The sequence below is a fragment of the Microbispora hainanensis genome (genome assembly GCF_006874475.1).
GTDB lineage: Bacteria > Actinomycetota > Actinomycetes > Streptosporangiales > Streptosporangiaceae > Microbispora > Microbispora hainanensis.
In genome coordinates, this window is the sequence record NZ_VIRM01000009.1 from 1 (window position 1) to 114,939 (window position 114,939).

Annotated in this window: 99 protein-coding genes, 1 tRNA gene and 2 pseudogenes; 46 read left to right on the top strand and 56 right to left on the bottom strand. The window is 71.4% G+C overall.

Features of this window, described 5'->3' with window-relative positions; translation table 11 throughout:
* Window positions 1-240: 240 nt before the first annotated feature.
* Both FLX08_RS41285 and FLX08_RS09670 read left to right on the top strand, forming a co-directional pair.
* A complete protein-coding gene (locus tag FLX08_RS41285; RefSeq protein WP_208761361.1) occupies window positions 241-678 on the top strand; it encodes a hypothetical protein in 438 nt (145 codons plus the stop codon).
* Window positions 679-1,220: 542 nt separating this feature from the next.
* On the top strand, window positions 1,221-1,631 hold the full coding sequence (locus FLX08_RS09670) for a hypothetical protein (RefSeq protein WP_142618012.1): 411 nt from the start codon (window positions 1,221-1,223) through the stop codon (window positions 1,629-1,631).
* An 84-nt stretch (window positions 1,632-1,715) separates the two neighbouring features.
* Here FLX08_RS09670 and FLX08_RS09675 read toward each other — a convergent pair whose 3' ends face one another.
* Window positions 1,716-2,633, bottom strand: coding sequence for an aminoglycoside phosphotransferase family protein (locus FLX08_RS09675; protein WP_142618014.1), 918 nt, complete (start codon window positions 2,631-2,633; stop codon window positions 1,716-1,718).
* A 124-nt stretch (window positions 2,634-2,757) separates the two neighbouring features.
* On the opposite strand from FLX08_RS09675, the gene FLX08_RS09680 reads away from it, so the two are divergent.
* The gene (locus FLX08_RS09680) at window positions 2,758-3,144 is read left to right on the top strand and encodes a type II toxin-antitoxin system RelE/ParE family toxin (RefSeq protein ID WP_142618016.1); all 387 of its coding nucleotides are present in this window, start codon (window positions 2,758-2,760) and stop codon (window positions 3,142-3,144) included.
* Entirely contained in the window at window positions 3,128-3,457 is a 330-nt protein-coding gene (locus FLX08_RS09685; protein ID WP_142618018.1) for a helix-turn-helix domain-containing protein, read from the top strand. Before FLX08_RS09680 ends, FLX08_RS09685 begins: the two co-directional genes overlap by 17 nt.
* Before the next feature lie 386 nt (window positions 3,458-3,843).
* Here the strand turns inward: FLX08_RS09685 and FLX08_RS09690 are convergent, their stop codons facing one another.
* Genes FLX08_RS09690 through FLX08_RS09695 form a run of 3 tightly spaced genes read right to left on the bottom strand, consistent with a single transcriptional unit; the run spans window position 3,844 to window position 5,800 of the window.
* A complete protein-coding gene (locus tag FLX08_RS09690; RefSeq protein ID WP_142618020.1) occupies window positions 3,844-4,377 on the bottom strand; it encodes a flavoprotein in 534 nt (177 codons plus the stop codon).
* A complete protein-coding gene (locus FLX08_RS41995) occupies window positions 4,374-4,682 on the bottom strand; it encodes a hypothetical protein (RefSeq protein WP_244312523.1) in 309 nt (102 codons plus the stop codon). The genes FLX08_RS09690 and FLX08_RS41995 overlap by 4 nt, the downstream gene beginning before the upstream one ends.
* A complete protein-coding gene (locus FLX08_RS09695) occupies window positions 4,679-5,800 on the bottom strand; it encodes a helix-turn-helix transcriptional regulator (protein ID WP_244312524.1) in 1,122 nt (373 codons plus the stop codon). Before FLX08_RS09695 ends, FLX08_RS41995 begins: the two co-directional genes overlap by 4 nt.
* 370 nt (window positions 5,801-6,170) lie before the next feature.
* Here FLX08_RS09695 and FLX08_RS09700 point away from each other — a divergent pair, with 370 nt between their 5' ends.
* Together FLX08_RS09700 and FLX08_RS09705 are read left to right on the top strand one after the other, a co-directional pair.
* On the top strand, window positions 6,171-6,437 hold the full coding sequence (locus FLX08_RS09700) for a hypothetical protein (RefSeq protein ID WP_142618022.1): 267 nt from the start codon (window positions 6,171-6,173) through the stop codon (window positions 6,435-6,437).
* Window positions 6,434-6,727 (top strand): hypothetical protein, encoded by a 294-nt coding sequence (locus FLX08_RS09705; protein ID WP_142618024.1) that lies wholly within the window; start codon window positions 6,434-6,436, stop codon window positions 6,725-6,727. Before FLX08_RS09700 ends, FLX08_RS09705 begins: the two co-directional genes overlap by 4 nt.
* Before the next feature lie 293 nt (window positions 6,728-7,020).
* Here the strand turns inward: FLX08_RS09705 and FLX08_RS43360 are convergent, their stop codons facing one another.
* From FLX08_RS43360 to FLX08_RS09740, 8 genes are all read right to left on the bottom strand, one after another.
* Window positions 7,021-7,284 carry a DUF6247 family protein gene (locus FLX08_RS43360; RefSeq protein ID WP_425280619.1) on the bottom strand — a complete coding sequence of 88 codons (264 nt, stop codon included), beginning with the start codon at window positions 7,282-7,284 and terminating at the stop codon, window positions 7,021-7,023.
* Window positions 7,285-7,577: 293 nt separating this feature from the next.
* Window positions 7,578-7,649: transfer RNA gene (locus tag FLX08_RS09710), tRNA-Val, on the bottom strand.
* A 15-nt stretch (window positions 7,650-7,664) separates the two neighbouring features.
* A complete protein-coding gene (locus tag FLX08_RS09715; RefSeq protein WP_142618026.1) occupies window positions 7,665-8,621 on the bottom strand; it encodes an ROK family protein in 957 nt (318 codons plus the stop codon).
* Window positions 8,618-8,944: a hypothetical protein gene (locus FLX08_RS09720; protein WP_142618028.1), complete on the bottom strand. Its 327-nt coding sequence runs from the start codon at window positions 8,942-8,944 to the stop codon at window positions 8,618-8,620. Before FLX08_RS09720 ends, FLX08_RS09715 begins: the two co-directional genes overlap by 4 nt.
* Before the next feature lie 71 nt (window positions 8,945-9,015).
* Window positions 9,016-9,471 (bottom strand): peroxiredoxin, encoded by a 456-nt coding sequence (locus tag FLX08_RS09725; protein ID WP_208761362.1) that lies wholly within the window; start codon window positions 9,469-9,471, stop codon window positions 9,016-9,018.
* Window positions 9,472-9,544: 73 nt separating this feature from the next.
* Complete coding sequence (locus tag FLX08_RS09730) at window positions 9,545-9,973, bottom strand: DUF3052 domain-containing protein (RefSeq protein WP_142618032.1); 429 nt, start codon at window positions 9,971-9,973, stop codon at window positions 9,545-9,547.
* A 139-nt stretch (window positions 9,974-10,112) separates the two neighbouring features.
* Window positions 10,113-10,520 carry a secondary thiamine-phosphate synthase enzyme YjbQ gene (locus tag FLX08_RS09735; RefSeq protein ID WP_142618034.1) on the bottom strand — a complete coding sequence of 136 codons (408 nt, stop codon included), beginning with the start codon at window positions 10,518-10,520 and terminating at the stop codon, window positions 10,113-10,115.
* Window positions 10,521-10,530: 10 nt separating this feature from the next.
* Window positions 10,531-10,725, bottom strand: a complete 195-nt coding sequence (locus tag FLX08_RS09740) for a DUF1918 domain-containing protein (protein ID WP_142618036.1) — start codon at window positions 10,723-10,725, stop codon at window positions 10,531-10,533.
* A gap of 570 nt (window positions 10,726-11,295) precedes the next feature.
* Between FLX08_RS09740 and aceE (FLX08_RS09745) the strand changes: the two genes are divergently transcribed.
* Window positions 11,296-14,049 carry a pyruvate dehydrogenase (acetyl-transferring), homodimeric type gene (gene aceE / locus FLX08_RS09745; RefSeq protein WP_142618038.1) on the top strand — a complete coding sequence of 918 codons (2,754 nt, stop codon included), beginning with the start codon at window positions 11,296-11,298 and terminating at the stop codon, window positions 14,047-14,049.
* Window positions 14,050-14,211: 162 nt separating this feature from the next.
* On the top strand, window positions 14,212-16,206 hold the full coding sequence (locus tag FLX08_RS09750; RefSeq protein ID WP_142618040.1) for a serine protease: 1,995 nt from the start codon (window positions 14,212-14,214) through the stop codon (window positions 16,204-16,206).
* A 223-nt stretch (window positions 16,207-16,429) separates the two neighbouring features.
* On the opposite strand, the gene FLX08_RS09755 is transcribed toward FLX08_RS09750, so the two are convergent.
* The 4 genes from FLX08_RS09755 to FLX08_RS09770 form a co-directional block, all read right to left on the bottom strand.
* On the bottom strand, window positions 16,430-16,825 hold the full coding sequence (locus FLX08_RS09755; protein WP_142618042.1) for a VOC family protein: 396 nt from the start codon (window positions 16,823-16,825) through the stop codon (window positions 16,430-16,432).
* Window positions 16,826-17,044: 219 nt separating this feature from the next.
* Entirely contained in the window at window positions 17,045-17,758 is a 714-nt protein-coding gene (locus FLX08_RS09760) for a helix-turn-helix transcriptional regulator (protein ID WP_208761363.1), read from the bottom strand.
* 251 nt (window positions 17,759-18,009) lie between these two features.
* Window positions 18,010-18,468, bottom strand: a complete 459-nt coding sequence (locus FLX08_RS09765) for a helix-turn-helix transcriptional regulator (protein WP_142618046.1) — start codon at window positions 18,466-18,468, stop codon at window positions 18,010-18,012.
* Between the two features lie 80 nt (window positions 18,469-18,548).
* On the bottom strand, window positions 18,549-19,565 hold the full coding sequence (locus tag FLX08_RS09770; protein WP_208761364.1) for a PHP domain-containing protein: 1,017 nt from the start codon (window positions 19,563-19,565) through the stop codon (window positions 18,549-18,551).
* A 133-nt stretch (window positions 19,566-19,698) separates the two neighbouring features.
* Between FLX08_RS09770 and FLX08_RS09775 the strand changes: the two genes are divergently transcribed.
* From FLX08_RS09775 to FLX08_RS09830, 12 genes and pseudogenes are all read left to right on the top strand, one after another.
* Window positions 19,699-20,172, top strand: coding sequence for a hypothetical protein (locus FLX08_RS09775; protein ID WP_244312525.1), 474 nt, complete (start codon window positions 19,699-19,701; stop codon window positions 20,170-20,172).
* Window positions 20,173-20,185: 13 nt separating this feature from the next.
* Window positions 20,186-21,349 carry a glutathionylspermidine synthase family protein gene (locus tag FLX08_RS09780; RefSeq protein ID WP_142618050.1) on the top strand — a complete coding sequence of 388 codons (1,164 nt, stop codon included), beginning with the start codon at window positions 20,186-20,188 and terminating at the stop codon, window positions 21,347-21,349.
* Between the two features lie 15 nt (window positions 21,350-21,364).
* Complete coding sequence (locus FLX08_RS09785) at window positions 21,365-21,808, top strand: DUF350 domain-containing protein (protein WP_142618052.1); 444 nt, start codon at window positions 21,365-21,367, stop codon at window positions 21,806-21,808.
* Window positions 21,809-21,960: 152 nt separating this feature from the next.
* Window positions 21,961-23,610: a DUF2079 domain-containing protein gene (locus tag FLX08_RS09790; protein WP_142618054.1), complete on the top strand. Its 1,650-nt coding sequence runs from the start codon at window positions 21,961-21,963 to the stop codon at window positions 23,608-23,610.
* Window positions 23,611-23,902: 292 nt separating this feature from the next.
* Window positions 23,903-25,003 carry a PucR family transcriptional regulator gene (locus tag FLX08_RS09795; protein ID WP_185948927.1) on the top strand — a complete coding sequence of 367 codons (1,101 nt, stop codon included), beginning with the start codon at window positions 23,903-23,905 and terminating at the stop codon, window positions 25,001-25,003.
* Window positions 25,004-25,120: 117 nt separating this feature from the next.
* On the top strand, window positions 25,121-26,017 hold the full coding sequence (locus tag FLX08_RS09800) for an ACP S-malonyltransferase (RefSeq protein ID WP_142618056.1): 897 nt from the start codon (window positions 25,121-25,123) through the stop codon (window positions 26,015-26,017).
* Window positions 26,014-26,970, top strand: coding sequence for a beta-ketoacyl-ACP synthase III (locus FLX08_RS09805; protein WP_142618058.1), 957 nt, complete (start codon window positions 26,014-26,016; stop codon window positions 26,968-26,970). Before FLX08_RS09800 ends, FLX08_RS09805 begins: the two co-directional genes overlap by 4 nt.
* Window positions 26,971-27,049: 79 nt before the next feature.
* On the top strand, window positions 27,050-27,289 hold the full coding sequence (locus tag FLX08_RS09810; protein WP_030505676.1) for an acyl carrier protein: 240 nt from the start codon (window positions 27,050-27,052) through the stop codon (window positions 27,287-27,289).
* A gap of 99 nt (window positions 27,290-27,388) precedes the next feature.
* On the top strand, window positions 27,389-28,621 hold the full coding sequence (gene fabF / locus FLX08_RS09815) for a beta-ketoacyl-ACP synthase II (RefSeq protein WP_142618060.1): 1,233 nt from the start codon (window positions 27,389-27,391) through the stop codon (window positions 28,619-28,621).
* Window positions 28,622-28,635: 14 nt separating this feature from the next.
* Window positions 28,636-30,057 carry an acyl-CoA carboxylase subunit beta gene (locus FLX08_RS09820; protein WP_142618062.1) on the top strand — a complete coding sequence of 474 codons (1,422 nt, stop codon included), beginning with the start codon at window positions 28,636-28,638 and terminating at the stop codon, window positions 30,055-30,057.
* Window positions 30,058-30,230: 173 nt separating this feature from the next.
* Entirely contained in the window at window positions 30,231-30,728 is a 498-nt protein-coding gene (locus FLX08_RS09825; protein WP_142618064.1) for a hypothetical protein, read from the top strand.
* Between the two features lie 160 nt (window positions 30,729-30,888).
* Window positions 30,889-31,749: pseudogene (locus tag FLX08_RS09830) on the top strand (aldo/keto reductase); the annotation flags it as partial.
* 22 nt (window positions 31,750-31,771) lie between these two features.
* On the opposite strand, the gene FLX08_RS09835 reads toward FLX08_RS09830, so the two are convergent.
* Both FLX08_RS09835 and FLX08_RS09840 read right to left on the bottom strand, forming a co-directional pair.
* A complete protein-coding gene (locus FLX08_RS09835; protein WP_142618067.1) occupies window positions 31,772-31,966 on the bottom strand; it encodes a hypothetical protein in 195 nt (64 codons plus the stop codon).
* 81 nt (window positions 31,967-32,047) lie between these two features.
* On the bottom strand, window positions 32,048-32,545 hold the full coding sequence (locus FLX08_RS09840) for a DUF3145 domain-containing protein (RefSeq protein WP_179155579.1): 498 nt from the start codon (window positions 32,543-32,545) through the stop codon (window positions 32,048-32,050).
* A gap of 192 nt (window positions 32,546-32,737) precedes the next feature.
* Here FLX08_RS09840 and FLX08_RS09845 point away from each other — a divergent pair, with 192 nt between their 5' ends.
* Genes FLX08_RS09845 through FLX08_RS09860 form a run of 4 tightly spaced genes read left to right on the top strand, consistent with a single transcriptional unit; the run spans window position 32,738 to window position 37,787 of the window.
* Entirely contained in the window at window positions 32,738-33,757 is a 1,020-nt protein-coding gene (locus tag FLX08_RS09845; RefSeq protein ID WP_142618069.1) for a S8 family peptidase, read from the top strand.
* A gap of 45 nt (window positions 33,758-33,802) precedes the next feature.
* Window positions 33,803-34,330 (top strand): RNA polymerase sigma factor, encoded by a 528-nt coding sequence (locus tag FLX08_RS09850; protein ID WP_142618071.1) that lies wholly within the window; start codon window positions 33,803-33,805, stop codon window positions 34,328-34,330.
* On the top strand, window positions 34,327-34,905 hold the full coding sequence (locus FLX08_RS09855) for a hypothetical protein (RefSeq protein WP_142618073.1): 579 nt from the start codon (window positions 34,327-34,329) through the stop codon (window positions 34,903-34,905). The genes FLX08_RS09850 and FLX08_RS09855 overlap by 4 nt, the downstream gene beginning before the upstream one ends.
* Window positions 34,902-37,787, top strand: coding sequence for a CHAT domain-containing protein (locus FLX08_RS09860; RefSeq protein ID WP_142618075.1), 2,886 nt, complete (start codon window positions 34,902-34,904; stop codon window positions 37,785-37,787). The genes FLX08_RS09855 and FLX08_RS09860 overlap by 4 nt, the downstream gene beginning before the upstream one ends.
* A gap of 55 nt (window positions 37,788-37,842) precedes the next feature.
* Here the strand turns inward: FLX08_RS09860 and FLX08_RS09865 are convergent, their stop codons facing one another.
* From FLX08_RS09865 to FLX08_RS09895, 7 genes are all read right to left on the bottom strand, one after another.
* The gene (locus tag FLX08_RS09865) at window positions 37,843-38,655 is read right to left on the bottom strand and encodes a sulfurtransferase (RefSeq protein WP_142618076.1); all 813 of its coding nucleotides are present in this window, start codon (window positions 38,653-38,655) and stop codon (window positions 37,843-37,845) included.
* A 139-nt stretch (window positions 38,656-38,794) separates the two neighbouring features.
* Window positions 38,795-39,379: a hydrolase gene (locus FLX08_RS09870; RefSeq protein WP_142618078.1), complete on the bottom strand. Its 585-nt coding sequence runs from the start codon at window positions 39,377-39,379 to the stop codon at window positions 38,795-38,797.
* Between the two features lie 136 nt (window positions 39,380-39,515).
* On the bottom strand, window positions 39,516-40,904 hold the full coding sequence (locus tag FLX08_RS09875; RefSeq protein ID WP_208761365.1) for an MFS transporter: 1,389 nt from the start codon (window positions 40,902-40,904) through the stop codon (window positions 39,516-39,518).
* 122 nt (window positions 40,905-41,026) lie between these two features.
* Window positions 41,027-41,467, bottom strand: coding sequence for a MarR family winged helix-turn-helix transcriptional regulator (locus tag FLX08_RS09880; RefSeq protein ID WP_142618080.1), 441 nt, complete (start codon window positions 41,465-41,467; stop codon window positions 41,027-41,029).
* Window positions 41,468-41,658: 191 nt separating this feature from the next.
* Window positions 41,659-42,831 carry an alkaline phosphatase family protein gene (locus FLX08_RS09885; protein WP_425280620.1) on the bottom strand — a complete coding sequence of 391 codons (1,173 nt, stop codon included), beginning with the start codon at window positions 42,829-42,831 and terminating at the stop codon, window positions 41,659-41,661.
* Window positions 42,832-42,861: 30 nt separating this feature from the next.
* On the bottom strand, window positions 42,862-43,455 hold the full coding sequence (locus tag FLX08_RS09890) for a DUF5998 family protein (RefSeq protein WP_142618082.1): 594 nt from the start codon (window positions 43,453-43,455) through the stop codon (window positions 42,862-42,864).
* Window positions 43,456-43,565: 110 nt separating this feature from the next.
* On the bottom strand, window positions 43,566-46,232 hold the full coding sequence (locus FLX08_RS09895; RefSeq protein WP_142618083.1) for a bifunctional acetate--CoA ligase family protein/GNAT family N-acetyltransferase: 2,667 nt from the start codon (window positions 46,230-46,232) through the stop codon (window positions 43,566-43,568).
* A 277-nt stretch (window positions 46,233-46,509) separates the two neighbouring features.
* Here FLX08_RS09895 and FLX08_RS09900 point away from each other — a divergent pair, with 277 nt between their 5' ends.
* Window positions 46,510-47,400, top strand: coding sequence for a carbohydrate kinase family protein (locus tag FLX08_RS09900; protein ID WP_142618085.1), 891 nt, complete (start codon window positions 46,510-46,512; stop codon window positions 47,398-47,400).
* Between the two features lie 126 nt (window positions 47,401-47,526).
* On the opposite strand, the gene FLX08_RS09905 is transcribed toward FLX08_RS09900, so the two are convergent.
* From FLX08_RS09905 to FLX08_RS09930, 6 genes are all read right to left on the bottom strand, one after another.
* The gene (locus FLX08_RS09905) at window positions 47,527-48,444 is read right to left on the bottom strand and encodes an ABC transporter permease (RefSeq protein WP_142618087.1); all 918 of its coding nucleotides are present in this window, start codon (window positions 48,442-48,444) and stop codon (window positions 47,527-47,529) included.
* Entirely contained in the window at window positions 48,437-49,630 is a 1,194-nt protein-coding gene (locus FLX08_RS09910; protein WP_142618089.1) for a quaternary amine ABC transporter ATP-binding protein, read from the bottom strand. The genes FLX08_RS09905 and FLX08_RS09910 overlap by 8 nt, the downstream gene beginning before the upstream one ends.
* Window positions 49,631-49,663: 33 nt before the next feature.
* Entirely contained in the window at window positions 49,664-50,608 is a 945-nt protein-coding gene (locus tag FLX08_RS09915) for a glycine betaine ABC transporter substrate-binding protein (protein ID WP_167530344.1), read from the bottom strand.
* A 76-nt stretch (window positions 50,609-50,684) separates the two neighbouring features.
* Window positions 50,685-53,726, bottom strand: a complete 3,042-nt coding sequence (locus FLX08_RS09920; protein ID WP_142618092.1) for a DUF3604 domain-containing protein — start codon at window positions 53,724-53,726, stop codon at window positions 50,685-50,687.
* Window positions 53,727-53,951: 225 nt separating this feature from the next.
* A complete protein-coding gene (locus tag FLX08_RS09925; protein WP_142618094.1) occupies window positions 53,952-54,845 on the bottom strand; it encodes a LysR family transcriptional regulator in 894 nt (297 codons plus the stop codon).
* A 51-nt stretch (window positions 54,846-54,896) separates the two neighbouring features.
* The gene (locus FLX08_RS09930; RefSeq protein ID WP_208761366.1) at window positions 54,897-57,008 is read right to left on the bottom strand and encodes a RecQ family ATP-dependent DNA helicase; all 2,112 of its coding nucleotides are present in this window, start codon (window positions 57,006-57,008) and stop codon (window positions 54,897-54,899) included.
* Window positions 57,009-57,139: 131 nt separating this feature from the next.
* Here FLX08_RS09930 and FLX08_RS09935 point away from each other — a divergent pair, with 131 nt between their 5' ends.
* Together FLX08_RS09935 and FLX08_RS09940 are read left to right on the top strand one after the other, a co-directional pair.
* Window positions 57,140-57,715, top strand: coding sequence for a GNAT family N-acetyltransferase (locus FLX08_RS09935; RefSeq protein ID WP_142618096.1), 576 nt, complete (start codon window positions 57,140-57,142; stop codon window positions 57,713-57,715).
* 186 nt (window positions 57,716-57,901) lie between these two features.
* Window positions 57,902-60,427: a DNA gyrase/topoisomerase IV subunit A gene (locus FLX08_RS09940; protein WP_142618098.1), complete on the top strand. Its 2,526-nt coding sequence runs from the start codon at window positions 57,902-57,904 to the stop codon at window positions 60,425-60,427.
* A 177-nt stretch (window positions 60,428-60,604) separates the two neighbouring features.
* Here the strand turns inward: FLX08_RS09940 and FLX08_RS09945 are convergent, their stop codons facing one another.
* A complete protein-coding gene (locus FLX08_RS09945) occupies window positions 60,605-61,573 on the bottom strand; it encodes a GlxA family transcriptional regulator (RefSeq protein ID WP_142618100.1) in 969 nt (322 codons plus the stop codon).
* Between the two features lie 86 nt (window positions 61,574-61,659).
* On the opposite strand from FLX08_RS09945, the gene FLX08_RS09950 reads away from it, so the two are divergent.
* Genes FLX08_RS09950 through FLX08_RS09960 form a run of 3 tightly spaced genes read left to right on the top strand, consistent with a single transcriptional unit; the run spans window position 61,660 to window position 62,710 of the window.
* Window positions 61,660-61,893 carry a hypothetical protein gene (locus FLX08_RS09950; protein ID WP_142618102.1) on the top strand — a complete coding sequence of 78 codons (234 nt, stop codon included), beginning with the start codon at window positions 61,660-61,662 and terminating at the stop codon, window positions 61,891-61,893.
* On the top strand, window positions 61,890-62,429 hold the full coding sequence (locus tag FLX08_RS09955; RefSeq protein WP_142618104.1) for a hypothetical protein: 540 nt from the start codon (window positions 61,890-61,892) through the stop codon (window positions 62,427-62,429). Before FLX08_RS09950 ends, FLX08_RS09955 begins: the two co-directional genes overlap by 4 nt.
* Before the next feature lie 2 nt (window positions 62,430-62,431).
* Entirely contained in the window at window positions 62,432-62,710 is a 279-nt protein-coding gene (locus FLX08_RS09960; protein ID WP_142618106.1) for a DUF3817 domain-containing protein, read from the top strand.
* Between the two features lie 8 nt (window positions 62,711-62,718).
* Here the strand turns inward: FLX08_RS09960 and FLX08_RS09965 are convergent, their stop codons facing one another.
* Window positions 62,719-63,084, bottom strand: coding sequence for a VOC family protein (locus tag FLX08_RS09965; protein ID WP_142618108.1), 366 nt, complete (start codon window positions 63,082-63,084; stop codon window positions 62,719-62,721).
* Between the two features lie 139 nt (window positions 63,085-63,223).
* Here FLX08_RS09965 and FLX08_RS09970 point away from each other — a divergent pair, with 139 nt between their 5' ends.
* The 4 genes from FLX08_RS09970 to FLX08_RS09985 all read left to right on the top strand — a co-directional run bounded on the left by FLX08_RS09970 (window position 63,224) and on the right by FLX08_RS09985 (window position 66,059).
* The gene (locus FLX08_RS09970; RefSeq protein WP_142618110.1) at window positions 63,224-63,724 is read left to right on the top strand and encodes a beta-class carbonic anhydrase; all 501 of its coding nucleotides are present in this window, start codon (window positions 63,224-63,226) and stop codon (window positions 63,722-63,724) included.
* Window positions 63,725-63,918: 194 nt separating this feature from the next.
* On the top strand, window positions 63,919-64,926 hold the full coding sequence (locus FLX08_RS09975; RefSeq protein ID WP_142618112.1) for an SPFH domain-containing protein: 1,008 nt from the start codon (window positions 63,919-63,921) through the stop codon (window positions 64,924-64,926).
* A 15-nt stretch (window positions 64,927-64,941) separates the two neighbouring features.
* Entirely contained in the window at window positions 64,942-65,265 is a 324-nt protein-coding gene (locus FLX08_RS09980) for a hypothetical protein (protein WP_142618114.1), read from the top strand.
* Between the two features lie 299 nt (window positions 65,266-65,564).
* Complete coding sequence (locus FLX08_RS09985; RefSeq protein WP_142618115.1) at window positions 65,565-66,059, top strand: beta-class carbonic anhydrase; 495 nt, start codon at window positions 65,565-65,567, stop codon at window positions 66,057-66,059.
* 67 nt (window positions 66,060-66,126) lie between these two features.
* On the opposite strand, the gene FLX08_RS09990 is transcribed toward FLX08_RS09985, so the two are convergent.
* Entirely contained in the window at window positions 66,127-68,199 is a 2,073-nt protein-coding gene (locus FLX08_RS09990) for a DNA gyrase/topoisomerase IV subunit B (RefSeq protein ID WP_142618117.1), read from the bottom strand.
* 247 nt (window positions 68,200-68,446) lie between these two features.
* On the opposite strand from FLX08_RS09990, the gene FLX08_RS09995 reads away from it, so the two are divergent.
* Complete coding sequence (locus FLX08_RS09995) at window positions 68,447-68,677, top strand: DUF7455 domain-containing protein (protein ID WP_079312375.1); 231 nt, start codon at window positions 68,447-68,449, stop codon at window positions 68,675-68,677.
* Window positions 68,678-68,846: 169 nt separating this feature from the next.
* On the opposite strand, the gene FLX08_RS10000 is transcribed toward FLX08_RS09995, so the two are convergent.
* Together FLX08_RS10000 and FLX08_RS10005 are read right to left on the bottom strand one after the other, a co-directional pair.
* The gene (locus tag FLX08_RS10000) at window positions 68,847-69,587 is read right to left on the bottom strand and encodes a GNAT family N-acetyltransferase (protein WP_244312526.1); all 741 of its coding nucleotides are present in this window, start codon (window positions 69,585-69,587) and stop codon (window positions 68,847-68,849) included.
* A gap of 43 nt (window positions 69,588-69,630) precedes the next feature.
* Window positions 69,631-70,245: a GntR family transcriptional regulator gene (locus FLX08_RS10005; protein WP_208761373.1), complete on the bottom strand. Its 615-nt coding sequence runs from the start codon at window positions 70,243-70,245 to the stop codon at window positions 69,631-69,633.
* Window positions 70,246-70,316: 71 nt separating this feature from the next.
* On the opposite strand from FLX08_RS10005, the gene aceE (FLX08_RS10010) reads away from it, so the two are divergent.
* Complete coding sequence (aceE, locus tag FLX08_RS10010) at window positions 70,317-72,773, top strand: pyruvate dehydrogenase (acetyl-transferring), homodimeric type (protein WP_142618121.1); 2,457 nt, start codon at window positions 70,317-70,319, stop codon at window positions 72,771-72,773.
* 65 nt (window positions 72,774-72,838) lie between these two features.
* Window positions 72,839-73,588 (top strand): YaaA family protein, encoded by a 750-nt coding sequence (locus FLX08_RS10015; RefSeq protein WP_142618123.1) that lies wholly within the window; start codon window positions 72,839-72,841, stop codon window positions 73,586-73,588.
* 1 nt (window position 73,589) lies between these two features.
* On the opposite strand, the gene FLX08_RS10020 is transcribed toward FLX08_RS10015, so the two are convergent.
* The 4 genes from FLX08_RS10020 to FLX08_RS10035 form a co-directional block, all read right to left on the bottom strand.
* Window positions 73,590-74,555 carry a hypothetical protein gene (locus FLX08_RS10020; RefSeq protein ID WP_142618125.1) on the bottom strand — a complete coding sequence of 322 codons (966 nt, stop codon included), beginning with the start codon at window positions 74,553-74,555 and terminating at the stop codon, window positions 73,590-73,592.
* A gap of 129 nt (window positions 74,556-74,684) precedes the next feature.
* Window positions 74,685-76,376, bottom strand: a complete 1,692-nt coding sequence (locus FLX08_RS10025) for an RNA polymerase sigma factor (RefSeq protein ID WP_244312527.1) — start codon at window positions 76,374-76,376, stop codon at window positions 74,685-74,687.
* Window positions 76,377-76,594: 218 nt separating this feature from the next.
* Complete coding sequence (locus FLX08_RS10030) at window positions 76,595-78,676, bottom strand: SpoIIE family protein phosphatase (RefSeq protein ID WP_142618129.1); 2,082 nt, start codon at window positions 78,674-78,676, stop codon at window positions 76,595-76,597.
* 177 nt (window positions 78,677-78,853) lie between these two features.
* On the bottom strand, window positions 78,854-79,420 hold the full coding sequence (locus tag FLX08_RS10035; RefSeq protein ID WP_142618131.1) for an HhH-GPD-type base excision DNA repair protein: 567 nt from the start codon (window positions 79,418-79,420) through the stop codon (window positions 78,854-78,856).
* A 101-nt stretch (window positions 79,421-79,521) separates the two neighbouring features.
* On the opposite strand from FLX08_RS10035, the gene FLX08_RS10040 reads away from it, so the two are divergent.
* From FLX08_RS10040 to FLX08_RS10050, 3 genes are all read left to right on the top strand, one after another.
* Entirely contained in the window at window positions 79,522-79,776 is a 255-nt protein-coding gene (locus tag FLX08_RS10040; protein WP_208761367.1) for a hypothetical protein, read from the top strand.
* A 225-nt stretch (window positions 79,777-80,001) separates the two neighbouring features.
* Window positions 80,002-81,504, top strand: a complete 1,503-nt coding sequence (locus FLX08_RS10045; RefSeq protein WP_142618316.1) for a hypothetical protein — start codon at window positions 80,002-80,004, stop codon at window positions 81,502-81,504.
* 62 nt (window positions 81,505-81,566) lie between these two features.
* Window positions 81,567-82,337, top strand: coding sequence for a LamB/YcsF family protein (locus FLX08_RS10050; protein ID WP_142618132.1), 771 nt, complete (start codon window positions 81,567-81,569; stop codon window positions 82,335-82,337).
* Between the two features lie 44 nt (window positions 82,338-82,381).
* On the opposite strand, the gene FLX08_RS10055 is transcribed toward FLX08_RS10050, so the two are convergent.
* The 3 genes from FLX08_RS10055 to FLX08_RS10065 all read right to left on the bottom strand — a co-directional run bounded on the left by FLX08_RS10055 (window position 82,382) and on the right by FLX08_RS10065 (window position 88,672).
* A complete protein-coding gene (locus tag FLX08_RS10055) occupies window positions 82,382-84,085 on the bottom strand; it encodes an ABC transporter family substrate-binding protein (protein ID WP_142618134.1) in 1,704 nt (567 codons plus the stop codon).
* 101 nt (window positions 84,086-84,186) lie between these two features.
* Entirely contained in the window at window positions 84,187-86,535 is a 2,349-nt protein-coding gene (locus FLX08_RS10060; RefSeq protein WP_142618136.1) for an AAA family ATPase, read from the bottom strand.
* Window positions 86,536-86,659: 124 nt separating this feature from the next.
* On the bottom strand, window positions 86,660-88,672 hold the full coding sequence (locus tag FLX08_RS10065) for a CHAT domain-containing protein (protein ID WP_142618138.1): 2,013 nt from the start codon (window positions 88,670-88,672) through the stop codon (window positions 86,660-86,662).
* 222 nt (window positions 88,673-88,894) lie between these two features.
* Between FLX08_RS10065 and FLX08_RS10070 the strand changes: the two genes are divergently transcribed.
* Window positions 88,895-90,478, top strand: a complete 1,584-nt coding sequence (locus FLX08_RS10070) for an MFS transporter (RefSeq protein WP_208761368.1) — start codon at window positions 88,895-88,897, stop codon at window positions 90,476-90,478.
* Between the two features lie 75 nt (window positions 90,479-90,553).
* A complete protein-coding gene (locus tag FLX08_RS10075) occupies window positions 90,554-91,318 on the top strand; it encodes a DoxX family protein (protein WP_142618139.1) in 765 nt (254 codons plus the stop codon).
* 101 nt (window positions 91,319-91,419) lie between these two features.
* Here FLX08_RS10075 and FLX08_RS10080 read toward each other — a convergent pair whose 3' ends face one another.
* Window positions 91,420-92,802, bottom strand: a complete 1,383-nt coding sequence (locus tag FLX08_RS10080) for a sensor histidine kinase (RefSeq protein ID WP_244312528.1) — start codon at window positions 92,800-92,802, stop codon at window positions 91,420-91,422.
* Between the two features lie 191 nt (window positions 92,803-92,993).
* On the opposite strand from FLX08_RS10080, the gene FLX08_RS10085 reads away from it, so the two are divergent.
* Both FLX08_RS10085 and FLX08_RS10090 read left to right on the top strand, forming a co-directional pair.
* The gene (locus FLX08_RS10085) at window positions 92,994-94,010 is read left to right on the top strand and encodes an isopenicillin N synthase family dioxygenase (RefSeq protein WP_142618141.1); all 1,017 of its coding nucleotides are present in this window, start codon (window positions 92,994-92,996) and stop codon (window positions 94,008-94,010) included.
* Between the two features lie 34 nt (window positions 94,011-94,044).
* On the top strand, window positions 94,045-95,196 hold the full coding sequence (locus FLX08_RS10090; protein ID WP_142618143.1) for a low temperature requirement protein A: 1,152 nt from the start codon (window positions 94,045-94,047) through the stop codon (window positions 95,194-95,196).
* A gap of 47 nt (window positions 95,197-95,243) precedes the next feature.
* On the opposite strand, the gene FLX08_RS10095 is transcribed toward FLX08_RS10090, so the two are convergent.
* The 5 genes from FLX08_RS10095 to FLX08_RS10120 all read right to left on the bottom strand — a co-directional run bounded on the left by FLX08_RS10095 (window position 95,244) and on the right by FLX08_RS10120 (window position 103,260).
* A complete protein-coding gene (locus FLX08_RS10095; protein ID WP_142618145.1) occupies window positions 95,244-96,527 on the bottom strand; it encodes a GH1 family beta-glucosidase in 1,284 nt (427 codons plus the stop codon).
* Window positions 96,524-97,531: a LacI family DNA-binding transcriptional regulator gene (locus tag FLX08_RS10100; protein ID WP_142618147.1), complete on the bottom strand. Its 1,008-nt coding sequence runs from the start codon at window positions 97,529-97,531 to the stop codon at window positions 96,524-96,526. Before FLX08_RS10100 ends, FLX08_RS10095 begins: the two co-directional genes overlap by 4 nt.
* Window positions 97,522-100,395: a glycoside hydrolase family 3 protein gene (locus tag FLX08_RS10105; protein WP_142618149.1), complete on the bottom strand. Its 2,874-nt coding sequence runs from the start codon at window positions 100,393-100,395 to the stop codon at window positions 97,522-97,524. Before FLX08_RS10105 ends, FLX08_RS10100 begins: the two co-directional genes overlap by 10 nt.
* Before the next feature lie 440 nt (window positions 100,396-100,835).
* Window positions 100,836-101,795 carry a TolB-like translocation protein gene (locus FLX08_RS10110; RefSeq protein ID WP_167530346.1) on the bottom strand — a complete coding sequence of 320 codons (960 nt, stop codon included), beginning with the start codon at window positions 101,793-101,795 and terminating at the stop codon, window positions 100,836-100,838.
* A gap of 253 nt (window positions 101,796-102,048) precedes the next feature.
* Window positions 102,049-103,260, bottom strand: a complete 1,212-nt coding sequence (locus tag FLX08_RS10120) for an ROK family transcriptional regulator (protein WP_142618155.1) — start codon at window positions 103,258-103,260, stop codon at window positions 102,049-102,051.
* 325 nt (window positions 103,261-103,585) lie between these two features.
* Here FLX08_RS10120 and FLX08_RS10125 point away from each other — a divergent pair, with 325 nt between their 5' ends.
* On the top strand, window positions 103,586-103,933 hold the full coding sequence (locus FLX08_RS10125; RefSeq protein ID WP_142618157.1) for a peptidylprolyl isomerase: 348 nt from the start codon (window positions 103,586-103,588) through the stop codon (window positions 103,931-103,933).
* Window positions 103,934-104,102: 169 nt separating this feature from the next.
* Here FLX08_RS10125 and FLX08_RS10130 read toward each other — a convergent pair whose 3' ends face one another.
* From FLX08_RS10130 to FLX08_RS10155, 4 genes are all read right to left on the bottom strand, one after another.
* Window positions 104,103-104,357 (bottom strand): hypothetical protein, encoded by a 255-nt coding sequence (locus FLX08_RS10130; protein ID WP_142618158.1) that lies wholly within the window; start codon window positions 104,355-104,357, stop codon window positions 104,103-104,105.
* A 65-nt stretch (window positions 104,358-104,422) separates the two neighbouring features.
* On the bottom strand, window positions 104,423-105,994 hold the full coding sequence (locus tag FLX08_RS10135; RefSeq protein ID WP_142618160.1) for a hypothetical protein: 1,572 nt from the start codon (window positions 105,992-105,994) through the stop codon (window positions 104,423-104,425).
* A gap of 684 nt (window positions 105,995-106,678) precedes the next feature.
* The gene (locus tag FLX08_RS40505; RefSeq protein WP_167530347.1) at window positions 106,679-108,067 is read right to left on the bottom strand and encodes a serine/threonine-protein kinase; all 1,389 of its coding nucleotides are present in this window, start codon (window positions 108,065-108,067) and stop codon (window positions 106,679-106,681) included.
* 2 nt (window positions 108,068-108,069) lie between these two features.
* Window positions 108,070-109,584 (bottom strand): serine/threonine-protein kinase, encoded by a 1,515-nt coding sequence (locus FLX08_RS10155; RefSeq protein WP_142618162.1) that lies wholly within the window; start codon window positions 109,582-109,584, stop codon window positions 108,070-108,072.
* A 221-nt stretch (window positions 109,585-109,805) separates the two neighbouring features.
* On the opposite strand from FLX08_RS10155, the pseudogene FLX08_RS10160 reads away from it, so the two are divergent.
* Window positions 109,806-109,895, top strand: a pseudogene (locus tag FLX08_RS10160) (phosphotransferase); the annotation flags it as partial.
* Window positions 109,896-110,109: 214 nt separating this feature from the next.
* On the opposite strand, the gene FLX08_RS10165 reads toward FLX08_RS10160, so the two are convergent.
* The 3 genes from FLX08_RS10165 to FLX08_RS10175 form a co-directional block, all read right to left on the bottom strand.
* Window positions 110,110-113,040 carry a glycoside hydrolase family 3 protein gene (locus FLX08_RS10165; RefSeq protein WP_142618164.1) on the bottom strand — a complete coding sequence of 977 codons (2,931 nt, stop codon included), beginning with the start codon at window positions 113,038-113,040 and terminating at the stop codon, window positions 110,110-110,112.
* Between the two features lie 74 nt (window positions 113,041-113,114).
* On the bottom strand, window positions 113,115-113,954 hold the full coding sequence (locus FLX08_RS10170) for a carbohydrate ABC transporter permease (protein WP_244312529.1): 840 nt from the start codon (window positions 113,952-113,954) through the stop codon (window positions 113,115-113,117).
* Entirely contained in the window at window positions 113,951-114,865 is a 915-nt protein-coding gene (locus FLX08_RS10175; protein WP_142618166.1) for a carbohydrate ABC transporter permease, read from the bottom strand. Before FLX08_RS10175 ends, FLX08_RS10170 begins: the two co-directional genes overlap by 4 nt.
* Window positions 114,866-114,939: the final 74 nt, after the last annotated feature.

The window sequence follows — 114,939 nt, forward strand, 5'->3', positions numbered from 1 at the left end:
CTCCGCCGTTGAGGTTGTCCAAGCCCACGCTGGTGAGGATCTTCCCGCCCTCCGGGTAGACGGCGGCGGCACCACCTGGCTCATCAGCGGGCCATCGTCGATCCATCTGTGCGACGGCTGCGTCGACAAGGGTTTGATCAAGTTGCATGCAGGCATCGTGTCACTTCAAGGTGGTCAGATTCCATCCCACCGAGTTCCGTAGCAGAGTCCTGGGCCTGCTGACGGCCTAGGGTTGACTCCTTGGACATTGATCGATGCCGGGATCGTTGGCTCGCGTCAGGCATCCCTGCAGGTGAGATCGATCGGGTCGCGGATTTCGGGGTCCGATGGGGTGGGCTTGCGCTTCCTCCGGCTCCTCACTATGACGGTGGCCCATGTGTCTTGTGCCCGGATACGCCGGAAGGTTCACCGGCCGATGGTTGGTGGTTCGAGGCCGGTATACAGCGAACGGCCGTTCCCTATTCCTTCATCGGGCCTGGTGGTGAGTTCGGTGTGTACGGTTCCCGTTGGGTGCCGCTGCATGCGACTGTCGAGGGCTGGGTGGAATCGGTGGCGCTGACCTATCACGCGTCCTCCTATGCCAAGAAGATCGTGAAGGTCACGGCCGACGAGGTCGAAGCGATCCGGCTCGAAGAGCATGAGCCTGTGCTGGAAGTCGCCGGGCTGGCAGATTCCTGATGGAAGGGCTCGGATTCGCTTGTGGCGATCTACAGAGGAGAGGCGGAGTGCCTTTCTGCTCCCGCATGCCGGACCGCGTTCGTTTATTCAGGCCCGGATCACCGGGGTCCGCATGGTTGAAATCCCTTGCGGTGGTGCGCGGGCAGGATTCGTCCCGACGGCGTAGCCGAAGGTGGGCCTCCCTCAGCTCCGCCATTCGGACTGATCACCGACACCGGAGGTCCGGGGGGCAAGGCTTCGAGCGGCCGGGATCCGGTTGGACCGACCTTCAGCTCGCGGCGGATGGCATTTCGCCACGACCACGGCTCTAACGTTCGTCAGGTCGCCAGATGGTGTCCCCGTCAGGGAATCTAAATGGCTCGGTTGCCGATATGGAGGCATGCTGTACCGGTGTCGTCGTTGCTGACCTCGGAGAGATATGAGCGGACGACGCCCTGTTGCGAAGCGAACGCATCCGCAGAGTCGTCTATTACCCACTGACAGGTGGGGAGGACGGCCGGAATGTCGAGGAATGGGACTTCGGGCCCTGGCACCAGCCGACCATGGGCGTCGAACTGTTCACCAACGAGGGCACTTGCTTCTCCGCCGTATGGGGAAGCAGCTTCGATTACTACGGGCTTGAACTCCTCCCTGGGCCGATGACCGCGTACCTACGGCGATTCGGAGAGCCGTGCGGGCCGGCTCCCGTGGAAGTGACCGACCACCCGCGCTGGTCGAGCCTGGTCGGCAGGAAACTGACCCGCGTCGACATTGCCTGGTCGGAGGACCGCGAGCGCGGCATCCGGGTGCCGGACGCGATCCGGTTGTGCTCGCAAGAGAAGGTCGTGTGGATCGCCTGCGGCCGACCGGCGGACTGGCCGCCAGGCGAGGTCTACTACCTCGGTACCGACGACGTGATGGTCGTCTTCACCGCCGAGCTCGCGGCCAAGGTGGGCATTCCTGCTGTCCGCTAACCCGCTGGCCCGAGCACCTGGGGTTGCTCCAGAAATCTTGGAGGGTCCTGAAGAAGGTATTCGAGCGTGTGAAGAGGCGATCGATCAGCGCTGGGCCGTTGCGATGAGGCGCCGCAATGCGGCACGAGCGGGTGGGCCCCACGTGGCCTTGCCTCCTGGGCGGCCGTGGACACCGGCTTCTCCGATGAGGATGCCGCTGAGGGCGCGTCCCACCGCCCATCCGCGGGCCCGGCGCAGGGTCGCAGTGTCCGGGGCTGGCTGGTAGGCGTCGTAGAAGCGGTCGGCCGTGTCGTCCGGCAGCAGAATCCAGGCGGCAGCGAGGTCACAGGCTGGATCCCCCGTGCAGAGGTCGCCGAAGTCGATCACGCCGCAGATGGTGCCGTCCGCGGTGAGGACGTTGGCCGGATGCAGGTCGGCGTGAAGCCAGAGCGCCGGGCCTGACCAGGCGGGCGCGGCGACGGCGTCGTCCCAGACCGCGCGGACGGCATCTGGATCGGGGATCAGCCCCCTCTCGGCGGCCTCGGCGAGCTGCTTGGCGAAACCTTCGGAGTAGTCCGCCAGCGGCCCTCCGCGGCCCCGGCCGATGGGCGCATGGTCGGGGGCGGGCTGGTGCAAAGCCGTCAGGAAGGCGGCCAGGGCGTCGGCCGCCTCTGCGGCGCGTGTGACGGGAGCGCGGTCGGCAGGATCGCCCGGCACCCAGGTGGTGACGATCCAAGGTCGTGGGAACGGAGCGGAGGGCTCGCCGAGGCGCTGCGGGACGGGGACCGGCAACGGAAGGCGCGGGGCGAGGACGGGCAGCCAGGTGTGCTCTTTAAGAAGCAGCGCATCCGCAGACTGCGTCGCCCAGGGCAACCGGACGGCGAGGTCGTCACCGAGCCGCCATAGCTGGTTGTCCCAGCCACGCGCGCCGAGCCGCAACGGGCGATCGGCCAGGTCGGGGTGCTGGTCGCGCAGCAGATCCCGCACAAGCTCGGCACTGACCTCGATCTCGGAGTGAGTCATGCGGAGCAACATAGACGCATGGCGGCCTGCCCGTTTCCCCCCGGTTAGCCAGCCCTCGTCGACAGCGAGGGAACCCCGTGCAGTAGCCTGACAGGGGTAGAAGCCAGAAGTTATATTCCGAGGTGTGGCCTGGAACGTCGTACTGCTCGAACCGGTTGAGGACTGGTTCCTCAAGCTCTGCGAGACCGACCCTCATACCGCGACCTTGGTCGAACGAGCCATCGACCGGCTGGCCGAGGTCGGCCCGGCTTTGGGCCGTCCGCTCGTGGACACCTTGGAAGACGACGACCTGAACAATTTGAAGGAGTTGCGGCCTGGCTCCCGAGGCCGCTCAGAGATCAGGATCGTGTTCGTTTTCGACCCAGACAGGGAAGCGATCCTTCTGGTAGCCGGAGACAAGGCTGGACGATGGTCGCGCTGGTACCACGAGGCAATCCCTCTGGCCAAGCACCGCTACGCCCAATACCGCGCAGACATGGCGAAGGAAGACCGAGATGAGCCCTGCTCGTAGCTGGCGCGAAGTCAAGGCGGAGGCGCACCGCCGCCATCCGGAGCTGGCTGATCCTGCCCGGCAGGCCGCAGCCGACGCCGAGCTGGATGCGTACGTGGCCGGACATCACCTGAAGGAACTGCGTAAGGCACTAGGGAAGACTCAGGCCGATATTGCTGCCGCCCTGGGCATCTCGCAATCCCGTGTTTCCCAGATTGAGAACGGCGATCCTGAGGTTATGGAGATAGAGACCCTTCGCGCCTACGCGAACGCCCTGGGAGGACACCTTCAGGTGACGATCAGCGTCGGCTCTCATTCCGTCAAGGTCGCCTGAACCGCCGCCTCCACGAGCAACCAAGGCGAGCCACACCCTCCCACGGCTTCGAGATAACGGCCTGATCGCCGATGTCCGGACGTCGTGAGTCAACGGCAGTGGCAGGTTGATTCATCGGTACCCGCCCCTGACGGAAGATGGGGCTCTTCACTCTGGTGGGCAGCACTGAATTCGAACCAGTAACCCATCCAGGAAGGGGGCGGGACCAGCACCCGGAACCCACCCTGACCTGGACGCACGACCCGTCGTCGTCCATCGCGATTTTCACCCGGACGGCAGCGTCGGTAATTAGTTAGGGAGCAGCGCGAACGATGCGAAGAAGGGGAGGTCACGCTCCAGAGCAGGGCGTAGCTCTGACTCCGGCAACTGGTCCACGAGATACGTAATCACCTACGCAGTACCTTCAATGCCAGTTGCCACGGGAAGGTCTCCAGTCGGTCGGTGCCTCCACTCGGCGGATGCGGCTCAAACTGGCCAGGTCCCATGAGCAAATCAACACCTTCACTGCGCAACGAGTCGACGCTGTCGCGGAAGGGCTTGCGAGCAGCAAGGGCGCTGTTCACGAAGGGCAGGACGACGACGGGGATTCCGAGGCCGGGGGCTTCGGCGAGAAGGCCGAGGGCGTAGGTGTCGGCGATGCCTTGGGCGAACTTGTTGATGGTGTTGTAGGTCGCGGGCGCGACGATGATGGCGTCGGCCCTCGGGGGCTTGGGGTCGCCGGGCTTGCGGTACTGGCTGCGGACGGGGCGGCCGGTCTGCTTTTCCAGGGCCGGCACGTCGATGAAGTCGAGCGCGCTTGGGGTGGCGACGATTTGGACGGTCCACCCGTCGTCCTGGGCCATGGTGACGAGCTTGCCGACGTCGCCGGCGGGTCCTGCGGCGCAGACGATGATGTACAGGACCTTGCCGGTGTTGGTCACGCGCTGACTCCCAGGGATTCGGCGTACTCTCGCGCTTCGCGGCGGATGCTGATGGGCGCGGTGGCGAGGATGTCGCGGACCAGCCTATGAGTGGCGGGGCGGCTGGTGATTTCCTCGGGGGCGATGTCACCGGCGGCGCGCAGGATGTAGAGGGCGCGGTCGTGCTTGCCCCAGGCGAGGAACGCTCGGGAGGTGTCCAGGAGGACGGTCGCCTTGCGCTCGTTGATGGGCAGGGCGTTGATGTCGATCCTGCGGGCGTTCTCGATCGCGGTTCCGGCATCGCCAAGGGAGAGGGCGATGCTCACGCGGTGGCACAGGACGTTGCTCGGACCGAACGCGGTCCACATGTGGTTGCCGTCGTAGCGAGTCGTCGGCCTGCGTCCTCGGCCTCGTCCAGGAGTTCGGCGGCGGTGTGCCGGTTGCTGTGCTGGGCGGCGGCGACGGCTCCGCGCAAGAGGAGTGTGCCGTACACCGATAGGTCGTTCGGGGACGGCTGGGACAGGGCGGCGTTCAGGCGTTGGGCGGCGCTGCTCGCCATGCCGGTCGCTGCTCGGTGGTGGCCACCGTCCATCAGGGCGTGCGTGATGATCCGGGCGCTTGAGCCCATCATCAGCGGGCTCTCGCTGGCCTGGGCGGCGTGGACGCTGCGGTCGGCGGCGAGCCAGGCGAGGCCCTTGTCTTCCTGCTTGAGCAGGATGGAGGCGGCCACGTGGTGCGCCTCGGCGGACAGGGCGTGCGCCTTGAGCCGGGCGTCTCCGTCGAGTGTGGCGCACGCAAGGCGCAGAGAGCGGATCAGCGCGGGAAGCATCGCCGCGACCTCGGAGTATCGGCACGCCTGGTAGGTCCGCTTCGCCCGGGCGACGGCGGCGGCGAGTTGCGACAGCTCCGGGAGCTGGGGCCCGGCGACCGGGTATTCGGTGAGGGCTGCGGCGAGATCGTCGGCGCCTGCGGCTTCCTCGTCGCGGGTGAGGGGCTGGGCTACTACGGCACTGAACAGGGCGGCCCCCGCGAGGCCGACGAAGTCACGACGTCGCACTTCGGTCTCGTCCTCTCCGTGTCGGACGAGATCAACGGTAGGCGGAGGACCTGCTGGGCGGGCATCCTGCCGTGGGATGGCTGCGGCGGCCAGGTCGCGAGGAGCGAGGCCGAGAGCCATGCGGGCCTGGTCGGGCATGTGCAGGCCGTCCGCGATCCGCTCGAACACCTCCAGGGCGATGACCTGCTGACTTCCGCTCATGATGGCGCTGACCTTGCCCTGGCTATAGCCGGTCAGGCTGCCGATGACGGTCTGGCTCAGGCCGCCGTACTGGCGGACCAGGCGGAAGACTGCGCCGATGTCGCGGGTCTTGAGCGCGGTGAGCATGTCGGGGCGGTGCCACAGCGAGGTGGGGACCTCGTACGGCTCGGCGATGCGTGGCGGCATCCGCGGGCTTTCCCTTCGCACCGGGGCGGTTACGGAAAGTGCCTTCCACTGCTACGCGGTCGTGACCTATCCCGTCAAGGGATGCCACGCGGGGATGGGCTGGGAGAACGAGAATTCCGACCCTTGATCCCATGGTTACGGAGATGGACAGATGCGGAGCCTGCCGGGGGAAGGGCTGGCGGTTCGTTCGGAAGTCCTCGGCCGATGCCCGGCTTCGGCTTGACGGTGTGGCCGTGGAGTTGGTGGCGGTCGAGTGCTTCGACTGTGCGGGTACCGGCGTGCCGGCGGCGGCGTGATGGGCGCTGATCGGCTCGTGTACGGTCGGCGTCCTCCGGAGGTCACCGCTGTCCGTGCTGCGGAGCGGCTGTGTGTGGAGCTGGAGCAGTACGGCGTGGCGGCCGACGTGCACGAGGGGTACGGGCTGGCGCTGGTGTCGGTCTGGGTCGAGCTCGTCGTCTGGACCGATGGCCGCTGGTTCCGCTGGCGCTCGGGCCGTACCTCGACCAGCGGGCGGCCGGTCTACGCCTTCGCCCCGGCCTCCGACGTCGTCACCGCCGCGCGCCGGGTGGCGCATCGCTACCGGCAACTGCGCCGTACCTACCCGTGCCCGCCGTACCTCGCTGGCGAGGGCTCGTGAACGACCTCGACGAGCCGAACCGCCTGCACAGCGCACACGTCCCCACCCTCCGGGGGAACTTCAGAAAGCTGGAGTGGCGGAAGCCGCCGCCGGCGCATCGCGTCCGGGTTCTGGCCTGGACCTGCGACTGTCAAGCACGGTTCTACGAGTTGTGCCAGTCGGGCGGTGTCGCCTTCATCCGGCGCACCGTACAGAACGTGGACGCCCCTGAGATCAGCGAGACCCACCGGTGGCGGGTGGGGCAGGGCTGGGAAACCTGGTCGGCGTTGCTGACCGGTCAGGTTCGGTAGACGGGCGCGGCGACAGAAGACAAGATCAGACTTGCTCTGCCGACCGAGGCGAGTGGTCACTGAACGAACGCGACTGCGTTCGCTAATGACGCAAGCCCTGCGGGTACGGGGCTCCTTCGGTGATGGGCGGTAGTGGGTTCGAACCAGTGATCCTCAGGAAGCGCCTCGATCTGTTATCGAGCCAAAGGATCGGGCTCAGCGATCGAGTACACCTACTACTCGACCCCGCGCTCAGCGAGCAGTTCGCGCCATGTCTTGTCGCCCCGTGGAATTGGCTTACCGGCGTCGGCCAGTTACTGGACACGGACGGCCCGCTCGTAGAGGTCTCTCCTGCCCTGCGGATCTTTCACCGAGTCGCACGCGATCAGCCACCAGGTGTGAATGAACTCGCGCAATAGGCCGAGGTCCGAACTGGCACGAACCTCAGCAAGTACAGCGTCAAGACTTGCGTCGAACCCATCTCGGTCCTGTGGCATGACCAACGCTCTACGGATGGCATGCGGATTCTTCTCCGGCAGGGGGCCTTCGGGGAAAACTCCTGGCGGTTGCACGCTCATGCTCGCCAGCGTACGTACAGGCACTTGATGCGGCGCAGGCAAATACAGGACTCGAGAGGGGTTCAGCCTGCGGGCCGTCGCGCGACTCCAGGAGGTGACCGCCCTCACCGATCACTCGGTACCGCGCCAGCAGCGGCCCCACTGCCTGGCGGCAGTAGCTTCAGAGAGGCGCGGTTCTCAGCCGACGATGTGGTCCACGGTGTGGCCAATCGAGAGATCAAAAGGGGGCCAGATTCAATGCTGATGGCACGAGCCCCGTTTTCCCTGATGGGAGACGGGGCCCTCTTCGCAGGTGGGCGGTACTGGGTTCGAACCAGTGACCCCTCGCTTGTAAGGCGAGTGCTCTACCGCTGAGCTAACCGCCCGGACCGGACTACACCTTACGACACCGACGCGCCTCTCAGCACATCGAGTGACCAGTCGGCGCCCGCGTCGCCGTCTCCCGCCGCCTGCCAGCCGAGGAGAGCCGCACCCAGCATGCCCGCCCGGGGGCCCAGGGCGGCCGGGCGTACGGGCGGGGGCTCCCGGAAGGCCAACCGGCCGGCGAGCCGTTCCCTCAGCGGCTCGAACAGGGCCGCGCCGGCCTCCGCCAGGCCGCCGCCGATGACGATCAGGGCCGGGTCGAGGACGAGCACGTACGACGCGAGGGCGATGGCCAGGGCCTCGATCGCCTCGCCGAACACCTCGGCGGCCACCGGGTCTCCCGCGACCGCGAGTTCGACGACCTCCTTCGCCGTCGCCGTACGGCCGGAGCGGTCGGTGAAACGCCGGGCCACGGCCGAGGCGGAGGCGTAGGTCTCCAGGCAGCCGATCTGCCCGCAGGCGCACTTCTCCCCCGCCGGCCAGACGGACGCGTGCCCGATCTCGCCGCCCCAGCCGTGCGCGCCGCCGTACGGCTCGCCGCGGAGCACCACCGCTCCCGCGATGCCGGTGCCGATGGGCAGGAAGAGGAAGTCGGCGACGTCGCGGCCCGCGCCGAAGACGCTCTCGGCCAGGCCGCCCGTGCGGACGTCGTGCCCGAGCCGCGCGGGGACGCCCGGCGGCGTGAACGCCTCGGCGGGCACGTCGCGCCAGCCGATGTTGGCCGAATAGACGGCGGTGGACGCGGTGACGATGCCCGGGACGGCCAGGCCCACCCCGGCGGGCTCGGCGCCATACCGGGAACGGCCGAGGTCGGCGATCTCGCCGACGTAGGCGCGCACGGCGTCCACGACCGCGTCCGGACCGTCCTCACGCCCCGTGGGCCGCCCGGCGAGGACGGTGACCTCGCCCTGCCGGGTGACGAGACCGCCCTTCATGGAGGTGCCGCCCACGTCCAGGGCGACGACGTACGTCACGAGCGGCCCAGGACGCGGTCGAGGGCCGCCTCCACCTCCGCGGCGAGGCCGGGCATCCGGGCGGAACCCGGCGGGCCGGCCGTGACGAGCGGCTCGTCGGCGCGGGCGAGCCGCACCTCACCGCAGGAGCGGCACTCGATCTCCCCCAGGCGGCAGATCAGCGCGATCGAGCCGCACGAGGCGCACGTGTCGAGATCGAGGTCGTGCACACGCTGGCAGTCCGGGCAGACGAGGACCTGCGCCTCGTGGCGCACCGCGCGCTTCCAGGGGCTGGCGCCGCGGACAGGGTCGGTCTGCCGGGCCCCGCACCGATAGCAGGGCATCGTGGCCTCCAAAAGGGCGAGTCGGAGTCGGAGTCGAATATGTCAGTGCCCGGGGGCGGGCAATGAAACGATCAGATGTCCGCGAGCGCCTTCCGGTACTCGTCGAGATCGCGTGCGGAACCGATCGGGTTGACGACCTTCCAGCGCACGATGCCTTCGCCGTCGATGATGAACGTGCCCCGGAGCGCGAGGCCCCTGTCCTCATCGAGGACACCGTACGCCCGGGCGACCTCACCGTGGGGCCAGAAATCCGACAACAGGGGAAAAGTGAAGCCCTCCTGGTCGGCCCAGGCGCGCTGGCTGAACATCGAGTCGACCGACACCGCCAGCACCTGGACGTGCGAAGGCAGGGAGCCGGCGAGCTCGTCGCGGATGGCCGCGAGCTCACCGTGGCAGACGGGACTGAAGGACAGGGGATAGAAGACGAGCATGACTGTTTTGCCCCGCAGGTCGGACAGGCGCACGGGGACACCGTGCTGGTCCTTGAGCGCGAAATCCGGAGCCCGCTGCCCGACCTCTATCGCCATGAGCAGTCCCTCCCCAGGTGTCCGCTCATCATCCTGCCGTACGGCATCCCCGGGCCGTACGGCAGGGCAATACTCAGCGGCGGGCCTTCGGGGCGACGAGCCTTGTGCCCGACCAGTCCCTGGCGGCGCTCACGCTGCTCGTCTGCGACAGACCCGCGGTCGCCGCGTCCTCGCCGATGTCGCTGGGCTCCACGTGGCCCTCGCGCCCCGCCTTGGGGGTCAGCAGCCAGATCTGGCCTCCGTCGGCGAGTGCGGTCATCGCGTCGCTCAGCGCGTCGAAGAGGTCGCCGTCGCCGTCACGCCACCAGAGCAGCACCACGTCGACGACGTCGTCGTAGTCCTCGTCCACCAGCTCGTTGCCGGTCAGCTCCTCGATGGACTGGCGCAGCGCCTCGTCGCAGTCCTCGTCCCAGCCGACCTCTTGCACCACCTGACCGGCTTTGAGGCCGAGTCGTTCGGCCAGGCCGCGCTCGTCCTGCGCCTGACCCGCGGTCGCGCTCACGTTTATCCCTCCTGCTTGGGTGACCCCGCCCAGTTTGCGGTTGTCCCGGCTCGTTGAGAGCCATGCTTCGGCACAGTCCACACGCTGCGACCCGTCGTCGTCAACGGTCGCCACGGCGGGTGACCCGCACCGTTATCTCTTAATCGGTCAAAAACGACAAACGAACACGCCTGTCGGGGTTGTCGACGTTGAGGTCGACCAGGGCGACCGACTGCCAGGTCCCCAGCGCCATCCTGCCCGCGAGGACGGGAACGGTCGCGTACGGCGGGATGAAGGCGGGCATGACATGCGACCTCCCGTGCCCACGAGAGCCGTGCGCATGCCGCCACCGGTCGTCCGCCGGCAGCAGGTCTCCCAGGACGGCCAGCAGGTCCTCGTCGCTCCCTGAGCCGAGCTCAAGCAACGCCACGCCCGCCGTCGCGTGCGGGACGAAGACGTGCAGCAGCCCGTCTCCCCCGCACTCGCGCACGAAGTCGGCGCACTCCTTCGTTATGTCGTGCACGCGCTCGCGCGCGCCGGTCCGCACCTCGATCACCGTCGATTTCACATCCGCGATATTACGATTCGCGCTGAGCTGGGACGACGACGGCGTCCGGACCGGGGAAGACGAGCGCCTCGTGCCCGTCCTCGTATCTCACCAGGAACGGCGGGCCGCCCTCCGGGCCGCGGACCTCGACGATCACACCGTGCTTCTCGTGGTCGCCCACGACGGCACCGTGCACCACCAGCCGGTCCCCTACCGTTGCATGCATCTCGGTCCCCCTCTCTCCTGAGCCTGGTACGGCTATCGCCAGCTGGAAAGAGGAGAAACCCTCCCCTCCTCAGAGGAAGGGACAACTCATACTAAAACGTTACGCGCCCACCACACCACCGCCCGGCCACGTCCGCCCGTCCGGGGCGACATGCCGCAGACCTGGAGACACAGGAGGCGAGAGGGTGCCGCAGACGATTACAGAGCGTCGGGGACGGCGGCCGCGCGACCACTTCGCCCGGCCCTCCGGATAGGGCGCGACCAGGCCGGGTAGGGAGGTTCCGACCAGGCACGATATGACCTCTGTGACCTTGCGACGCCCCCGGCGGCGGCCAGTAATGGATGGTGGGTAAAAATCGTCCTACCATCGGTGGTCTAGGCCAGCAACTGCCCCGCAGCCAGCGCGGACGGTCCGGTTACCGGGAAGTAGAGATGCACTTTCCGGTAGGACGAGACAGGATGGAAGAAGACCGCAACGCCGCGATCAAGCGCTGACTGCATCGCAGCAGGCAAAAAACACAGACGTAACAGATCCGACGAGACAAAGTCCATTCTCGGAAGGCGAGACCCAGTGGCTTCCGGACGCCAGCGTTTTTCGATCATCAGTGACGGCCTACCCAGCCAGTTGCCTGATGTCGATCCGAGCGAGACCAGCGAATGGCTCGAATCGCTCGACAACGTCATCAAGACCGAGGGTCGCACCCGGGCCCGCTACCTGATGCTCCGGCTGCTAGAGCGCGCCCGCGAACACCAGGTCGGCGTGCCCGGCCTGCGCAGCACGGACTACATCAACACCATCCCCCCGGAGCGTGAGCCCTGGTTCCCAGGCGACGAGTACGTCGAACGCCGCATCCGGGCCTACATCCGCTGGAACGCGGCGGTGATGGTGACCCGTGCCAACGCGCGGACCAACGTCGGCGGCCACATCGCCACCTACGCGTCCGCGGCCTCGCTCTACGAGGTGGGCTTCAACCACTTCTTCCGTGGCAAGGATCACGGGGAGTCGGGCGACCAGGTCTTCATCCAGGGCCACGCGGCCCCGGGCATCTACGCCCGTGCCTTCCTTGAGGGCCGCCTCGACGCGGCCCAGCTCGACGCGTTCCGCCAGGAGCTGTCCCACGGGATCAAGGGCCTGCCGTCCTACCCGCACCCCCGGCTTATGCCGGACTTCTGGGAGTTCCCCACGGTCTCCATGGGACTCGGCCCGATCGGCGCGATCTACCAGGCGCGGTTCAACCGTTACCTGCTCAACCGCAAGATCAAGGACACCAGCCGCAGCCACGTCTGGTGCTTCCTCGGCGACGGCGAGATGGACGAGCCCGAGTCGCTCGGCGCGATCGGCGTCGCGGCCCGCGAGGAGCTCGACAACCTCACCTTCGTCATCAACTGCAACCTCCAGCGGCTCGACGGCCCGGTACGCGGCAACGGGAAGATCATCCAGGAGCTGGAGTCGTACTTCCGCGGCGCCGGCTGGAACGTCATCAAGGTCGTCTGGGGCCGAGACTGGGACCCGCTGCTCGCGGCCGACGTCGACGGCGTGCTGGTCAACCGGATGAACACCACGCCCGACGGTCAGTTCCAGACCTACTCCGTCGAGTCGGGCGCCTACATCCGGGAGCACTTCTTCGGCGGCGACCCGCGCCTGCGCAAGATGGTCGAGCACATGACCGACGACGACATCCGCAAGCTGTCGCGCGGCGGCCACGACTACCGCAAGGTGTACGCCGCGTTCAAGGCGGCCCGCGAGCACGTCGGCCAGCCGACGGTCATCCTGGCCCAGACGATCAAGGGCTGGACGCTCGGCAAGGACTTCGAGGCGCGCAACGCCACGCACCAGATGAAGAAGATGAGCAAGGCCGAGCTCAAGGAGTTCCGCGACCGGCTCTACCTGCCCATCCCGGACAAGGACCTCGAGGGCGACCTCCCGCCGTACTTCCACCCCGGCGAGAACAACGACGAGATCGCCTACATGAAGGAGCGCCGGGCGGCGCTCGGCGGCTACCTGCCCAAGCGAGTAGTACGCGCCAAGCCGCTCAAGCTCCCCGGCGACCCCGTCTACTCGGGCCTGCGCAAGGGCTCCGGCAAGCAGAACGTCGCCACCACCATGGCGTTCGTCCGCCTGCTCAAGGACCTCATGCGCGACAAGGAGATCGGCGCCAGGTTCGTGCCGATCATCCCGGACGAGGCCCGCACGTTCGGTGTGGACGCGATGTTCCCGACCGCCAAGATCTACTCGCCTCATGGGCAGACGTACGAGGCGGTCGACCGCGAGCTGCTGCTGTCCTACAAGGAGTCGACCGAGGGTCAGATCCTGCACGAGGGCATCAGCGAGGCCGGCTCGATGGGCTCGGTCCTCGCGGCCGGCACGTCGTACGCCACGCACGGCGAGCACATGATCCCGGTCTACATCTTCTATTCGATGTTCGGGTTCCAGCGGACCGCGGACCAGATGTGGCAGCTCGGCGACCAGATGGGCCGGGGCTTCCTGCTCGGCGCCACCGCCGGCCGCACCACGCTGAACGGCGAGGGCCTGCAGCACGAGGACGGCCACACCCCGCTGATCGCCTCGACCAACCCCGCCGCCGTGGCGTACGACCCGGCGTGGGCGTTCGAGATCGCGCACATCGTCAAGGACGGCCTGCGGAGGATGTACGGGGAGCAGCCCGAAGACATCTTCTACTACCTGACCGTCTACAACGAGCCCTATCCGCAGCCGGCCGAGCCGGAGAACGTGGACGTGGAGGGCATCCTCAAGGGCCTCTACCTCTACGCCCCTGCGACGGGCGAGGGGCCGAAGGCGAACATCCTGGTGTCCGGCGTCGCCGGTCCGTGGGCGCTGGAGGCGCAGCGGATGCTGGCGGAGGACTGGGGCGTGGCGGCCTCGGTCTGGTCGGCCACCTCCTGGACGGAGTTGCGCAGGGACGCCCTGGCCGTCGAGGAGCACAACCTGCTCAACCCCGACGCCGAGCAGCGCGTGCCGTACGTGACCAGCAAGCTGTCGGGTGTGCCGGGGCCGTTCGTGGGCGTCAGCGACTACATGCGCGCCGTCCCGGACCAGATCGCCCAGTGGGTGCCCGGCGACTGGAGCTCGCTCGGCACGGACGGCTTCGGCCTGTCCGACACGCGTTCGGCGCTGCGCCGCCACTTCCACGTGGACGCGGCCTCGATCACGCTGGCGGTGCTGACCCAGCTCGTGCGGCGCGGTGAGGTCAAGGCCGAGACGCTGCAGGAGGCCGTCGCCCGTTATCACCTCAAGAACGGGGTGACCGAGGTGACCACTCAGCAGACCCCGGAGACCAACGACACCCAGTCGATGGGCGTCTGATCCGCGGATCGTCCGGCGGCCCCCGTTCCGGCGGGGGCCGCCGTCGTTTCCGGGGGCTCTGATCCCGTCTGAGCGGCTCGGAAGCGGCCGTGGAGTGCGCCACCGGCCGGTCTCAAGCCACCTCCAAGCAGGAAACAAGAACGTTCCATCACGCTTGCGGCCGTGGATGGAAATCTCAGGAAATACTTCGGCAGGCTGACCGGGGGGATGGCCGCGACGGCGGCGTGCGCCCTGCTCGTCGTGGCCGCTCCCGCTTCGGCGGACACCGGGGACGAGGTCCCCGTCGGCACCCGGCTGGCCGCTCGCACCCACCCGGCCGTGCAGCTCACCAGCATCACCTATTCCGGCGAGGTCGTCGTCCCGAGCAGCCAGGCCAAGGAGGCCGCGTGGGACCAGCTCACCAACGAGGCCACCCAGGCCGTGCTGGCCGGAAAGATCCCCTCTGACGAGCGGAGCATCGCCAAGTTCCTCTTCCAGCGCGTGGCGGCCGACGTCGACCGGTATCTCCAGCCCGTCGGCCCGGAGCGTACGGTCAAGGCCCAGGTCGGCGGCATGTGCACGGGCTGGTGGGTGACCCCCGACGGCTACATGGTCACCGGCGCGCACTGCGTCGAGATGAGCAACGAGGAGCTGTCGCAGACCTTCGCGCAGCAGGCGCTGGAGAAGTTCAACAAGCAGGACGCGAAGGACATGATCAACGCCCTGCGGAACTTCGAGGCCGACAAGGAGATGATCGAGCTCGTCCAGCAGATCTACGTCACCTTCAACAGCACCCACCTGGAGATCCGCGGCCTGCGCAAGAGCCTGTCGGTCCTGCAGAGCCTGCCCGGCGGCGGTGTCGACAAGACGGCCAAGGAGGTCCCGGCCGAGCTGGTGTCGGTCGGTGAGAGCTACCCGGGCAAGGACTTCGCACTGCTCAAGGTCAACGGCCAGCAGAACCTGCCGACCGTGCCGCTCGGCGACGACGCCGACGTGCAGACCGGCGACACGCTCTACATCAGCGGCTTCCCCGGCCTGGTGACCAACACGCCGTGGTTCAGCGTCGAGTCGAAGCTCGACCCCGCGCTGACCGAGGGGCCGTACAACGCCAAGCGCACCACGCAGGAGGGCGTGCCGTACGTCCAGACGCAGGCGCCCTCCTACCACGGCAACTCCGGGGGGCCCGTCTTCAGCCGTGCGGGCAAGGTCGTCGGCATGCTGATCGCCGGCACCGTGAGCGAGAACGGCGAGGCGTCGGAGAACGAGAGCTTCGTGCTCCCGATTTCGATCATCAAGGAGAAGCTCAACGAGAAGAACGTCAAGCCCTCCGCGTCGCTGACGACGACGAGGTACAACGAGGCGCTCGACGACTTCTTCCAGCGGCACTACAAGGACGCGCTGCCGAAGTTCCGCGAGGTGCAGGCGCTGTTCCCGAGCCACCCGTACGTCGCGAGGTACATCACCGACTCGCAGCAGGCGATCTCGTCCGGAAAGGACGAGACCCCGCAGCCGTTGTGGCTGTGGATCGCCGCCGGCGCCGGTGTGTCGATCGTGGTCGGCGGAGGTGTCCTGCTGCTGGTCCTCCTGCGCAGGCGCAGGAAGACGGGCTCCTCTCCGCAGGGCCGGTCGCCGTCGCCCGCGTACGGCGGGCCGTACCCGGGGGCCGACGGCGGCGGCTATCCGGCGCAGGTCGGCGCCGGTTACGACCGGCAGCCGGTGAACGGCCAGGTGCTTCCGCAGGGCCGGCAGCCGCAGAGCCTGCCGCCGGCCGACGGCCACCGGCCCGGGCGGACGGCCGGAGACCACGAGGCTCCGCGCTCGCGCGACCACGATCCCCAGCGGCCGGGCGTGCGTTACGACTCCCAGCCGCCTGGAGTAGAGCACGACCTCCAGCAGCCGAACGCGGGCTACGACCCTCGGCGGCCGGACGCGGGCTACGACCCTCGGCGGCCGGACGCGGGCTACGACCCTCGGCGGCCGGACGCGGGCTACGACCTCCAGCAGCTCGACGGCGCGACGCGGTATGTGCGTCCCGCTCCCTCGCCCTATGAGCAGCAGCGGTCGCAGGCCGCACCGAGCCAGGGCCCGGCCGGTTCCGGCGCCCCGGACGTCGCCGACCTGGAGCGGGAGATCGCCGAGTTGCGCCGCCAGTTGCAGCACCGGCAGCCGGAGGCATGACGAGCCCGCGCCACGGCGCGCGTGGCGGCGAGCCGAGGCCGGCCGCCCGTGTCGGCACCTCGAACGGGCGGCCGGCGAACCCCACCCGACCGGCGGGGGTGGGGAACGGCCGTCCGAGCGCCCTGACGGCCCGGAGGGGAAGGGCCCGGAGGGAAAGGCGCCGCAGGGGAAGCACGGGAGGATCCCGGCGGGCGTTCGGACGGCCTGGATGCGCTCCGGCCGGTCAGGAACCGGCCGGGGCGAAGATGCCGAAGAGGTTGCCGGACGGGTCGTGAAGGTAGGCGAAGTCGGGGCCGCTCTCGTTGCGCACGACCTGGCTGAGCACCTTCCCGCCCAGGGTCTCCACCGTGCGGCAGGTCTCGGCCACGTCGCGCACGAGCACCGTGAAGACGGCGTGACCGGGCATGTCGCCGCGGGTGCCGAACACGCCGCCGCACACCTCCTCGTCACCGTCGTAGCTGACGAGCCGGTAGTCCATGCCCACGGCGGCCGAGTTCTCATCGGTCCGGAACCGCCAGCCGAACAGGTCGCCGTAGAAGCGCTGGACCCCCTCGGGGTCGTCGCTCGCGATCTCGAACCAGGCGACGGTGTTGACGGCGGGGGCGGCGGGAGTGGTCATGGTCGGTCTCTTTCTTCCGTTGCGCTCTGCTGTTGCGCCCTGCTGCAACGCTCTGTGGTGGGCGCTCTCTCCTGTGCGACGGCGGCGGCGTGACGAGCGGGGAAGGTGCTCGTTGGGCCACGGCCGGTCCGTCGTCGTCTGAGTAGAGCCTCCCGCTCCCTCGCGACACCCCCCTGTCGGCGTTTCCAAAGACTCACGAACATTTTTTCGAAGAAACGATCAGTCGAGCACCGGTGTGCGCGCGATCATGTCAGGCACCCCGGCGTCGAACGCCTCCAGAGGCCGCCCGGGCACCGGATCTTCGGTGAGGACGGCCTCGACGATGCGGTCGAGCCGGAAGACGCGGACGGCGTCGCGCAGGCGGCACCAGGCCACCAGATACCACCACCCGCTCCGCCCGCCGACGAACGCCCCGGGCTCCACCTCCCTGGTCGTCAGCGCACCCTGCGCGTCGCTGTAGTGGATGCGTAGGACGACCCCCTTGAGCAGGGCCTCCTCGATGACCCGGCCGATCGACCCGGTGTAGCGGGACTCCGGCTTGTCGTCGGTGAGGATCTGCACGCGGGCGGCCAGTTGCCGGGCGCGGTCTCCCTCGGGGCCGGGCATGGCGGCGACGAGCTTGCGCAGTGCGCTGCGCGCCTCGTCGGCGAAGGGCTGCTGTTCTGTGCGGCTCAGGGCGATCGCCACCGCCACGGCCTCGGCGGGGGTGAAGTTGAGCGGGGGCAGGGACATGCTCTTGTCCAGCGCGTAGCCTCCCCTGCGCCCGACCTCCGCGTAGATCGGCACGCCGGCCTGCTGCAGCGCGGAGATGTCCCGCTCGATGGTCCGTGAGCTCACCTCGAAGCGCAGGGCGAGCTCACGCGCGGACCGGCAGCGCGGGGAGATCGCCCGCAGGTCCTCGACGATCGCGTAGAGCCGGTCGGTACGGTTCACGCCGCAGAGGGTAGGCCACCCCACCGACATTTCTCGCTGACGCGTTCGATTGCATCCCATCAATTCAGGTCAGAACAGGTCAGCACGGATCCCGCGCATGCGCGGCGGCACCGCTCCGCGCCGCGCCGCGCCGCGCCGCGCAGGCACGATCTCCCCGCGCTCGATTCGCCGATCCGGACGACACCGTCCCACCGGCTGCGGCCGCTTCCGTCCGCGCCGTCCCTGCCGGCCGGGTCAGCACGTCAGCCGGGTCAGCCGCCGACGACCTCGGCGAGCTCGGCCAGCCGGTCGCGGCCCGGCTCGGGGAAACGCTCGTCCATGACCTCGGCCCAGGAGATCCGGTCGAGCCGGAAGACGCGCACGTCGTCGCGTAACCGGCACCAGGCCACGAGATACCAGTGCCCGCCCCTCCCGCCGAGGCAGATGCTCGGCTCGACGTCCCTGACGGTGGGCACGCCCTTGCTGTTGACGTACTCCAGGCGCAGCACGTGCCGCCCGCGCAGCGCCCTGTCGATGGCGCGTTTCACGGAGTCGGGGCCCGCGAGCGCGTATCCGCCCTGGTCGAGCCGGATGGGGACACCGGCCTCCCGGAGCCTCGCGACGTCGCGCACGACGGTGCTCTTGCTGACCCCGAGGCGCGAGGCGAGCTCGCGGGCCGACAGGCATCCGGCGGATTCCAGCTCCTTCACCAGCGCGTCGCGGCGTTTCATGATTCGACGCTACGTCGATCAGTGCGGACAAACCCGCACAACACACCTCACTCGGAGGCCACAGCACCATCACCCCACCATCACCGCGCGTCCGCGACAACCTCCCAGGGACGGGTGTTACGGATGCGCTCGGGCGGTATCCCGCACAGGGCGGCGCGCTCGCACCCGAACCGCTGCCAGTCGAGCTGGCCGGGCGCGTGCGCGTCGGAGTCGATCGCGAACTCGCAGCCCATCTCGTACGCCAGCCGCATCAGGCGCTTGGGCGGGTCGAGCCGGTCGGGCCTGGAGTTGATCTCCACCGCGACCCCGAACCTCCGGCACGCCTCGAAGACGATCTCGGCGTCGAACCGGGACTCCGGCCGCCCGCGTCCGCGTACGATGCGGCCGGTGCAGTGCCCGAGGACGTCGACGTTGGGGTCGGCCACCGCCGTGACCATCCGCCGGGTCATGTCCGCGGCCTCCATCCGCAGCAGCGAGTGGACGCTCGCCACGACGACGTCGAGCCGTTCGAGCAGCTCCGGCTCCTGGTCGAGCGAGCCGTCGGCGTTGATGTCCACCTCGATGCCGGTCAGGATCCGGAACGGCGTGCCGCCGTCCCCCGCGTACCGCTCGTTGAGCTCGGCGATCACGTCGAGCTGCCGCCGCAGCCGGTCGGCGGACAGCCCGTGCGCGATGGTCAGCCGGGGCGAGTGGTCGGTCATCGCCAGGTATTCGTGGCCGAGCTCGCGGGCGGCGTCGGCCATCTCCTCGATGGGCGATCCGCCGTCCGACCAGTCGGAGTGGCTGTGGAAGTCGCCGCGCAGCGCCGACCGCAGCGCCTGCGCGGCCTCGTCCAGGTCGACGTCCTTGGTGTCCTCAAGCCGCCGGAGGTAGGTCGGCACGGCGCCGTCCAGCGCCTCCGTGATCGCCTGGGCCGTGACCTTGCCGATGCCCGGCATGTCGGTCAGGCCGCCGGTGCGCGCGAGCCGTACGAGCTCCTCCCGGGGCATGTTCTCGATCGCCGCGGCGGCGCCCCGGAAGGCGCGCACGCGGTAGGTCGGCTCTCCGGCCCGTTCGAGCAGGAAGGCGATGCGCTTGAGCGCCTCGACGGGATCCACAATCGGCACGCTACCCGGCGTACCGAGTCTCAGCCGGGGCGGAGATAACAGACTCATCAGGAACCCGGCGGCTGCCTGTCCCGTTCGTCCAACCAGACGATAATGTGTGCCGATCTCGACAGCAGGAGCCCGATTGGCAGAACCCGGGGAGAGTCCCCCACCGACGACGCCACCCGGCGGCTCCTTCCTGCCCACCCATCCCATGGCCATGGGCACGCAGCCGCCGCGGACACCGCCGCCCTCCGGCGGCATGAAGTCCTCCACGGCGATCAAACTCGGCACCCTCGGCGTGCTGTCCGTCCTCGTCGTCGGCTTCTGCGCGGCGCAGGACGACTACGAGGAGGTCGGCGCCGACTGCGTGGACACCTCGACGCTCAACCCCGACGGTTCCTACCTCGTCGTGGACGACGACTACTGCGACGACGACGGCCACAGCCACTACTACGGCTCGCACGGCGCGTACGGCTGGTATTACGGGGGCAGCCGCATAGGCGGCCGGGTCCGGAACGGCACGACCGTACGGCCGGCCGACGCCCACATCACGACCCGGTCGGGACGGGTCGTGCAGCGGGGCGGCTTCGGCTTCCACTTCGGCGGCGGCGGCTGAGCGGGGCCGGCACGTGCGCAGGCTGAGCTCGGCGCCCAGGGAGAACTGGGCCGCCCTCGTCGAGTCGCAGGGGCTCGCGTTCCACCGCTCCGCCCACCCCGAGGGCCTCACCCGGCCCTACTGGGACGAGAGCGTCCACTACGTCTTCCCGATGGACGAGGTCCTGGCGCTGGAGGAGCAGGTCGAGGAGCTGCACCGGATGTGCCTGGCCGCGGCCGACCACATCGTGACCTCCGGCAGGTTCGCCGACCTCGGCATCCCGCCGCACTGCCGGGCGGCCGTCGCGGAGTCGTGGCGGCGGCGCGACCCGCACGTCTTCGGCCGGTTCGACCTGCGTTATGACGGCACGGGACCGGCGAAGCTGCTGGAATACAACGCCGACACCCCGACGAGCCTGGTCGAGAGCTCCGTCGTGCAGTGGTTCTGGCTGAAGGACGTCTATCCGGAAGACGACCAGTGGAACTCGATCCACGAGCGCCTGGTCGACCGCTGGAAGTCGCTCACGCTCCAGACCGGCCCGGCCCACTTCGCGTGGACCAGCGCCGACGAGACGGGCGAGGAGGCGATGACCATCGGCTACCTCCAGGAGACCGCGGAGCAGGCCGGGCTGGTCACGGCGGCGATCGCCATGGAGGACATCGGCTGGGACGCGCTCAACCACAGGTTCGTCGACATGGAGCACCGGGTCGTCCGCACGCTGTGCAAGCTGTATCCCTGGGAGTGGATCGTCGCCGAGCCGTTCGCGCCCCACGCGCTCGCCCAGCAGGTCTCGATGACGTGGATCGAGCCGCTGTGGAAGATGCTGCTGTCCAACAAGGCCCTGCTGGCGATCCTGTGGGAGCTGTATCCGGGCCACCCGAACCTGCTGCCCGCCTACCTCGACGGTCCCCGCGAGCTGGCCGGCGGCCCCGGCTACGTACGCAAGCCGCTGCTCGGCCGCGAGGGCGCCTCGATGCGGATCGCCGCACCGGGCGTCGAGGTGGAGACCGCGGGCGACTACGGCACCGAGGGCTTCGTCTACCAGGAGTTCCTGCCGCTGCCGGACTTCGACGGCTGGCGTCCGGTGCTGGGGGCGTGGGTCGTCGACGACGAGCCGGCCGGGCTCGGCATCCGGGAGACCGCCGGCCTCGTCACCGACGACACGTCCTCTTTCGTCCCCCACCGCATCCACGGCTGAAAGCGAAGGCCCCCCGTGAACACCACAACCTCCATCGGCGACGTGCTCGCGCACGGCGCCCTGGCGATCCTCGCGTACGCCATCCTGGGCGTGCTGCTGCTCGTCGCCGGGTTCTACGTCATCGACCTGGCGACGCCCGGGCGGCTCAGCAAGGTCATCCGCACCGACCGCAATCCCAACGCCACGATGCTGGCCGCCTCCAGCGTCGCCGGGGTCGGGCTCGTCGTGGCGGCCTCCATCTGGTCGTCGGGCGGGGCGCTGCAGGAGGGGCTGCTCGCGACGCTCGTGTTCGGCCTGGTGGGCATCGCGGTGCAGACTCTCGGCATGGTGGCCTTCGACAAGGTCGCCGGCATCTCGGTGCGCGAGCTCGTACAGGAGAGCACGCTGCAGCCCGCCGCCGTCCTCCTCGGCGTGACGCACTTCTTCATCGGCCTCATCACGGCCGTCGCCGTCATCTGACCAGCGCCGGCGACCCCCAGACGCCGCGCCCATGAAAGATTCATGGGCGCGCGTGAGGAGCCCCAGGTGGGAGCGCCGGACGCGACGACAACGGGTTTCCGGAGATACGCCCATATAGACCGTTCCTGCCCGAAGGGCCTACTCTCCTCCTCGTGATCACGGGGACCACGACGTCCGGGCGACCGGCGGAGGAGCCGCCCCGGAAAGGCAGCGACCCCGACGACACCATGGAGGCAGCCGCCGTGGACGGAACGGCCGTCGCGGAGCCCGGAGACGCCGCAGGCACCCGGGCGGCAGGCGAGACGGAGACGGCAGGCGAGAATGAGCCCACGGCCACCGCCGCGCCGGAGGAGCGGCCGGCCGGCGAGGCGGACCCGGGAGGCCCGGCCGCCGGGATTCTCCGGTCCAACCGGCACCTGATCGCGCTGTCCGTGCTCTGCGCGCTGTCGACGGTCCTCAACTGCACCCTTTCGCTGCTCAGGCTCGCCCACTTCCAGGTGGCCACGTACGACCTGGTCATCTTCGACCAGGCGGTGCGCGGATACTCGCACTTCTCGGCGCCCACCGTGCCGCTGCGCGGGGTCACCGGCGGCTTCGGCATGGACTACATCCAGCTCGCCGACCACTTCTCGCCGATCCTGGCCGTGCTGGCGCCCTTCTACTGGCTGCACGACGGGCCCGAGACGCTGCTCGTCGCGCAGGCCGTGCTGTTCGCCCTGGCCATCCCGTTCCTGTGGAAGTTCACCCGCCGTGTGCTGGGCACGCCGCACGCCTACCTCGTCTCCGTGGCGTACGCCATCTCCTGGCCCGTCGCGCAGGCGACGGCGGTGGAGTTCCACGAGGTGGCCTTCGTGCCGCTGCTGAGCGCAATCGCCGTCGAGCGGCTGCACGCAGGGCGGCGGCTGCCGGGGCTGCTCGCGGTGCTCGGCCTGCTGCTCACCAAGGAGGACCTGGGCCTCATGGTGGCAGGCCTCGGCGTCTGGCTGTTCTTCACCGGGCAGCGCAGGCTCGGGACCGGGCTGGTCTTCACCGGCGTGGCCGTGTTCGAGGTCGTGCGCAAGTTCCTGATCCCCCTCGCGGGCGGCAACCCGGCCTACTACACGCGCTACTCCAAGCTCGGCGAGGACCTGCCGCAGATGCTGTGGAGCGCCGTCACGCACCCGCTCCAGTTCGTGGGCATGCTCTTCGACGACCACTCGAAGTGGGACACCTGGGGCCTGCTGGTGTGGCCGGCGCTGTTCCTGTGCCTGCTGTCCCCGCTGGTCCTGGCGGCGCTGCCGCTGATCCTTGAGCGGCTGCTCGCCGACTCCGACAACTGGTGGTCGACCGGCTGGCACTACGACGCGTTCGTGATAATGATCCTGCTGATGGCCGGGGTGGACGGGGCCGCCCGGCTCATCCGGTGGCTGGAGCGGCGCGGGGTGCCGCGCCCCGGGCACGGCCTGCGGCTGGCCTACGCCGCCGCGGTCTTCGCGGTCGCGGTCACCACGGTCCCCTACCGGCCGTTCGACAACCTGATGAACCCGGACTTCTACCACCCCGACCCCCGTACGCAGGCCAGGGAGCAGGCCATCAGCATGGTCCCCGAGGGCGTGGTGGTGGAGGCGAGCGACGACTTCGGCGCGCGGCTGTCCGGCCGGGCGACCGTGCTCTGGTGGGACTACCAGAAGCGGGGCACGCCCTGGATCGTGGCCTCCGTCAACAACGACCTGCGCGGCGTGGTGAACAGCTACCTGACCGAGGGCTACGAGCTGCGCCTCGACCGCGAGGACATCGTCGTCCTGCACCGCATCGGCTCCTGACACCGCGAGCCGCCGCTCCGACCTGCGGCGACGCCGTCCACACCCCCGTACGGCACGATCAACGCGATGACCTGGCACGCTAGAGGGCGTGAGCGAGCGGGGCGCGTGGAACGGCGGGCAGATGCGTGCGGACGGGCAGAGCGACGACGTCGTCCGGACGGCCGGAGACGGTGTGCCGATGAGCGACGGGGTCCGGAACGACACCAGGGACGACGACAGGGTCCGCGAGGACGACAGGGCCCGGGAGGACGACAGGATCCGGGAGGACACCGCGCGCCGGCTCGACCGGGCCATGGGCAGCCTCGGGACGGCCGCGATGGCCCGCATGGAGGAGCGGCTGGCCTGGTATCGCGCGCTGTCGGCCGAGGACAGGTCGTGGGTCGGCCTGGTGGCGCAGGCCGGGATCGCGGCGTTCGTCGAGTGGTTCGGCCACGCGGGCGAGGGGCGGCCGACCCCGAGCATCGAGTTCTTCGGCACCGCCCCGCGCGAGCTCAAGCGCAGCGTGTCGCTCCAGCAGACGGTCGACCTCGTCCGCATCGTCGTCGAGGTCGTCGAGGCCCAGGTCGAGGAGCTGGCCGCGCCCGGCGGCGCGGAGCTGCTGCGGCACGCGATGCTGCGCTACACGCGCGACGTGGCCTTCGCCGCCGCCCAGGTGTACGCCAGGGAGGCCGAGGCGCGCGGCTCGTGGGACGCGCGGCTTGAGGCGCTGATCGTGGACGCGCTGGTGCGCGGCCAGGTCGACGACGGGCTGCACTCGTGGGCCGCCGCGCTCGGCTGGACCTCCGCGCCCGTCGTCGTCTTCGCCGGGTACGCCCCCGACGAGGATCCGCAGAGCGTCATCGACGGGCTGCGCGACAAGGGGCGGCGTCTCGGCCACGAGCTGCTCGCCGGGGTGCAGGGCGACCGGCTCATCGTCATCGTCGGCGGCGCGGACGGCGTCAAGGACGCGGCGCGCGGCGTGGTGGCGCGCTTCGGCCCCGGGCCCGTCGTGATCGGGCCGGAGGTGCCCGACCTGCACGCGGCGGCCAGGTCGGCCCGCGCCGCCATCGCGGGCCTGCGCGCCGCCGCCGGCTGGCCCGACGCCCCGCGCCCGGTCCTCGCCGAGGACCTGCTCGCCGAGCGCGCGCTGGACGGCGACGAGGACGCCCGCGCCCAGCTTGTGGAGAACGTCTACAAACCCCTGGCCGGAACCCCGCTGCTCGACACGCTCGCGACCTACCTGGAGCAGGGGACCTCGCTTGAGGCGACGGCCCGGCTGCTGTTCGTCCATCCGAACACCGTGCGGTACCGTCTACGTAAGATCACGGAACTGACCGGCTATCAGCCCACGGAGGGGCGGTCCGCATTCACCCTCCAGGTGGGGCTCATACTCGGGCGCCTGTCCGTAACCTGAGCCGGGTGCCTTAATCCGCTCGACACCGAAACTGTAGGTACCCCACAACAGGGCAGCGGCAAAGTTCGTTCGGATCTCCATCAGTGTGGTGAACCTCTACAGGGCAGGGTTGAGTACGTGCTCGTCATCGTCGCTCCGGGCCAAGGCGCCCAAACCCCAGGATTCCTCAGTCCGTGGCTCGAGATACCCGAGTTCCGCGAGCGGATCTCCGCGTGGTCGGAGATCGTGGAGCTCGACCTCGTGGCCTACGGGACGACCGCAGGCGCCGACGAGATCCGCGACACCGCCGTGGCCCAGCCCCTGCTCGTGGCCGCCGCCCTGGCGTCGTTCGAGACGCTCGGGGTCCGGCCCGACATGGTCGCGGGACACAGCGTGGGCGAGCTCGCCGCCGCCGCGATCGCCGGGGTGCTGACCCCCGAGCAGGCCCTCGCCCTGGTGCGCGAGCGCGGCCGGGCGATGGCCAAGGCCGCCGCCGTCACCGAGACCGGCATGAGCGCGGTGCTCGGCGGCGCGGAGGAGGACGTCCTCGCCGCGATCTCCAAGCACGGGCTGACCCCCGCCAACATGAACGGCGCGGGCCAGATCGTCGCGGGCGGCACGCTGGCGCAGCTGGAGGCCTTCGCGGCCGAGCCGCCGGAGAAGGCGCGGGTGCGCTCCCTGGCGGTCGCCGGAGCCTTCCACACCGTCCACATGGCCCCCGCCGTCGACCACCTGCGCGCCGAGGCCGAGGCGCTGACCCCCGCGGACCCGTCGGTCACGCTGCTGTCCAACTCCGACGGCGCGGCCGTCTCCGGCGGTGGCGAGTTCCTCGACCGGCTGGTGAACCAGGTGGCCAGCCCGGTCCGGTGGGACGCCTGCATGGCGACGATGGCCGAGCGCGGCGTCACCGCCATGATCGAGCTGCTGCCCGGCGGCACGCTGACGGGCCTGGCCCGGCGGGCGCTGCCCGGAGTGAAGACCGTGGCGCTCAAGACCCCTGACAACCTGGACACCGCCCGGGAGGTGCTGCAGTGAAGCTCGGCCAAGGCGCCCCCGCGGCGAGGATCCTGGCGTTCGGCGGCTACCAGCCCGCCAACGTCGTGACCAACGACGACCTCGCCGCCCGGCTCGACACCAACGACGAGTGGATCCAGAGCCGCGTCGGCATCAAGGAACGTCGTGTGGCGGGCCCGGAGGAGTCGGAGATCGACCTCGCCGTGCAGGCGGGCGGCAAGGCCCTGGCGGCCAGCGGCCTGTCCAGCGACGACATCGACCTGGTGATCGTGGCGACCTGCACGATCGAGGCCCCCATCCCCAACGCCGCCGGCCGCGTCGCCCACCGTCTCGGCATCACCGCCCCCGGCGCCTTCGACATCAACGCCGCCTGCGCCGGCTTCTGCTACGCGCTGGCCGCCGCGTCCGACGCCGTGCGGTCGGGTTCGGCGACGAACGTGCTGGTCGTCGGCAGCGAGAAGCTCAGCCAGTGGGTCGACAGCGAAGACCGGTCGACCGTCGTGATCTTCGCCGACGGCGCGGGCGCCGCGGTCGTGGGCCCCTCCGACCGGCCCGGCATCGGCCCGGTGGCCTGGGGCAGCGCCGGTGACAAGGCCGAGGCCATCCAGATCAAGGACCGCCGGTCCTTCCTCTATCAGGAAGGCCAGACGGTGTTCCGCTGGGCCACCACCGCGCTTCACCCGGTGGCCAAGCTCGCCTGCGAACGTGCGGGCGTGGACCCCTCCGACCTGGCCGCCTTCGTCCCCCACCAGGCGAACCTGCGGATCGTCGAGTCCATCGCGCGCAAGCTGGGCGCCGACAACGCCGTCGTCGCCAGGGACATCGTGCTCGCCGGCAACACCTCCGCCGCGTCGATCCCGCTCGCGCTCTCGCGCATGATCGAGCGCGGCGAGGTCCAGTCGGGCGGCCTGGCGCTGCTGCTGGGCTTCGGCGCCGGCCTCACCTACGCCTCCCAGGTGATCGAGATCCCCTGAGGAACTTGTACGGCCTGCCGTACAGAGCTGGGGCGACCCAGATAACCGGAAGACAGTAAATCCAAGGAGTAATCGCGACATGGCACTGACCGAGCAGGAGATCCTCGCGGGCCTCGGCAAGATCATCAACGAGATCACCGGCATTTCGGCCGACGAGGTCACCCCGGAGAAGAGCTTCGTGGACGACCTGGACATCGACTCGCTCTCCATGGTCGAGATCGCCGTCGCGGCCCAGGACGAGTTCGGCGTCGAGATCCCCGACGACCAGCTCAAGAACCTCAAGACCGTCAAGGACGTCATCAGCTTCATCCAGGCCTGAGTTCGACGGCCGCACGGGCGTGCCCGTCCCGCCTCCCGCGAGGCGACAGGGCGCGTCCGGCCCCCTTTCACGCCCCGATACCAAGAGGAGTGCAGAAAAGTGAGTAAGGACCGGGTACGTGTCGTAGTCACCGGGCTCGGCGCGACGACGCCCCTCGGTGGAGACGTCGCATCGACCTGGTCGGCGCTCCTCGAGGGGCGGTCGGGCATCCGCACGCTCACCGAGGACTGGGTCGACACCGTGCCGGTGAAGTTCGCCGGTGTGGCGGCCGTCGACCCCGGCGAGGTGCTTCCCCGGCCCGAGGCCAGGAGGCTCGACCGCGCCGAGCAGTTCGCCCTGATCGCCGCCAGGCAGGCCTGGCAGGACGCGGGCGCGCCCGAGGTGGACGGCGACCGTCTGGGCGTGGTGGTCGGCAGCGGTATCGGCGGCATCGGAACGATCCTGTCGGCCTACGACCTCTACCGGGAGAAGGGCTGGAACCGGCTGTCGCCGTTCACCGTGCCCATGCTCATGCCCAACGGCTCGGCCGGTTGGATCAGCATCGAACTGGGCGCCAAGGCCGGCGCGCACGCCACGGTCAGCGCCTGCGCCACCGGCGCCGAGTCCATCGGCTACGGCATCGACATGATCCGCTCCGGCCGGGCCGACATGGTGGTCGCCGGCGGCACCGAGGCGGCGATCCACGGTCTGAACGTGGCGTCGTTCGCCGCGGCGCGGGCCATGTCGACCCGCAACGACGAGCCCGAGCGCGCCTCCCGCCCGTTCGACAAGGGCCGCGACGGCTTCGTGCTCGGCGAGGGCGCGGGCATCGTGGTGCTGGAGTCGGAGGAGCACGCCCTGGCTCGCGGCGCCCGCATCTACGCCGTGGCCGCCGGAGCCGGTTACACCAGCGACGCTTACCACATCACGGGGCTGGACCCGGACGGCAAGGGCGGCACGGAGGCGATGCTCCGGGCCCTCAAGAACGCGGACCTCGCCCCGTCGGACGTCGTCCACGTCAACGCCCACGCCACGTCGACCCCGCTCGGCGACGAGATCGAGGCCCGTGCGATCAAGGACGCCATCGGCGACCACGCGATCGTCACCGCCACCAAGTCGATGACCGGCCACCTCCTCGGCGGCGCCGGCGGCATCGAGTCGATCTTTACCATTCTCGCCCTGCACGAGCGGATCGTGCCGGCCATCGCGAACCTGGACGACCCGGCCGACGGCATCGAAGTCGACCTCGTACGCGGCGAACCCCGCAAGCTCGAGGGCGACCAGCTCGCCGCGATCAACAACTCCTTCGGGTTCGGCGGACACAACGTCGCCGTGGCCTTCACGACGGTTTGACAAGGGAGTCTCGAATGACAGTGCTGGACAGCAGAACGGTGGCCGACGCCGCCGACGCCGCCGCCGTCGACCCCCGTGACCCCCTGGTGCGCCTGGGCCACCTGCTCGACGAGGGTTCGATCCGTCCGATCACCCCCGAGGACAAGAGCGGCGTCCGGGCGGTGTCCGGGCGTGTCGAAGGCGTGCCGGTCGTCGCGTTCTGCAGCGACGCCCGGGTCCAGGGCGGCGCCATGGGCGCCGAGGGCTGTGAGCACATCGTCCACGCCTACGACGTTGCCGTGCGGGAGCGGGTGCCGATCATCGGCCTCTGGCACTCCGGCGGCGCCCGCCTCGCCGAGGGCGCCGAGTCCCTGCACGCGGTCGGCCGGGTCTTCGCCGCCATGACCAAGGCGTCTGGCCTGGTCCCCCAGATCTCCGTCGTGGTCGGCCCGGTGGCCGGCGGCGGCGCGTACGGCCCCGCCCTGACCGACATCGTGATCCTCGCCGACAACGGCCGCATCTTCGTCACCGGTCCGGACGTGGTGCGCAGCGTGACCGGCGAGGAGACCGACATGGCCTCCCTGGGCGGTCCGGAGCCGCACAGCAAGCGCAGCGGCGTCGTCCACGTCGTCACCAAGGACGAGCCCGAGGCGATGCTGCGGGCCCGCCAGCTCGCCTGCCTGCTCGGCCACCAGGGCCGGGTGCGCGACGATGTGGACGAGGTCGACTTCGGCACCCTGCTGCCCGACAACCCCCGCCGCGCCTACGACGTGCACCCGCTGGTCAAGGGGCTGCTCGACGAGCCCGGCGTGGAGCTGCACCCGAAGTGGGCGCCGAACATCGTCACCACCCTGGGCCGCCTCGGCGGCCGCACGGTCGGCGTCATCGCCAACAACCCCATGCGTCTCGGCGGCTGCCTCGACTCCGCCTCCGCGGAGAAGGCCGCCCGGTTCGTCCGGATGTGCGATGCCTTCGGGGTGCCGCTGGTGGTGCTCGTGGACGTGCCCGGCTACCTCCCCGGGGTCGGCCAGGAGCACGACGGGATCGTGCGGCGCGGCGCGAAGCTGCTGCACGCGTTCGCCGAGGCGTCCGTGCCCCGCATCACGCTCATCACCCGCAAGGCGTACGGCGGGGCCTACATCGCGATGAACTCCCGCTCGCTCGGCGCGACCCGCGTGTTCGCCTGGCCGGACATCCAGGTGGCGGTCATGGGGGCGGTCGCCGCGGTGCGCATCCTCAAGCGGCGCGAGCTGGCCGCCGCTCCCGAGGAGGAGCGCTCCGCACTCGAGGCCCGGCTGGCCGAGGAGCACGAGAAGACGGCGGGCGGCCTCCAGCGCGCCCTCGACCTCGGCGTGATCGACGAGGTGATCGAGCCGGCCAAGACGCGCGGCATGATCGCCCGGGTGCTCGCCCAGGCCACCCCGGCCCGGGGCGCCCACGGCAACATCCCCCTCTGACGACGCCCTTCTGGCGGCGCCTTTCTGAGGACGCCTTTCTGACGACGCACCGGAAGCGCCGGTCCCCGAACGCGGGGACCGGCGCTTTCGCGTTCTCTCACGGCGGATGTCCACTACTTGACGCAGAATGACAAGTGACTTGATGCTTAGCGTCAAGTAGAAGGGAGGCGGGCATGGACGAGCGCCGCGAACTGGCCGAGGACCTGTGCCGGATCGTCGGCGGCAGGGTGCTCGACGCGCTGGAGATCCTCTTCGAACCGGACGAGCTGTCCGGCGAGGACACGCGACTGCGCGAGCTTCTGGCGGTGAAGAGCCGAGACTGGGCCGACGTGCTGAGCGGCGACGACGACCGGGCGGCAGCCTTCCTCGCGATCCGGCTGGTGAGCGCGCTGTATCCGGGCGACGTGCCGTTCCACCCGCCCGCCGCGTGGTGGGCGACGCCGCTGGGCCGGGCGGTCGCCCGGCGCGCGGGGCACCCGGCCGCGGCCGCGGTGCCGGTCTCGGTCGCCGCGGCGATGCTCGGCATCACCCGTCAGGGCGTGCACGACCTGGTGCGCCGGCACAAGCTCGACCGCGACCCCGAGGGTGCCATCACCACGGCGTCGATCCAGGCCCGCCTCTCCCGTAGTCGCGGCGACCAGGCCGCGGCGGACATGAGGAGGCGCGAATGACCGTTTTCCCCGGTTCCACGGGACCTACCGGTTACACGGGACCTGGCGCTCCAACGGGTCTTACCGGTTCCGCCGGTTCCACTGGTTCCGCCGATTCCGCTGGTTCTCACGGCTTCGCCGGCGACGTCCTGCGGCTGGGGACGGGCCGGCCGTCCGGCGGCTCGGGTATGGGGCCATGCAACTGCCCGGCCCGGGGGTGTGGGGGCCGCCACGAGACCACGCCACCGCGCTCGCCGTGCTGCGCCGGGCCGTGGAACTCGGCGTCACCCACATCGACACCAGCGACTTCTACGGCCCGCACGTGGCCAACGACCTGATCAAGGAGGCGCTGCACCCCTATCCGGACGACCTGGTCATCGCCACGAAGGTCGGCGTGGTCCGCGACGAGTGGCATGGTTTCGAGGCCGCCGCGGAGCCGGATCGGCTGCGCGACCAGGTCGAGGAGAACCTGGTGCGGCTCGGCCGGGCCCGGCTCGACCTCGTCTACCTGCGGGTGGGCGGCGACGGGCTGCTGTTCCCCGGCGAGGTGCCCTTCGCCGAGTCCTTCGGGGCCCTGGCGGAGCTCCGCGAACGCGGGCTGATCCGGGCTCTCGGACTCAGCGGCGTGACGACGGAGCAACTGGCCGAGGCCCGCGCGATCGCGCCCGTGGCCGCGGTGCAGAACCGGCTCCATCTGTTCGACCGGTCGGGTGCGGAGGTCCTGGCCGCGTGTGAGGAGGCGGGCATCGCGTTCACCGCCTACTTCCCGCTCGCCGCCGGCATGCTCCGGCCCGGGCTGGACCTGTCGCAGGCCCCGCCCGGCATGGCCCCCTCGGCCGAGCAGCTCGCCGTGCTCGACGAGGTCGCCGGACGGCACGGCGTGACCCGCGCCCAGGTCGCACTCGCCTGGCTGCTCGGCCGTTCCCCGGTCACCCTGGCCATTCCCGGCACCTCCTCGCTCGCCCACCCGGAGGAGAACATGGCCGCGGCCCGGCTGTGCCTGTCCCCCGAGGACATCGCCCTGCTGGATGGGCTCGCCTGAGCCGGCGTCCCGTCGATCGACGTCAGCTCCCAGCGAGGTGACCTCGGGGTTCCGCACGAACGGCGTCGCCGCCGATGTAGCACTTCGTGCCGAGCAGCGGGTGGATCATGCGGATCTTGATGCCGACGCCTCCAGGGAAGATCGAGCCGGCCTCGACCCTGCCGGTGCCCTGGGTCTCCACGTACACGTCGGTGAGCTTGGGCACCTCGAATCTCATAAGGCGCACCCGCGCGTTGTTGTCACGATCCGCCCAAAACAGACCGCCGCGGCGCGGGATCCAGACCGCGGTGGCGCGGGATCAGACGGCCGCGTGCAGCCAGCGCACCGGCGCGCCCTCGCCCGCGTACCGGAACGACTCCAGCTCCTCGTCCCACTGCTTGCCGAGCAGGCGGTCGAGCTCCTCTTCCAGGACGACCCGGCCCTGGGCGGCCATCAGCATGACGTTGCGCAGGCGGTCTTCGGGGATCAGGATGTCCCCGTTCGCGCCGACGACCGCGGTGAACGCGCCGAGCGTCGGCGTGTAGGCGTGCCGGGAGCCGTCGACGCCCGGCGAGGCGTCCTCGGTTATCTCGAAGCGGATGCGCTGCCAGCCCATGAGTGAGGACGTGATCGCCGCCGCCGTGCCGGGACGCCCCTCCCACTCGGCCTGGGCCCGCAGGGTCCCGGGCGCGGCGGGCTGGGCGGTCCACGTCAGGTCGACGGGTACGCCAAGAACGCCTGCGACGGCCCACTCAATGTGCGGGCACAGCGCAGGCTGAGCCGAGTGGACGTACAGGACGCCACGAGCAGCAGCCACCGGACCTCCCAATTCGCATGAGGTGCGCCTTCCCCAACGGCCTCACACTTGGAATGATCACGGTTGGATGACTGTAGGAGAGACTACCGTCCGTTGCAGCCTGGCACCAGAGGGGGGTCATACCGATTGGTGCTTGGCGACCAACCAATTCGGGAAGGACACGCTCCGTAATCAACACGGAAAGGCTTCCCCATGCGCAGCCGGCTCGTCGAACCCCTCCCGGGACGGCCCGTCCTGATCCGGCCCGACGAACTCCTGACCTCCTCTCCGGCCGCCGTCGCCCGGTGGGCCCTGGCCTCCGAGCCCCTTCCGGGCACCGGCCGGGTCCACCTCGTACGGCTGCCGCCGGACACCGACGTGATCGACCTGACGGCCACGCTCCGCGACCGCGGGCACGCCGCCTCCCCCAACCATGTCCTGTCCGGCCAGCCGCTGTTCTTCGGCGGGCCCGGCGGACCGCCCGCGCCCGCGGCGGCCCCGCCGTACGAGCCGGTTGAGCCGGGCGAGGTCGTCGCGGCGGTCCTCGACACCGGTCTGGCGCCGCATCCCTGGGTGGCGCGGTGGTACGGCGACGACATCGCCGAGACACCCGATGCGGACGGCGACGGCGTGCGCGACCGGCAGGCGGGACACGGCACGTTCGTGGCCGGACTTATCCTGCGGCACGCGCCCGGCGTCCGGCTGCGCGTCCTCCGCCTCCTCGACAGCGACGGCGTCAGCGACCAGGCGGCGCTGCTGCGCGCGCTCGCCAAGCTGCGCGACGGCCGGACCGACGTGGTGAACCTCTCTTTCGGAGGGCACACCTTCGACGACGCGCCGCCCCTCGGGCTGGCCGAGGCGCTCGCGGGTTTCCCCGCCGTCGTCGCGTGCGCGGGCAACACCGCCTCGCCGCGCCCCTTCTGGCCCGCGGCCCTGCCCGGCGTGGTCGCGGTCGGCGCGCTCGACGGCGACGGCAGGGCAGAGTTCTCCGCGTACGGCCCGTGGGTCGACGTCTGGGCGCCGGGCGTCGGCCTGACCAGCAGCTTCCTCGATTTCGGCGACTTCCACAGCTACGCCACCTGGAGCGGCACCTCGTTCGCCGCCGCCGTCGTCACCGGCGCGCTCGCCCGCCTGTGCCGGGAGGTGCCGCCGGCGGAGGCCGTACGGCGCCTGCTCGACGGCGACCGGCGGGTCGCGGATCTCGGGGTGGTCGTGACGAGCGGGGATCGGTAAGGTTCTTGTCACCATACGCTTCCCCCCGAGCGCGCAGAGTGACGGATGCCGACAGACAACTCCTTCGCCACCATCGACCAGGCCGCCTGGGAGGACCTGGTCGCCCGATTCGACGGCAGGATGTGGGCGGTCGCCCGGGCGTTCGGGCTGAGCGCCGCCGACGCGGCCGACGCCGTGCAGGGCGCATGGCTCCGGCTCGTGGAGAGCGCGGACACGATCCGCGACCCCGAACGGATCGGCGCCTGGCTCGTCACCACGACCCGGCACGAGGCGGCCCGGCTCAGCCGCAGGGCGCGCGGGGAGGTGGTCTCCGACCTGGACGTGCCCGACACGGCGCTGCCCGACCCGACGGCCGCGGTGGTGGACGCCGACTTCGGCAGGCAGGTGTGGCGCAGGCTCGACCTGCTCGGTGAGCCGTGCCGGTCGCTCATCCGCCTCTATGTGCTCCACCCCGAGGCGCGGTACGCCCAGATAGCGGTCCGTCTCAACCTGCCGATCGGCAGCATCGGCCCCACCCGGGCCCGCTGCATGGCCCGTCTGCGCGCTCTCGTGGAGGAGGAGGACACCCCGTGAAGGAGGAATACCTTCTGGCGGCCCTGCGCATGGGAGCGGGCGCCGATCCGGTGCCGGAAGGCGTGTCGGCCGCCGCCCGCGCGGTCTTCGGCCTGCGGGTGCCCGGAGGCGTGCCCGCCGGGCCGGTCGACCTTCCCGTGTCGCCGGGGGCCCGCTCCGCCGCCGATTCCGGAACGGCGCAGGCCGAGCGCGCGCAGCCCGAGACGGCGCACGCCGGGACCGCGCAGGACGAGACGACGCGGCCCGGGACCGCGCAGGCGGGGACGGCGCAGGCTGGGACGGCGCAGACTGGGACGGCGCAGGCCGGCGTTCGCCGGTTCAGCGCGGACGGCCTGGTCATCGACGTCGAGACGACCGTCACCGAAGGGCGCATGGAGGTGGCGGGTCAGGTGTCCCCCGCCCCCGGGCCCGACGCCACGATCGAGGTGCGGACGCCGCACATCGCCAAGGTGCGCACGCCCTCCGGCAGCGGCCACTTCGCGGTGGCCGGCCTGCCGCCCGGGTGGGTCAGCGTCGTCTGCCACCGGCCCGGCCACCCGCCCGTCTTCACCCGCTGGATCCACGTGCACCCATGACCTCTTCCATGGATCCGCTGGACGCCGATCCGCTCGCCATCGATCCGCTCGCCATCGATCTGCTCGGCAGGGCCGAGGCCGCCATACGGCTCTCCGCGACCGACCCCCGGCTGGCCCTCACGGAGGCGAGAGCCGTACTGGACCTGGCCCGGCGGCCGGGACCCGCGGGCGCGTACGGCGAGGCGGCGTCGGTGGCGCTGCGCGCGAGCGCGCTGGCCGCCCGCGAGCTGGGCGACCTCGAACTCGCCGAGGAGCGGCTGGAGGAGGCGATCGCGGCGGGGCGTGGGTTTCCGCGCCGGGTGGCGCAGGCCCGGATGTCGCTCGTCACGGTGCGGGCCCAGCTCGGCGACCCCGAGGGCGGGCTGCGCCTCGCCGACCTCGCCGAACGGGACCTCTCGGGAGCGGACCTCGCGAGGCTCGGCGTGCAGCGGTCGGTCGCCCTGATCCTGCTGGGACGGCACGAGGAGGCCGTACGGCACTGCGACCGGGCGATCGGCCTGCTGGGCGACGATGCCCGCTTCCGGGCGGGCGGGCTGCTCAACCGCGGACTCGCGCATGCCTACCGTGAGCGGTATGGCGAGGCCGAGGCCGACCTCGCGGAGTGCGCCCGGCTCGCGAGGTCGGCCGGCCTGGACCACGTCGCGATGCTGGCGGAGGGCAATCTGCCGTTCGTGGCCGCCCGGCGCGGCGACATCGCCGCCGCCTTCGCGCGATACCGGGCGGCCGAGGCGACCCTCTTCGGCTTCCCCGAACGGCTCGCGGTGATGCGCACGGACTTCGCCGAGGCGCTGCTCGCCGCGCGCCTGCCCGGCGAGGCGCGCACGCTGCTCGAACAGGCCGTCCCCGAACTGCTGGCGGCCGGGGCGCAGGCGGCGGTGCCCGGCGCGCGGCTGCTGCTCGCCCAGGCCGCGCTCCTCGCCGGGGACGCCACGCGGGCCGCGTCGACGGCGCGTACGGCGCTCGCGGAGCTGGACGCCCAGGGCAGGACGGCCTGGCTGCCCCTGGCCAGGGAGGTCGTCCTGCGCGCCCGCCTGGCGGAGACTCCCGCTCCACCGGACGCGCCCGCACACGAGGTGGCAGACGCCGAGGGCCTGGTCACCGATCTGATCGCCTGCGCCGACGAGCTCGCGGCGTGCGGATGGGTCGGGGCCTCGGCCGCGCTGCGGCTCACCGCCGCTGCGGCGGCCGTACGGCTGGGCGCGATCACTCAGGCCCGCGCGCAGCTCGATCACGCCGCTACCGCCACCCGCCCACTCGTACGCTGGCACGCGGTGGCGATGCGGCACCGGTTGGACGGGGACCTCGATCGGGCCCTGGCGGCCGCGGCCCGGGGCATCGAGGCCGTGCATACCCCCGGCGGCGACGCGAGTCCGTACGCCGACACCGCCGGTCCGCTCGGTGACACGGCGGGTCGAGGCGACCACGACGCGGCGCGGGACGCGGAACTGCGAGTGCACGCGGCGCGGCCGGCCGAGGATCTCGCCGCGCTCGGCCTGGAGATCGCCCTCGACCGGGCCCGGCGGACGGGCGACGCGCGAACGGTGCTCGAATGGGCCGAGCGGTGGCGGGCGGTCGTGCGCGGCGCCCCGGCTCCCGCGCCGATGCTGCACGGTGTCCCGCCCGCCGAGTCCGGGCTGCACGGCGTCCCGCCCGCCGGATCCGGGCTGCACGGCGTCCCGCCCGCCGGGTCCGGGCTGCACGGCGTCCCGCCCGCCGGGTCCGGGCTGCACGGCGTCTCGCCCGCCGGGTCCGGGCTGCTCGTGGAGCTCGTACGGCGCGGCGACGATCTGTTCGCCGTCACGGCCGGCGTGGGGGGATGCGCGCTGCGCTTCCTCGGCAGCTACCAGGCGGCGGTGGAGGCGACCGTGCGAATCAGGTATGGCCTGCGCCGTCGTGCCCTGCTCGACACCCTGCCCCGCCCCCTGCTCGACACCCTGCCCGACCCCGGGCGCGACACCCAGCTCACCCCCGGGCGCGACACCCTGCCCGAAACGAAGCACGACATCCCGCCTGGCCCCAAGCACGGGACCCTGCACGACCCCGAGCGCAACGCTCCCCGCGATGCCCCGGGCGGCGTGGATGTCCTTCCCGTGACAGTGGACGAGGGACTCGCGGGCGAGCTGTGCGCGCTCGACCACGTTCTCCTGTCCGGTCCCGGCACCCTGACGCCGGCGGGAAGCCCGCCCGGCGGCCCGGTGACGATCGTGCCCACCGGAGCGCTGTGCACGCTGCCCTGGCCGCTGCTCCCCTCGCTGCGCGGCAGGCCGGTGTCGGTGGCCGCCGACGCCACCGCGTGGCTCGCGCCGCGCCGGGGCCTGGCCGGAGCCCCTTTGGCGCTGTCGCTCGCGGGGCCGGGGCTCGACCACGCCGAGGCCGAGGCCGACATTGTCGTCGCCGCGCACGCGCGGGCGCGGCGCATCGGCGCCACCAGGGCTGAGGTGCTCCGCGCCATCGAGCAGGCCGACGTGCTTCACATCGCCGCGCACGGGATGTTCAGCCCGCGCGGGCCCATGCTGTCGCAGATCACGCTCGACGACGGCCCGCTCATGGCCTACGACCTGCTGGCCGCGCGGCGGATCCCCCGGCTCGTCGTACTGTCGGCCTGCGACGCCGGGATGGCCCACGCCCCGGTGGACGGCGCGGCGCTGGGCCTCGCCGGGGCCTTCCTCGACAGCGCCGCCCGCAACGGCGACGCCGCGTGCGTGGTGGCCGGTGTCGTGCCGGTGCGCGATGACGAGGCGCGGACGCTCATGACGCTCTTCCACACGCTGCTGGCCGAGGGCCGCTCCCCCGCCGAGGCGCTGGCCCAGGCCGCCGAGAAGACGGCCGTGCCGGGCTTCGTCTGCTTCGGCGCCGGCGACCAGCCATTCGCCACGGGCTGACGGCCCGCCACCCGGGCCGAGCGTCAGGGCCGAGCGCCGGAGCCGAGCGCCGGGGTCAGCCGGTCGCGACCGGTCTGCCGGGGTCGGCGACCCAGTTGGACCACGAGCCGACGTACAGGGCCGCCGGCAGCCCGGCGATCTCCAGTGCGAGCACCTCGTGGGCGGCCGTGACACCCGACCCGCAGTACGCCCCGACGGGCATACCCTCGACCGCCCCAAAACTGTTGAAGCGCTCGCGCAGGAACTCCCTGTTGTGGAACCGGCCGCCGGGCTCGACGTTCTCGAAGGTCGGGGCGCTGATCGCACCAGGGACATGTCCGGCGACGGGGTCGACCGGCTCCACCTCGCCCCGATAACGCTCGGGCGCCCTGGCGTCGAGCAGCACGCCGTCGGACGCCAGCGCGGCGGCCTGGTCGGCGTCGAGCACCGGCATCCCGCCCGGCCGCGCGGTGAAGTCGCCCGGCGGGACGGGACCCTCGTCCTTGGTCAACGGGAGCCCGGCCCTGGTCCAGGCGCGCAGCCCGCCGTCGAGCACGCGTACGTCGCCATGGCCGAAGTAGCGCAGCGTCCACCAGGCCCTGGCCGCCGCCGTCGAGTCGGCATCGTCGTAGACGACCACCGGCCGGCCCTCGGACACTCCCAGGCGGCGCATCGCCTCCTGGAACGCCTCCTGCGTGGGCAGCGGATGCCGTCCGGCGGGCCCGGCCGGGGCGGCGAGATCGGCGTCGAGGTCGCAGAAGACCGCGCCCGGGATGTGCCCCTCGTGGTATGCCTCGATGCCGGGCGGCCCGCCCAGCCGCCAGCGGACGTCGAGGATCGTGGCGTCGCCGATCGCGGCGAGCTCCTCAGGAGTGATCAGCGGGCTCATGCCATCCCCTCGCCTTCGCGTCCCTGCCGCACGGTGCCGCAGCCATTGTGCCAAGCAGGCGGCGTCCACTGTGCGACGCAGGCAGGGTTCAGTGTGCCAAGCAGGCGGGGCCCTGTGCCAGGCAGGCGGGATGCGCGTCTCAGGACGCGGTCGCGGCGAGCAGGCCGAGGATGTCGTCAGTGGTGCCGGTCTCGCCGAGGCGCGGGAAGATCTTCTCGACGCTGTTGCGGTGGGCCTCGGGATCGAGGTCGGTCATGGCGTCGGTCGCCAGGGTGACGTTGTAGCCGTGCTCGTGGGCGGCGCGGGCGGTCGACTCGACCCCGATGCTCGTGGCGACTCCGGTCAGCACGACCTGGGTGACGCGGCGACGGCGCAGGTGCAGGTCGAGGTCGGTGCCGTAGAAGGCCGACCAGTTGCGCTTGGTGACGACGATGTCGAGCGGGTGCCCGGCCAGGTCGTCGGCGATCTCGTCCCATCCGTCCGGCCGGGCGAGCCCGGCGCGCGGCAGGTCGGTGCGTCCCGGGACGGCGTCCGCGCCGTCGGCCGCGCCGGTGACCCGCACCAGGACGACCGGCAGGTCGCGCGCCCGGAATTCCTCGGCCAGCCGCACCGTCCGGGCCAGCACGTCGCCCGTGGAGTGCGGGCCGCCGGGGACGGCCAAGATGCCCTTCTGCAGATCGACGACGACGAGCGCGGTCCTGGGGTCGAGCGTGGTCACAGGCATGAGGAGGCTCCCTTTCTGATGGATGGGCTCTGATGCGATGGGCTCTGATGCGATGGGCCCTGACAGAAGGGCTCTGGTAGACGGGCTCTGATGGATGGCCGGGGATGGACGGGCTCGGATGGATGGGCAGGGATGGTCAGGTGCGGCCGACGCGGCGCAGCGACCGGTCCGCGAGGGTGCCGGCCAGCAGCAGCACCGAGACGCCCAGCAGGAGCAGGCTCAGCTCGTGCAGCCCGGCTGTGGTCGCGCCGTCCCGGTAGAACGCCGCGTTGGAGGCCGAGGCGCTCAGCGCGCCGAGATATCCGAACGTGCGCAGCAGCCCGGCCGAGGAGCCCATGCGGGCCGGGTCGGCCTGCGCGTACAGCGCGTTCTGGTTGGCCAGCCCGTTGAGGCCCTGCGAGACGCCGACGAACGCGCCGGTCAGCGCCAGCAGCCATATCGGGCTGCCGGAGCCCGCGGTCAGCAGCGTGGCACAGCCGGCGATCTGCGCCACGGCGCCCGCGGCGAGCTTGCCGCGCACCTCGGCGCGGCGGCCGGTGAGGGCGGTCACGGCGATGGCCATCGCCGACATGGGCAGAAGCAGCAGCCCGGCGGCCGAGGGGCCGAATGACCGGCTGTCCTGCAGCCACTGCGGGAAGCCGTACATGAAGGCGTAGGAGGTCGTATAGGCCAGCCACTGCCTCCCGTAGGTGGCCAGCAGCGGCGGGTTGCCGCCCAGCACCCGCAGGTCGAGGAACGGCTGCGCCGTCCGCAGTTCCCGTACGGCGAAGCAGGTGCCGGCGATCGCGACGACCACCAGCAGCCACCACAGCTCCCACGCCGGGTTCATCAGGAACGTCATGAACGCCGTGAGCGTGCCGGCGAACAGCGCCATGCCGAGCACGTCCAGTCCCCCGCCGCGCCGGGCGGCCGAGGAGCCGCGGGGCAGCCGCCGCGCGCCGAGGACGAGACAGGCGGCCGAGAGCGGCACGTTGACGGCGAAGATGAGATGCCAGCCGCCCACTCCGATGAGCAGGCCGCCCAGGGTCGGCCCGATGACCGCGATGACCTGGTTGGAGATCGACAGCGCCGCCAGGATGCCGCTGGGACTTCGCATGCCGGTGCGGTCGGCCTCGGCCCGCAGCAAGAACATCGAGGCGGGATAGGCGGCGGAGGTGCCGATCCCGAGCAGGACCCGCGACACGATCAGTACGCCGAGCGTGGGCGCGAGCACGCCCAGCAGCCCGGCGACGCCGACGAGCGCCGTGCCGGTCAGGTAGAGCGGCCGCGGGCCGAAGGTGTCCACCAGCCGCCCGATGACCGGCTGGCCGACCGCGGTGGCGAGGTAGAGCCCCGTCACCAGCCACGCCGTGTGCGCGGGCGAGGCGTGGAACCAGCGGCCGATCGGCACGAGTGCCACCGCGAGCATCGACGAGTTGATCGGGTTGAGGATCGAGCCCAGGATCATCGGGGCGATCAGCCTGCGGTCGAAGCCGCCGGCGTCCGATCGCCGCCCCGCCCGGAAGGCGGCGGCGACCCGGGTCATGCCCGGACCCCGATCACGACTGTGCCCCCGTCACGAACGGCCCCCCGTCACGAACAGCCCGGCCACGACCGGCCCGGACGCCTCAGGCTCGGACACCGCTGACCCGGCCGCTACTGGGCTGATCACGATTGAGCCACGGCGTCCAGCAGCGCCATCGCCTCGATGATCGTGCGCAGCTCCGCCTCGGTGCAGTGTTCCTGCAGCGCCCGTGCCAGCCACGCCTCACGTGCCCTCCGGTCGTCCAGGCGGCGCTCGCGCCCCGATTCGGTCAGCGTGACGAGCTGACGCCGGCCGTCCTCCGGATCGCGGTGGCGCTCGACCAGCCCGGCCCGTTCCAGTGCCTGGACGATCGCCGCCATCGACTGGGGCCTGACCCGCTCGGCCGCGGCCAGCTCACTGGCCGACGCCGGCCCGTGCTTGGCCAGCCGCACCAGCACCGAGACCTGGCCGGAGCTGAGGTCTCCCGCTGTGTCGAGCTCTCTCAGCCTGCGGACGAGCCGGCCGACCGCAACCCAGACATCGCCGGCCGCCTGCGCCGCCGCCTCAGAGACGGCATCGCTCATGGCACACCCCCAAAAAAGACAGTCCAGACTGTACACCCAAAACTGGTCAGTCCAGACTGATGGTCAAAGGCGCGCGGATCGGCGGCGGCTCTCACAGGGGCGCCGACCCCACATTCACGCGAGCGTCAGCGGACGAACTGACACGAGCGCCGACGCGGAACCCACAGCGCGGCGGCGACCAAACACAGGTGTCAGCGGCGGATCTCTACAAGCGGGACATTCTGCTCGGCGGGGGTCAGCGAGCCGTGGTAGCCGATCAGGGAAGCCTCCACCGGCTCCGCGGCCGAGGACACGATCACGCACTCGCCGTACGGCACGGCCACGACGTCGCCGATGCGGCCGAGCCACTCACGCCGGACGCGGCGGCCGAACCAGCCCGCCGAGACGGCCTCCTCGCGGGTGACCACCCAGGCCCGCCCGCGCAGGGCCTCCCGCCATGCCTCCAGCACGGTGGAGGCCGCGCCGGGGGCGGTGTAGACGTGGCGAGCGCGGGCCTCGCCACCCAGCATGCGCACGCCCTCCAGCAGATCCGGGCGGCGGTCCACGTCCACCTTGTCGGTGGCGTTGACCATGCCGTGGTCGGCCGTGACGTACAGCACCGCCCCCGGCGGCAGTGCCTCGGCGATGCGCTCGGCCATGCGGTCGACGACGGCGAGCTGTTCGAGCCACTCGCCGCCGCCCCACCCGCTGACGTGCCCCACACGGTCGACCTCGCCGTAGTAGACGGTGACGAAGGCGGTCTCGCGCAGCGCCTGCCGCACGGCCTCGACGCGCTCGCCGGGGCTCTCGGCCGCCCGGTGGCGCATGCCCCGGTAGACGGCGCGGGTCAGTCCCGTGCCGTCGAACCACGCGGGCGCCACGTAGGCGGGCTCGATCCCCGCCTCCGCCATGCGTTGGTAGACGGTCGGCGCGGGCTGCCAGACGTCCGGGTCGATCGGCAGGCCGGGAGCCGTCCAGCGCAGGCAGTTGAACAGTCGCCCCTCCCCCGGGACGGCCATCTGGACGCCGACCATGCCGTGCTCCCCGGGAGGGGCGCCGGTGCCGAGGGTGGCCAGGCTGGTCGTGGTCGAGGAGGGGAAGCCGGCCGTGAGCGTCCGGCGCAGATGGGCCGAAAGGAACGGCGCGGCGCCGGGGTGTGCGGCCAGGAGCTCGGCCCCGAGGCCGTCCACGAGGAACAGGCACACTCGTGGAGCCGGCTCAAGGGCCAGTGTGTTGCCGGTCGGCAGCCCGAGGGAGGCGAGCAGCGAGCCCGGCAGATCGGCCAGGGAGGCCGTGCCGTACGCGGGCACGTACGGCACGGGCGCGACCGGCGGCTCCACGGACGGCTCCTCGGGCGGAGCCCCCGAGGGTTGGGGATCGGTCACGTCACCTCCTGTCGGCTCAAGGGGGGACGGTCAGGTGGCCGCCGCCTTGGCGGTGGCCTCCGACAGCGCCTTCGCGAACGTCAGCACGTGGGTGACGGCCTCGGGACCGTCGGCCGCCTCGCTGACCCGCAGGGACAGGTCGTCGGCCGTGATCGCGCCGGTGTAGCCGTGGTCGGCCTCGCAGTTCTCGTCGCCGCAGGTCGCCGGTTCGAGATCGACGTGGGAGATCGCGCCCCACCCGATCGTCAGCGTGACCTCCGTAGGGGGAACGCCCGGTGCGTACGCGGCGGGGTCGGGCACGACTCTGGTCACGGCGACCGACTGGATGCGGCTGAGCCTCACCGCCTCGGTGGTGGTGGAGGCGTGCGAGGCGGGCATGCCCTCGGCGGGCGGGTGCTCGTCGGTGTGGCACACCAGCAGCCGGGTGGGCGAAAGGACCAGGACCGTGACGTGCCTGCGCACCTCCATCGCCGGGTCGAACGTGGCCTCGTGATGCACGACGTACGCCGTGACCGGCTCGTTGCCGAGCGCGGAGTCGACGGCGTCGGCCACCAGATCCGGGTAGTAGCCGCTGCGATCTATGGCCTCGCGCAAGCCCGCGGCGGAGACTCGGGTTTCCCTCATGGGTCCATCCTGCCCTGTAAGGGACACCTGTTTCACACCCCGACGGGACGGGTTTTCCGCCCACGGCGTGACGCCGGCCCGATCGGCTCAGGCGTCGATCATCGCGCCGGTCAGCTCAGGCGGCGGGGACCGACGTCGGGGCGCAGCGCGGTGACGGGCCGCAGGACGGCCCGCGCCCCCAGCACGGCCACTCCGGACGCGCCGACGAGGACCTGGTCGAGGTCCATCCTGGCGACCTCGGGCAGGGCGTCGGCGAGCAGCCCCACCCGCACCAGCAGGTCCTCCAGCGCCTCCACGGCCACCGCCTGGTAGCCGTACTCGCCGAACAGCAACGGCGCGGCGCGGACCGACCGCACCAGCCCCGCCGCGTCCTCGGCGGTGAGCGGCGCGAGGCGGTAGGCCTGGTCGCCGAGCAGCCGGGCGGTGACCTCGCCAAGGCCGAACGTGACGACCCCGCCGAAATAGCGGTCCTGGGTCACGCCGACGACGGTGGGCACCGAGGGCTGCGGCGCCATGCGCTGCACCGCGAGCGGCGTGCCGGGCCCGAGGAGCGCGGCGAGGTCGGCGTACGCCTGCCGGACCCCGGCGGGCTCGGTGAGGCCGATGCGGACGGTGCCGGCACGGCGGGCGTCCTCCGGGTCGGCCGACTTGACCACCACGGGCCAGCCGATCCGCTCGGCGGCGGCGACGGCCTCCTCGGCGTCGGCCGCGACGTACGCCGGCCAGACCTCGATGCCGTAGCAGGCCAGCAGCATGGTGGCGTCGATCTCCCGCTCCTCGCCGAGCGTGCCTTCGCCGTCGGCACCCTCGCCGGCCGCGCCCTTGCCGGCCAGGGCCGCGGCGACGATCCCCCGCGCCGCGGCGGTGTCGATCCCCTCGACGGACGGGACCGTGCCGGGCGGCTGCCTGCGCCACTGGGCGTACCGCACGACGTGGGCCAGCGCGCGGACCGCCTCCTCGGGGGCCGGGTACGACGGGATGGACCCGCGTTGGGGGGAGTCGTCGCCGGGGCCGTCCGTCACCCGCAGCTCGACCGGCATGCCCAGCGCGCCCTGGAAGGTCGCCAGCACCGGCTTCCCCGACTCCCGCGCGACCTCCAGGAGCGCCTCGGCCACCTCGCGGCAGTCTCCGGGGATCGGGGGCATGTAGATCGCGACGGCGGCGTCCACCTCGGGCAGCACGCTCCGCAGGGCCGCGGCGAACTCGGCGGCGCCGGCGCGGGCGCCGAGGTTCACCGGCACGCCCGGCTGGAGGCCCGCGCCCGCGCACGCCTCCTCCGCGAGCAGCGTGAGCGCGTCGGAGTTGCCGACCACGCCCACCCTCGGCCCGGCAGGCAGCGGCTGGTGCGCCAGGAGCTGGCCGACGTCGAAGAGCTGGACCAGGTCGTCCACCCGGATGACCCCGGCCTGCGCGAACAGCGAGCTCAGCGCGGTGTCGGGCAGCGCGAGCACGGGCGCGCGGTGCCCGCCGGGTACGCCGCGCGACTTGACCACCACGATCGGCTTGGACCGGGAGATCCGCCGGGCCAGCCGGGTGAACTTGCGCGGGTTCCCGATGGACTCCAGGTAGAGCAGGATCACATCGGTCGCCGGGTCCTCCTCCCAGTATTGGAGGAGGTCGTTGCCGGACACGTCGGCCCGGTTGCCCGCGGAGACGAACGTCGAGATGCCCATGCCGCGCTGCGCCACCCGCTGCAGCAGGGCGGTGCCGAGCGCACCCGACTGGCTGAAGAACCCGACCCTCCCCCGCCCCGGCAGGGTCGCCGCGAGCGTCGCGTTGAGCCGTACGGCGGGGTCGGTGTTGGCGATGCCCAGGCAGTTGGGCCCCACCACACGGATGCCGTACGCCCGGGCGATGCGGACCAGCTCCTCCTGGCGGGCCCGGCCCTCTGGCCCGGTCTCGCCGAATCCGGAGGAGACCACGACCAGGCCCTTCACGCCCTTCTCCGCGCACTCCCCGACGAGTTCGAGCACGCCCTCGGCGGGGACCGCCAGCACCGCGAGGTCCACCTCGCCGTCGATGGCCGACACGCTGCGGTAGGCCCGCACGCCGGCCACGGCCCGTACGTGCCGGTGGACGGGATAGACGGGGCCGGTGAAGTCGGCGGCGAGCAGGTTGCGCAGGACCGTCTGGCCGATTCCCCCCGGCTCGCGGCTCGCGCCGATGACCGCGACCGACTCGGGCGTCAGCAGGCGGGCGATCGAGCGCGCCTCGGCGCGGTGCTCGCGGGCGAGCCGGACCTCCAGCGCGGTCTCGGTGCTGGACAGGTCGAGCGTCATGCGCACGACGCCGTCCTCGAACTGGCTCTGCGCCGTGTATCCGGCCTGGCGGAACAGGCCCATCATCCGGTGGTTGCCCGGCAGCACGTCGGCGATGAAGGTCTTGATCCCGCGCTCGCGCGCGGCGGCCCGCAGGTGCTCCATCAGCACCGCGGCCACGCCCCTGCCCTGGTGGGCGTCCTCGACCAGGAAGGCCACCTCGGCGTGGTCGCGCGGCTGCACCCGGTCATACCGTACGACCGCGACCATCTCGGTGCCGATCGTGGCAATGAGGGCGACCCGGTTGTCGTAGTCGACGTTGGTGAACCAGACCACGTCCTTGTCGGTCAGGCGGGGCCGCGGCCCGAAGTACCGGAAGTAGATGGACTCCGCGGACAGGCGCGAGTAGAACGAGCGCAGCATGCCGGCGTCGTCCGGCCTGATCGGGCGGACATGGGCGGTGCCGCCGTCGGACAGCACGACGTCCGCCTCCCAGTGGGCGGGGTACTGAGGGTGCACGCAATCGAGGCTAGCCGCGTCCGGCTTCGCCTGGATTGAGACATTCCTTACGACTGGCCCGTCCGCTTTCCGGATCCGCCTATAAGGGATCTACCAGCCCTGACGTGGCAAGTTGGGCAACGCTTGTGCATCGACTGTGCCCGTCTGTCCGCTCTCCACCCCACGACGCCCCTGGAAGCTGTTAGGTTTCTGGACGTCAGCCTCACAGCACGGAGAGGACGCCGCCCCTCCTTGGGCATGGCTCACCTCCACAAGCAGTTGGCAAGGTGGTGACATCATGACGCGGGTCGTCGTGGTGGGCGATCTCATGACGGACGCGGTCGCCCGCGCGAAATTCCCTCTTGCCAGGGCGAGCGACACCCCGGCCGTCGTGACCATGCACGGTGGCGGCTCCGGCGCCAACATCGCCTCCTGGCTCGCCGTGGAGGGCTCCGAGGTCGCCTTCATCGGCCGCCGCGGCGCCGACATCACGGGCCGCAACCGCGACATGGAGCTCATGGGCTACGGCGTGGACGCCCGGCTCGTCATGGATCCCGAGCGGCCGACCGGCACCTGTGTCGTGCTCGTCACCCACAAGGGCGAGCGGACCATGCTGTCCGACCCCGGCGCCAACGCCGCGCTGTCCCCCGAGGACCTGCCGCGCGACCTGTTCGGCGGCGGCCACCTGCACATGTCCGGTTACACACTGATCAACGAGGGATCGCGCGACGCCGGCCTCGCCGCGCTCGACATGGCCCGGCGGTCCGGCATGTCGATCTCGGTGGACTGCGCCTCCACCGCTCCTCTGGAGCGGACCGGCGCCGAGCCCTTCCTCGAGTGGACCGACGGCGCGAAGCTGCTGTTCGCGAACGCCGACCAGGCCAAGGTGCTCACCGGCAGGGACGACCCCGCCGCGGCGGCCAAGGTGCTGACCGCCTGGTTCCCCCAGGTCGTGATCAAGCTCAACGCCGAGGGCTCGCTCTGGTTCTCCAACAACCGTCCCGAGCCGGTCAGGGCGCCCGCCGAGGTCGTCGACCGGATCGTGGACGGCACGGGCGCCGGCGACGCCTTCACCGCCGGTTTCCTGCCGGTCTGGCTGGACGGCAAGCCGGCCGCCGAGGCGCTGGCGGCGGGCAACGCCCTCGCCGCCAAGTGCATCTCCAACCTCGGTGCCCGCCCCCGCCTCTGACCCCAGCGCCCACGGGCCGGGGGTACGGCTCCGCACCGGTCTTCCGGCCCGAAGACAGAACGCCCGCGATTCCCAGGGGGATCGCGGGCGTCATCGCGTCGGGCGAGCAGGTGGGCACTCCGCGAGTCAGGCGAGGGGAACCGTCACTTCCTCGTGCATCCGGTCCCGCTGGGCGGGCGCGTCCGGCTCGGCGGCCCTGCGCCTGGCGCGCCTGCGGGTAAGGTCCCGCGACCCCGCCGCCGATGTGAGCCGGTCGAGGTAGATCGCCAGGATCACCACGGCGAGCCCGCCCTCGAACCCCTTGCCGATGTCGAGCTGGGTGACACTCTGGACCACGACCGAGCCGAGGCCCTGGGCGCCAACCATGCCCGCGATGACCACCATCGACAGGGCCATCATGATCACTTGGTTGATTCCCGCCATAATCGACGGCAGCGCGAGAGGGAGCTGCACCTCGCGCAGCACCTGCCAGGGGCGGGAGCCGAAGGCGACCGCCGCCTCCACCACCTCCGCGTCGACCTGACGGATGCCCAGCTGGGTGAGCCTGACCGCGGGCGGGACGGCGAACGCGGTGGTGGCCACCACGCCGGGCACCACCCCGATACCGAAGAGGAACACGGCGGGAATGAGGTACACGAAAACCGGCAGGGTCTGCATGAAGTCGAGCACCGGCCGGATCACCATGCTCACCCGGCTGCTCCGGGCCGCCCAGACACCGAGAGGCACGCCGACGGCGACGGCGATGACCGCGGCGACGAGCACCACCGCGAGCGTCTGCATGGTCTGCACCCACAGCTGCATCGACGCCACGAGCAGGAAGGCGAGCACCGTGAACACGACGAGCGTCACACGCCGGCCCGCCAGCCAGGCGAGAACAGCGAGAACGGCGATCAGCAAGAGCGGGTGCGGGGCGACGAGAACGGTGTAAACCACGTCGACGAGCTGCATCAGCACGTTGGCGAAGACATCGAACGCCTCGCCGAGATGGTCTTGCAGGAACTGGGTGAATTTCTCGACGGCGTCGCCGATGGGGAGCTCAGGCATGCCTCACCTTTTTCGGAACCGCCAGGGCGGCGAGGATCGCCGCCCTGGGAGCGACACCGAGCAGACGTCTGTCGGCGTCCACAACGGCGATGGGCACCGTGTGACGTCCGGCCAGATCGCAGAACTCCACGATCGGCGCGTCCGCGGGCACGGCGTGGTAGTCGCCGCCGAGACAGGACTCGACGGTCGTCCCGCCGTCCCGCAGCGCTCCCGCGAGTGCCTTGTCGGTCGCCACTCCGACGACGCGCCCGGTCTCGTCAAGGACGAAGATCCCGTTCATCTCCACGTTCTCGAGCCGCTTGAGCACCTCTACCGGGCTCTCGCCGCACCGCGCGGTCACGAGCGGCGGACGCAAGACGTTCCCCGCGGTGAGAACGCGAGAGCGGTCCACGTCGGCGACGAACTCGGTCACGTAGTCGTCGGCCGGCGCCGAGATGATCTCGTTGGCGGTGGCGCACTGGGCCACCCGGCCGTCCCGCATGACCATGATGCGCTCGCCGATCCGCATCGCCTCGTTGAGATCGTGCGTGACGAAGACGATGGTCCGCCGGTCCTCTGACTGGAGTTGCAGGAGCAGTTCCTGCATGTCGCGGCGGATCAGCGGATCGAGGGCGCTGAACGGCTCGTCCATGAGCAGGATCTCGGCGTCCGTGGCCAGTGCGCGGGCAAGTCCCACCCGTTGCTTCATCCCGCCGGACAGCTCGTGCGGGTAGGAGTCGGCCCACTGCTCCAGCCCAACGCGCCGCAGCGCCCAATCCGCCCGCTCCATACGCTGCTTCGCCGGCGCCTGCCGGACCTTGAGCCCGTAGGCGGCGTTCTCCCGCACCCTGCGGTGCGGCAGCAGCGCGAAGTGCTGGAAGACCATGTTGATCTTCCTGTTCCTGAGCTGCCGCAGCTCGTCCTGCGGCAGGGCGGCCAGGTCGGCGCCATCGACCAGCAGGGACCCCATGGTGGGTTCCACAAGACGGTTGAGCATGCGCAGCACGGTCGACTTGCCCGATCCGGACAGACCCATGATCACGAAGATCTCCCCGGCGGACACGGAGAACCCTACGTCGTCGACCGCAAGGAAGCCGCCCGCCTCGCGTACCGCGTTCCGGCGCCGTTCACCGGCCCCCCGCAGCGCGGACACCGCCCCGTCCCGCGGCATTCCGTAGACCTTGGTGAGACCTCTGGCTTCGATCATGGTGCCCTCCCGCGGGCTCTCACCGGTCATGCGTCAGCCCTTCAGGCTCGGCAGGACGACATCGGAGGCCGGCTTGCCGTTGATGTCGGTGACCCCGTTCAACCAGCCCGCGACCATGTCGGGATGGGTTTTCATCCATTTCTCGGCCGCGGCCTTCGCCGTCTTCTTCTCCTTGTCGAGGGCGCGGATCCACGCCGAGGCACTGTCGGCGTCCACTTTCATCTGCGACAGAAAACGGTGGAGATTCGGGTCCTGCTTGTCGAGGCCCATGCGCTCGAGCACGCGGATCTCCCCGGCGCCCGGCCACACCTTCTGCGGGTCGTCCATAAAGACGAGCTTGAAATCGATCGTCATCCAGTGCGGGCTCCAGCCGAGGAAGACGATCGGCTGGTGCTTGGCCGTGCGCCGGGTCACCTCCGCCAGCATCGCCTCGGTGCTGCTCTGCACGAGCTGCCAGTCGCCCAGCCCGTACGCGTCCTTGTCGATGGCCTCCTGGATGATCTGGTTGGCCGGGGCGCCCGGCTCGATCCCGTAGATCTTGCGCCCGAACAGGTCCCCGTTCTTGTCCAGATCCGCGAGGGAGTGCACCCCGTACTTGTCCGCCACCCACCCGGGGACGGCCGGGGCGTACTGTGTGCCGCTCAGGAGGGTGCCCACGACCTTGACCTTTCCCTCGTCGATGGGCTTTTGGAAGACCTGTTGCTGGCTGGGCCACCAGTTCCCGAGATAGGCGTCCGCCTTGCCGGTCGCCAGCGCCTGGCCGGCCAGCGGTACGGACACCTCCTGGGTGCTCGCCTGGTAACCAAGCTTGCCGAGGATGTCGATCGCGATCTGCGTCTCCACCACCAGATCGCTCCACGGCTGCTGGACGAACCTGGCGACACGCGCGCCGCTGCCGCCGCTCGTCGTGGCGAAGCCGTCGGTAGTCGTGCCGCTGCACGCGGCCAGCGCCGTCGCCGCGACCAGGACGACAGTCACATTCCGCAGTCTCCTGAGTACAGATGTCATCGGCGTTTCCAATCGTCAGGGGTTGTTGGAGACCGTCGTCGGCGGATCAGTTCTGCTCCACCCAGATGGGCGAGGACCATGCCATTTCGCCATCGGTCTGGTAAGCGCGGACGTAGTACCAGCCCGACTCGGGGCTTTCGTCCCGCCAACTGAAGCGGTGCTCGGGACCGCCGAGCGAGGTGAGGCCGCCGATGCCAGGCTGCAGGCGCAGACGCCCGTCGTTCTTCACGGGGATCTCGACAACCGCCGTCCTCAGCTCCCCCAGCGTCGTGCTGTGCGCGCCCTGGGTGGTGGTGACGGTGACGGTCGCCTCGTCGGGGCCGATCAGGGTGACCTCCACGCCGCCACGCTGCGAGCCGTACGGCTCGCCGAAGCTCTTGGTGCTCGCCTGCCAGCCGATCCGCCGCCGGTCGACCTCGACGATCTCCGGACTCCAGTACGGCGTCTGCAGCACCTCGCCGCCGTCGATCACGAGGACGCCGCTCCAGTCGGTGGTCGTGGAGCTCATCCCCCATTCGACGCGCACCGGCACCGCCGCCCAGCCCTCCGGCAGGCCCAGCTCCGGGCACACACTGTGCACGACCTCTCCTCCGCGAACGATCTCGATGCGGGCCAGGTCGCCGTAACCCCGTACGTAGGCCGACAGTTCGACCGGGCCGCCCGCCGTGGTCTCGCCGCCCATGAACGTCTCACCGATGCGGACGTCCACGAGCAGGTCACGGGTGGTCGCGGCGAACACCCGGCGGGCGTGGAGCGCATCGAAGATCGACGCCCGGTCCAGCGACTCCGCGTACGCCCCGATGTAGCTCGCGCCGTGCCCGTGGTCGGAGGAGGCGATGAGCCCGAAACGGTGACCACGGCGCAGGCCGTCCAGGACGAAGGTGCCGGGCAGGGTGGCGTCCGAGTACTGCCGGAAGCAGCCGTCGTCCTCGTAGTTGCCCCGGCAGGCCTGGAATACCTCGACCAGCCGCAGGTAGTCGGCGTCGTAGTAGCTCCAGTCGAAGGGCACCATCGCCGATCCCGGGTGGTGCGGAATGGTGATCGCCGGGAAGTCGGGGTACTCGCGCATCTGCCGCCACAGGTCGGCCGGCGTGTCCGAGCCCTCCGCGTACGAGGAGAAGATGGGCGCGCCGCGCCTGACGTCGCCGTAGATGACGTTCTGGTGCCCGGTCATGCCGGTCCATTCGAAGCCGTAGAGCGGCACAAACCGGCCGTCGACGCGGAAGAGGTCGGCGACCTTCTGGATCGACCACCACTGGTAGTCCGTGCTGTTCTCCGAATGGTCGGTGACGGCCCAGAAGTCGTACTCGCAGACATCCCAGGAGTAGCGGTAGAAATCCTCCAGTGAGGGCTCGTCGCCGGAGGTGCACCGGCTGATGAGCGAATGCCGGTGCAGGTCACCCCAGAACAGGCTGTAGTCGGTGCCGTCGACCCGGGTCGAGTACCGCTCGCGGCCTGCCCCCACCCAGGACCGGGCCTCCCGGCGCTCCGCGCTGTGCACGATCTCGATCCGGCGCTCGGCCCGTGCCGGGCCGGACGACGTCACGGTCGCCGATCGCAGCGACCCCGTGCCGTGCATGCCGTGCCAGATCACCTCACCGTGGTGCTCCAGGAGGAAGGGGCACTCCCGGCCGCCGAAGCCCTCGGTCCACGTGAGGCCGCGCTCAAGACGGCCGTCGGTCTGCCACACCACGAGCGCGCCGCTCGGCAACGGCGCGATCGCGGGCTCCTCAAGGGTGCCGTCGCTCGCCGAGAAGGTCGTGGGCGCGGACCAGCCGTCGGGCCCCAGGCTCTGCGCCGCGACCTCCCAGTAGTAGGTCATGAGCGGCAGCCGGCGGTGGATCCGGTAGGCGACAGTGAGGCCGCCGCCTGGGTCGGCGGCGAGCCGCGGCAGCCCTCCGGGGACCACGTCGAGGCCCTGCGCGAGGACCCCGTCGGCCTCCCGCACGCCGTCGTCGTCCACCCGCACGACCCGGATCGAGGCGGCCACCTCGGGCAGCAGCTCCGGCGGGACGAACTCGCCGCTCTCGCGCATGCCCTCGATCCGCGGCGACTCGGGCAGGCGCTCCGTCGGCCGCAGGCGCGTGGGACCGGAACCACCGTGCCCGTGGACCGTGATCACGTCGAAGGCGCACCACACCGCGCCGTCGCTGGTCACCGCCAGACTCGGGTGCAGGGCGTAGTCGCTGCCGCCGGTGATGGCCCGGACCGGGGAGAGTTGGCCGGACGGCTCCGCCGTGCGCAGCACGACGCGGTAGGCGCCGCCCGTGTACTCCGTCCAGGCGTACACCGTGCGGCCGCCGGGCGCGGAAGCGATCGCCGGATCCCACACGTTGGCCTCGACGCCCTCGCTCACCAGCCTGGTGTCGCTCCACGCGCCGTCCTTCCAACGGCGGGCGAAGATGCCGAAGCGGTTGTCGAGCCGTCCCTGCCAGCACACCTCGACGCTGCCGTCCGGATGCGCCGTGAGTTCCTGGTTGAACGAGGGGTGTGAGGTGCTGCTCACCCGATCCTCGTCCGTCCAGCGGCCCGCTTCGTGGCGGCGGCACCAGATCGTCACCTCACCGCCGTCGGACCGCGCATAGCAGACCCAGGCCCGTCCTTCGGCGTCGAAGAGCGCGGTGGGGCGGAAGCAGTCGGCCGGATCGTTCGACAGGACGACCGGCTCGCCCTCGGCCCTCGGGCCGTCGAGCAGCGTCGCCAGCACCCGGTCACCCGCGCCGTGCTCCCATTCGGTCCATGCATACAGAACGCGGCCGTCGGCCGCCGTGGCGACCGACGGCCGCGCCGCCGACCCCGATACCCTGACGGCCCGGCCCTCCAGCCGCCGATGGCCGTCAAGGCGGGTGGCGCCCGCCAGCGCCTCCTCGGCCCGTGCGATGAACTCCGAGACCCGGCCGCCGCCCTCGTCCACCCACATGTATCGCAGCGGGTCGGGGTCGAGCAGCGCCTCAACCGGCGAGACGTCACGGCAGACCTCGATGGCGGCGGCCATCCTACGGTTGAAGCCGAGGACACGATCAAGATCGGCGCGCTGCGCCTCGGTGTACTCTCCGCTGTGGTGGTCGACTCCGCAGCACCGGCCCACGGTAAATCCCTTCGGCAGCACAAAACAGGGGACTGAAAGGACACGCGAATATTCAGCATGGTGGTGCCGTCCGCAAATCGGGACGGCCGAGCCTCTCCGCTGAATCCGCCGCGAATTTTCTGGTGCCCAAGACGCTGCCGTGTCGGAGGCAGGGGTGTCAATGCGACCTTCGCCGCAAACCTAGACCCGAGTCCTTTGATTGCTATAGAAGCTTTCTATGGATCGCTATCGTCGATCGTGCGCGGGCCGACCGGCGAAGGACTCCGCCAGCCGCACGAAGGCCTCCGCCGCCGGAGAGAGCGACTCGGACCGCCACAGCAGACGGACGCGGCGCGTCACCGGAGGGTCGATCCGCGCGATCCGCGTACCCTGACGTGCGGCCTCCTCTGCCATCGGGCGCGGGAGCAGCGCGGCTCCCGCACCCGCGAGGACGAGCGGCACGATGGCGGCGCGGTGGGTCGTCTCGACGGCGATGCGGAGCGGGACGCTGGCGCCGGCGAGTGCCTGCTCGACGACGGTCCTCGTCGTCGTCCCCTGCGGGGTCGTCACGAGGTCGAGCTCGGCCACCTCGCTGATCGTCAGCCGCTCCGCGTATGGCGAGCCCGGCGGGAGCACCGCGAGCATTTCCTGCTCCGGAAGTTCGAGGGTGCGCAATCCGGTGGCCGGGACGGAGAAATCGGCGAGCCCGAGTTCGCATTTCCCTGAGCGCACCATTTCGGCGACCGCCACCGCCTGCTCGGGGTCGGTGATTCGAATATCGATTCCGGGATGGCGATTGCGGAAAGCCCCGACCATACGGGCCAGCGGATCGACCGCAAGCGTGGTCAGCGCGACTATGTACAGCCTGCCGCTCTGCAGGCCGCGCACCCGCTGGACCGACGCACGGGCCCGGCTGAAATCGCGCACTATCTGCTGGGCCGGCTCCAGCAGCGCCTCACCCGCCGAGGTGAGGCGGACGCCCCGCCCGAGCCTGGTGAACAGCTCCACCCCCAGCTCGCGCTCCAGGGCGCCGACCGCGTGCGACAGCGACGGCTGCGTGACGTTCAGCGCGTGTGCCGCACTCGTGAAGCTGCCATGTGCGACAACCGCGAGAAAGTACTCGATCTGCCGCCGATCCATGGGCGCCTCCTGACTGTCTCGACGCCCTCAGCCCCTGCGGCCTCCACAGGCTCAGTTGGTGACGGCCAGGGCCAGCGGCAGCACGGCGGGCGCCCCGGCGTGCCTGACCTGGGCGGCGGCCATGGCCATCGTCCATCCGCTGTCCACGCGGTCGTCCACCAGCAGCACAGGCCCGCCCGCCGCCGCGATCCGCGCGGCCACGTCACGCGGCATGGCGAGCGTCCCCCGGATGGCCGTCACCCGCTGGGCGCTGTTGTGACGGGCGGCGGGCGACCCGTCGCGATAACCGAGGGTCCCGAGATACTCCAGCCGGCCGACCTGGGCGAGCCGCTCGGCGAGCGACCCGACCAGCTCCGGCCGCGCGCCCGACGGCATCGCGACCACCGCGACCGGACGCCGTTCCCACCCCCACGACTTCAGCACCTCGATCACGGCCGCGAACACGTCGTCGGGGATCGGCCCGTCGCCCGCCGCGAACAGGTCGCGCAGGCGGGTGCCCCAGCCGATGTCGGTCAGGCGGCCGAGCGCACGGCCGGGCTCGGCGCACAGCTCGGGCTTGATCCGCCCCTTCAGGTCCGGCAGGCCGGTGGGCCACTGGCGGCGCGGCTCGATCTCGACGCCGGGACGCGCGAGCCGCTGCTGGGCGGCCCGGACGGCCTCGTCCGGCACCTCGGCGGACCTGTGGGCGCCGGTGCAGTTGTCACACCTGCCGCACGGCGTGGCCGACTCGTCGTCGAGGTGGCGGCGCAGGAATTGCTCCCGGCACTCGGTGGTCGTGATGTAGCCGAGCATGGCCTCCTGCTCCGCGCGGCGCTCCGCCGCGACCCGGGCGTAGCGCTCGGCGTCGTAGCTCCACGGCTCGCCGGTGGCCTCCCAGCCGCCCTTGACCCGGCGTACGGCGCCGTCCACGTCGAGCACCTTGAGCATCATCTCGAGGCGGCTCCGGCTGAGGTCGACCCGCGTCTCCAGCGCGGCGGTCGACAGCACTCCCCCCTCGGACAGCGCGTCGAGCGTCGCCCTGACCACGCCCTCCGGCGGGAAGGCGAGCGAGGCGAAGTAGGCCCAGATCTCCCGGTCCTCGGGGCCGGGCAGCAGGATGACCTCGGCCCGCTCCACGCCGCGCCCGGCCCGGCCCACCTGCTGGTAGTAGGCCACGGGCGAGGCGGGCGCGCCCACATGGATGACGAAGCCGAGGTCGGGCTTGTCGAAGCCCATCCCCAGCGCAGAGGTGGCCACCAGCGCCTTGACCCGGTTGCCGAGCAGGTCCTCCTCGGCCGCCAGCCGGTCGGCCGGCTCGGTCTGCCCGGTGTACGCGGCGACGGTGTGGCCCTGCTCGCGCAGGTATGCGGCGATCTCCTGGGCCGCGGCGACGGTCAGCGTGTAGACGATGCCGGAGCCCGGCAGCTCGTGCAGCGTCCTGGCCAGCCAGGCGAGCCGCTGGTCCGCTCCGGCGAGCCGTACGACGCCGAGATGGAGGCTCTCGCGCTCCAGGGGGCCGCGCAGGACGAACACCTCGCCGCCGGGCAGCTCGTGCCACTCCTGGGTGACGGCGAGCTGCTCGGCGACGTCGCGGGTGACCCGGGCGTTCGCCGTGGCGGTCGTGGCCAGCACGGGGATGCCCGTCGGCAGCTCGGCCAGCAGCGTGCGGAGCCTGCGATAGTCGGGCCGGAAGTCGTGGCCCCAGTCGGAAATGCAGTGGGCCTCGTCGATCACCAGGAGACCCGCGCTGCCGGCCAGCTCGGGCAGCACGTTGTCGCGGAAGTCGGGGTTGTTCAGCCGCTCGGGGCTGACCAGCAGCACGTCGACCGCGCCCTCGGCGACCTGGCCGTAGACCTTCTCCCACTCCTCGGGGTTGGCCGAGTTGATCGTCTGGGCCTGGATGCCGGCCCGCTCGGCCGCGGCGATCTGGTTGCGCATCAGCGCCAGGAGCGGGGAGACGATGACCGTGGGTCCCTCGCCGAGCTCGCGCAGCAGCGCGGTCGCGATGAAGTAGACGGCCGACTTTCCCCAGCCGGTGCGCTGCACGACCAGCGCCCGCCTGCGGTCCATGACCAGGGCCTTGATGGCGGCCCACTGGTCGTCGCGCAGCCGCGCCTGATCGCCGGCGAGCGCCCGCAGCCGGGCCTCGGCCTCTTCCCGCAGCGTCACCTCTTCTTCGCTCACCCGCCCATTGGTACCAGGTCTCGCCGACCGTTTCCGCCGCGACCGCGGGAGGCGAGGCGGAAAGCGCGCACGTGAGGCGCCGGCGGCCGCATCCGGCCCCGGACGGGCGTCGTGGTTGGATGAATCCCGCTATGGACGTGACCACCTGGTATCTCGAACAGACCAGCCCCGCCGACCTGCGGCCGGGACGGACCCCCGCGATCCCCGCGCAGGTCGTGCGCGCCGAGGTCCCCGGCCCCGAGTTCAGCCGCTTCCTCTACACGGCCGTGGGCGGCGACTGGCAGTGGACCAACAGGCTGCCGTGGACCTGGAAGCAGTGGAGGGACTGGCTCGACCGGCCGGGCGTCGAGACCTGGGTGGCCTGGGTGCGCGGCACCCCCGCCGGGTACGCCGAGCTGGTGGCCCAGGACGCCGGCACGGTCGAGATCACCAACTTCGGGCTGCTGCCGTACGCGATCGGGCAGGGCCTCGGCGGATGGCTGCTGGGCGAGGCCACGGCCCGCGCGTGGGACCTCGCCGGGCGCTGGCCGGGGCGGGAGGCCACGCGGCGGGTGTGGGTGCACACCTGCTCCCTCGACGGGCCGGCGGCGCTGGCGAACTACAAGGCCCGGGGCTTCCGGATCTACGACGAGAAGCTGAACGCGCCGGGCGACGAGGACGAGGGCGAGACGCCCGGTCCCTGGCCCGGCGCCGGCCCCCGCGACTGACCGTCCGGGGCCGGGAAGGGCTGCCCCGTCGGGGAAGCCGGACGGCGGGCACGAGCCCGGCAGTATGGTGGTGAGTCGCGAACAGGGTGAACTCTCGGCAGAATGTTCGAGACACACCACCGACGTTGACCTTCCCCGGCTCCGACGGGCCGGGGCCCGGCTCCTCGACACGCAGGAAACCACGACATGGCCCGACGCACGACGACACCCCCGCCGGACGAGGACTTCGAGGAGCGGATCGTCGACATCGACGTCTCCGCGGAGATGCGCGCCAGCTACCTCGAGTACGCCTACTCGGTGATCTACCAGCGGGCGCTGCCCGACGCCCGCGACGGGCTCAAGCCCGTCCAGCGCCGCATCCTCTACTCGATGAGCGAGATGGGCCTGCGTCCCGACCGGGGGCACGTCAAGTCCTCCCGCGTCGTCGGCGACGTCATGGGCAAGCTGCACCCGCACGGCGACACCGCAATCTACGACGCGCTCGTGCGGCTGGCCCAGCCGTTCTCCATGCGGCTGCCGCTGGTCGACGGGCACGGCAACTTCGGCTCCCCGGACGACTCCCCCGCGGCCATGCGGTACACCGAGGCCCGCCTGGGCCCGGCCGCGATGCTCATGGTGCAGTCGATCGACGAGGAGACGGTCGACTTCAAGCCCAACTACGACGGCCAGGAGACCGAGCCGTCGGTCATGCCGTCGGCGTTCCCCAACCTGCTGGTCAACGGCGCCTCCGGCATCGCGGTCGGCATGGCCACCAACATGGCGCCGCACAACCTCGGCGAGGTCATCGCGGCGGCGCGCTACCTGATCAGGAAGCCGGACGCGACGCTCGACGAGCTCATGCGCTTCGTCCCCGGCCCCGACCTGCCGACCGGCGGCACGATCATCGGCCTCAACGGCGTCAGGGACGCCTACGAGACCGGCCGCGGCACCTTCAAGATGCGGGCCAAGGCGACGATCGAGCAGGTCACGCCGCGCCGCAAGGGCATCGTCGTCACTGAGCTGCCGTTCAACGTGGGCCCCGAGCGGGTGGTCACCAAGATCAAAGAGCTGGTGAACGCGAAGAAGCTCACCGGCATCGCCGACCTCAAGGACCTGACCGACCGCCACAAGGGCCTGCGCCTGGTCATCGAGATCAAGAACGGCTTCAACCCGGAGGCCGTGCTGGAGGAGCTCTATCGGCTGACGCCGATGGAGGAGACCTTCGGCATCAACAACGTCGCCCTCGTCGACGGCCAGCCGCGCACGCTCGGCCTGCGCGAGCTGCTGTCGGTCTACGTCGACCACCGGCTCGACGTCGTGCGCAGGCGGTCGCTTTACCGGCTGCGCAAGCGCGAGGAACGGCTCCACCTCGTCGACGGCCTGATCATCGCGCTGCTCAACATCGACCAGGTCATCCGGGTGATCCGCGACTCGGACGACACGGCCCAGGCGCGCACGCGGCTCATGGAGACCTTCGAGCTGAGCGAGATCCAGGCCAACTACATCCTCGACACCCCGCTGCGCCGCCTCACTCGTTACGACAAGCTGGAGCTCGACCGCGAGAAGGAGCAGCTCCAGGCCGACATCGCCGAGCTGAACGAGATCCTCGGCTCGGAAGACCGGCTGCGCAAGGTCGTGTCGTCCGAGCTGGCCGAGGTGGCCAAGACGTACGGCACGCCGCGCCGCACGGTCCTGCTGGAGTCGTCGGAGGCCGCCAGGGCCGCGGTCGTGCCGCTGGAGGTGGCCGACGATCCCTGCCTGGTGCTGCTGTCGTCCACCGGCCTGCTCGCCCGCACGACCGACGCCTCGCCGGTCTCCGGCGAGGGCGACCGGACGGCGCACGACGTGCTGGTCTCGGTGGTCCGCTCGACCGTGCGCGGCGAGGTGGGCGTGGTGACCTCCCAGGGCCGGATGATCCGGGTCTCGGTGCTCGACCTGCCCGCGCTGCCGCCCTCGGCCAATCCGCCCTCGCTCGCCGGCGGGCATCCGGTGGCGGAGTACGTCGCCCTCGAACCGGACGAGAAGGTCGTCGGGCTGGGCTCGCTCGACCCGGACGGGCCGGGGCTCGCGCTCGGCACCAGCCAGGGCGTGGTCAAGCGGGTCGTGCCCGAATATCCGGTCAACCGCGACGAGTTCGAGGTGATCGGGCTGCGGGACGGCGACGTGGTGGTCGGGGCCGTCGAACTGACCTCCGCCGACCACGACCTGGTGTTCATCACCAGCGACGCGCAGCTCCTGCGCTTCCCCGCCTCCGTCGTACGGCCCCAGGGACGTCCCGCGGGCGGCATGGCGGGCGTGCGCCTCGACGGCGATGCGAAGGTGGTCTTCTTCGGCGTGGTCGATCCCACGCTGGAGGCGCGTGTGGTGACGATCGCCGGATCCTCCACCGCCCTGCCCGGCACACAAATGGGCGCGGGCAAGATCTCCGACTACGCCGACTTCCCGCCCAAGGGGCGGGCGACCGGTGGCGTGCGCGCCCAGCGCTTCCTCAAGGGCGAGGACGTCCTGCTGCTCGCGTACGCCGGCCCGGCGCCGGTCAAGGCCGTCTCCTCGACCGGCAAGCCGGTGCCGCTGCCCGAGGAGCTCGGCCGCCGTGACGGCTCGGGGGTGCGCCTCGTGCACGCCATCGCGGCGATCGGCGGCGCGCTCGGCGCGGACGGCGGCGAGGATGCCGCCGTGACGGAGGGCGGCCTGGCCACGACCGGCGACACCGGAGGCGAAGAGCCGCAATGACACGCGGGGCGAAAAACCGTCCCGCTGACACCGGAGGCGAAGAGCCGCCGCGATGACGCGCAGGCGGCTCCTCGCCACCTATGTGACGGCGGCCCCTATGTGACGGCGGCCCCTATGTGACGGCGGCGCGGAGCCGGTTTCCGGCTCCGCGCCACGCCGCGCGCCCTTTCGTGGTGCTCAGGTGGCGGCGGGGCTCTCTCCGGGCGAGGAGTGGAACGAGGAGCGGTACGCCTGCGGCGTGGTCCCCACGACCCGCTTGAACCGCTCCCTGAACGCCGTCGGCGACCCGAAACCGGCCTGTGTGGCGATGCGCTCGATGCCGTGATCGGTGTTCTCCAGCAGATACTGCGCCCGCCGGACCCGGGCGCGCAGCAGCCACTGCAGCGGTGTCGTGCCGGTCTGCTGGCGGAAGCGCCTGCTGAACGTCCGCTCGCTCATCCCGCCGCGGGCCGCCATCTCCCGCAGGGTCAGGTCGTGGCCGAGGTTGTCCTCGATCCACGCCAGCACCGGCTCCAGCACGGAACCGCTGGGCACCGGAGGGTGCTCGTGGACGATGAACTGGGCCTGACCTCCCTCCCGTTCCAGCGGCATCACCGACAGGCGGGCCGCGTCGGCCGCGACGGCGGAGCCGTGATCGCGCCGGATCATGTGCAGGCACAGGTCGAGCCCGGCGGCCGCGCCCGCGGAGGTGAGCACCTGCCCGTTGTCGACGTAGAGCACGTCCGGCCGCACGTCCACGAGCGGGAACCGCCGGGCCAGCAGGGGCGCCGCCGCCCAGTGCGTGGTCGCCCTCAGGCCGTCCAGCAGCCCTGCCGCCGCGAGCGTGAACGCGCCGACGCAGATCGACGCGAGGCGGGTGCCCCGCGAGGCGGCGTCGCGCAGCGCCTCAAGCGCCTCGGGCGGAGGCGGCCCGGCCCGCTCCGAACGGCCGGGGACGACGACCGTGTCGGCCTCGGCCAGCACGTCGAGGCCGTACGGCACGCGCAGGGCGAACGCGTCGGTCTCCACTTCGGGGCCGGGCCCGCACACCCGCACCCTGTAGGGGCTCCGGCCGTCCGGCAGGCGGGTGCGCCCGAACACCTCGATGGGGGTCGCCAGGTCGAAGGGCACGACATGGTCCAGTGCCAGGATCGCCACGGTGTGCACGATCGCCACGATAGACCGGATCCCGCCACCCCCACATCCAGGCGGGATCCTCTGAACCTCAGGTGAGAACTGTTGGCGAGAATCCGTTGGCTTTTGTCGTTCTCGCCTCTGGGATCGACCCGGGCCGCACTCCTACGGTTGGTCACCGCACCGCCGACGACACCGCCGACGACACCGCCGGCGACACCCGCCGACGACAAGGGGAGATGCCGATGCCGGCCCAGTTCGTGCGTCACGTGACCGGTCACCACCCGGGTCTCGACGCGCTCAGCGCCTCCGGGCGCGAGCGCCGCCCTCTGATCTGGGACGGCGCACGATGACCGCGTTCTTCCTGGTCGTTCACGTCCTCGCCGCGATCCTCGCGGTCGGGCCGGTCGCCGTCGCGGCGAGCATGTTTCCCGCCGCCGCGCGTGCCCTGTCGGATCGGGGCCTCTCCGACCAGGGCGAGGCCGGTCAGGGCACCCGTATCGGCGGCGTGGCCACGCTCCGCGTCCTGCACCGCATCTGCCGGGTCTACGCCGTCGCGGGCCTGGCCGTACCGGTCTTCGGGTTCGCGACGGCGAGCGGCCTCGGCGTGCTGCGCGACGCGTGGGTGATCGCGTCCGTCCTGCTCACCGGCGCGGCGGCGGCGGTCCTGGCCCTGGCGGTCCTGCCGCGTCAGGAGGCCGTCCTGGCCCGGCTCACCACCCGGGACTCCACGCCCGCCGACACGCCCGCCGACACGCCCGTGGCCAAGCCCGCCGACGGCGGCGGCGGGGTGGCACGGCTCGCCATGCTGACCGGCGTCTTCAACCTGCTGTGGGCGGCCGTCACCGTGCTGATGATCGTTCGCCCCGGCTCGACCACGGGAGTCTGACCATGTCACGCCCTCATTCGGCGCTGCGCGCCGCCGCCGCCGTGGAGCTGGGGTCTCTGGCCGTCCTCCTGGCCAATCTGGCCACCGTGCACCTGCCGCCCGTCTCCTCGCTCGTCGGCCCCTTGCACGGCTGCGCCTACCTGGTCGTCGTCGTGGCCGCCGCCCGCGACCCGGAGTGCGACCCGACCGGCAAGGTGCTGGCCTGGCTGCCGGGAATCGGCGGCCTTCTCGCCCTGCGGCGCCTCGCGCACCGGGACAAAGCCGCCGACTCCGTCGGTTGAGCGTCGGCTCACCCGGTGACCAGGCAGAACGGATGCCCGGCCGGGTCGAGGAAGACCGTCCAGTGGCCCTCGCCCGGCTGGTGCTCGTGCCTGACGGCTCCCAGGGCGAGCACCTGCTTCTCCGCCGCGCCGATGTCGTCCACGCTCAGATCGAGGTGGAACTGCTGCGGGTGCTCGGCGGACGGCCAGGCCGGGGGCACGTACTCGGGAACCCGCTGGAAGGCGATCCGGGTCTGGTCGTCGCCGGCGAGCGTGATCCAGTCCTCGTCCTCGTCGGCGATCTCCCAGCCGAGCAGCCCGGCGTAGAAGCCGGCCAGCGCCTTCGGCTCCGGACAGTCGAGCACGACCGAGTGCACACGTGCGACACCGCTCATGGTGACCTCTTCTCCCTCCAACGGATGACACCAGTGAAAACCTTACACCGGTGTCGCAGGCGAGGGCCAGCCGTTTGGAAGTGCCCCAAAGCCCGCCCCCCGCACGGTTGATCGGAGGGCATGGGGCAACATCTGTGACATGACCGGAGCTTTCGACGATCTGCTGGACGCCAACGAGAAGTACGCGAGCACGTTCACCCACTCCGGGCTCAGCGGCCGCGCGGCGCGTGGGCTGGCAGTGGTGACGTGCATGGACTCCCGAATCGACCCGCTCGGGCTGCTCGGCCTGAACGCGGGCGACGCCAAGATCCTGCGCAACGCGGGCGCGCGGGTGACCGACGACGTGCTGCGGACCCTGGTCCTCGCCGTCTATCTGCTCGGCGTCGACCGTGTGCTGGTGATGCCGCACACCGACTGCCGGATGTCCAAGTCGACCGACGAGGACGTGCACAACCTCATCGCCGCCGATTACGGCGTCGACACCCGCAGCCTCGATTTCCAGACCGTCCCCGACCAGCGGGCCGCGCTGCGGCACGACGTCACCCGCATCACGTCCAGCCCCTACCTGCCCGACGACCTCGTCGTGGGCGGCGCGATCTACGACGTGCACACCGGACGGCTCCAGCCTGTCGAGTTCTGATCCCACCCCCTCCTCGCGCGACCCCCCGTACGGCCGGCCGCCCGGCCTGCCGTACGGGACCGGTCGGGCTCCTTCTCGGCTCCTTCCGGCCATGCCGGAACCGGGGCGCCCCGCTGCTACGTTGTCCTGGCCGACGACACGTGAGCTTTTCCCCGGCACCGCAACCGGTCCCGAGGCGCCCCCTAGGAGCCCATATGCCCAGCCGCAATTCCTCCGCCTCCGGCGGAACGTCAGGCCGATCCTTCCGACGCATCGCCATCCTGGTGATCCTCGCGCTCATCGTCGTCGGAGCGCCGACCCTGATCGGCGCCTTCGGCGGGTTCGAGCGCACCAGCGGCGGCGAGGTGGCGGTCGTCCGCGACGGCGGCCCGCTCGACGACAACAAGGTCCGCCAGGTCATCGACCCCGGCTCCGGCGTGACCTGGATCGGCTGGTGGTCCCAGATCCACCGCTACCCCGCCCAGCAACGGTTCTACACGATCACCTCGAACTCCGGTGAAGGCGAGAAGTCCGGCGTCGACGTGGTCAACGTGCCGAGCAGCGACGGCGTCAACATGGGCATCGAGGGCACGCTCTACTTCGGGCTCAACCTCGACCACGCGACGCTGAAGTCGTTCGACGACAAGTTCGGCACGCGCAAGTTCCGCAGCACCAACGGCGGGACCTACTACCCCTGGGACGGCGACGAAGGCTGGTCGGCCTTCCTCGACCAGATCATCCGTCCCGTGATCGACAACGACCTGCGCACCCAGATCAACAACTTCCGGTGCGCCGAGCTGGTCTCCTCCTGCGCGCTCGTGCAGAACAACAGCGGCGCCCAGCAGACGGGCCTGCCGCAGCAGGGCAACAACGCGAACATCGCCAAGATCCAGAACGCGGTGAACACGAGCCTGGCGGAAGACCTCAAGGCCACTCTCGGCGCCGACTTCGTGACCAACATCCACTTCAACCTCTCGCGGGTGACCCTGCCCACCGAGGTCCAGGAGGCGGTCAACCAGGCGCAGGCCGCGTTCGCGAAGGTCACCGAGGCGCAGGCGAAGGTCGCCCAGGCGCGCGCCGAGGCGGAGGCCAACAAGGCCCGCCAGGACGGCTACAACAGGTGCCCCACGTGTGCGGAGATCGAGAAGCTGAAGGCCCTGCCCCAGGGCATCACCGTGTACGCGCCGGGCAATACTGGAGGCGTCGCTCTGCCCACCAAGTAGGAAGCCGCAGCCCCGATGCGCCTGCTCGCCCTTCCGGTGACGCTCATCGTCATCGCCGTGCTCGTATATCTGCTCGTGATACTCGCACGCGGCGGGAAGCCGGCGCCGCGGCGCGAGGCGGCCGGGCCGGCCCGCTGGGAGACCGATACGGTCATGGAGAACGGATGGACCCTGATCGTCGTGCGCAAGGTCGCTCCCGGCCCCAACGGGCCGGTGGAGCTGACCAGGCAGACGGTCAGGGCCATCCCCGACGACGACCCCGCCTGGGACGAGCGCTACCGTGAGGGCATGCTGGAGGCCCGCAACCGGGTCAGCACCCTGGAGATCGAGTCGAACTGAGCCCGAGCAGATCCGGGGGCGGTCCGAGTTCGAGCTCGTGACGGAATCGGGATGCCGTCGAGCCCGATCTCGGGGATCGACGGTTTGAGCTCATGTGAGCGTGCGACGGCGTCGCGGTGCACGGCGACGAGGTCGACGCCGTATCGCTGGTAGAAGCCCAGGCCGCGCAGGTCGTGACCCGTGATCGCCGATGACGGTCGGAGATGATCAGGTCACGTGCGGTCACAAAACCTATTGACTCGGTAGGAATAACCGGCAACAGTGGGGCCAGCGACTCGCGCGACCAGAAGGGACACCTCATGAGCGTCACCGACGAGCTCCTCGCCAACGCCGAGCGATACGCCGCGGCCTTCGACAAGGGACACCTGCCGCTGCCCCCGGCGCGCGGGGTGGCCGTCCTCGCCTGCATGGACGCCCGGCTGAACGTGTACGGCCTGCTCGGGCTCACCGAGGGCGACGCCCACGTCATCCGCAACGCCGGCGGCGTGGTGACCGCGGACGAGCGGCGCAGCCTCGCCATCAGCCAGCGCCTGCTCGGCACGCGGGAGATCATCCTCATCCACCACACGGACTGCGGCATGCTGACCTTCACCGACGACGACTTCCGCCGGGGCATCGAGGCCGAGACCGGGATCAAGCCCGACTGGGCCGCCGAGGCGTTCTCCGACCTCGACGCGGACGTCATCCAGTCGATCAACAGGATCACGGCCGACGCGTACATTCCCCACAAGGACTCGGTGCGGGGGTTCGTCTACGAGGTCGAGACCGGACGCCTGCGCGAGGTCAAGCCCTGAGGCGGCCTCCGGCCGTCACACCCCACGCAGCCGGGAAGGTGGGCCGGCGACCAGGCGGCCCGACGCGTCAGGCGTCGATGTGGTCGCGGTCCACCTCGGCGGCGCTGCCGATGATGAACTCGCGGCGCGGGCCCACGTCGCTGCCCATGAGGAGGTTGAAGATGCGCTCGGCGTCCTCGACGTCCTCGATCCGCACGCGGCGCAGGACGCGGTGGCGCGGGTCCATGGTCGTCTCGGCGAGCTGATCGGCGTCCATCTCACCGAGGCCCTTGTAACGCTGCACGGGGTCCTTCCAGCGCTTGCCCCGCCGCTCCAGGTCGCGCAGGACCTTGTGCAGCTCGGCGTCGCTGTAGGTGTAGATGTACTTGTCCTGGCCACGCCCGGGGTTGGTGACCTCGATGCGGTGCAGCGGCGGCACCGCGGCGAACACCCGCCCGGCCTCGACCATCGGCTTCATGTAGCGGTGGAAGAGCGTGAGCAGCAGGCACCGGATGTGCGCGCCGTCGACGTCCGCGTCGGCCATCAGGATGATCTTGCCGTAGCGGGCCGACTCGATGTCGAACGAACGGCCGGACCCGGCGCCGACCACCTGGATGATCGCGGCGCACTCGGCGTTCTTGAGCATGTCGGCGACCGACGCCTTCTGCACGTTCAGGATCTTGCCCCGGATCGGCAGCAGCGCCTGGAACTCCGAGTCGCGGGCGAGCTTGGCCGTGCCCAGCGCGGAGTCGCCCTCGACGATGAACAACTCGCTGCGGTCGATGTCGTCGCTGCGGCAGTCGACCAGCTTGGCGGGCAGCGCCGAGTTTTCCAGGGCCGACTTGCGCCGCTGGTTGTCACGGTGCTCGCGGGCGGCGATGCGGGCCTTGGCCGCGGCCACGATCTTCTCCAGCACCGCGCGCAGCTGCTGCTTCTGCCCCCGCTTGGGGTTGGCGAACAGCGCCTTGAGCTCACGCGTGACCACGTGGGCGACGATTCGGCTGGCCGCGGAGGTGCCGAGCACCTCCTTGGTCTGGCCCTCGAACTGCGGCTCGGGCACCCGTACGGTGACGACCGCGGTCAGCCCTTCGAGGATGTCCTCCTTGGTCACCGGCTCGTCGCCGTTCTTCAGCAGCCGGGTCTCCCTGAGCTGCTCGTTGATCGTGCGGACCAGCGCCCGCTCGAACCCCGCGACGTGGGTGCCGCCCTTGGGGGTGGCGATCACGTTCACGAACGAGCGTACGGTCGTCTCGTAGCCCTTCCCCCAGCGGACCGCGACATCGACGGTGAGCTCCCGCTCGACCTCCGTCGGCGTCATGTGGCCCTGCTCGTCGAGCACGGGGACGGTCTCGTGGAAGTGGCCCTCGCCCTGCAGCCGCAGCACGTCGCACACGGCCTCGTCGCGGGACAGGAACTCGGTGAACTCGCTGATGCCGCCGTCGAAACGGAACGTCTCCTCGGCCGGCTCCTCGCCGCGGGCGTCGCGCACCACGAGCGTGAGCCCCGGCACCAGGAAGGCCGTCTGGCGCAGCCGCACGTGGATCTCGTCGAGCGAGACCTCCGCCTCGGGCAGGAAGATCTGCCGGTCGGCCCAGAAGCGCACGCGGGTGCCGGTGGTGTTGCGCGGAGCCGGGCCGCCGTCGCGCAGGCCGGACTTCTTGCGGAACTTGGCGGTCGGGCCGTCGCCGTCGAACACGCCGGGCACGCCCCGGCGGAAGCTGATCTGGTGGACCTTGCCGTCGCGGTCGACCTCCACATCGACGCGGGAGGACAGCGCGTTGACCACCGAGGCGCCGACGCCGTGCAGGCCGCCGGAGGCGCCGTAGGAGCCGCCGCCGAACTTGCCGCCCGCGTGGAGCTTCGTGTAGACGAGCTCGACGCCGGCCAGGCCGCTCTTGGGCTCGATGTCGACGGGGATGCCGCGCCCGTCGTCACGCACCTCGACCGAGCCGTCGGCGTGCAGCTCGACCTCGATCCGGGTGCAGTAGCCCCCGAGCGCCTCGTCGACCGAGTTGTCGACGATCTCCCAGAGGCAGTGCATGAGGCCGCGCGTGTCCGTGGAGCCGATGTACATCCCCGGGCGCTTGCGGACCGCCTCCAGGCCTTCCAGCACAGAGAGATGACGGGCGGTGTACCCCGTCTCCGCGCGAACCGCAGTCACACCCAACTCCTACTTATCAATCGAACACGCGTACGCAGCTTAACGCCACTCATGTTTGTACGCGCACAAGCTTGCCAGGCGCAGCACTATGACCGGCACTTTCGCTGTGATCCCCGTCACTTTACGGATCATTCTGCTCTGGGCGTACTCGGAGCATGATTGGGAAGGCCCGTATCCGGTTAGATGTTGTGCCAAGTGACTGACGCCAACGTCCCCACAGACCGTGGGGCGACCCGAAAGGCGATACGTGACTGGAGCTCTCGCCCCCATCAAGCCGCTGACGGCCCTGGACCGGTGCGACCGGTGCGGTGCTCAGGCCTACATCCGCGCGACCCTGCCCGTGGGTGGGGAGTTGCTGTTCTGCGCCCACCACGGGCGTCAGCACGTGGCTGTGCTGCGCGACAAAGGTGCTGAGATCCAGGACGAGTCGGCCCGACTCAGTGAATCCCCCGCGACCGCCCCTGACGGCGAGCGCTGACCCCATAGACGGCGTGCCGGAGCGCAGACGACGACGTCGGCTCCGCGCGCCGTCGCCATATAAACGATCGATCTAAGTCATCGGCCCGGACGAACCACTGTCCGGGCCGCCCGCCCGGCGCGGCCGCCGTTCCCCGCTTCCCCCGGGGCCCGGCGGCGGCGCCTCCGGGTCAGGATCGCACCCGGTAGTGGTAGCGGCCGGCGACGGCGAACCCCTCACGCTCGTAGAGCGCGCGGGCGCCGGCGTTGGCCTCCGTCACCACCAGGTATGCGCTGTCGGCGCCACGCTGCCGCCCCCAGGCGAGCAGGGTGCGCAGCACGGCCGCGCCCAGCCCGCGCCGCCTGACGTGCGGCTCGACCGCCATGCAATAGATCCCGAGCCAGCGTCCCTGCGGCACTGCCCTTCCCGCCGCGCCCTCCTCCAGGAGGACGTACCCGGCGGGCACCCCGCCGAGGATGCGCTCGCCCCACGTCAGCGCCGGAACCCCTCCGGTGTCGTCGTGGCGCCCGCCGTCCACGCTCCACCAGGTGCGCAGCCACCGTTCCGACGGCCGGTCCGCCACCGGAGCCTCGACGGCGGTCTCGTCACCGGCGAGCGGCCGGGTCATCACCAGGGTGGGGTCCACGAGCCGATAGCCTCGCCGGCCGAGTTCGTCGTCGAGCCCGGGCGAGGCACCCATGCCGACCGAGAACACGCAGGGCTGGCCGATGCCCGCGTAGAAACGCTCGGCCCGGCCGACCGCCTCCGGCAGGTCCGCGCGCTCTCCCAGCGGCAGCACCGAGTTGGCCCGCTTCGTCACACCGCCCGCGTGGCGGTAGACCCAGCGGCCGTCCTCGGCCCGTCCCGGCGCCGGCCATGCCGCGTCGACCAGCAGGTCGAACCGCGCGATCTCCTCACTCACCTCACTCATCCGCCGCAGCCTAGTTGACCTGCGCCGCCCGGGTTCGAATCCCCTATTTGCCCCCGGGGTCGAGCGGGGCGTAGCCGAGCACGTGCTCGCGGAGCAGGACGCCCACCTCGGGGTCGTCCCGCTCGAACGCCTCCACCAGAGGTTCGTGGTCGGCGACGTTCTCGTACGGGCACATCCGGAACAGGCGGATCGACAGGTGCGACCACACCTCGATGCCGAGCGACTCCCACACCGACAGCAGCACCTCGTTGCCGGAGGCTTTCACGATCTCCCGGTGGAAGGCCACGAGGTGCCGCACCTGATCGTCCAGTGAGCCGCCGGCCGCCGCGTCGCGCAGGCGGCCGAGGTGCGTACGCAGCACCTCCACGCGGGGCCTGCCCAGCCGGACGGCCGTCTCCTCCAGGCCCGCCCGCACCTGGTACACCTCGCGGAGGTCGCTCCGGGTGAGCCCGCGGACCCGCGCGCCCTTGTTGGGGGCCGATTCGATGAGCCTGAGCGCCTCCAGCTCGCGCAGTGCCTCACGCACCGGGGCCTGGCTGACACCCAGCTCGGCCGCCACGCGCCGCTCGATGATACGGTCGCCGGGCTTCCATCGGCCGTGGATCAGGCCGTCGAGCACCGTTTGCCGGATATGGTCGCGAAGCGGCGGGCGCAGCACGGGTTCCACGAGCCCGATAATAGAGCCCAGGATACATCCGATGATCGATCATAGGGTGATTTAATAGTTTCATGGTAGAAGACCTGGATCCGCAGGAGACCGCCGAGTGGCTCGAATCCCTCGAGGCGGTCCGCCGTGCAGCCGGCCCCGAACGGGCCGACTACCTGCTGAGGCGGCTGGCGACGACCACCCGCTACATCAACACCGTCCCCACCTCCGAGGAGCCCGGCTACCCCGGTGACCTGGAGATGGAGGAACGCATCGCCGCGTACGACCGGTGGAACGCCGCGGCGATGATCACCAGGGGCAGCCGGCTGGGGCTCGGCGGACACCTGGCGACCTATGCCTCGGCCGCCTGGCTGTACGAGGTGGGCTTCAACCACTTCTTCCAGGGCGGCCGCGACCAGGTCTACTTCCAGGGCCACGCCTCCCCCGGCATCTACGCGCGGGCCTTCCTTGAGGGCAGGCTGAGCGAGGCCCAGCTCGACCTGTTCAGGCGTGAGCCCGAGGGCGGGCTGCCGTCCTACCCCCATCCCCGATCCATGCCGGACTTCTGGCAGTTCCCCACCGTCTCCATGGGCCTCGGCCCCCTCAACGCGGTCTATCAGGCCAGGTTCAACCGCTATCTCCACAACCGCGGCATCAAGGACACCTCGGACAGCCACGTGTGGGCCTTCCTCGGCGACGGCGAGATGGACGAGCCCGAGTCCACGGCCGCCCTCACCCTGGCCGCCCGCGAGGGGCTCGACAACCTCACGTTCGTGATCAACTGCAACCTGCAGCGGCTCGACGGGCCCGTACGCGGCAACACCCGGATCGTGCAGGAGCTCGAAAGCGTCTTCAGGGGCGCGGGCTGGCACGTCGTCAAGGCGCTGTGGGGCCGGGAGTGGGACAGTCTGCTCACCTCCGACGAGCTGGTGGCCCGGCTGGGCGAGGTGCCGGACGGGCAGTTCCAGACGTTCGCCGCGTCGTCGGGCGCCTACATCAGGGAGCGGCTGTTCCACGGGCTTGACGTGCCGCACTCGGACGAGGACCTGCAGCGCATCGTCGGCGGGTCCCGGGCGGGCCACGAGCCGCGGAAGGTGTACGCGGCCTACCGCAGGGCCCTGGACAACCGCGGCGCGCCCACGGTGATCCTCGTGCAGACCGTGAAGGGCTGGACCCTCGGCGCGGGCATCGAGGCGCGCAACGCCAACCACCAGATGAAGAAGCTCAGCAAGGACGAGTTCCGCGCGCTGCGCGACCGGCTCGGCCTGCCGGTGCCGGACGAGGCGCTCGACGGCGACCTGCCGCCCTACGTGCACCCCGGGGCCGACTCGCCGGAGGCGCGGTACGCCGCCGAGCGGCGTCGCGAGCTGGGCGGGCCCATCCCCCGCCGCACGGTCTCCTACCGTTCGCTGCCGGCCCCGGCCGAGGCGCCGTTCCGCGCCCTGGAGAAGGGCTCCAAGCAGCCGGTGGCCACGACGATGGCCTTCGTCCGCCTGGTCAAGGACCTGATGAAGGAGCCGGAGACGGGACGCCGCTGGGTGCCGATCGTGCCCGACGAGGCCAGGACCTTCGGCATGGAGTCGCTGTTCCCCACCGCCAAGATCTACTCGCCCCTGGGCCAGCGCTACGAGTCCGTCGACCGCGACCTGCTGCTGGCGTACAAGGAGGCGGCCGACGGGCAGATCCTGCTGGAGGGCATCACCGAGGCCGGGTCGATGGCGTCGTTCACGGCCGCGGCCTCCAGCTACGCCACCCACGGCGAAGTCATGATCCCCTTCTACATCTTCTACTCGATGTTCGGCTGGCAGCGCACCGGCGACCAGATGTGGGCGCTGGCCGACCAGCTCGGCCGCGGGTTCCTCGTCGGCGCCACCGCCGGCCGGACCACGATGACCGGGGAGGGCCTGCAGCACGCCGACGGCCACTCGCAGCTGCTCGCCTCCGCCAACCCGGCGTGCCTGGCCTACGACCCCGCCTTCGCCTACGAGGTGGGGACGATCGTGCGTGAGGGGCTCCGGCGCATGTACGGCCCCGACGGCGAGGACGTGTTCTACTACCTGACCGTCTACAACGAGCCGCTCCCCCAGCCGGCGATGCCCGAGGGCGTCGAGGAGGGCATCCTCCGGGGGATCTACCGGTTCTCCGAGGGCGGCGGCCAGGCCCACCTGCTGGCCAGCGGCACCGCGATCCAGTGGGCCCTGGAGGCGCAGCGGGTGCTCCGGGAGGAGTACGGCCTGGGCGTGGACGTGTGGTCGGTCACCTCGTGGAGCGAGCTGCGCCGCGACGCCATGACCACCGAGGGCGTGCCGTACATCCGGCAGGCCCTGGCCGGGACCGAGGGCCCGGTGATCGCGGTCAGCGACTGGATGCGCGCGGTGCCGGACCAGATCAGCCCGTGGATCGACCGGCCCTGGACCTCGCTCGGCACCGACGGGTTCGGCCTGTCGGGCACCCGCGAGTCGGTCCGCAAGCACTTCGGCGTCGACCCGCGCTCGATCGCGGAGGCCGTGCTCAAGGCGGTCGAGACCGGCCGGGAGTAGGCCGGCAGCCGTGGCGCCCCGATCGGGGGAAACTCTCCGGTCGGGGCGCAGTAGGCTGCGAAACCGTGCTCATCCTGCTTCCGCCGTCAGAGGGGAAGGCCGAGCGGGGCACCTCCGCCGCCCGCCGGCTCAGCTTCCCCGAACTCGCCTCCCCGCGCGAGAAGGTCCTCGACGCCCTCGTCTCGCTCTGCCGGACGCCCGAGGCACGCGACGTGCTCGGCCTGTCGGAGGGGCAGACCGGCGAGATCGAGCGCAACGTGGCGCTTCCCACGGCCCGCACGCTGCCCGTCGCCGCCCTCTACACGGGCGTCCTGTACGACAATCTGGGCCTGGCCACCCTCTCCCCCGAGGCCCGGCGGCGGGCCGACCGGCGGCTCGTGGTGTTCTCGGCCCTGTGGGGCCTGCTGCGCCCGTCCGACCGCGTGCCGCCCTATCGCCTGTCCATGGGCGTACGGCTGGCGCCGATGGGCGGCCTGGCCGCGTTCTGGCGGCCGTCGATCAGCGCGGTGCTCGACGCGACCAAGGGGCTCGTGGTGGACATGCGCTCGGCGACGTACGCCGCCGCCTGGCAGCCCGGCGAACGCGGCGTGGCCGTACGGGTGCTGCGGGAGGCGGCCGGGAAGCGGACGGTCGTCAGCCACATGGCGAAGGCCACCCGGGGCGTGGTGGCCCGCGTGCTCGTCGAGACCCCCGACCGGCCCCGGACGGCCGGGGATCTCGCCGACCTGCTGACCGGTCTCGGGCATCGAGTGGAGCTGGCGGCGCCCGCCGGCCGGGGAAGGCCGCGGACCCTCGACGTGATCGTGGACGAGTGAGTCACAGGTTGAGCCGGGCGCAGGCCCGGCGATACTGCTGCGCCGGATCGCCGAGGTGCGACCAGGGCAGCCGGCTGAACCGCCCGCCCGTCCTGGCGAGATGCCCACGCGCCGGACGCCGGAGGTCGGACAGATAGAAGGCGGCGCCGAAGACGTTGTGCGCCTCGACCGAGCGCGGGTGCGCCCCGCCGAGGCGCCGCTCCGCCCAGTGGCCGGCGGCCGAGACGATGTCACGCTGCGCCTCGAAGGAGAACCAGCCGCCCCGCGACATGGGGGTGCGGGCGGCGGCGACGATCTCGAAGTGGGCCATCGGCACGAGCGCAGGCAGCGGGCTGCCCTCCGGGGCGTGCGCGGCGGCCGAGCGGGCGAAGCCGAGCATCTCCGCCGCGGTGCCGCCCCAGCCGGGCGACAGGGTGATCAGGCGGGCCAGGGCCCCGGAATACAGCGTCGGCCACCGGCGGGAGCATTCGTACCAGACCGCGTCCTTGTCCGCGCGCGGCCGGTCGAGCCCGATCGCCAGCCACATCAGGCACTCCCACGGCACGGGATCGCTCGGCGCGAGCCCCGCCGCCGTCAGCAGCGGCTGCCTGGCCCGTTCCATCGCCGACTGGTAGGCCTGCTGCCGGTCCGCCTGCACCGCCCTGGCCCTTACGTCGGGCCGCAGTTCCCAGGCCTCCTCCAGGCGGGCCCGGCCGAGCCACAGCCAGAGGTCGGGATTGCCCTGGTCGTAGGCGAGCAACGCCTCTATCGACCGGCTCGCCCCGATGACGGCGCGCGACAGCGCCTCCACCCGCAGCGACCGCGTCTCCGGGTCGCCCCTGCTGTCCGCGAGGACCGCCGCCGCCGGTCTCAGGTCGCCCCGGGAGGCGGCCTCGACCGCCTCGTCGAGCATGGTGTCCGCCCAAGGGCGGGCCGGGATCACTCGTGGCCCCCGAGCACGCGCCCGATCCACTTCGATCACTCCCATGAGGCGCGAGCCTAGGAGCGTCGCCCTGCCTGCAGCGCTACCACGAGGTTACGTCGAAGTTAAGTCGCGTCCTTACACAAACGTCCCCCCGGCCGTGGTGCGTGGCCGGGGGGACGATCGAGTCGTGCGTCAGTCCAGGTAGTCGCGCAGCACCTGCGAACGGGAGGGGTGGCGCAGCTTCGACATGGTCTTGGACTCGATCTGGCGGATCCGCTCGCGGGTCACGCCGTAGACCTTCCCGATCTCGTCGAGGGTCTTCGGCTGCCCGTCGGTGAGGCCGAACCGCATCGAGACCACGCCCGCCTCGCGCTCCGACAGCGTGTCGAGAACGGAGTGCAGCTGCTCCTGCAGCAGCGTGAAGCTCACGGCGTCTGCCGGGACGATGGCCTCGGAGTCCTCGATGAGGTCGCCGAACTCGCTGTCGCCCTCCTCACCCAGCGGCGTGTGCAGGGAGATCGGCTCGCGGCCGTACTTCTGCACCTCGATGACCTTCTCAGGGGTCATGTCGAGCTCGCGGGCCAGCTCCTCCGGCGTGGGCTCGCGGCCGAGGTCCTGCAGCATCTGCCGCTGGACGCGGGCCAGCTTGTTGATCACCTCGACCATGTGGACCGGGATGCGGATGGTCCGCGCCTGGTCGGCCATGGCCCGGGTGATCGCCTGCCGGATCCACCAGGTGGCGTACGTGGAGAACTTGTAGCCCTTGGTGTAGTCGAACTTCTCGACCGCGCGGATCAGACCGAGGTTGCCCTCCTGGATCAGGTCCAGGAACAGCATGCCGCGGCCGGTGTAGCGCTTGGCCAGCGAGACCACGAGCCGGAGGTTGGCCTCCAGCAGGTGGTTCTTGGCGCGGTGGCCGTCCTCGGCGATCCACTCCAGCTCGGCGCGGACGTCGACGGGCAGGTTGTCGGCCTCCTGGGCGAGCTGCTCCTCGGCGAACAGGCCGGCCTCGATCCGCTTGGCGAGCTCGACCTCCTGCTCGGCGTTGAGCAGCGGCACCTTGCCGATCTGCTTGAGGTAGTCCTTGACCGGGTCGGCGGTGGCTCCGGCCGCCGCCACCTGGGCGACGGGCGCGTCGTCATCGTCGTCGGTGAGGATCAGCACCTCGTCCTCGGACTGGACGAGCGCCTCGGCCTTGGGCTCGTCGCCGTCGGCCTCCCCCTCGGTCTCGGTCTCGGACTCGTCGGTCTCCACCTCGGCCTCGATCTCGACGTCCTCGACCTCGATGTCGAAGTCCTCGATGTCGACGTCACCCTCGAGGTCGATGTCCTCGTCGTCGTCGGCGGCGTCGGCGGACTTCGGCTTGGAGTCGGCCTTGGGCGCCTTGGCCTGGGGACCCGTGGCGGGGGCCTCCGGCTTGGCGGGCCCGGCCTTCTTTGGCGGCGCGGGCTTGGCGGGCGCCTTGGCGGCGGCCGGCTTGGCCGCGGGTGGCGCGGGCTTGGCCGGCGCCGGCTTCTTCGGCGCCGGCTTGGCGGCCGGCGCGGAGTCGGTCACCACGGCGGTCACGGTCTCCGGCTGAGACTCCTTGGCCGCGGCGGATTTGGTGGTCTTCTTGACGGGCGCGGTGGTGCGGCGCTTGGCTTGACCTCGAGAACGCTTGGGAGCCGCGGAGTCGGCGGCCGTCACCACGACGGTCACACCCTCCTTGCTGAGGCTGCGCAGGAATCCAGCGGCTTGCGACATCGGGATGTCCGCTTCCTCGAAGGCCTTGCGGACATCCTCGGACTCGAGGAAACCCTGCGAGCGCCCACGCTCGAGGAGCTGCTGAATCACTGGCTCGTTCAGCTCCGACGGCTTCGAGCGAGTCGAACTTGCAGGCGACACGAACACCTCTCGAACGAACGCATGGCGAGAATGGACCCAGGTGCTTCTTCTTTTCCGGTGGTGAGGTCGCGCAGACCGCGACATGCCATTGTGGCACGCCACGGTACGTGATACGGCCGCGTCCCGCCGGTTGCTCCTCCACCCTAGGCCGACCGAGACACTAGTGCGTACGGAAGGAGGTCACTGATACCCGAAAGCAACCGTTATGCCTGATTCATTCAGTCACTCTTCGTGGCCGGTGGCACGTGGACCGCGAGTACCGTTACGTCATCATCCTGTTCATACCCGGACAGCATGTGGTCCACCAGGAAATCCAGCAGCATATTCGGGCTGTTCAGGACCTCTGGGGGCGCCTCGGCCACGACGGACGAAAGCTCCCTGAGTCCGGCGTCCAGCCCGCGCTTGCGGTTCTCCACCAGACCGTCCGAGTAGAGGACGGCGGTGTGGCCCGGCGGCACGCAGAACCGGAACTGCTTGCGGCTCGTGGCCCAGCCGAGCGGGGTGCCCGGCTCGGTCTCGTGCAGCAGCCCGACACCCTGGGGCGAGACCAGCAGCGGCGGCGGGTGACCGGCCAGGGCCAGCGTGCCCTCCCCGGTGCCGGGCTCGACGACCATGTACGCCAGGGTGGTGACCTGCTCTTCCTCCTCGGTCGCCTCGAAAACCCGGTCGAGCCCCGTCAGCACCGCGGCCGGGGGCGGGTTGGTCAGCGCGAGCGCGCGCATGGCGTTGCGGATCCGGCCCATGCCGGCGGCGGCCTTGACGCCCTTGCCCATGACGTCGCCCACCACGGCCGCCACCCGGCCGTCCTGGAGGACGAACGCGTCGTACCAGTCGCCGCCCACCTGCACGTGACGGGATCCGGAGCGGAAGCGGTAGGCGAGCATCATCCCGCGCACCACCGGCAGGCGCTCGGGCAGCAGGCTGCGCTGCAGCGTCTCGGCGGTCTTGTGCTCGCGTTCGAAGAGGGTGGCCCGCTCGACCGCCAGGGCGCACTGGCCGGCGAGGGCCTCCAGGAAGACGCCGTCCTCCTGGGAGATCTTCTGGGTCCGGGTGAACGAGAACCGCAGCGCGCCGAGCGCCCGCCCGGCCGCCAGCAGCGGCAGGCCCACCCAGGCCCGCTCGTCGGTCTGCGCGAGGAACCCGGAGATCTGCGCCTCGTCGGCGCCGGCGTCCACGAGCTGGGCGCGCAGGCTCTCCGGCGACTCGGCGAAGAGCGGGCGGCGGCTGTTGACGGCCATCGTCATCACGTTGGGGTTCGCGAGATCGATCTCCTCGCCCCGGGTGTCCGAGGTGCCGCCGCTGCTGATCAGCTTCAGCGTCGCCCTGTCGAGGTCGAGCAGGGCCACCGACGAGTGGTCGGCGGCGAGGGCCGTACGGCCGACGTCGATGATGACCTGCACCACCTGCTCGACGGTGAGCGCCTCGGCGAGCTGGGCGGTCGCGCCCTGGAGCCGGGCGGTGCGCAGCGCGGCGGCGCCGAGCTGGTCGGTGAGGCGGCCGCGCATCTCCTCGGCCTCGCGCTGCGGCGTGACGTCGGTGTTCGCCCCGACCCACTCCACCACGCGGCCGTGCCTGATGATCGGCACGGCCCGGACCTCGAAGTGCCGGTAGCCGCTGGCCCGGGTGCGCACCCGGTAGCTCCACTCGAACATCGTCCGGCCGCGCAGCGCCTCGCGCCACGCCTCCTCGGTGCCGGGACGGTCGTCCGGGTGCACCGCGTCGAGCCAGCCGTGCGCGAGGTACTCCTCCAGGCCCTGGCCGGTGATGGCCCGCCACTGGGGCGCGTCCTCGGCGACCGCGCCGCTGGGCGAGGTGATCCACACGAGCTGCTGCTGCGACTCCACCAGCGAGCGGTAGCGCTCCTCGCTGCGCTCGAGGACCTCCTCGTTCAGCTGCCGCTCGGTGACGTCGACGCCGAAGAACGCGGTGCCGACGACGCCGTCGTCGCCGCGCATCGGGTAGAACGACACCGTCCAGTGGCGGGTGTCGCCGTTCCCGGCGCGGGTCCTGATCCGCTGGTCGGTGATCGGCAGCGACTCGTCGGCGATCCGGCTCAGCGCCGCATCGATCAGAGTGGTCAGGTCGGCCGGCAGGAGCTCGGACGGGCGGCGGTCAAGATGCAGCTCGACAGGATGGCCGGTCAGCTCGGTAAAGGTGGAGTTGACCCGGACGAAACGACCATCCGGGTTGAAAAAGGCGAAGGCAAACGGCGCCTCCGACATCATGCCTCTGAAGAGGTCGGAGTCTGATATGTCCAAACCGGGCTCCCGGGGCCGGGGCACGGAGGTTTCGGCGCTCATGGTCGGCACCTCCGTCGCGTGCCAGCGTCTCCCACGAGGCACATCTCCATAACTGTGATTGGTAGCGCAGATCTGCCCTACATCATGGGCGATCGGCATGCACGGACGGAAGCCCCGCCCGCCATGCGGTCAACGCATCCTGTCAAAAGACCGGCGTCTCGCGCAGGAGGATCCGGCCTACTTCTTGGCCGCCCGCTTCGCTTCCTGCTTGGTCGCGCGGACCAGTTGCAGGCTCCCGGCGTCCACGACGTCGGCCACCGACCGGTGCACCCCCTCCTCGCCGTACGGCCCGGCCGCCTCACGCCAGCCGTCCGGGCGCACACCGCACTGCTTGCCCAGCAGGGCCAGGAAGATCTGGGCCTTCTGCCGGCCGAATCCGGGGAGGGCCAGCAGCCGGCGCAGCAGCCCGGCGCCGTCGCGGACATCCTCCCACACCTTCTCGGCCGAGCCATCGTATTGCTCGACCAGATAGGCCGCGAGCGCCTGGACGCGGGCCGCCATGGCCTTCGGATAGCGGTGGACGGCAGGCGCCGCCGCGAGCAGAGCCGCGAACTGATCAGGATCATAAGAGGCGATCTCACGCGCGTCCAGGTCCCGGCCGAGCCGGTCGGCGATCGTACGGGGCCCCGCGAAGGCCCGCTCGAGCGGCACCTGTTGATCGAGCAGCATGCCGATGAGCAGTGCGAGGGGGCTGCGGCCGAGAAGCTCGTCGGCCTCGGGATCCTGGGCGAGCCGGATACGCATGGATTCAGCTTCCCACGCGGCGGCGCGCCAAGGGTTGACACCGCCGGGGAAAGAGGTGGAATAAGGGGCGGCAGGTCCCCATTCAGCGAGGAATGCAGTCCATGCCCGTACTCGCAGCACGAATCAGTGGCGGCCCAACACCGGAGCCGGGTCTTCGTGAACCGGCGGAACTCGTCACCCACCGGCTGGCCGCGGAATTCCTGACCGTCCCCCTGTCCGCAGTCGCCCGGTGCGTCGCCGACACCTGGGCCTGCGGCGAGCATCTCGGACTCGACGTCACACCGGAGATCGTCGAGCGGGTCGCCCGGGAACGTCTCCTGGGCATGGTCAACTCGGCGCCGCCTTCCCGGAGGTGAGGCGCCGCACCGCGGTCGCTCGGCGGGCGTCCCCGCCCGCACCCGTACGGCGGGCACGGCCGGCGCGGCAGATAACGGGGAAGTCACCGGCCCGTGTTCCTGATGCCGTTCGCGGCGGGAATGCGAGAAGGTGGTCACCGTGAGCGAGCGGAGCGAGACCTCGTGAGTCGCCGGCGCCGACGTGACCCCCGGGAGACCCGGCCGCCGGACGACGTGTTCGCGGAGATGCTGCTGGCGGCCAGGGAACTGCTCGCCGTCCGCAGCCCTCTCGACGCCGAGCTCATGGTCTCCGACATGCTCGGGGCCTGGTGGGGCAGGCGGCTGCGCGGCGGCGACGTCGAGCAGATCCTCGGCGAGGGGCTGGTGGACTACGCGGCCAAGGCCGGCACACCGGCCGCGCTCACCCTGCTCGTCTCCGTCGCCTACCTCGGCACCGCCCGCCAGGCGGCCAAGGCGGAGGGCGCGGCGCTCGCGCTGATGGAGTCGGACGTCGCCCGGCCCCGCTGGGCCGACCGCGTCGGCGCCGTCAAGCCGACGGGCTGCTACGTCTCCAGGGACGTGTACGGCGACCAGGACACCGTGGTGTGCACGTTCGCCTACAACGGCGAGGACAGGCACGCGCTGGTCGTGGTCGTCGACTACAACATGGGCGGCATGGCCCGAGACGCCTGGGTGTCGTCGCAGGTCGACAAGCTGCTTGAGCAGGCCAGGCTGGAGGCCGCGGGCAACGCGCTGCTGCGGTTCGAGGAGCTGGAGCCACAGCAGGCGCGTGCGCTGCTGGAGTTCGCGATGAAGGCCACCAGGGCCGCCGCGCACGGCCGCACCGGCCCGAAGCTCGTGAGCGACAGCTACAGCGCCTACCACGCCTTCGCACGGGCACGGATCAAAGCGCTGCCGCCCGGGCGGATGCGGCCCGCCCCCGCGCACACCGAGGCGCCCTACAGCCGCGACCGCCGCGCGATGCTGGCGGCCGAGTTCCTCGCCTCGGACGCGGCGGAGAACCTGTCGGACCCGTCGGCCGCCTCCCGGTGCGCCGACCACATCATCGACTACGGCTGCGACCAGGACTTCGGGCGGCCGATGCGGGTGAGCCCGACCAAGTGCGAGACGTTCCTGCTCGACTGGCTGCCGCGCAAGGTCCTGCTCAGCCCGGCCGAGCAGGACGCGATGCCGCACGTGCTGTCGGCGTGGGTCCGTTTCGCCGGCCCCCGGATCGGACTGCCCGACCAGGGGGTGCGGGCGACGCTCGACGCGGTCTGGGAGGCGACGGCCCGCTTCACCGAGGCCTACCGCGACCCGACCACCTTCGGGCTGGACCGCTCTCTCGTGGAACGGCTGCTGCCCGACGGCGATCTGTCCGCCCTGGCCCGGCGCGCGTTCGCGTTCCCCCTGCTGCAGGGCATGCGCGGCTCGACCAGCCTCGACCTGCTGAACCCGGCGGACGAGGCCGACCGGCGCATCCTGCTGGAGATCGACCACGCCGGCGAGCTCGGCCGTACGGACCTGGAGGAGCACCTCGCCTGGCACGAGGAGATCGCGGGCCGGCTGTGGGTCGGCGACCCGCCGCAGCTGTGGGAGGCCGCCCAGCGCCTGATCGACCTTGGGCACGACCGGCACGACGTGCTGCACGTCCTCATCGAGATCGCCGAGCGGATCGGCGACCATCCGGACGAGCTGGCCGCCGCGCTGGACGACATCGCCGACATCCCGGACGAACCTCCCACCTGACGGCGGCGGCCCCTTTCTCTGCGGCAGGATGGACACCGCACCGAGCTGCGGGAGGCACGGCGATGAGCGCTGGCGTGATGGACCTGAACGCCGATCTCGGCGAGGGTTACGGGATCTGGCGGCTCGGCGACGACGTGGCCCTGCTCGACCTGGTGACGAGCGCCAACATCGCCTGCGGCTTCCACGCGGGCGACCCGTTGATCATCCGCCGCACCTGCGCGGCGGCGGTGGACCGCGGCGTGACGATCGGCGCCCAGGTCTCCTATCGCGACCTGGCCGGCTTCGGCCGCAGGGAGATGGAGGTCGACCCGGAGGAGCTGTGCTCCGACGTCCTCTATCAGCTCGCCGCCCTGGACGGCATGGCCAGGTCGATGGGCGGGCGGGTGGCGTACGTGAAACCGCACGGCGCCCTGTACAACCGCGCCTGCCGCGACGAGGAGCAGGCGGAGGCCGTGGTGGCGGCCGTGGTGGCCTTCGGCGCGGCGGCGGCGCTGCCCATCCTCACACTGCCCGGGTCGGCCCTCTCGCGGGTGGCCGCCCGGCACGGCGTGCCGTCGGTGGCCGAGTGCTTCGCCGACCGCGCGTACACGGCCGAGGGGACGCTGGTGCCCCGGAGGCGGCCGGGAGCGGTGCTGCACGACCCGGACGAGGTCGCGGCCCGCGCCCTGCGCATGGCCACGGAGGGCGTGGTGACGACGATCGAGGGCGGCGAGGTGCGCGTCGGCGCCCGGTCCGTCTGCGTGCACGGGGACACCCCCGACGCCGTACGGATCGCCGCCGCCGTCCGCAAGGCGCTCCTGGAGGCCGGCGTGACGGTCGAGCCGTTCATCTGACCGCCGGGCCCCCGGGGCTCTGGAGACGGCCCGTGGGCGGCCGCTCAGGAGGCGTAGCCGATGTCCTCATACCTGAGGTCGAAGAACCCGTTGGCCCCGATGTTGGCCAGCGCCGATCGGACGGCCACGCCCTGCGGGCTCTGGTAGAGCGGGAGCACGTTGACCTTCTTCCAGACCAGCCGGTCGGCCTCGTTCAGCAGGCCGGGCACCTTGCCGGGGTCGAGCGTGCTGCCGGCGCGATACATGGCCTCGTCGATCTGCCTGCTCCCGCTGCGCCCGAGGTTGGAGTACCACTCGACGTCGTCGCCCCGGCCGCCCCTCTCGCCATCAGCGTAGATGTCGAAGGCGCTCGACACCGGGTACGGCGAGCTCGGGTAGGCGAAGGCGGTGATGTCGAAGTCGCCGGGGATGAGGTGCTTGCCGAAGAAGTCGTCGAAGGACACCTTGCGCACGTCGACCCGGATGCCCACGCGATCGAGCATCTGCCGGGCGGCACCGGCCTCGACGCCGCTCATGACGATGCCGTCGGGCACGACGAAGCGCAGCGTGAGCGGCTTGCCGTTCTTCACGCGGGTCTTGCCCGACAGCTTCCAGCCCGCCTGGTCGAGCAGCTGCCCTGCCCGCTTCGGGTCGTACGCGCCGATCTGTCCGGCGTTGGCCTGATAGCCGTACTGGCTGTTCATGAGGAAGTGGTTGTCCAGCGTCACGATCGGCCAGCCGAGGCCCTTGAGGTCCACCTGCATGAGGCCGCGGCGGTCGATCGCGGCCGCGACGGCCTCGCGCACCCGCGCGTCGGACAGGACCGGGCTCTCCCCGTTGAAGGTGAACTGCCGATACTGGGTGCCGGCAGCCTGCCGGATCACGGCGTCCCACGCCTCCCTGACCCGCGCGTAGTCGTCGGGGGACGGGCCCACCTCGAAGAGGTCGACGTCGCCCTTGGTGAACGCGTGGACCATCTGGTCGGGACGCACGGTCCGGAACTCGATGGCGTCCAGCTTGGCGCGGTTGCCCCACCAGGCGGGGTTGCGGGTGAGCCTGACCGTCTTGCCCTTGACGTCGAGGCGCTCCACGCGGAACGGCCCCGCGGTCACCGGGATGCGGTTGATCCAGTCGGCGTTGAACGCCGCCGCGGTCGCGTTGGTGCTGCCGGGATACAGCGGCGTGAACAGCGACTGCCACTCGTTGAACGGCTGGGCGAGGGTGACCACCACCTCGCGGTCGCTCGCCCCCCTGGCCACGCTCTGGATGTTGTCGTACGCGATGGTCGAGTCGACCCGGTAGTCCCGGTCGCGGCCGCTCATGGCCTTCCATTGGGCGGCGAAGTCGGTCCAGGTGATCGGCCTGCCGTCCGACCACTTCGCCTTGGGGTTGATGGAATAGGTGATGACCTGCCGGGGGGAGGTCGCGGTGATCCTCGCGTTGGTCACGTAGTCGGTGTCGAGGGCCAGCCGCCCGCGCTCGTCGGACCGGAACGTGCGGGGCATCAGCGCGTCCGTCACCGCCTTGACCCCGGTGGCGTCGCCGTCGAGGTGGTTGCGGTTCCACTGCGTCGGAAAGTCGGTGAGCCCCCACCGGAGCGTGCCGCCGTCCTTGACCTTGTCGCGCGCCATGGGGTTGATGTCGTACGCCTTGACCGGGGAGGGAGCGAGCCCGCTGTCCGGTTCACCCGGCCCCCGCTGCACGCCGCAGGCACCGGCGGCCCACAGAGCGGCCAGTGTGGCCAGGGCGACCGGCCATCGTGCTCTCACGTGCTTCTCCGATCCTCCGGCTACCATCGGCAGTCGATTAGTAGCAGGAAGTGACGGCCTGCGGCCATCGGGACACGCGTCCGCGGGGTTGACCTACGAGATCAGGACAACTCGTCCACCGCGCTGCGGACGTCCTCGCTGGTGATCGTCGTCAGCTCGGCGGTGTTCGCCGTCCCCTGCTCGGCGAGCCGGACGTCGCGCCGCAGCGCGGCCCGCTCGTACAGGGACCGGGCGAACCGGCCGTTGCCCAGGCCGTCGATGAGCCCCTCCCGGCACACCCAGTCGAAGACGTCGGCGAGGTCGCGGGCGGCGGAGGCGTCGAACCTGTCGCCGCTGCCGGAGGCGAGCAGCTCCGCGATCTCGGCCAGCTCGGACGGCCGGTAGGAGGGGAACGACACGCGCTGGTTGAACCGGGAGGCCAGCCCGGGGTTGGTCGCCAGGAACGCGTCCATCTCGCGCTCGTAGCCCGCCAGGATGATGACCACGCGGTCGCGGTCGTCCTCGGCGCGCTTCAGCAGGGTCTGCACCGCCTCGGCCCCGAAGGCGTCGCCCCCCGAGTAGCCGGTGTTGACCAGGCCGTAGGCCTCGTCGATGAACAGGACGCCGCCGAGCGCCCGGTCGACCAGCTCGTTGGTCTTGATCGCGGTGGCGCCGAGATGCTGGCCGACCAGGTCGGCCCGCGACGCCTCGACCACATCGGGCCGGGCCAGCAGGCCCAGCGCGGAGAAGATCCGGCCGAGGATGCGTGCGACGGTCGTCTTGCCGGTGCCCGGAGGGCCGACGAACACGAAGTGCCGCATCTGCGACTGGACCGGCAGGCCCTGCTCCTGGCGCATCCTGGCCACCTTGAGCTGGGCGGTGATCGCGTGCACCTGCCGCTTGACCGGTTCGAGGCCGGCCATCCTGTCGAGGTCCGTGAGCGCCTCGTCCAGGGTCGGGGTGACCTGGTAGCCGCGGTATCGCGCGGTGATCTCGTTGAACGCCTTGGTCACGTCGTCGGCGGTGGTGGTGACCAGGTCCTCGCCGCGCGGCGCCCCGCCCGCGCTCACCACGCGCACGTCGCGGGCCTGCGCCGCGGCCTCGGCGAGGCTGCGGGCGAAGCGGGCGTTGCCCAGGTCGTCGACCAGCCCTCGGCGCTCCACGTCCTCGAACAGCCGGCGCAGCACGGGACGGGCCTCCGCGGCGAGCCGGTCTCCCCGGCGCCGCTGCAGCGCCTCGGTGATCTCCAGCAGCTCCGGGGGGCTGTAGCTCGGGAAGCGCACCCGGGTGGCGAAGCGGCTCGACAGCCCCGGGTTGGACGCGAGGAAGTCGTTCATCTCGCGCTCGTAGCCGGCCAGGATGACGATGAGCCGCTCGCGGTCGTCCTCGGCCCGCTTGAGCAACGTCTGCACGGCCTCCGCGCCGAACCGGTCGGGCTGGCCGTCGCCCGAGTTGATGAGGCTGTAGGCCTCGTCCACGAACAGGACGCCGCCGAGCGCGCGGTCGATCAGCTCGTTGGTCTTGATCGCCGTGGCCCCCAGGTATTCCCCCACGAGGTCGGCGCGCTGCGCCTCGACCACGAACGGCGTCTCCAGCAGCCCGAACGCGTAGAAGATCTTGGCGAGCGACCGGGCGACGCTGGTCTTGCCGGTGCCGGGAGGGCCGACGAACACGAAGTGGCGCATCGGCCGCTCGTTGGCGTAGCCCGCCTCCCTGCGCAGCCGGGCCGCCTCTATCGACGCGGCGATGGCGCGCACCTGCTCCTTGACCGGTTCGAGGCCGATCATGGACTCCAGCTCCGCGAGCGCCTGCTCGACCGTGATGGGCGGCGGAGCGCCGGTCTCGGCCGCGGCGGGCTGGTTGCCGCCCGCCCTTCCGCGCACCTGCACCTGGGTCTCCGCGCCCGCCGCCTCCCGTTCCGCCTCCGCGCGCACCCTGCGTGCCAGCACCAGGCGGTAGAGGAGCACCGCGGCGACGACGCCGTACGCACCCCACAGGGCGGCGGACGGCGACAGCCACGACAGCGACAGCGCGACGACGCCGGCGGGCGCGAGGGCCATCAGCGTCGTCAGCCACGGCGGGACCCACCGGATCAGGTGGGCGGCGACGCCGGTCAGCGCGCCCAGCAGCATCAGCAGGCCGGGCGCGATCGACTGCCCGCCGAACACGTTCATGAACCACGGCAGCAGCAGGCCCCAGCCCGCGAGCACGAGCACGGTCGCGGCGGCGCGCGGATAGCTGAGCGCCAGCGCGAGGAAGCACAGCGCCAGGAACGTGTAGATGAACGTGGGCGCCAGCGACCAGTTGAGCGCCGCGGCCAGCCCCATGGTGGCGACGAGCAGCACGACGAACAACGCGCGCCGCGCGAACGGCGGAAGTTGGAAATAGCGGAAACGCACCTGTTCGAACAGATCACGGGCCACAGTCCGGCTTAAGAGGCTCGCCGCCCGTGCCCTGTCGGAGTCCCGCATCGACGCCTCCCCGCTTCGACCCCGGTTATACCGCACGTGCGAACGGAATGGGTGGACCCAACCGGCGCGGTGGGCGACGCACGTCGCCGGAGCCGGACACGCGCCCGAGTTGCGTCGTTCGCGGCTACCGGTTGCGGGCCTGACGGCGTCCGGGGTACTCGCGCATCAGAACCTGGCGCGGTGTCACCCGAAGCACGTCGTCGTCCGGCACGGCGACGCCCCGCACCTCTGCCCAGAATCGCGGGTCTCCCACGAACAGCACCACGCGGGGATCGCGCCGCACCGCGTCCCACGCCTCGTCGCCCGCGATGAGGCGGAACTCGCCCGCCGGGCTCACCGACGTCACGGCGCTCACCGCGAGCGCGCGCGGGCCGTCCGTCCCGGCGCAGGCGAGGACCACGTTCCGGGAGTAGGCCGCGGCGTGCCGCACCTCCTCGCTGAGACCGGCCGAGGGGGTCAGGTCGCCGGGGATCCGCGCGCCCCGCGACTCGGACGGCACGAGCGAGGCGCGCCACGGGCCCGGCCCGCCGCGCCACCAGGCCCGTACGGCCCGCACCGCGAAGGCCGCCACGCCGAGCGCCAGCGCGCCCCACGCACAGCGCCACAGAGCCACGACGGCGGGGCCGGGTCCCGTGAGGGCCTGCGTCGCGCCCGCTGTGGCGGCGCAGAGGGCCGCGACGGCCGGAGCGGTGAGCGCCGTGGCGAGCCACCGGTCGTCCGGCCGCGGCGCGCCCGTCGTCCGCGCGCGCAGCAGGCCCGCCGGGACCGCCAGGCACGCGACGGCGGCGAGGGACGCTGTGGTCACGAAGGGCAGGAGCATGAGCGCCGCGGCCGCTTGCCGTGCGCGAGCCGCGACGATCCAGTACGCGACGGCGATGTCACGCGCCGCCGCCCGGTCCGCCGCACCAGACCCCCTCGGCGGCGCGGCCGGTGGCGCGGGTGGCACGGGCGATGGGGCGGGTGGTGGCGTGGCCGGTGGCGCGGGTGGTCGTGCATGTGGCGCCGACGGCGCACGCAGCGCGGCGGCGAACCGCCTCAGCGCGGCGAGCGGACGTCCCCGCCACGTCTCGGCCAGGAGCCTGACGGCGAGCGCCACGACGGGGTTCAGGAGCACCAGCCCGGTCGCCCCGGCCCAGACGTCGCCCCCCTCCTGCAGCGAAGCCGCCCCCGGCTCCGGCAGCGTGGCCAGCTCCGCCAGGTACGCCGCCGGGGTGAGCAGCCCGAGCGCGACCGACATGAAGAGCCGCAGGTCGCGCCGGAGCATGCCGGGGACGTAGGCCCAGGCGCCGACGCGCGCGGCCTGCCGGAGGCAGACCACGAGGACGGCGGCGAGCGCCAGCGCGCCGGCGATGCGCACGTCTCCCTGCATGCCGGGGAGATCCTGTATGCCGGGGAGATCGCGTATGCCGGGGAGGCCGTGCACACCGGGGAGGCCCTGCACACCGGGGAGGCGCCGCGTACCGGGGAGGCCGGGCAGCAGGACGGCCGCGCAGATCCCTGCCGTCGCGACCGCGAGGATCACGCGCACCTGCCGCGACCAGGTCTCCAGGGCACGCCGCGCGCGGCCCGTTTCGCGGGGGTCGGCCTCCCACGCGGGGTCGTGGTGGTCGCGCGGCCGCTGCCAGCGCAGCAGGGTGAGGCCGAGGTTCACCCACGCCGCCGGGTGGTCCCGGCGCCTGCGCAGCGCCGCGCCGTACGCCCGGGCGGCCCCGTCGTGGTCGCCGCGCAGCAGCGCGAGGTCGCCGCACAGCACGTGGGGGTCGGGCTCGTCGGGGGCGAACCGGACGGCGTGGCGGGCCTCCGCCCAGGCCTCCCGCCACCGTCCGGGGATCCGCCGCAGCGCGCTAGCGAGCCGCAGCCGCGCCGCCCAGGAGCCGGGCGCGAGCCGTACGGCCTCGCGTGCCGCCGCGACCGCCTCGGTGTCGCGCCCGAGACGCTCCAGTGCCGCACCGACCAGGCGATGCCCCCACTCGTCCTGCGGATCGCGGCCGATCGCCTGGCGCGCCGCTTCCAGCGCCGCCTCCGGCTGGTCGCACGACAGCCGGGCCACCGCGACGGCGCACCAGGCGCGGGCGTCGGCGCGGTCGAGCGGGGGCGGCACCGGGGACGTATCGCATCCGTCGATATCGCTCCCCACGACCGCATGATCCGTTGCGGCTGGTCGCTTGCCTAGACGCGGGATATATACCTATGGCTCTCTAGAGAGGCGGATTGCTCCGCTTGATCACCTGGGCTGATACGGATCCGGCGATTTGTTCCCGACATCACCGGAAGGGCTGAGAGATCCGCTTCCCATGGCCTAAGCTGCCACGCATGTTCCAGCTGGCCGGGATATCGGAGCAGGAGCACTGAGCGGACTATGATCATGGTTTCGGTCGAGTCCGCCACCGTCCGCGCCGCGGGTGCCCTGCGGGAGCAGAGGGCGAGCCGGTGGTCGGTGCTCGTGCTCCTGTGTTTCAGCCTGCTCCTGATCGCGGTCGACGCGACCGTGCTGCACATCGCCGTCCCGGCGCTCACCGCGGCCCTGGAGCCGTCGTCCGTACAGCTCCTGTGGATCATCGACATCTACTCACTGGTCGTCGCGCCGCTGCTGGTGACGTTCGGCACGCTGGGCGACAGGTATGGCCGGCGGCCCTTCGTGCTCGGCGGCTACGTGGTGTTCGGCCTGGCCTCGCTGTCGGCAGCGTGCGCCGCGACCCCGCTCGCGCTCATCGTCTCGCGGGCCTTCCTCGGCGTCGGCGGCGCCATGATCATGCCGGCGACGCTCTCGATCATCCGGCAGGTCTTCACCGACCGGCGTGAGCGGGCGATCGCGCTCGGCGTCTGGAGCGCCGTCGCCGCCGCCGGAGCGGCCGTCGGGCCGCTGATCGGCGGGGTCCTCGTCGAGCACCTGTGGTGGGGCGCGGTCTTCCTCATCAACGTGCCGCTGCTGCTGGTCGCGTTGCCGCTCGCCGCACGGATCCTGCCGGCGTCGCCGCGCCGCGCCGACCATCCGTGGGACGCGCTGAGCGCGGCGCTGTCCACCGTGGGCATCCTGGCCGTGGCTTTCGGGCTGAAGGAGGCCGGGTCGGGGCACACCCTGGGCCGCGGGCTCTCGCTCGCCGTGCTCGTGGCCGGTGTCGCGCTGCTCGTCTGGTTCGTACGGCGGCAGCGGCGGCTGGCGTTCCCCCTGCTCGACATCGGGCTGTTCGCGCAGCGCGGCTTCGCGACCGGCGTCGGCTGCGTGTTGCTGGCCATCTTCGCGCTGGTCGGGCTGGAGCTGATGCTGGCGCAGTATCTCCAGCTCGTGCTGGGGCTTTCGCCCCTGGAGGCCGCCGTGCGGATGCTGCCGCTCATGGTCGCGGCGATCGCGGGCGGCCTGGCCGCCGCGCACGTGCTGGGGCGCGTCGGGCTGCGCGCCACGGTGGGCGGCGGTCTCGCCCTGACCGCGCTGTCGCTCACCCCGGTGCTGACCTGGGGCACCGAGCAGCATCCGGTGATGCTGACGGCCTGTTTTATGGGGATCGGCTTCGGCGTCGAGGTCGCCCTGCTGGCGGCGTCGGACACGATCATGGCCACCGTGCCGGAGTCGCGGGCCGGCGGCGCCGCCGCGATCGAGGAGACGGCCTACGAGCTCGGCGCGGGCCTCGGCATCGCCGTCCTCGGGACGATCACCACGATCGTGTACGCCCCCTCCCTCGCGAGCGTGCCGGGCATCCCGGCCGGGCTCATGGCGCAGGCGCGTGAGTCGCTGGCCGCGGCCGCGCACGTGGCCGACGAGACCGGCGCGACCGGGACCGCACTGCTGGAGGCCGCCCGCGCGGCCTTCATCACCGCCCTGCACTCCACCATCGTCGTCAGCGTGGCGCTGCTCGCGCTCACCGCGCTGGCGGTGGCCCTGCTGCTCCCCCGCCACGTTCCCACCCCCGCCGACGCCGAGGAGTCCGACAGCGTACGGACCTGAGCGGGCCGGACGCATGACGGCGGCGCTGGCGGGGAAGTGTCCGGGCAAGTCACCCCCCACCCCTAGTGAGAAGCCGTGAAGAGAACCCTGCACGACTTAGCCTCGCTGGCCGCCCGCATGGGCGTCGGCGGGATCTTCTTCGCCAACGGCTGGCAGAAGCTCGAAGCCGGCCTCAACGCCACCGCCGACCAGTTCAGCGCGCTCCAGGCCCCGCTGCCCCACGTGTGGGCGCCGGTGACCATGCTGACGGAGCTGGTGGGCGGCACGCTGCTGATCGCGGGCCTCATCGTGCCGGCCGTCGGACTGCTGCTGTTCGCCGAGGCCCTCGCGGTGTTCGTGGTCACGGCCGGGGACAGCGGCCTGCCGCTCACCGGGGGCGACATCGAACTGATCGTGGCCCTCGGGGCCGCCTCCGTGCTGCTGGCCGTCACCGGCGCGGGCCGGATCTCCGTCGACCACATGGTGGTCATCAAACGGCGCGAGGCCGAGGCGGCCGGAGAGTTCGCCGCCGACGCGGAGGCCGACGCGGTCATCGCGGCGCTGCGCCCGCCACGGTCCGGCGAACCGAGTGGGGGCGAGCCCTCCGCCCTGTCTGCGCCGTCCGAGCCTGCTTCCGGGAAGCCCGCGCCCGCCCCCTCGGCCGATTCGCCCGGGTCGCCGGAGCCGCCCGCGGCGGGCGGTGCGAGTGCGGGCTCCACCGCCGCCGGGACCGGTGCGAGCGCGGAGCCGCCGGGCGAGAAGGCCTCCGCCACGACGACGGCGCGCAAGGCCACGCCCCGGCAGCGGCGTACGCGGCGCGAGGACGACACGACCACGGAGAGCCGGGCCGAGGCCCGCTGACGCCGGCTCCGGCGGCACGGGCCACGGACAGCCTCCGGGCCTCCCTCCACACGCGGCGTGTGAGATGCGGCGTGCGCGTGCGGTGTCCCGGCCAGGCCCGGTCAGGGCTCGCGGCAGAGCGGCAGGCACAGGAGGAATCGCGCGCCGCTGGGGCTGTCCATGATCGTCAACGTGCCGCCGTGGCTCTCGGCGATCTGCCGGGCGATGGGCAGACCCAGGCCGGCGCCCCCGGCGTTCCTGCTGCGGGCCGAGTCGAGCCGGGTGAACCGCTGGAAGACGAGGTCCCGCTGGTCCCGTGCGATCCCCGCGCCGTCGTCGAGCACTTCGAGCACGGCCACGCCGGAACGGAACCGGGGGTCCCCGCCGTACGGGTCCTCTCGCCGCACCTCCACCCGCACGGTGGTGGCGGCGTGCCGTTCGGCGTTGTCGAGGAGGTTGGTGACCAGACGGCCCAGCCGGACGCGGTCTCCCCGGACGATCACGTCGGGAGCCAGCTGCGAGACGATCTTCTTGTGCGGACGGCGGGCGTCCAGTTCGGCGGACACGAGCCGGCCGAGGTCCAGCCGCTCGCGCTCGCAGGGCGCGCCCGCGTCGAGTCGGGCGAGCATCAGCAGGTCGGAGGCGATCGCCTGGAGCCGGTCGAGGCTCTTCAGCACGGCCGGCCCGATCTCCCGCAGGTCGGACTCCTGCGGGGCGCGCAGCGCGTCCTCCACCTGCGCGCGGATCGCCGTGATAGGGCTGCGGAGTTCGTGGGACGCGTCGGAGGTGAAGCGCCGCTGCTGTTCGAGCGTCTCCTCCAGCCGGTCCAGCGTGTAGTTGATGCTCTGCGCGAGGTCGTGGATGTCTCCCTTCGCCTCGGGGACCGGCACCCGCCGCCCGAGGTCAGAGGCGTTGATCTCGTCGAGCTCGGCCCTGATGGCCCGCACGGGCAACAGCGCCCGTCGCACGCTGCGCTGGGTGCCGTACGCGATGGCGGCCGTGACGAGCGCGGATCCCACGATCAGACCGGCCACCAGACCCGGCGGCACATCGAATGGCTGGCTCGGCGCGGCGCTGTAGACGGTCCAGTCTCCGCCGTTGCTGTAGACCTCCTGCGCGACCACCGTGTAGCACCGGTCCGGGCCGAAGACGCCGCCACACACCTCGCGGGTGGCCTTGCGGGACGGCGGCGAGGGATGGAAGGTCGCCATGGGCGGCTTTCCGGCCATGTCCGGCGTCGCCGAACGCACCCTGCCCTGCGGGTCCACCACCTGGACGGGCTGGTCCCGCCCGCTGGGAAGCAGGACGCTCCCCGCCTGTCCGTGGTCCACGAGGTAGGCGACCCGACCGCCCGTCGCCGTCACCTCCCGCAGAAGGCTCTCCTGAGCCGCCCGGTGCAGGGACCACACCAGGACGACCGAGAACGCGATGCACAGCAGGGCGACCACCGTGCCGGTGAACAGCGCGATGCGATTCTTGACCGACCAACGATCCCCGAAACCCACCTGATCGCCCACTTACGACGTGGCGAACTAACCATGCGTAAGAAATCTACCCTTCGGGGCGTTATTAATTGGTAACGGGACAAACTGGACGAGATGGTCCTATCACGTCGAAATGCCCTCCCGCGCAACACGACCGGCAAGCAGGTAAAGGAGCCTTCCGGACGGCCCTGCCGGATGGTGGGATATGGGGTATGAACGCCGCTGGACCTCTGCCGGTTATCGACGTCACCGCCCTCACCGGCCCCGGGACCGGCCCCGAAGCAGGCCACGCGCGCGCCGAGGTCGCACGCCGCATCGAGGCCGCCTGCCTGGACAGCGGCTTCTTCTACATCACCGGACACGGCGTGCCCCCTGCCCTGATCGCCGGGCTCAGGGACGCCGCGGACCGTTTCTTCCGCCTGCCGGAGGAGCACAAGTCGCGCATATCGATGGACCGGGGCGGGCGGGCCTGGCGCGGATACTTCCCCGTGGGCGGCGAGCTCACCTCCGGCCGGCCCGACCTCAAGGAGGGCCTCTATTTCGGCGCCGAGCTCGAACCCGGCGACCCCCGGCCGCTGCACGGGCGCAACCTCTTCCCCGAGGAGGTGCCCGAGCTGGGCCCGGCCGTGCTCGCGTACATGGACGCCCTCACCCGCGTCGGGCAGGCGGTCATGCGAGGCGTGGCGCTGAGCCTGGGACTCGACGAGGACTACTTCGCCGCCGGTTACACGGCCACGCCCACGATCCTCTTCCGGATCTTCCACTATCCGTCCCCGCCGTACGCCGGGCCGGAGGAGTGGGGGGTCGGCGAGCACACCGACTATGGCCTGCTGACGCTGCTGCTGCAGGACGACAATCCGGGCCTCCAGGTGCACACCTCCCGCGGCTGGATCGAGGCGCCGCCGATCCCGGGCACGCTGGTCTGCAACATCGGCGACATGCTCGACAAGCTGACCGGCGGGCTGTATCGCTCGACCCCGCACCGCGTGCGCAACGCCACCGGCCGGAGCAGGCTCTCCTTCCCGTTCTTCTTCGACCCGGGCTGGGACTGCGAGGTGCCGCCGCTGCCCTCGCTGCCCGCCCGAGAGGGGGGCCGCGCCCGCTGGGACGGCCTGGACCTGCGGGCCTTCACCGGCACGTACGGCGACTACCTGACCGCGAAGGTCGCCAAGGTGTTCCCGGGACTCGGCGGCCGCGTGCTGCCCTCCGGAGCACGTGAAAACGTGTAATCACATAAGCGGTGTAACCGGCACAATATTGGCCATGCCTCTCCCCCGCTGGTTCGCCGAGCGCCTCGAACCGACCGCGCCCGACGCCGAACTGCGCGTCTCCACGATCGAGCTCTTCTTCGACCTCGTCTTCGTCTTCACGATCACGCAGCTCACGTCGCTCCTCGTGGACGACTTCGCGCGGCAGGACGGAGAGGGGTTCACCGGCCAGGGCACCGTGCAGGCGATCCTGATCTTCGGTCTGCTCTGGTGGATGTACTCCGGCTACGCCTGGCTCACCAACACCGTGCCGCCGGAGCGCGCGGCCCGGCGGGTGCTGATCCTGGGCGGCATGGCCGGATTCCTGATCATGGCCCTGGCCGTCCCGCGCGCATTCTCGGGCAGCGGCGTGGCGTTCGCCGTCGGCTACCTCGTCATCGTCCTCGTCCACGCCGGGCTCTACCTCCAGGCGACGGCCGCCATCGCCCGGGTCGTGCCGTTCAACCTGGCCGCGACCGCGCTCGTCTTCGCCGCCGCGTTCGCCGACCCGCCGTGGAACTACGGGCTGTGGGCGGCGGCCCTCGTGCTGATCTGGCTGAGCCCGATCTTCATCGGGCAGAAGGGCTTCCCCCTGCACCCGGCGCACATCGTCGAGCGGCACGGCCTGCTCGTCATCATCGTGCTGGGCGAGTCGATCGTGGCGATCGGCATCGGGGCGACCGACGGCCACCCGGGCGCGGCCCTGATCGTCGCGGCCCTGCTGGGCCTGGCCCTCACCGCGTCGCTGTGGTGGGTGTACTTCGCACGCGACGAGAGCGGGCCCGAGCACGCGCTGATGCGGGCCGGCGTCGTCCAGCGGACCCGGCTCATCCTGGGCGCGTACTTCTACGCCCACATCCCGATCCTGCTCGGCATCGTCGCGACCGCGGCCGGAATCCACAAGGCCGTGGGCCACGGCCACCTCGACCTCGGTCCCGCCGCCGCGCTGGCCGGGGGCACCGCGCTGTTCCTGCTCGGCGACCTGTGGTTCCGCCGGGTGCTCGGGCCGACGCGGACCGCCGTACGGGTCGCCGCGGCGCTGCTGGCCGCGGCGACCGTCCCGATCGGCCTGTGGTCGTCGGCCGCCCATCTCGGCGCGCTGGTCGTCCTGCTGATCGCGATGATCTGCGTGGAGAACGTGCTGCAGCGGCAAGCCGCCACGGCCTGACCGAACGGCATGGCGAGGCCCTGAGGCCGAACGGCATGGCGAGGGTCTCAGTCCGCCAGGCCGTTCCTGGCGATCACCTCGCGATACCAGCGGGCGCTGTCGCGCGGCGTGCGCTCCAGCGTGTCGTAGTCGACGCGGACGAGCCCGAACCGCTTGTGGTAGCCCCGGGCCCACTCGAAGTTGTCCATCAGCGACCACACGAAGTAGCCGCGCAGGTCGGCGCCCCGGTCCATCGCCGACCGCGCGGCGCGGAAATGGGTGTCGAGATAGGAGATCCGGCCGGGGTCGGACACCCCGTCGGGGACGGCGGCCCCGTTTTCCGTGATCATCAGGGGCGTGCCGGGGTAGTCGCGCGACAGCCGTACGAGCAGGTCCTCCAGACCGGCGGGGTTGATCTCCCAGTCCATCTCGGTGACCTCGCCCTGCGGGTCCTCCCAGGCGATGCCCTCGCTGCCGGGATACTCCGGATGCCCCTCGGCGGAGGGGTCGGCGACGACCCGGTTGATCGTGTAGTAGTTGACGCCGAGCACGTCGATCGGCTGCGCGATCGTCGGCAGGTCGCCCAGATTGACCTTGGTGAAACGCTCCAGATGGGCGAGGACGTCGGCGGGATACTCGCCACGCAGCACGGGGTCGAGGAAGAGCCGGTTCGCCAGCCCGTCGATCAGGCGGGCCGGCTCGGGGTCGCCGAGGATCGGCGTCAGGTTCAGCGTCAGCGAGACCGACTCCGCGCCTCCCGCGCGCAGCGCCTGCACGGCCAGGCCGTGCCCCAGCATCAGGTTGTGGGCGGCGGTGAACGCGGCGGCCGGGTCGGTCACCCCGGGCGCGTGCCGGCCCGACCCGTGCCCGACGAACGCCGACACCCAGGGCTCGTTGAGCGTCGTCCAGACGCCGACGCGGTCGCCGAGGAGCCGGTGCGCGACGGCGGCGTAGTCGGCGAACCGGAAGGCGGTCTCGCGGTTGGTCCAGCCGCCGGTGTCCTGCAGCGTCTGCGGGAGATCCCAGTGATAGAGCGTCGCGACCGGCGTGATGCCCTTGGCGAGCAGGGCGTCGACGAGCCGGTCGTAGAAGCTCAGGTCGGCGAGTCGCGGCCAGGCCACCGAGAACCGGTAGGCCTTCAGCCCCAGCCACGCCATGATCTCGACGTCCTCGAGATAGCGGTTGTAGTGGTCGCAGGCCACGTCGCCGGTGTGGCCGTCGGCGACCATCCCGGGCGTGTGGGAGAAGGTGTCCCAGATCGAGGGCACGCGGCCGTCGGCGTGGACCGCTCCTTCGATCTGGTACGACGCGGTCGCGGCCCCCCACAGGAAGCCGTCGGGAAATGAGATCATCGTGAACTTTCGCGAATCGTCAGCCGAGGTTCGAGGAGCGTCGACTCCGGGACGGCCTGGCCGTCCAGCTTGGCCATGAGCAGCCGGACCGCCTGCCTGCCGACGTCCTCGGCGGGAATGAGCACGGAGGTCAGCGCGGGGCTGGCCCGCTCGGCGATGTCGTCCGGGCAGATCGCCACCACCGAGACGTCCTCGGGCACCCGCCTCCCGAGGATCCGCAACGCCCCCAGCACGTGGCCGGCGGCCGCCTCGTTGTGCACGACGAGCCCGGACAGGCCCGGCCGCTCGTCGAGCAGCAGCTTGACGGCGGCCTGGACCTCGTCGAACGACTCCTCACAGGGCCGCGCGTCGGCCTCGATCCCGTGCCGCCGGGCCGCCTCGACGAAACCCGCCATCGTCCGCTCGGCGAAACCCGTGCCGCGCTCGTAGACCACGCGCGGCGCGCCCAGCAGCGCGATCTCACGATGGCCGAGGTCGGCCAGGTGGTCGGCGCACAGCGCCCCGGCGCGGGCGAAGTCGAGGTCGACGCAGGTCAGCCCTTCGGGGTCGGCGGGGAAACCGATCAGCACGGCCGGCTCGGCGAGCTTGCGCAGCAGCGGCACGCGGGGGTCGTGGATCTCCACGTCCATCAGCAGCAGTCCGTCGACCAGCGCGCTGGCCGCCACCCGGTGCAGCCCCTCCGTCCCCTCGTCGGCCGTCATGAGCAGCACGTCGTGGTCGTACTGGCGGGCGGTGGTGACGACCGAGGTCGCGAACTGCATGAGGACCGGCAGGTTCATGCCCGCCCGCAGCGGCAGCACCAGGGCGATGACCTTCGCCCGCTTGCTCGCCAGGGCGCGGGCGCCGGCGTTGGGGTGATAACCGAGGACCCGCACGCTGTCCAGGACCCGCTGCCGGGTGGTCGCCGAGATCGCCCGCTTGCCGCTCAGCACGTACGACACCGTGCTGACGGCGACCCCCGCGTGCTTGGCGACATCGGCGATCGTCACGGTCCTCACGGGCAGAACCCCAACGCGCTCACCGTGACCCCCTCGCTCTCGTACACCACATAAAGATCGCGCACTCCCGCGGCTCCCGCCAGAGGGGTGCTCACCTCCACGAAATCATGCCTGGTCGCGGTGGGCGGAATGCTGACCGCGCCGGCGACCTCGCCGATCAGAGGATCGTCGAGCCGCAGCGTGACCACGCCGCCCTCGTCGCTCGCCACCGCGAGCAGGCAGGCCGACGGGCCCTGATCACCGAAGCCCCCGCCGCAGTCCCCACCGAAGTCCCCACCGAAGTCCCCACCGAAGTCCCCACCGAAGTCGCAGTCCTTGAAGGCGATCCACGCCCCCGGTCCCGTGGAGCGGACCGCGTCGCCGGCGTCGAGAGCGGCGTCGCACAGCACCACACCGTCGTACTCGTCGTGATCGGCCGCGTCCAGTGGCCCCGAGGTCAGGTCGCGCGGCGGGATGCGCTCGCCGCGCACCCGGAACGGCGCGCACAGCCGGATGTCCCCCGACGAGGCGCCCACCTGCACCGTGTGCGCGGCCTCCTCGACCACGAACCTGCCCCGCGTCACGTCCCAGAAGGCGAGGTCGCCGACCGGCACGTCCACCGACACCGTACGGCTCTCGCCCGGCGCGAGCCGCACCTTGACGAAGCCGCGCAGCTGGCGCAGGGGCTGCTTCACCCGGGAGCGCCGCTGGTGGGTGTAGAACTGCACGACCTCCTCCCCCGCGCGTCCGCCCTCGTTCGTCACGGTCACCCAGATGGTCAGCGTGTCGCCCTCGGCGAGGTCGGCCGACGACAGCTCCAGGCCGGAGTAGGCGAAGCGGGTGTAGCTCAGGCCGTGCCCGAACGGATAGAGCGACCGGCCACGGTAGTAGAGGTAGGTGGCGTCGCAGGCGATGATGTCGTAGTCGAGCAGGTCGGGCAGCTCGGCGGCCGAGCGATACCACGTCTGGGTGAGCCGGCCGCCCGGGTCCTCGTCGCCGAGCAGCACCTCGGCGAGCGCGTGGCCGTACTCCTGGCCCCCGTGGGCCGACCAGACGATCGCGGGCAGGTGCTCCTGCGCCCAGGTCACGGCGAAGGGGTAGCCGCTGGAGACCACCAGCACGGTCGCCGGGTTGGCCGCGTGGACGGCCTTCAGCAGGGCCTCCTGCCGCTCGGGCAGCGCCAGCGTCGCGCGGTCTTCGGTCTCGCGGCCGTTCACCAGCGGGTGGTCGCCGAGCACGACGATCGCGACGTCGGCGCGGGCCGCCGCCTCCGCCGCGCGGGCCGCGCCGCTCTCGACGGGCTCCAGGGCCAGCACGGACGCGGTGTCGGGGTCGTCGGTCGTGCGCACGACGCCGCCGGTCACGGTGACGTACCGGCCCGAGGAGATGTTGCGCAGCACCACGCCCCGCGGCCGCTCCTCGATCCGGAAGGTCTGGCGCACCTCCCAGCCGTTCGGCCCCGGCTGGTCGTTGGACAGCACGCCGTCCTCGCCCGCCGACACGTGCCGCCCGTTGGCGCAGGACCGGAACGCGTACGCGCCGCCGCCCCAGTCGAACACGTCGAAGCAGGAGCGCTCGCTCCCGACGTACAGCGGCCCTCCGGCGGGGTCGGCGGACGCGCCGACATACCCGCCCTCGGTGCGCAGCGCCACCCGGTCGACGCCCTCGCAGTAGACGGTCTCGCACCGCCCGGCGAGCCCCGCCAGGGCCGTGACCTGGTAGGGCAGCGTGCCGCTGTACCAGTCCTCGAACAGCGCGTCGGCCAGCGGGCCGATCACCGCGACCGTACGCGGGGCCGCCAGCGGCAGCAGGCCGTCGTTCTTGAGCAGGGTGATCGACTGGCGGGCCGCCTTCCGCGCGAGCCGCCGGTGCTCGGGACTGTTGACGACGTCGTGGGTGATGTCGTCGTACGGCGTGGCGGGGTCGAACTCGCCCAGGCGCACCCGGATCGACAGCGCGTGCCGGGCGGCGGCGTCGATGTCGGCCTCGGTCAGCAGGCCGCGATCGAGCGCGGTCCTGACGTGGCCCAGGGTGGCGGCGGTGTCGGCGTCGTCCTGGGTGAAGCTGTCCAGCCCGGCCTTGATCGCGTGCGCGTACGCCTCGGGCAGGTCCTTGTGGTAGCCCTGCGGCCCGGCGAGGTTACCTGGCGCGTACGCGTCGCTGACCACGAGGACGTCGTCGGGCGCCCACGTCCGCAGGTGGCCGGCGATCAGCGGCGACAGGTGGGCCGGCCGGCCGTTGACGAGGTTGTACGACGGCATGACGGCCACCGCGGCCCCGGCCTCCAGCGCCGGGCGGAACGCCTTGAGCTCGTATTCGTGCAGCACGCGCGGCGGCAGCGCACTGGAGGTCACGCACCGGTCGGTCTCGTTGTTGTAGCCGAGGAAGTGCTTCAGCGTGGGCGCGGTCTTCAGCACGGCCTGGCCCCCGCGCAGGCCGCTCGCGTAGGCCGTGCCCATCACCCCGGTCAGCCAGGGGTCCTCGGAGTAACCCTCCTCGTTGCGGCCCCAGCGCGGGTCGCGCAGCGGGTTGACCACCGGTGCCCAGACGTTGCGGCCCACGCTCTGCGGGTCCTTGTGGTGGAAGGCCATGACCTCGTCGCCGGTCGCCTCCCCCACCTGGCGGACCAGGTCCGGGTTCCAGGTGCTGGCGAGGCCGACGGCCTGGGGGAACACGGTGGCGGGGCCGTGCCAGGCCAGGCCGTGCAGGGCCTCGGTGCCGGTGCGGAAGCCCCGCAGGCCGAGCCGCTCCACCGGCGCCTGGTATTGGTGCAGCAGGCCGATCTTCTCGTCGAGCGTGAGCCTGCCGAGCAGGTCGTCCACCCGTTCGGCGGGAGACAGCGCGGGGTTCCGGAATGCCGGGTCCTGGTCGTGTCTCGCCGGTTCGTTCATCTGGAGACTCACCCTTCGCGTCGAAGCGCTTCGATGACCTGCCGAAAAACGCGCCCATGAGGGGCGTCGCGAGGATCCGCATGTTCGGTTGAGGAAGCGCTGTCGTCGAAGCGCTTCGAAAGGGTTACCACAAGTTTCCGGCGTGTAAATCCGGGCTTATCCGGAAGAGTGCCCTCATCCTCGGCTCAGGTCAAGACCCTTGTTCGCACCGGTTTCACCTCGATGTCCACATCGACGTCCGGCGGATGCGGAGCCGGGCGCGGGCCGCGTGCGGGGAGGGCGGCGGGCTGTAGGGCGAAGGCGCGCGCGGGGCCATACGCCGGCCCTGGCGCTGAGGCGGGCGCGGGCCGCGTGCGGGGGGCGCGGGCTGTACGCGGAGCCGGGCGCGGACCGGGAGTCCCGGCCGGTCCGCGCCCGCGCTTCCCGCCGATGCTCGTGTGTCAGCCGACGATCTGCAGCAGTGCCTGCCGCCTGGCCGCGGCCGGTTCGGTCAGCCGCTGCACCTGCCTGCCGTTCCTGTCGAGCACGACCAGGGTGTTGGCGGTCCGCCCGGCGACCCGGACGACGAGGCGGCCGTCGCGCAGGTAGCAGGCGCCGATGAGCGAGCCCTTCACCGGGATGGCGACCTTCTTTCCGGTGGCCACGTCGACCACGGCCGGGCGGAAGCTCCCCGGCCAGGAGCCGTCGCCCCCCGGCGCGTTCCTCGACAGCGGCGCCACGACGACCTTCGAGCCGTCGGGAGACAGGCTCTGCACGTGGTTGGCGAGGCCGACGCCCTTGACCTTGGACGCCTTGCCGGTCTTCACGTCGAGGCGGTACACGCCCTCGGTCGTCCCGGCGTACCCGGCGAGGTAGCGGCCGTCGGCCGACCAGGCCAGGTGGCACAGCCCGAGGGTCGTGCCCGCCTTCCCGCGGCCCTTGCCGTCGGCGCCGACGACCGAGATCGACCGCGCGTCCGAGTTGCCCTTCCCTACGTACGCGACCCGCCGCGAGTCGGGCGACCAGACCGGAGTCGCACACGGGAACCCGGCCGCGGCGCCCTTGGCCGCGGTCGTGACCCTGCGGCCGTCGCCGACCCGCACATACCCGGCGCTGGTGATCCAGGCGAGCTTCCTGCCGTCGGGGGATGCGGAGAACTGACCCGTCATCGGCATGGCGCCCAGCTTCGTGAAGCCCTTGCCGGGCTCGTAACGGCTGACCGGGAAACCCTCCTTGTCGTACGACAGGTAGACGGCGACCCCGGTGAGGGGCTTGGGCGCGGCGGAGACGGCGGCCGGAGCGGCGGCGGGCGTGGCCAGCGCGGGAACGGCCAGCGCGGGGGTGGCGAATGCCGGGGTGGCCAGCGCGGCCGTGAGCGTGGCGCAGACCGCGGCGGCGGGCAGCAGGCGTGTGTTCATCATGGTCCAATTCGTCGGCAGTGCAATGTTCGACGCCTCGCGCCCCGGCCGGGTTCGCAGGCGCTCGATTCCGTTACACCTGCCGCCGGGACCGATGCATCGGGCGCATGGGTCTGCCCCCGGCACCGCGCAGAGCGGTGCCCACAGCCCGGCGCGCGGCGGTCGCGGCAAGGGTTGCGGCGGACGGCCTGACCCCCCACGCCCCGGCGTCCGCCGCCCGCGGTGTCGGCGGCGGGAGTTGCGGGCGGGGTGAGGGTCAGCGTTGGGCGGGCAGGCGGCCGGAGTCGACCGAGTCGAGCACCCGTGCGGCGGCCCCGAGCGCGGCGGCGCCGTACCCGAGCGTGGACACCTCAAGGCGGCAGCCTCCCCCGCCCGGGGCGAGCACCCTGCCGTACATCTCCTCCTCCGCGCACGCGACGAGCCAGGGCGCCAGCGGCACGTAGTAGCCCCCGAGGATCACGACCTCCGGGTTGAGCATGTTGGCCACGGCGGCCATTCCTCTGCCGAGGTGGCGTCCCACGTCCTCCAGCAGCGCGAGGATGTCCCGTTCGCCGTTGCGTGCGCGCCGTACGACCTCGTCGATTTCGAGTTCGAGCTCGGACGGCGAGGCGTCGGGCGCGGTGTGCGCGAGGATCGCGCCGATCCCGGCGACGGCCTCCAGGCAGCCGCGCCGGCCGCAGCGGCAGGTGGGCCCGGCGGGATCGAGCTCGATGTGGCCGATCTCGCCGCTGTAGCCCTGCCCGCCCCGCCTGAGCCGGCCGTCCATGACGATGCCCGCGCCCACGCCGACCTCGCCGGTCACGTAGACGAGGTTGGCGGCGTTGCGGTGGGGCCCGAACCGGTGCTCCGCCAGGGCGGCGAGGTTGGCGTCGTTGTCCACCAGCACGGGGAAACCGGGGTCGCGCAGCGCCTTGGTGAGGTCGCCCGCCAGGTCCGCGTCGCGCCAGCCCAGGTTGGGGGCGACCCGCACGTTCCCGTTGACGTCGACGAGACCGGGCACGGCCACGGTCAGGCCGAGCACCTGCCGGGCCTCCTTGGTCATGCGGCTGATGACCCGCCGGGCGAGCGCCGCCATGGCGACGACCGCCTGCCCCGCGCTGGAGGTGCCGCCGGGGAAGGACCGCCGCCAGTTGAGGAGCTCCTCGCCCTTGAGGTCGACCGCGACCGCCGTGATGTAGTCGACGTTGACCTCGATGCCGATCGCGGCGTACGGCGAGCCGTCCAGGACGAGCATGGTGGCGGGCCGGCCCACGCGGTGCTCGGTCAGGCCGGTCTCGCGGAGCAGGCGCCGGTCGATGAGGTCGGCGACCAGGCTGGACACCGTGGCCTTGTTGAGGCCCGTCGAGGCGGCGATGTCGGCGCGCGAACAGGGGGCGTTCTCCCTGACGAACCGCAGCACGACGGCAAGGTTGGTCGCCCGCACGTCGGTGAAGTCGGCCGGCTGTGGCCCGTTGTGCGATGTGATCAATGTCCGCCCCGTTCCCGCTCGGGCTCATCATGCCGCAATTGCGAGCAATTTGACACGACAGCGGCGGCCGGAATCGTGGCGCGCACGGACGCGCGGGCAGTCCCGCGCCCGGCTTGACACCGGCCACCGGCCCCAGCGCCTCCCGGGTAACCTGGTGGCACTCGACTCCTCCGACATTTGTTTGGCTAAGAAACTAACTAAAGACTACCGTGCAGCGTCATGTGAATCCAGGGGCAGGCACCCGGGTGAGACGAGGGGCGCGGGCGGATCCCGGAGCAACCGGAGTGCAAACGGGAATCAACCGCCATAGGTGAGTCTGAGCACCGTGAAGAGGGACATCTCGCATTACCTCGGCGAATTGCTCGTGTGGGAGATCGAGGACTATCTCCGTGCCCGCTCGGCCCGGCCGGAGCGGGCCCGGGTGGCCCGCATCCGGGTGCCCGACCGGCCGGCGGCCGAGACGGTCGCCGCCGACCTGGAGGCGGGTGGCAGTTTCTACGCCGCGGCGAGGCGGGCCATGGCGCTGGGCATGACCCTGCCGGACGACCTGTTCTGCGTGGTGACCAGGGACGAGCACCCGGAGGTGTTCGAGGCAGTGCCCGGCACCACGCTGCCGCCGAAGCGCGAGGGCGAGGGATTCCTCATCATCCGCCTGGTCGCGTTCGAGCCCTGAGCGGGTTGCGCGGCATGAGGGCCTCCGGCGGGAGTGGATCCCGCGCGGAGGCCCTCATGACCGTCAAGCCGGCCCGCCGTTCTCGGTCGCGTCCGACAAGATCATGGCCCTGCTGCGCGCGGCCCGGGCGGCGCCGCGATCGCGACGGGCAGCATGTGCCAGACGCTCCCTAGCGTGCGACGGCGCCCGTGACCTCTCGGTCGACAATCCTGGTCGCACCCGCCTCCCGGGCGCAGTGCGCGCAGCAGAACCAGCGGCCGTCGAACTCCGAGCCGTGGCCCACGATGCGGCACCCGCAGTGCTCGCACACGGGAGCCATCCGGCTGATGGCGCATTCGAAGCTGTCGAAGACGTGCACCGCTCCCTGGGAGTGCACTTCGAAGGCCATGTCGTAATCGTTGCCACAGACCTCACAGGTAGCCATGGTTTCCCCCCGTCGACTCGCGGTCGAGGGGGGAGATACCCGCCTAAACCTGCACGAACACCGGCTCACAGAGCGTCGAGCAGGGCCTTGGCCACCGACTTCGCCCCGGTGACCGCCTCCTTCGGGTCCATGAGCACGGAATCGGGCGCGTTGATCGGTGTGTTCTCCGGGCGGTCACTGCCGGACAGCAGCACCCATATGACGTTCTTGCCGTCCAGGGCGTAGATCTCGTACCGGTTGCCCTGGGCGGTGTCGGTGCGCTGCTGGATCGCCTGGCCGAACGCCTCCTGCCCGAAGCCGGTCAGCTTCTCGACCTTGCCCCACTTGATGCCGCCGATCTTGCTGCTCTCCGTGAACTTGGTCTTCGAGCGCTGGTCGATGAGGTAGTAGCGGGCGGATTCCTCGTCCCAGAAGGTGTGGATGGCGATTCGCAGGTTGCGCCACCGGACCTTTCCTCCGCCGAGCGGCAGCTTCTCGTTCCACCACTGGCACTGGGAGACGTTCGACTTGCCCTCCTTGCTCCGCACCGCCGCACCCTCGGTGTCCGGCACCAGGGTGGCCGCCAGCGTCTTGAGGCTCACGCAGGCCCGGGGCAGGGGGATCTTCGTGGGCGAGGGCGACGGCGTCGGGCTCGGCTTGGGGCGCGCGTGGTAGGGCAGCGGCTGTCCGGCCCGCCAGGCGGTCACCGACTTGGCGAGCTGTCCGAGCAGGCCCTTCACCTCCCGCAGGGCGTTCTCCTCGGTGACCGACTGCGTGCTCTCCGTCGAGAGGAAATCGGCTTCCTTCTTCTTCTGGCTCGCCTCGTACTTCACCTGGAAGACCACGTCACCCACCCGGCCGACTCCCTGGCCGAAGGAGTACCAGTACTTGTCGCCCTCACGCGTCCACTGATACTGCGCGGCCGCCTGGTCGCCGATGCCCTGAAACTCCTGGACCGGCGAGTAGTAGTGCTCCTTGTCCGAGTGGGTCTCCTGGTACTTGTACTGCTTGAACTCGCCGTCGAACTGGATCCGCGCCGACTTCTCGGCCGTGGTCGTCCCGATCGCCTCATACTTGGACACGTTCACCGTGATCTCACGGCTGCGGATGAGGTCCTTGTACGAGATGTTCCGGTTGACCCAGCCGCACGTGTAGCGGACGTAGCTGACCAGGCTGTCGCCACGGTTGTCGTTCGTCGAGGAGTCGATGGTGGCTCCCGGCACGAGGCGCTCCGCCTCGTCCGGGTCGAGCATGGAGCACACGTCGGCGGTCGCCGCCACCGGCGCGGCCGACGCCGACTTCTCGGCCGTCGCCGCCGCCGTCGTCGTCGCACCCGCCTTGGTGGTCGTCCCCGTCTGGCGCACCGTCATGAAGGCGAACGTCCCCCCGGCCACCACCAGTACGGCGACGACCGCCGCCACCGGCAGCACCCATCCCCGCCGCGCCGGGGCGGAGGGCTGGGTCGGCATCTGCCACAGCTCGGGCGGAGGCGGTGTCGCCGCCTGCCAGCCCTGCCCCGGCTGCCCGGACGGCGGGCCGCCGGGCGGCAGACCGCCCTGCCCGCCCTGGGACGGATAGGGATAGGGATTCGACTGCGGTGGCTGCGACGGTGATGGAGACGGCTGGGGTGAGGGCGGCTGCGGGGCGCCACCGGGCACGGCACCCGGATAAGCACCGGGGTGCGGCTGCGGCCCGGCCGGAGGACCGGGATAGGGGCCCGGGGAGGGGTATCCGCCCTGCTGCGCACCGGGAGGTGAACCGGGGTACGCACCCGGCTGGGGCCCGGGGTACCCGTCCGCCTGCCGCTGAGGACCGGCGGGGTACGCACCCGGCTGCGGCTGCGCACCAGGCGGGGAACCCGGATACCCGCCCTGCTGCTGTGGCCCGGAATACCCGCCCTGCGGCGGCGGACCGTACGCGCCCGGCTGCGCACCGGGCGGCGGACCCGGATACCCGCCCTGCTGCGGTTGAGGACCGGCGGGATACGCACCCGGCTGCGGCGGACCGTATGCACCCGGCTGCGGCGGTTGAGCCCCCGGCATTCCGGGCTGCGGAGCGAGCGGCGCACCGAACTGTGAACCGGCCTGCGGGCCGAACGCTGAGCCCGGCTGGGGACCAGACTGCGGACCCGGCTGGGGACCCGGCTGCGGACCTGGCTGCGAGCCGGGCGGCGGGCCGTATGGGGGCGGGTAGGGCGGAACCCCCGGCTGGGGGTGGCCCTGAGGCGGGTACGGCGGCATGCCCTGCCCGGGGCGGTCGTCCCGGGGAGGCGTCGCGCCGGGCTCGACGGGGGCGTCGTCACCGCTGGTCATGGGGGTCTCCTACAGATGCTGAGCGGGAGGTCACCCGAGCCCGATGCCGACGAGTTCGGCGGCGCGCTCGGCCGTGCGCCGGTCGGCGGGGGTGACCGAGGGGTCACCGGCACGCCGGTAGGCGACCTCGACGATGAGATTGCTGAGGCGGAACCAGACCGTGGCCCCGGTGGTCCCGGTGGCGGGGTCGGAGGAGTCGCAGGTGAAGGCCTCGTCGGCGATCCCGGGCAGGTCGCGCGGGGCGGCGCACCGCGCGGCCCGCTCCGCCGCGAGGTCGCGGGAGGCCGCGGCCTCCCCCTCCCCCTCGGCCGGCAACCGGTATCCGACCGTGATCGTCCCGTCGTGGCCGGTGGCGTGCTCCTTCCACTCGCATCGCCCCTCGGCGGCGGGTCTCCCACGCGGCGTGGCGCCGAGGACGTCACGGATCTGTTCGGTGGTCAGGCTGCGGCAGGCGTCGGGGACGGCGGCGAACCGCCCCGAGCCGCCCTGTTTCCCGGACATGAGGAACCAGGCGCCCAGGCCCGCCGCGAGGCCGACCACGACCACCACCGCCGCGATGGCGACGAGCCGCCACATTCCGCCGGGCCGGCCGGCGGGCGCCGAGGCGGAGGCGGGCGGCGCGGCGGCGGCGTGCAGGGCCTGCCGTACGACCTCGGGCGGCGGGCGACGCGCCGGGTCCTTGTCCAGCAGGGCGAGCACGATCCACGCGAGCACCCGCGAGGCCCGGGTCATCGGCCGGGGCTCGTGGAGCAGGACGGCGGCGACCAGCGCGGCCGCCATGTTGCGATGGAACGGCGGCTCCCCCTCGACGGCGGTGTAGAGCGTGGCCCCGAGGGACCACAGGTCGGAGGGCGGCCCGTCCGGCTCGTCGCGGAACCGTTCCGGGGACATGTAGTTGGGCGAGCCCGCCGAGCTCTGCCAGGAGTGCCCGGTGCCGCCGACCGGCGCGGCGATCCCGAAGTCGGTGAGCAGGGCGCGGCCGTCCGGCCCGATCAGGACGTTGGCCGGTTTGACGTCGCGGTGCAGGATGCCCCGGGCGTGGGCCGCCTCCAGCGCGTCGAGCACGGCCAGCCCGATCTCGGCCACGCGCTCGGATGTCAGCGGCCCGTCCTCTCGGATGATCTTGTCGAGGGAGCGGCCCGGCACCAGATCCATGACGATCCAGGGCTGCCCGGCGTGCCCGACGACGTCGTGGACCGTCACGATGGACGGGTGGGTGAGCCGTCCGGCCGCCCGGGCCTCCTCGACGGCTCTGCCGAGGAAGTCGGCGCGCTGCCGGTCGTCCAGGCCCGGCGGGACGTGCAACTGCTTGATCGCCACCTCCCGCCGCAGCAGCTCGTCGTGGGCACGCCAGACCGTGCCACCGCCGCCCTCGCCGAGCGGTTCGGCGAGGCGGTAACGCCCGGCGAGCACGTCCACGGTCAGGCCAGCCCCCTCAGGCCCTCGGCCGCCGCCGACGCCGCCGCGACGGCCCGATCGCGCAGGGCGGCCGGGGAGCTCACGTCGAGATCGGCGAACTGGAGCCGGAGGACGAGGTCGCCGAGCCTGAAGTACACGTAGGCGGCCTGTGCCCTGCCGTCGGGGGTGGTGAGGTCGAAGGCGAACGCCTCGTCGGCCAGGCCGGGCGTCTCCCGTGCCGCCGTCTCGATGACCTGGGTCCTGCCGTCGAGGCCGATCTCGTACCAGAGCCAGCTCGTGTCGCGCGGCCCCGACGCGTACTGCCTGCGCAGCCCTTCCATCAGCGTCTGTGCCGCGGCCGTGTCGAGTTTCCACGGCTCGGGCGTGTCGGAGTCGGTCTCCGCGCTCAGCTCGATGCCGCTGCCCTTGACGGTCCACTGGCAGCTCGCCCTGCCCGGCCGGGGCTGCGCCGCAGCGCCCAGCATGCGCCGCACCTCCCCGGACGGCAGCGCGCGGCACAGGTCCACGGCGCCGTCGAAGGTGGGCGAGACCCGGCGTACGGGGTCGTGGGGCGGCTCGCCCGGCGCGGCGGAGAATACGACCGCGGCCACTGCGGCCACGACGCCGGCCAGGACGACGGCCCCGGCGGCGTACCACCACCGGGGAGTCCGCTTCCGCGCCTCGATCCGCAGGCCGCGCCGGGAGCCGAGGTCGGGGACGCCGCCGTCGGCCACCTGCCGCAGCAGCCCGAGAGCGGTCGCCGCGTCGGGGCGGACGGCCGGTTCGCGCGCCATCATCCACGTCAGCACCGGGCCGAGCGGTCCAGCGAGCACCGGCGGACGGGGCGCCTGGGTGAGGGTCGCCCGGATCACCTCGGAATGCCTGCCCTGGTAGGGCGCGACGCCCTCGGCGGCCGTGTAGAGGGTGGCGGCGAGCGACCACAGGTCGGAGGCCGGGCCGCCGGGCTCCCCCGCGAGCCGTTCCGGGGCGATGAATCCCGGTGAGCCGACCATCAGGCCGGCCTCGGTGATCGACGCCTGGTCGGCCGGGCGGGCGATGCCGAAGTCGGTCAGGAGCACCCGGCCGTCGGCCGAGAGGAAGACGTTGCCCGGCTTGACGTCCCGGTGCTGCACGCCCTCGGCGTGCGTGGCCGACAGCGCGTCGAGCAGGCGGGCGCCGAGGTCCGCCACCTGCCGGTACGGCATCGGCCCGTACGCGGTGATCTGCCGGGCGAGGTCGTGGCCGTGCAGCAGCTCCATGACGATCCACGGCCTGCCGTCCTGGAGGAGCACGTCGTGGAGTGCGACGATCCCGGGATGCCGGACGCGCGCGGTGACCTCGGCCTCGCGCATGACCCTGGCGATCAGCTCGGCCCGCTCGCGCTCGCCGAGACCCTCCGGGAGGCGGAGCTCCTTGATCGCGACCTCGCGGTCGAGCACGGAGTCTGTGGCCAGCCACACCGTGCCCATGCCACCGGAGCCCAGCGGGCGTAGGAGGTGGTATCGCGAGGCCAGCGTCCCCCTCAGCGATTCGGCCATATGGGGGAGAATAGCGAAAGCGTGATTGATCGCCCGACCAAATCCGGCGCAGGCCCCGTGATCGACGCATAATGGGGGCCTCCAGAGACGGACCGCCTCGAAACGGAGGGCGAGTTGCTCGCCACCAGCCCGTTACGACCGGACGATCGGGAGCGGTTCGGTGACTGCTCGGCCGGATCACCGAGACCGCACACGCGGTGGTCTACTCCGCCGAGCCGGACGCGGGCGTCGTGCACCGCGACCTGAAGCCGGCCAACGTGCTGCTGGGCCCCGACGGCCCACCGGTGATCGACTTCGGCATCGCCCGCGCGTTCGGCCCCGGGAACGCGGCGGAGGTTCACCGGCGAGGGAGTGCTGGGCGCGCCCGCCTAGATGGCCCCCGAGCACCTGCGGGGCGGGCCGCCACCTTCCGGCCGACGGCGGGCTGAACGGGCACCCTGAACCGGCGCCCTGAACCGGCGCCCTGAACCGGCACGGACGCCCCGCGCATGTGCGCGGGGCGTCCGTCGTCCTCGGCGGGGAGCCTCAGCTCAGGGCGAGGTCCTTGATCCGGACGTCGCCGGTGAAGACCAGATACACGTCCTTCACGCCGTTCGCGCCGGACACGGGAGCGGTCGCGGCGGCCCAGGAGTAGATCCCGCCGGTGGCGGCGACCGGAATCGTGGCCACCTTGGCGCCGGTCGGCGAGCCGAGACGCACCTCGATGCTCCCGCCGCCCGTGGAGGCCACCCCGGCCTTCACCGTGCGGGGCTTGCGGAGCTGAACGTCCGTGAAGGCGATCCAGCCGCCGTTCGCGCCCGCCACCGCGTCGCCGCGCACCTTGGTCTCGTCGACCAGGTGGATGCCCGAGTAGTCGTCGAAGTCGGCCGCGCGGGTCGTCTTCGACAGGTCGCGGTGGGGGATGTTCTCACCCTTGACGTTGATCGTCGCCCGCTGGCGGATGTTCGCCGAGGACGACCCGACGAGCACGTCGTGGGTGGCGTTCTCGACGGTCCACTTGTCGCGCGTCACGTCCCAGAGCGCCAGGTCGCTCTTCTTGACGGTGAAGGCGACCGTCTTGGTCTGACCCGGCGCCAGCGTCACCCGCTCGAACGCGCGCAACTGCTTGACCGGCTGCTTCACCCGCGAGCGGTGCTGGTGGGTGTAGAGCTGCACGACCTCGTCGCCGGCCCGGGAGCCGGTGTTGGTCACCTTGACCGAGACCTCGTACGCGTCGCCCTTCTGGACGGCCTTGAGACCCTGGTAGGAGAACGACGTGTACGACAGGCCGTAGCCGAACGGATAGAGCGGCTTGCCCTGGTAGTACAGGTAGGTCCGGTCCTTCTTGACGATGTCGTAGTCGAGGATGCCCGGCAGGTCGTCCGCGGACCGATACCACGTCTGGGTGAGCCGCCCGGCCGGGTTGACGTCGCCGTACAGCACGTCGGCGAGGGCGTGCCCGGTCTCGGCGCCCGCGTGCGTGGTCCACAGGATCGCGGGGACGTTGTCCTGCTCCCAGTTGATCGTGGTCGGATAGCTGTTCTCCAGCACCACCACGGTGTTGGGGTTGGCCGCCTTCACGGCCTTGACCAGCGCCTCCTGGCCCTCGGCGAGGTTCATGTCGGTGCGGTCGTGGTCCTCGCGGCCGTTGATGAACGGCATGCTGCCGACCACGACGACCGCCACGTCGGCGGCCCTGGCCTTGGCGACGGCGTCGTCCACGCCGCGCGAGACGACCTCCTTGGCGTAGTGCGTGGCCTGGTCGGCCGTGGTCAGGCCGAGCGAGCCGTCGGCCTCCGCCTTGACGTACTTGCCGGGCCCGAACCAGTCGTAGGCCGTCTCGTAACCGGCGTACCGCAGCAGGACGGTGCCGTCGGACTGCGGCTCGAGCGCGAACTGCTCCTGCACGAACCAGCCGGACGGCTGGTCGGCGGTGTTGGCCAGGGTGGCCCAGTTGGCCCGGCTGACGTACTTGCCGTTGGCCACGCTGCGCAGCGTCAGCACGCCCTGACCCCAGTCGAACGCGTCGAACTGCTCGGTGTCGCCGAGGGCCGTCGCGCTCTCCTTGAGGTCGCCGCCGGACGCGGGGGCACTGATGTACCTGCCGGTGGCGACGTCCTTCAGCGCGATGCGGTCGACGCCCTCCGAGGAGGCCACCGACGCCGCCCGCTCCTTGATCCCGTCGAGCGGGGTCACCTTGTAGGGCAGGCTGCCCGAATACCAGTCGGTGTAGAGCACGCCGGCCAGCGGGCCGACCACGGCGACCTTCTTGCCGGGCTTCAGCGGCAGGGCGCCGCCGGAGTTCTTCAGCAGCACCATCGCCTTGGCCGCGGTCTCGCGGGCCAGCTTCTGGTTCGCCGGGCTGTTGATCACATCCTTGGTGATCTTCCCGTACGGCCCGCCGTCGGGGTCGAACTCGCCGAGCCGGAAGCGGATGCCGAGCTGGTGCCGCACGGCGTTGTCGACGTCCGCCCGCGTGAGCAGCCCCTTCGACAGCGCCTCCTTGACGGCCGTGACCGTCGGCGCGCCGTTGGCGTCGTCCACGGTGAAGCTGTCGAGCCCCGCCTTGATCAGCGCGGCGTCGGCCTCGGCCTGGGTCGCGTAGTACTTCTCGGTCTGCACGAGGTTGTTCGGCGCCCAGGCGTCGGAGACGTTGAACAGCGTCCGGTCCGTCCAGGAGCGGACGACGTCGTTCAGGTCGGGGTTGACCGTGTTCGGCCGGCCGTTGACGAGGTTGTACGACGCCATCACCCCGGTCGCCGCGTCGGCCTCGATGGCCGGTTTGAAGGCCGCCTCGTCATATTCGTGCTTCACCCGCGGCGGCAGCTCCGACGACGTGGTGTCGCGGGTGACCTCGTTGTTGTTGGCCAGGTAGTGCTTCAGCGTGGGCGCCGTCTTCAGGTGGTCGGGGTCGTCGCCCTCCAGGCCCGAGCCGTACGCGGTGGAGATGGCGCCGGTGAGCAGCGGGTCTTCGGAGTAGCCCTCCTCGTTGCGTCCCCAGCGGGGGTCGCGCAGCAGGTTGACCACCGGCGCCCAGAGGTTGAGCCCCCACACGGTGGGGTTCTCAGCGTGGTAGCCGCGGGCCTCGTCGCCGACGGCGGAGCCGACCCGCTTGATCAGGTCGGTGTCCCAGGTGCTGGCCAGGCCGACCGCCTGGGGGAAGACGGTGCCCTTGGCGGTGACCACGGCGCCGTTGTTGGTGTAGTCGGTGGACCAGGCCACGCCGTGCAGCGCCTCGGTGCCCGTCTTGAACAGCTTGATGCCGAGACGGTCGATCGCGGGGGCGTACTGGTGCAGCATCGCGACCTTCTCGTCCAGCGTGAGCCGGCCGAGCAGGTCGTCGACGCGCTGGGCGAGCGGCAGCGACGGGTCGCGGAACGGATAGTCGCCGGCCGCCCTCGCGGGTCCGGCGCCCATGCTCAGTGCCAGAGCCAGGGCGGCCGACGCGGACAGCATCGCCGAACGGCGATGGGACATTGCGCCTCCAGGTCAGGTAGTGACGCGTTTGTTCGGGGGTGTTATTCGATATGCGGGGGTTGTTTTCAGGGGTGCTACTTGATGGCGCCGACCGTGACGCCACGGGTCAGCGTGCGCTGGAAGATCAGGAAGAAGGCCACGGCGGGGACGATGCCGAGCAGCGCGGACGCGCTGGACATGGTGGCGTCCATCATCTTCTCGCCCTGCAGGACGCCCAGGGCGACCGGCACGGTCTGGTTGTCGTTGGAGATGAGGAACACCATCGGCAGGAAGAACTCGTTCCACGTCCAGATGAAGAAGAAGATGAGCAGCACCGAGAGGGTCGGGCGGCTGATGGGCACGACGATGCCCCACAGCATGCGCCACCTGCTCGCGCCGTCGATCTCGGCCGCCTCCAGGATGCCGCGGGGGAACTGCCCGAGCACCGACGACAGCAGGTAGGTCCCGAAGGCCGCCTGGATCACCGTGAAGATCAGGATGACGGCGAGCTTCGAGTCGTACAGCCCCACCTCCTTCGACAGGTAGTAGAGCGGGTAGACCAGCGACTCCTGCGGCAGCGTGTTGGCGACCAGGAACAGCACGAGGATCCACAGCCGGCCGCGGACCTTGCCGATGCCCAGCGCGTACGCGTTGAGCACCGACAGCACCACCGCGGCGACCGCGACGACGCCGCTGATCAGGAGGCTGTTCCAGAGCTTCAGGCCGAAGTCGACACGGTCCCAGAAGGCGATGATCCCGTCGAGGTAGAACCCGTGGGGCAGGCTCAGCGGACCGTTGGAGGAGTATTCGGCCGGTGACTTGAACGCGTTGAGCGTGACGATGACGAAGGGGAAGAGCATCACGACGGCGAGCACGACCAGCGCCGCGAGCACGGCCCACCGTCCCGGCTGGCGGAAGGTGCGATCGGCGTTCACGAGTCACTCTCCTGGTCACGCCCCTGGCCGCCCATCTGGACCCGAAGGAAGAGGAAGGTCACCACGACGATGATCAGGGCGAGCACGGTCGCGATGGCCGAGCCGTAGCCGACGTTGACCTTCTCGAAGAAGTTCAGATAGGAGAAGTACGACGGCACCATCGTCGAGGAGCCGGGGCCTCCCCTGGTCAGCACGAAGATCGGCCCGAACACCTTCAGCGCCGCGATCGTGCAGGTCAGCAGCACCACGAAGATCTCCGGCCGGATCTGCGGGATCGTGATGTGCCAGAACCTGCGCCACCACGAGGCTCCGTCGATCTCGGCCGCCTCGTAGAGGGAGGGATCGACCCGCTGGAGCCCGGCCATGAAGATGACGACCGGGTAGCCGAGCTGGAACCACACCATGATCGCCATGACCGTCGCGAGCGCGATGTCGGGGTCGCCCAGCCAGTTGACCTTGATCCCGAAGATCTCGTTCACCGCGCCGTACGACGGGTGGAGCATCCAGCCCCACACCACGCCGGCCACCGCGACGGGCAGCACCTGCGGCAGGTAGAACGCCGCGCGCAGGGCCGAGGCCGTACGCCCGCCGAACCGCTTGGCGATGTAGTCGAACAGCGCGGCGGCGAGCACCAGGCCGATGATCGTCGGCACCACGGCCATCGCGATGATCAGTGCGACGTTGTGCTCGAAGGACGCCCAGAAACGCGCGTCCTTGAACAGCTTCGTGTAGTTGTCGAGCCCGATCCAGGTGGGGGTGCCGACGCCGGACCAGCGGGTGAAGCTCGTCGCCACGTTCATCAGGAACGGGACGACGATGATCGCGAGGAACAGCACCAGGCTCGGAACCAGGTAGAGCCAGTAGCCGCCCCTCCCGCGCGGGCGGGCCGCGCCCGCGACGGGTGGTGCCATGTGTGCAGACCTTTCCGGAAGGGGACCGGCGGCGGAGACCGGTCAGGTAGCCCCGCCGCCGGGGTCGGGGGGAG

What these genes read in the sequence shown, in the direction of transcription:
- FLX08_RS09670 (WP_142618012.1), top strand. Translation starts at nt 1,221, where the DNA reads ATGGGCGTCGAACTGTTCACCAACGAGGGCACTTGCTTCTCCGCCGTA.
- FLX08_RS09675 (WP_142618014.1), bottom strand. Translation starts at nt 2,633, where the DNA reads ATGACTCACTCCGAGATCGAGGTCAGTGCCGAGCTTGTGCGGGATCTG.
- FLX08_RS09685 (WP_142618018.1), top strand. Translation starts at nt 3,128, where the DNA reads ATGAGCCCTGCTCGTAGCTGGCGCGAAGTCAAGGCGGAGGCGCACCGC.
- FLX08_RS09695 (WP_244312524.1), bottom strand. Translation starts at nt 5,800, where the DNA reads ATGCCGCCACGCATCGCCGAGCCGTACGAGGTCCCCACCTCGCTGTGG.
- FLX08_RS43360 (WP_425280619.1), bottom strand. Translation starts at nt 7,284, where the DNA reads ATGAGCGTGCAACCGCCAGGAGTTTTCCCCGAAGGCCCCCTGCCGGAG.
- FLX08_RS09720 (WP_142618028.1), bottom strand. Translation starts at nt 8,944, where the DNA reads ATGCCCTGCTATCGGTGCGGGGCCCGGCAGACCGACCCTGTCCGCGGC.
- FLX08_RS09725 (WP_208761362.1), bottom strand. Translation starts at nt 9,471, where the DNA reads ATGGCGATAGAGGTCGGGCAGCGGGCTCCGGATTTCGCGCTCAAGGAC.
- FLX08_RS09740 (WP_142618036.1), bottom strand. Translation starts at nt 10,725, where the DNA reads ATGCATGCAACGGTAGGGGACCGGCTGGTGGTGCACGGTGCCGTCGTG.
- FLX08_RS09755 (WP_142618042.1), bottom strand. Translation starts at nt 16,825, where the DNA reads ATGACCACTCCCGCCGCCCCCGCCGTCAACACCGTCGCCTGGTTCGAG.
- FLX08_RS09765 (WP_142618046.1), bottom strand. Translation starts at nt 18,468, where the DNA reads ATGAAACGCCGCGACGCGCTGGTGAAGGAGCTGGAATCCGCCGGATGC.
- FLX08_RS09795 (WP_185948927.1), top strand. Translation starts at nt 23,903, where the DNA reads ATGGGCAGCCTCGGGACGGCCGCGATGGCCCGCATGGAGGAGCGGCTG.
- FLX08_RS09810 (WP_030505676.1), top strand. Translation starts at nt 27,050, where the DNA reads ATGGCACTGACCGAGCAGGAGATCCTCGCGGGCCTCGGCAAGATCATC.
- FLX08_RS09820 (WP_142618062.1), top strand. Translation starts at nt 28,636, where the DNA reads ATGACAGTGCTGGACAGCAGAACGGTGGCCGACGCCGCCGACGCCGCC.
- FLX08_RS09825 (WP_142618064.1), top strand. Translation starts at nt 30,231, where the DNA reads ATGGACGAGCGCCGCGAACTGGCCGAGGACCTGTGCCGGATCGTCGGC.
- FLX08_RS09835 (WP_142618067.1), bottom strand. Translation starts at nt 31,966, where the DNA reads ATGAGATTCGAGGTGCCCAAGCTCACCGACGTGTACGTGGAGACCCAG.
- FLX08_RS09845 (WP_142618069.1), top strand. Translation starts at nt 32,738, where the DNA reads ATGCGCAGCCGGCTCGTCGAACCCCTCCCGGGACGGCCCGTCCTGATC.
- FLX08_RS09850 (WP_142618071.1), top strand. Translation starts at nt 33,803, where the DNA reads ATGCCGACAGACAACTCCTTCGCCACCATCGACCAGGCCGCCTGGGAG.
- FLX08_RS09860 (WP_142618075.1), top strand. Translation starts at nt 34,902, where the DNA reads ATGACCTCTTCCATGGATCCGCTGGACGCCGATCCGCTCGCCATCGAT.
- FLX08_RS09865 (WP_142618076.1), bottom strand. Translation starts at nt 38,655, where the DNA reads ATGAGCCCGCTGATCACTCCTGAGGAGCTCGCCGCGATCGGCGACGCC.
- FLX08_RS09870 (WP_142618078.1), bottom strand. Translation starts at nt 39,379, where the DNA reads ATGCCTGTGACCACGCTCGACCCCAGGACCGCGCTCGTCGTCGTCGAT.
- FLX08_RS09875 (WP_208761365.1), bottom strand. Translation starts at nt 40,904, where the DNA reads ATGACCCGGGTCGCCGCCGCCTTCCGGGCGGGGCGGCGATCGGACGCC.
- FLX08_RS09880 (WP_142618080.1), bottom strand. Translation starts at nt 41,467, where the DNA reads ATGAGCGATGCCGTCTCTGAGGCGGCGGCGCAGGCGGCCGGCGATGTC.
- FLX08_RS09890 (WP_142618082.1), bottom strand. Translation starts at nt 43,455, where the DNA reads ATGAGGGAAACCCGAGTCTCCGCCGCGGGCTTGCGCGAGGCCATAGAT.
- FLX08_RS09900 (WP_142618085.1), top strand. Translation starts at nt 46,510, where the DNA reads ATGACGCGGGTCGTCGTGGTGGGCGATCTCATGACGGACGCGGTCGCC.
- FLX08_RS09905 (WP_142618087.1), bottom strand. Translation starts at nt 48,444, where the DNA reads ATGCCTGAGCTCCCCATCGGCGACGCCGTCGAGAAATTCACCCAGTTC.
- FLX08_RS09910 (WP_142618089.1), bottom strand. Translation starts at nt 49,630, where the DNA reads ATGATCGAAGCCAGAGGTCTCACCAAGGTCTACGGAATGCCGCGGGAC.
- FLX08_RS09925 (WP_142618094.1), bottom strand. Translation starts at nt 54,845, where the DNA reads ATGGATCGGCGGCAGATCGAGTACTTTCTCGCGGTTGTCGCACATGGC.
- FLX08_RS09935 (WP_142618096.1), top strand. Translation starts at nt 57,140, where the DNA reads ATGGACGTGACCACCTGGTATCTCGAACAGACCAGCCCCGCCGACCTG.
- FLX08_RS09940 (WP_142618098.1), top strand. Translation starts at nt 57,902, where the DNA reads ATGGCCCGACGCACGACGACACCCCCGCCGGACGAGGACTTCGAGGAG.
- FLX08_RS09955 (WP_142618104.1), top strand. Translation starts at nt 61,890, where the DNA reads ATGACCGCGTTCTTCCTGGTCGTTCACGTCCTCGCCGCGATCCTCGCG.
- FLX08_RS09960 (WP_142618106.1), top strand. Translation starts at nt 62,432, where the DNA reads ATGTCACGCCCTCATTCGGCGCTGCGCGCCGCCGCCGCCGTGGAGCTG.
- FLX08_RS09965 (WP_142618108.1), bottom strand. Translation starts at nt 63,084, where the DNA reads ATGAGCGGTGTCGCACGTGTGCACTCGGTCGTGCTCGACTGTCCGGAG.
- FLX08_RS09970 (WP_142618110.1), top strand. Translation starts at nt 63,224, where the DNA reads ATGACCGGAGCTTTCGACGATCTGCTGGACGCCAACGAGAAGTACGCG.
- FLX08_RS09975 (WP_142618112.1), top strand. Translation starts at nt 63,919, where the DNA reads ATGCCCAGCCGCAATTCCTCCGCCTCCGGCGGAACGTCAGGCCGATCC.
- FLX08_RS09980 (WP_142618114.1), top strand. Translation starts at nt 64,942, where the DNA reads ATGCGCCTGCTCGCCCTTCCGGTGACGCTCATCGTCATCGCCGTGCTC.
- FLX08_RS09985 (WP_142618115.1), top strand. Translation starts at nt 65,565, where the DNA reads ATGAGCGTCACCGACGAGCTCCTCGCCAACGCCGAGCGATACGCCGCG.
- FLX08_RS10000 (WP_244312526.1), bottom strand. Translation starts at nt 69,587, where the DNA reads ATGAGTGAGGTGAGTGAGGAGATCGCGCGGTTCGACCTGCTGGTCGAC.
- aceE (WP_142618121.1), top strand. Translation starts at nt 70,317, where the DNA reads ATGGTAGAAGACCTGGATCCGCAGGAGACCGCCGAGTGGCTCGAATCC.
- FLX08_RS10020 (WP_142618125.1), bottom strand. Translation starts at nt 74,555, where the DNA reads ATGGGAGTGATCGAAGTGGATCGGGCGCGTGCTCGGGGGCCACGAGTG.
- FLX08_RS10030 (WP_142618129.1), bottom strand. Translation starts at nt 78,676, where the DNA reads ATGAGCGCCGAAACCTCCGTGCCCCGGCCCCGGGAGCCCGGTTTGGAC.
- FLX08_RS10035 (WP_142618131.1), bottom strand. Translation starts at nt 79,420, where the DNA reads ATGCGTATCCGGCTCGCCCAGGATCCCGAGGCCGACGAGCTTCTCGGC.
- FLX08_RS10040 (WP_208761367.1), top strand. Translation starts at nt 79,522, where the DNA reads ATGCCCGTACTCGCAGCACGAATCAGTGGCGGCCCAACACCGGAGCCG.
- FLX08_RS10045 (WP_142618316.1), top strand. Translation starts at nt 80,002, where the DNA reads ATGCTGCTGGCGGCCAGGGAACTGCTCGCCGTCCGCAGCCCTCTCGAC.
- FLX08_RS10050 (WP_142618132.1), top strand. Translation starts at nt 81,567, where the DNA reads ATGAGCGCTGGCGTGATGGACCTGAACGCCGATCTCGGCGAGGGTTAC.
- FLX08_RS10060 (WP_142618136.1), bottom strand. Translation starts at nt 86,535, where the DNA reads ATGCGGGACTCCGACAGGGCACGGGCGGCGAGCCTCTTAAGCCGGACT.
- FLX08_RS10070 (WP_208761368.1), top strand. Translation starts at nt 88,895, where the DNA reads ATGATCATGGTTTCGGTCGAGTCCGCCACCGTCCGCGCCGCGGGTGCC.
- FLX08_RS10085 (WP_142618141.1), top strand. Translation starts at nt 92,994, where the DNA reads ATGAACGCCGCTGGACCTCTGCCGGTTATCGACGTCACCGCCCTCACC.
- FLX08_RS10090 (WP_142618143.1), top strand. Translation starts at nt 94,045, where the DNA reads ATGCCTCTCCCCCGCTGGTTCGCCGAGCGCCTCGAACCGACCGCGCCC.
- FLX08_RS10095 (WP_142618145.1), bottom strand. Translation starts at nt 96,527, where the DNA reads ATGATCTCATTTCCCGACGGCTTCCTGTGGGGGGCCGCGACCGCGTCG.
- FLX08_RS10105 (WP_142618149.1), bottom strand. Translation starts at nt 100,395, where the DNA reads ATGAACGAACCGGCGAGACACGACCAGGACCCGGCATTCCGGAACCCC.
- FLX08_RS10110 (WP_167530346.1), bottom strand. Translation starts at nt 101,795, where the DNA reads ATGATGAACACACGCCTGCTGCCCGCCGCCGCGGTCTGCGCCACGCTC.
- FLX08_RS10130 (WP_142618158.1), bottom strand. Translation starts at nt 104,357, where the DNA reads ATGGCTACCTGTGAGGTCTGTGGCAACGATTACGACATGGCCTTCGAA.
- FLX08_RS10155 (WP_142618162.1), bottom strand. Translation starts at nt 109,584, where the DNA reads ATGGCCGAATCGCTGAGGGGGACGCTGGCCTCGCGATACCACCTCCTA.
- FLX08_RS10165 (WP_142618164.1), bottom strand. Translation starts at nt 113,040, where the DNA reads ATGTCCCATCGCCGTTCGGCGATGCTGTCCGCGTCGGCCGCCCTGGCT.
- FLX08_RS10175 (WP_142618166.1), bottom strand. Translation starts at nt 114,865, where the DNA reads ATGGCACCACCCGTCGCGGGCGCGGCCCGCCCGCGCGGGAGGGGCGGC.